The organism is Clostridium sp. Cult1, assembly GCF_021655095.1.
In the GTDB taxonomy this organism is placed as follows: domain Bacteria; phylum Bacillota; class Clostridia; order Tissierellales; family Tepidimicrobiaceae; genus Schnuerera.
The window spans coordinates 2,260,761-2,376,103 of the sequence record NZ_PPXW01000001.1 but is presented as its reverse complement, the minus strand read 5'-3'; the positions used below and the strand labels follow the sequence as shown (position 1 = coordinate 2,376,103).

119 protein-coding genes, 1 tRNA gene and 1 riboswitch (1 of these 121 only partly in view) are annotated in these 115,343 nt (G+C 32.3%); of the genes, 18 read left to right on the top strand and 102 right to left on the bottom strand.

The window, feature by feature from the left end; translation table 11 throughout:
* The 3 genes in view from C3E89_RS11855 to C3E89_RS11845 are tightly spaced (each overlapping or abutting the next) and all read left to right on the top strand, a layout consistent with a single transcriptional unit that may run on beyond the window.
* Positions 1-1,287, top strand: partial view of a sugar ABC transporter ATP-binding protein gene (locus tag C3E89_RS11855; RefSeq protein WP_236913150.1) — the 3' portion only. Its footprint begins 297 nt before the window's first position; 1,287 of the gene's 1,584 nt are visible here — the last part of the coding sequence; its start codon lies off the left edge, out of view; it ends in the stop codon at positions 1,285-1,287.
* Positions 1,288-2,319 carry an ABC transporter permease subunit gene (locus C3E89_RS11850; RefSeq protein ID WP_236913149.1) on the top strand — a complete coding sequence of 344 codons (1,032 nt, stop codon included), beginning with the start codon at positions 1,288-1,290 and terminating at the stop codon, positions 2,317-2,319.
* Positions 2,316-3,371: an ABC transporter permease subunit gene (locus C3E89_RS11845; protein WP_236913148.1), complete on the top strand. Its 1,056-nt coding sequence runs from the start codon at positions 2,316-2,318 to the stop codon at positions 3,369-3,371. The genes C3E89_RS11850 and C3E89_RS11845 overlap by 4 nt, the downstream gene beginning before the upstream one ends.
* 95 nt (positions 3,372-3,466) lie before the next feature.
* Here the strand turns inward: C3E89_RS11845 and C3E89_RS11840 are convergent, their stop codons facing one another.
* The gene (locus C3E89_RS11840; RefSeq protein ID WP_236913147.1) at positions 3,467-4,087 is read right to left on the bottom strand and encodes a copper homeostasis protein CutC; all 621 of its coding nucleotides are present in this window, start codon (positions 4,085-4,087) and stop codon (positions 3,467-3,469) included.
* A gap of 145 nt (positions 4,088-4,232) precedes the next feature.
* On the opposite strand from C3E89_RS11840, the gene C3E89_RS11835 reads away from it, so the two are divergent.
* The 5 genes from C3E89_RS11835 to C3E89_RS11815 all read left to right on the top strand — a co-directional run bounded on the left by C3E89_RS11835 (position 4,233) and on the right by C3E89_RS11815 (position 8,437).
* Positions 4,233-5,924 (top strand): hypothetical protein, encoded by a 1,692-nt coding sequence (locus tag C3E89_RS11835; RefSeq protein WP_236913146.1) that lies wholly within the window; start codon positions 4,233-4,235, stop codon positions 5,922-5,924.
* Positions 5,925-6,046: 122 nt separating this feature from the next.
* The gene (locus C3E89_RS11830; RefSeq protein WP_236913145.1) at positions 6,047-6,223 is read left to right on the top strand and encodes an HTH domain-containing protein; all 177 of its coding nucleotides are present in this window, start codon (positions 6,047-6,049) and stop codon (positions 6,221-6,223) included.
* A gap of 27 nt (positions 6,224-6,250) precedes the next feature.
* Positions 6,251-6,679, top strand: a complete 429-nt coding sequence (locus C3E89_RS11825) for a Fur family transcriptional regulator (protein ID WP_236913144.1) — start codon at positions 6,251-6,253, stop codon at positions 6,677-6,679.
* A 37-nt stretch (positions 6,680-6,716) separates the two neighbouring features.
* Positions 6,717-7,430 carry a thioredoxin-dependent peroxiredoxin gene (prxU, locus tag C3E89_RS11820; protein ID WP_336512946.1) on the top strand — a complete coding sequence of 238 codons (714 nt, stop codon included), beginning with the start codon at positions 6,717-6,719 and terminating at the stop codon, positions 7,428-7,430.
* 155 nt (positions 7,431-7,585) lie between these two features.
* Positions 7,586-8,437: an HDOD domain-containing protein gene (locus tag C3E89_RS11815; protein ID WP_236913143.1), complete on the top strand. Its 852-nt coding sequence runs from the start codon at positions 7,586-7,588 to the stop codon at positions 8,435-8,437.
* Positions 8,438-8,483: 46 nt separating this feature from the next.
* Here C3E89_RS11815 and C3E89_RS11810 read toward each other — a convergent pair whose 3' ends face one another.
* The 3 genes from C3E89_RS11810 to C3E89_RS11800 all read right to left on the bottom strand — a co-directional run bounded on the left by C3E89_RS11810 (position 8,484) and on the right by C3E89_RS11800 (position 12,791).
* A complete protein-coding gene (locus C3E89_RS11810) occupies positions 8,484-9,932 on the bottom strand; it encodes an aminoacyl-histidine dipeptidase (protein WP_236913142.1) in 1,449 nt (482 codons plus the stop codon).
* An 80-nt stretch (positions 9,933-10,012) separates the two neighbouring features.
* Positions 10,013-11,224, bottom strand: a complete 1,212-nt coding sequence (gene pepT, locus C3E89_RS11805; RefSeq protein WP_236913141.1) for a peptidase T — start codon at positions 11,222-11,224, stop codon at positions 10,013-10,015.
* A gap of 43 nt (positions 11,225-11,267) precedes the next feature.
* Positions 11,268-12,791, bottom strand: a complete 1,524-nt coding sequence (locus C3E89_RS11800; protein ID WP_236913140.1) for a YfcC family protein — start codon at positions 12,789-12,791, stop codon at positions 11,268-11,270.
* Between the two features lie 409 nt (positions 12,792-13,200).
* On the opposite strand from C3E89_RS11800, the gene C3E89_RS11795 reads away from it, so the two are divergent.
* On the top strand, positions 13,201-15,177 hold the full coding sequence (locus tag C3E89_RS11795) for a S9 family peptidase (RefSeq protein ID WP_236913139.1): 1,977 nt from the start codon (positions 13,201-13,203) through the stop codon (positions 15,175-15,177).
* Between the two features lie 29 nt (positions 15,178-15,206).
* Here the strand turns inward: C3E89_RS11795 and C3E89_RS11790 are convergent, their stop codons facing one another.
* Positions 15,207-16,304, bottom strand: a complete 1,098-nt coding sequence (locus tag C3E89_RS11790) for a hypothetical protein (protein ID WP_236913138.1) — start codon at positions 16,302-16,304, stop codon at positions 15,207-15,209.
* A 142-nt stretch (positions 16,305-16,446) separates the two neighbouring features.
* Between C3E89_RS11790 and C3E89_RS11785 the strand changes: the two genes are divergently transcribed.
* Both C3E89_RS11785 and C3E89_RS11780 read left to right on the top strand, forming a co-directional pair.
* On the top strand, positions 16,447-17,346 hold the full coding sequence (locus C3E89_RS11785; RefSeq protein WP_236913137.1) for a YihY/virulence factor BrkB family protein: 900 nt from the start codon (positions 16,447-16,449) through the stop codon (positions 17,344-17,346).
* A gap of 82 nt (positions 17,347-17,428) precedes the next feature.
* Complete coding sequence (locus C3E89_RS11780; protein ID WP_236913136.1) at positions 17,429-18,547, top strand: glycosyltransferase; 1,119 nt, start codon at positions 17,429-17,431, stop codon at positions 18,545-18,547.
* Between the two features lie 150 nt (positions 18,548-18,697).
* On the opposite strand, the gene C3E89_RS11775 is transcribed toward C3E89_RS11780, so the two are convergent.
* The 5 genes from C3E89_RS11775 to C3E89_RS11755 form a co-directional block, all read right to left on the bottom strand.
* Positions 18,698-19,009: a YbjQ family protein gene (locus C3E89_RS11775; RefSeq protein WP_236913135.1), complete on the bottom strand. Its 312-nt coding sequence runs from the start codon at positions 19,007-19,009 to the stop codon at positions 18,698-18,700.
* On the bottom strand, positions 18,990-19,211 hold the full coding sequence (locus tag C3E89_RS11770) for a hypothetical protein (protein WP_236913134.1): 222 nt from the start codon (positions 19,209-19,211) through the stop codon (positions 18,990-18,992). Before C3E89_RS11770 ends, C3E89_RS11775 begins: the two co-directional genes overlap by 20 nt.
* A 116-nt stretch (positions 19,212-19,327) precedes the next feature.
* Complete coding sequence (gene msrB, locus C3E89_RS11765) at positions 19,328-19,765, bottom strand: peptide-methionine (R)-S-oxide reductase MsrB (protein WP_236913133.1); 438 nt, start codon at positions 19,763-19,765, stop codon at positions 19,328-19,330.
* Positions 19,766-19,805: 40 nt separating this feature from the next.
* Positions 19,806-21,977, bottom strand: coding sequence for a tetratricopeptide repeat protein (locus C3E89_RS11760; protein WP_236913132.1), 2,172 nt, complete (start codon positions 21,975-21,977; stop codon positions 19,806-19,808).
* A 141-nt stretch (positions 21,978-22,118) separates the two neighbouring features.
* Positions 22,119-22,859 (bottom strand): nitroreductase family protein, encoded by a 741-nt coding sequence (locus tag C3E89_RS11755; RefSeq protein WP_236913131.1) that lies wholly within the window; start codon positions 22,857-22,859, stop codon positions 22,119-22,121.
* A 177-nt stretch (positions 22,860-23,036) separates the two neighbouring features.
* Between C3E89_RS11755 and C3E89_RS11750 the strand changes: the two genes are divergently transcribed.
* Positions 23,037-23,264 (top strand): hypothetical protein, encoded by a 228-nt coding sequence (locus tag C3E89_RS11750; protein WP_236913130.1) that lies wholly within the window; start codon positions 23,037-23,039, stop codon positions 23,262-23,264.
* Positions 23,265-23,296: 32 nt separating this feature from the next.
* Here the strand turns inward: C3E89_RS11750 and C3E89_RS11745 are convergent, their stop codons facing one another.
* The 42 genes from C3E89_RS11745 to C3E89_RS11540 all read right to left on the bottom strand — a co-directional run bounded on the left by C3E89_RS11745 (position 23,297) and on the right by C3E89_RS11540 (position 62,435).
* The gene (locus C3E89_RS11745; RefSeq protein ID WP_236913129.1) at positions 23,297-23,494 is read right to left on the bottom strand and encodes a YjfB family protein; all 198 of its coding nucleotides are present in this window, start codon (positions 23,492-23,494) and stop codon (positions 23,297-23,299) included.
* A gap of 271 nt (positions 23,495-23,765) precedes the next feature.
* Positions 23,766-26,534: a DEAD/DEAH box helicase gene (locus tag C3E89_RS11740; RefSeq protein WP_236913128.1), complete on the bottom strand. Its 2,769-nt coding sequence runs from the start codon at positions 26,532-26,534 to the stop codon at positions 23,766-23,768.
* Entirely contained in the window at positions 26,524-27,693 is a 1,170-nt protein-coding gene (locus C3E89_RS11735) for a hypothetical protein (RefSeq protein ID WP_236913127.1), read from the bottom strand. Before C3E89_RS11735 ends, C3E89_RS11740 begins: the two co-directional genes overlap by 11 nt.
* The gene (locus C3E89_RS11730; RefSeq protein WP_236913126.1) at positions 27,686-28,399 is read right to left on the bottom strand and encodes an OmpA family protein; all 714 of its coding nucleotides are present in this window, start codon (positions 28,397-28,399) and stop codon (positions 27,686-27,688) included. The genes C3E89_RS11735 and C3E89_RS11730 overlap by 8 nt, the downstream gene beginning before the upstream one ends.
* A complete protein-coding gene (locus C3E89_RS11725; protein WP_236913125.1) occupies positions 28,396-30,015 on the bottom strand; it encodes a hypothetical protein in 1,620 nt (539 codons plus the stop codon). The genes C3E89_RS11730 and C3E89_RS11725 overlap by 4 nt, the downstream gene beginning before the upstream one ends.
* A gap of 302 nt (positions 30,016-30,317) precedes the next feature.
* The gene (locus tag C3E89_RS13560; RefSeq protein WP_442870620.1) at positions 30,318-30,533 is read right to left on the bottom strand and encodes a nucleotidyltransferase substrate binding protein; all 216 of its coding nucleotides are present in this window, start codon (positions 30,531-30,533) and stop codon (positions 30,318-30,320) included.
* A 902-nt stretch (positions 30,534-31,435) separates the two neighbouring features.
* The gene (locus C3E89_RS11715) at positions 31,436-32,542 is read right to left on the bottom strand and encodes a DUF2920 family protein (RefSeq protein ID WP_236913124.1); all 1,107 of its coding nucleotides are present in this window, start codon (positions 32,540-32,542) and stop codon (positions 31,436-31,438) included.
* Positions 32,543-32,752: 210 nt separating this feature from the next.
* The gene (locus C3E89_RS11710) at positions 32,753-32,956 is read right to left on the bottom strand and encodes a hypothetical protein (RefSeq protein WP_025640818.1); all 204 of its coding nucleotides are present in this window, start codon (positions 32,954-32,956) and stop codon (positions 32,753-32,755) included.
* A 216-nt stretch (positions 32,957-33,172) separates the two neighbouring features.
* Positions 33,173-34,276: a LegC family aminotransferase gene (locus C3E89_RS11705; protein WP_236913123.1), complete on the bottom strand. Its 1,104-nt coding sequence runs from the start codon at positions 34,274-34,276 to the stop codon at positions 33,173-33,175.
* Positions 34,277-34,293: 17 nt separating this feature from the next.
* Positions 34,294-35,286 (bottom strand): NAD-dependent 4,6-dehydratase LegB, encoded by a 993-nt coding sequence (locus C3E89_RS11700; protein WP_236913122.1) that lies wholly within the window; start codon positions 35,284-35,286, stop codon positions 34,294-34,296.
* A gap of 6 nt (positions 35,287-35,292) precedes the next feature.
* Positions 35,293-35,934 carry an acetyltransferase gene (locus C3E89_RS11695; protein ID WP_236913121.1) on the bottom strand — a complete coding sequence of 214 codons (642 nt, stop codon included), beginning with the start codon at positions 35,932-35,934 and terminating at the stop codon, positions 35,293-35,295.
* A 10-nt stretch (positions 35,935-35,944) separates the two neighbouring features.
* Positions 35,945-36,613, bottom strand: coding sequence for a PIG-L deacetylase family protein (locus tag C3E89_RS11690; RefSeq protein ID WP_236913120.1), 669 nt, complete (start codon positions 36,611-36,613; stop codon positions 35,945-35,947).
* 10 nt (positions 36,614-36,623) lie between these two features.
* Positions 36,624-37,547 carry a methionyl-tRNA formyltransferase gene (locus C3E89_RS11685; protein WP_236913119.1) on the bottom strand — a complete coding sequence of 308 codons (924 nt, stop codon included), beginning with the start codon at positions 37,545-37,547 and terminating at the stop codon, positions 36,624-36,626.
* 17 nt (positions 37,548-37,564) lie between these two features.
* The gene (gene neuC, locus C3E89_RS11680; RefSeq protein ID WP_236913118.1) at positions 37,565-38,719 is read right to left on the bottom strand and encodes a UDP-N-acetylglucosamine 2-epimerase; all 1,155 of its coding nucleotides are present in this window, start codon (positions 38,717-38,719) and stop codon (positions 37,565-37,567) included.
* A 7-nt stretch (positions 38,720-38,726) separates the two neighbouring features.
* Positions 38,727-39,758, bottom strand: a complete 1,032-nt coding sequence (gene neuB / locus C3E89_RS11675) for an N-acetylneuraminate synthase (protein WP_236913117.1) — start codon at positions 39,756-39,758, stop codon at positions 38,727-38,729.
* Positions 39,751-40,461, bottom strand: a complete 711-nt coding sequence (locus tag C3E89_RS11670) for an acylneuraminate cytidylyltransferase family protein (protein WP_236913116.1) — start codon at positions 40,459-40,461, stop codon at positions 39,751-39,753. The genes neuB and C3E89_RS11670 overlap by 8 nt, the downstream gene beginning before the upstream one ends.
* Complete coding sequence (locus C3E89_RS11665; RefSeq protein ID WP_005584539.1) at positions 40,454-41,533, bottom strand: nucleotidyltransferase family protein; 1,080 nt, start codon at positions 41,531-41,533, stop codon at positions 40,454-40,456. The genes C3E89_RS11670 and C3E89_RS11665 overlap by 8 nt, the downstream gene beginning before the upstream one ends.
* A gap of 11 nt (positions 41,534-41,544) precedes the next feature.
* Positions 41,545-43,395, bottom strand: coding sequence for a motility associated factor glycosyltransferase family protein (locus C3E89_RS11660; protein WP_236913115.1), 1,851 nt, complete (start codon positions 43,393-43,395; stop codon positions 41,545-41,547).
* Positions 43,382-44,008, bottom strand: coding sequence for a hypothetical protein (locus C3E89_RS11655; protein WP_236913114.1), 627 nt, complete (start codon positions 44,006-44,008; stop codon positions 43,382-43,384). The genes C3E89_RS11660 and C3E89_RS11655 overlap by 14 nt, the downstream gene beginning before the upstream one ends.
* 133 nt (positions 44,009-44,141) lie before the next feature.
* Complete coding sequence (gene mntA / locus C3E89_RS11650; RefSeq protein WP_236913113.1) at positions 44,142-44,585, bottom strand: type VII toxin-antitoxin system MntA family adenylyltransferase antitoxin; 444 nt, start codon at positions 44,583-44,585, stop codon at positions 44,142-44,144.
* A 10-nt stretch (positions 44,586-44,595) separates the two neighbouring features.
* Complete coding sequence (hepT, locus tag C3E89_RS11645) at positions 44,596-45,033, bottom strand: type VII toxin-antitoxin system HepT family RNase toxin (protein WP_236913112.1); 438 nt, start codon at positions 45,031-45,033, stop codon at positions 44,596-44,598.
* Between the two features lie 133 nt (positions 45,034-45,166).
* Positions 45,167-46,021 (bottom strand): flagellin N-terminal helical domain-containing protein, encoded by an 855-nt coding sequence (locus C3E89_RS11640; protein WP_236913111.1) that lies wholly within the window; start codon positions 46,019-46,021, stop codon positions 45,167-45,169.
* A gap of 198 nt (positions 46,022-46,219) precedes the next feature.
* Positions 46,220-46,393: a carbon storage regulator gene (locus tag C3E89_RS11635; RefSeq protein WP_236913110.1), complete on the bottom strand. Its 174-nt coding sequence runs from the start codon at positions 46,391-46,393 to the stop codon at positions 46,220-46,222.
* Between the two features lie 373 nt (positions 46,394-46,766).
* Positions 46,767-47,702, bottom strand: a complete 936-nt coding sequence (gene hag / locus C3E89_RS11630) for a flagellin Hag (RefSeq protein WP_236913109.1) — start codon at positions 47,700-47,702, stop codon at positions 46,767-46,769.
* A 117-nt stretch (positions 47,703-47,819) separates the two neighbouring features.
* Positions 47,820-49,397, bottom strand: a complete 1,578-nt coding sequence (locus C3E89_RS11625) for a response regulator (protein ID WP_236913108.1) — start codon at positions 49,395-49,397, stop codon at positions 47,820-47,822.
* Positions 49,398-49,413: 16 nt separating this feature from the next.
* Complete coding sequence (gene csrA / locus C3E89_RS11620; protein WP_025640804.1) at positions 49,414-49,644, bottom strand: carbon storage regulator CsrA; 231 nt, start codon at positions 49,642-49,644, stop codon at positions 49,414-49,416.
* A 2-nt stretch (positions 49,645-49,646) separates the two neighbouring features.
* A complete protein-coding gene (gene fliW / locus C3E89_RS11615; RefSeq protein WP_236913107.1) occupies positions 49,647-50,096 on the bottom strand; it encodes a flagellar assembly protein FliW in 450 nt (149 codons plus the stop codon).
* Positions 50,097-50,186: 90 nt separating this feature from the next.
* Entirely contained in the window at positions 50,187-51,122 is a 936-nt protein-coding gene (gene flgL, locus C3E89_RS11610) for a flagellar hook-associated protein FlgL (RefSeq protein ID WP_236913106.1), read from the bottom strand.
* Between the two features lie 51 nt (positions 51,123-51,173).
* Entirely contained in the window at positions 51,174-52,619 is a 1,446-nt protein-coding gene (gene flgK / locus C3E89_RS11605) for a flagellar hook-associated protein FlgK (RefSeq protein WP_236913105.1), read from the bottom strand.
* 26 nt (positions 52,620-52,645) lie between these two features.
* On the bottom strand, positions 52,646-54,160 hold the full coding sequence (flgK, locus tag C3E89_RS11600) for a flagellar hook-associated protein FlgK (RefSeq protein ID WP_236913104.1): 1,515 nt from the start codon (positions 54,158-54,160) through the stop codon (positions 52,646-52,648).
* A 2-nt stretch (positions 54,161-54,162) separates the two neighbouring features.
* The gene (locus C3E89_RS11595; protein WP_236913103.1) at positions 54,163-54,633 is read right to left on the bottom strand and encodes a flagellar protein FlgN; all 471 of its coding nucleotides are present in this window, start codon (positions 54,631-54,633) and stop codon (positions 54,163-54,165) included.
* A 12-nt stretch (positions 54,634-54,645) separates the two neighbouring features.
* On the bottom strand, positions 54,646-54,927 hold the full coding sequence (gene flgM, locus C3E89_RS11590; protein WP_236913102.1) for a flagellar biosynthesis anti-sigma factor FlgM: 282 nt from the start codon (positions 54,925-54,927) through the stop codon (positions 54,646-54,648).
* 78 nt (positions 54,928-55,005) lie between these two features.
* Positions 55,006-55,419: a TIGR03826 family flagellar region protein gene (locus C3E89_RS11585; RefSeq protein WP_236913101.1), complete on the bottom strand. Its 414-nt coding sequence runs from the start codon at positions 55,417-55,419 to the stop codon at positions 55,006-55,008.
* Between the two features lie 9 nt (positions 55,420-55,428).
* Positions 55,429-56,094: a ComF family protein gene (locus C3E89_RS11580; protein ID WP_236913100.1), complete on the bottom strand. Its 666-nt coding sequence runs from the start codon at positions 56,092-56,094 to the stop codon at positions 55,429-55,431.
* A 10-nt stretch (positions 56,095-56,104) separates the two neighbouring features.
* A complete protein-coding gene (gene recD2 / locus C3E89_RS11575; RefSeq protein ID WP_236913099.1) occupies positions 56,105-58,324 on the bottom strand; it encodes an SF1B family DNA helicase RecD2 in 2,220 nt (739 codons plus the stop codon).
* Positions 58,325-58,385: 61 nt separating this feature from the next.
* Positions 58,386-58,970 (bottom strand): hypothetical protein, encoded by a 585-nt coding sequence (locus tag C3E89_RS11570; protein WP_236913098.1) that lies wholly within the window; start codon positions 58,968-58,970, stop codon positions 58,386-58,388.
* A gap of 62 nt (positions 58,971-59,032) precedes the next feature.
* Positions 59,033-59,176, bottom strand: a complete 144-nt coding sequence (locus C3E89_RS11565) for a YvrJ family protein (protein ID WP_236913097.1) — start codon at positions 59,174-59,176, stop codon at positions 59,033-59,035.
* A gap of 72 nt (positions 59,177-59,248) precedes the next feature.
* Positions 59,249-59,467 carry a DUF2922 domain-containing protein gene (locus C3E89_RS11560; RefSeq protein ID WP_236913096.1) on the bottom strand — a complete coding sequence of 73 codons (219 nt, stop codon included), beginning with the start codon at positions 59,465-59,467 and terminating at the stop codon, positions 59,249-59,251.
* Positions 59,468-59,501: 34 nt separating this feature from the next.
* Positions 59,502-59,723 (bottom strand): DUF1659 domain-containing protein, encoded by a 222-nt coding sequence (locus C3E89_RS11555; protein ID WP_236913095.1) that lies wholly within the window; start codon positions 59,721-59,723, stop codon positions 59,502-59,504.
* A 40-nt stretch (positions 59,724-59,763) separates the two neighbouring features.
* Positions 59,764-60,318, bottom strand: a complete 555-nt coding sequence (locus C3E89_RS11550; protein ID WP_236913094.1) for a sigma-70 family RNA polymerase sigma factor — start codon at positions 60,316-60,318, stop codon at positions 59,764-59,766.
* 201 nt (positions 60,319-60,519) lie between these two features.
* Positions 60,520-61,704, bottom strand: a complete 1,185-nt coding sequence (gene metK / locus C3E89_RS11545; protein ID WP_236913093.1) for a methionine adenosyltransferase — start codon at positions 61,702-61,704, stop codon at positions 60,520-60,522.
* Between the two features lie 88 nt (positions 61,705-61,792).
* Positions 61,793-61,897, bottom strand: a riboswitch (SAM riboswitch).
* Positions 61,898-61,967: 70 nt separating this feature from the next.
* Positions 61,968-62,435 (bottom strand): COG2426 family protein, encoded by a 468-nt coding sequence (locus C3E89_RS11540; protein WP_236913092.1) that lies wholly within the window; start codon positions 62,433-62,435, stop codon positions 61,968-61,970.
* Between the two features lie 472 nt (positions 62,436-62,907).
* Here C3E89_RS11540 and C3E89_RS11535 point away from each other — a divergent pair, with 472 nt between their 5' ends.
* From C3E89_RS11535 to C3E89_RS11525, 3 genes are all read left to right on the top strand, one after another.
* A complete protein-coding gene (locus C3E89_RS11535) occupies positions 62,908-64,383 on the top strand; it encodes a methyl-accepting chemotaxis protein (RefSeq protein WP_236913091.1) in 1,476 nt (491 codons plus the stop codon).
* A 173-nt stretch (positions 64,384-64,556) separates the two neighbouring features.
* Positions 64,557-64,633 (top strand) — tRNA-Pro (locus tag C3E89_RS11530).
* Positions 64,634-64,875: 242 nt separating this feature from the next.
* Positions 64,876-67,785 carry a phosphodiester glycosidase family protein gene (locus C3E89_RS11525; RefSeq protein WP_236913090.1) on the top strand — a complete coding sequence of 970 codons (2,910 nt, stop codon included), beginning with the start codon at positions 64,876-64,878 and terminating at the stop codon, positions 67,783-67,785.
* Positions 67,786-68,032: 247 nt separating this feature from the next.
* On the opposite strand, the gene C3E89_RS11520 is transcribed toward C3E89_RS11525, so the two are convergent.
* The 30 genes from C3E89_RS11520 to C3E89_RS11375 form a co-directional block, all read right to left on the bottom strand.
* A complete protein-coding gene (locus tag C3E89_RS11520; protein ID WP_236913089.1) occupies positions 68,033-68,902 on the bottom strand; it encodes a transglycosylase SLT domain-containing protein in 870 nt (289 codons plus the stop codon).
* A 12-nt stretch (positions 68,903-68,914) separates the two neighbouring features.
* A complete protein-coding gene (locus tag C3E89_RS11515) occupies positions 68,915-69,226 on the bottom strand; it encodes a rod-binding protein (RefSeq protein ID WP_236913088.1) in 312 nt (103 codons plus the stop codon).
* 13 nt (positions 69,227-69,239) lie between these two features.
* Entirely contained in the window at positions 69,240-70,034 is a 795-nt protein-coding gene (gene flgG / locus C3E89_RS11510; RefSeq protein WP_236913087.1) for a flagellar basal-body rod protein FlgG, read from the bottom strand.
* 11 nt (positions 70,035-70,045) lie between these two features.
* Positions 70,046-71,092, bottom strand: coding sequence for a flagellar hook-basal body protein (locus C3E89_RS11505; RefSeq protein WP_236913086.1), 1,047 nt, complete (start codon positions 71,090-71,092; stop codon positions 70,046-70,048).
* A gap of 68 nt (positions 71,093-71,160) precedes the next feature.
* Positions 71,161-72,189: a rod shape-determining protein gene (locus C3E89_RS11500; RefSeq protein ID WP_236913085.1), complete on the bottom strand. Its 1,029-nt coding sequence runs from the start codon at positions 72,187-72,189 to the stop codon at positions 71,161-71,163.
* A 151-nt stretch (positions 72,190-72,340) separates the two neighbouring features.
* The gene (gene spoIIID, locus C3E89_RS11495; RefSeq protein ID WP_005584568.1) at positions 72,341-72,595 is read right to left on the bottom strand and encodes a sporulation transcriptional regulator SpoIIID; all 255 of its coding nucleotides are present in this window, start codon (positions 72,593-72,595) and stop codon (positions 72,341-72,343) included.
* Between the two features lie 88 nt (positions 72,596-72,683).
* Entirely contained in the window at positions 72,684-73,502 is an 819-nt protein-coding gene (locus tag C3E89_RS11490; protein WP_236913084.1) for a M23 family metallopeptidase, read from the bottom strand.
* Positions 73,503-73,625: 123 nt separating this feature from the next.
* Complete coding sequence (gene spoIID, locus C3E89_RS11485; RefSeq protein WP_236913083.1) at positions 73,626-74,654, bottom strand: stage II sporulation protein D; 1,029 nt, start codon at positions 74,652-74,654, stop codon at positions 73,626-73,628.
* A 178-nt stretch (positions 74,655-74,832) separates the two neighbouring features.
* Complete coding sequence (murA, locus tag C3E89_RS11480) at positions 74,833-76,083, bottom strand: UDP-N-acetylglucosamine 1-carboxyvinyltransferase (RefSeq protein WP_236913082.1); 1,251 nt, start codon at positions 76,081-76,083, stop codon at positions 74,833-74,835.
* A 17-nt stretch (positions 76,084-76,100) separates the two neighbouring features.
* Positions 76,101-76,898, bottom strand: a complete 798-nt coding sequence (locus C3E89_RS11475; protein WP_236913081.1) for a YwmB family TATA-box binding protein — start codon at positions 76,896-76,898, stop codon at positions 76,101-76,103.
* Positions 76,899-77,031: 133 nt separating this feature from the next.
* The gene (locus C3E89_RS11470) at positions 77,032-77,457 is read right to left on the bottom strand and encodes a F0F1 ATP synthase subunit epsilon (RefSeq protein WP_236913080.1); all 426 of its coding nucleotides are present in this window, start codon (positions 77,455-77,457) and stop codon (positions 77,032-77,034) included.
* A 2-nt stretch (positions 77,458-77,459) separates the two neighbouring features.
* On the bottom strand, positions 77,460-78,857 hold the full coding sequence (gene atpD, locus C3E89_RS11465; protein ID WP_236913079.1) for a F0F1 ATP synthase subunit beta: 1,398 nt from the start codon (positions 78,855-78,857) through the stop codon (positions 77,460-77,462).
* Positions 78,858-78,876: 19 nt separating this feature from the next.
* On the bottom strand, positions 78,877-79,734 hold the full coding sequence (gene atpG / locus C3E89_RS11460) for an ATP synthase F1 subunit gamma (RefSeq protein WP_236913078.1): 858 nt from the start codon (positions 79,732-79,734) through the stop codon (positions 78,877-78,879).
* Positions 79,735-79,763: 29 nt separating this feature from the next.
* On the bottom strand, positions 79,764-81,266 hold the full coding sequence (gene atpA / locus C3E89_RS11455; protein ID WP_236913077.1) for a F0F1 ATP synthase subunit alpha: 1,503 nt from the start codon (positions 81,264-81,266) through the stop codon (positions 79,764-79,766).
* A gap of 18 nt (positions 81,267-81,284) precedes the next feature.
* Positions 81,285-81,827, bottom strand: coding sequence for a F0F1 ATP synthase subunit delta (locus C3E89_RS11450; RefSeq protein ID WP_236913076.1), 543 nt, complete (start codon positions 81,825-81,827; stop codon positions 81,285-81,287).
* The gene (atpF, locus tag C3E89_RS11445) at positions 81,815-82,324 is read right to left on the bottom strand and encodes a F0F1 ATP synthase subunit B (protein WP_236913075.1); all 510 of its coding nucleotides are present in this window, start codon (positions 82,322-82,324) and stop codon (positions 81,815-81,817) included. The genes C3E89_RS11450 and atpF overlap by 13 nt, the downstream gene beginning before the upstream one ends.
* Positions 82,325-82,390: 66 nt before the next feature.
* Entirely contained in the window at positions 82,391-82,675 is a 285-nt protein-coding gene (gene atpE / locus C3E89_RS11440) for an ATP synthase F0 subunit C (RefSeq protein ID WP_005584581.1), read from the bottom strand.
* Between the two features lie 33 nt (positions 82,676-82,708).
* A complete protein-coding gene (gene atpB / locus C3E89_RS11435; protein ID WP_236913074.1) occupies positions 82,709-83,380 on the bottom strand; it encodes a F0F1 ATP synthase subunit A in 672 nt (223 codons plus the stop codon).
* A 61-nt stretch (positions 83,381-83,441) separates the two neighbouring features.
* The gene (locus C3E89_RS11430; RefSeq protein WP_236913073.1) at positions 83,442-83,828 is read right to left on the bottom strand and encodes an ATP synthase subunit I; all 387 of its coding nucleotides are present in this window, start codon (positions 83,826-83,828) and stop codon (positions 83,442-83,444) included.
* A gap of 4 nt (positions 83,829-83,832) precedes the next feature.
* Positions 83,833-84,060 (bottom strand): AtpZ/AtpI family protein, encoded by a 228-nt coding sequence (locus C3E89_RS11425; protein WP_236913072.1) that lies wholly within the window; start codon positions 84,058-84,060, stop codon positions 83,833-83,835.
* Positions 84,061-84,277: 217 nt separating this feature from the next.
* Positions 84,278-84,937, bottom strand: coding sequence for a 3-oxoacid CoA-transferase subunit B (locus C3E89_RS11420; RefSeq protein ID WP_236913071.1), 660 nt, complete (start codon positions 84,935-84,937; stop codon positions 84,278-84,280).
* On the bottom strand, positions 84,937-85,593 hold the full coding sequence (gene atoD / locus C3E89_RS11415) for an acetate CoA-transferase subunit alpha (RefSeq protein WP_236913070.1): 657 nt from the start codon (positions 85,591-85,593) through the stop codon (positions 84,937-84,939). The genes C3E89_RS11420 and atoD overlap by 1 nt, the downstream gene beginning before the upstream one ends.
* Positions 85,594-85,781: 188 nt before the next feature.
* Entirely contained in the window at positions 85,782-86,960 is a 1,179-nt protein-coding gene (locus C3E89_RS11410) for an acetyl-CoA C-acetyltransferase (RefSeq protein WP_236913069.1), read from the bottom strand.
* Between the two features lie 341 nt (positions 86,961-87,301).
* Entirely contained in the window at positions 87,302-89,020 is a 1,719-nt protein-coding gene (locus tag C3E89_RS11405; RefSeq protein WP_236913068.1) for a sigma 54-interacting transcriptional regulator, read from the bottom strand.
* 10 nt (positions 89,021-89,030) lie between these two features.
* Entirely contained in the window at positions 89,031-90,158 is a 1,128-nt protein-coding gene (gene wecB / locus C3E89_RS11400; RefSeq protein WP_236913067.1) for a non-hydrolyzing UDP-N-acetylglucosamine 2-epimerase, read from the bottom strand.
* A complete protein-coding gene (locus C3E89_RS11395) occupies positions 90,145-91,191 on the bottom strand; it encodes a glycosyltransferase family 4 protein (RefSeq protein WP_236913066.1) in 1,047 nt (348 codons plus the stop codon). The genes wecB and C3E89_RS11395 overlap by 14 nt, the downstream gene beginning before the upstream one ends.
* 149 nt (positions 91,192-91,340) lie before the next feature.
* Positions 91,341-91,970 carry a uracil phosphoribosyltransferase gene (gene upp, locus C3E89_RS11390; protein WP_236913065.1) on the bottom strand — a complete coding sequence of 210 codons (630 nt, stop codon included), beginning with the start codon at positions 91,968-91,970 and terminating at the stop codon, positions 91,341-91,343.
* 46 nt (positions 91,971-92,016) lie between these two features.
* Positions 92,017-92,460: a ribose 5-phosphate isomerase B gene (gene rpiB, locus C3E89_RS11385; RefSeq protein ID WP_236913064.1), complete on the bottom strand. Its 444-nt coding sequence runs from the start codon at positions 92,458-92,460 to the stop codon at positions 92,017-92,019.
* Positions 92,461-92,515: 55 nt separating this feature from the next.
* Positions 92,516-92,968 carry a low molecular weight protein arginine phosphatase gene (locus tag C3E89_RS11380; RefSeq protein WP_236913063.1) on the bottom strand — a complete coding sequence of 151 codons (453 nt, stop codon included), beginning with the start codon at positions 92,966-92,968 and terminating at the stop codon, positions 92,516-92,518.
* Between the two features lie 12 nt (positions 92,969-92,980).
* A complete protein-coding gene (locus C3E89_RS11375; protein WP_236913479.1) occupies positions 92,981-94,030 on the bottom strand; it encodes an L-threonylcarbamoyladenylate synthase in 1,050 nt (349 codons plus the stop codon).
* A 215-nt stretch (positions 94,031-94,245) separates the two neighbouring features.
* Between C3E89_RS11375 and C3E89_RS11370 the strand changes: the two genes are divergently transcribed.
* Together C3E89_RS11370 and C3E89_RS11365 are read left to right on the top strand one after the other, a co-directional pair.
* Entirely contained in the window at positions 94,246-95,406 is a 1,161-nt protein-coding gene (locus C3E89_RS11370; protein ID WP_236913062.1) for a double-cubane-cluster-containing anaerobic reductase, read from the top strand.
* A 17-nt stretch (positions 95,407-95,423) separates the two neighbouring features.
* The gene (locus C3E89_RS11365; protein ID WP_336512945.1) at positions 95,424-96,191 is read left to right on the top strand and encodes an acyl-CoA dehydratase activase; all 768 of its coding nucleotides are present in this window, start codon (positions 95,424-95,426) and stop codon (positions 96,189-96,191) included.
* A gap of 72 nt (positions 96,192-96,263) precedes the next feature.
* Here the strand turns inward: C3E89_RS11365 and C3E89_RS11360 are convergent, their stop codons facing one another.
* The 8 genes from C3E89_RS11360 to C3E89_RS11325 form a co-directional block, all read right to left on the bottom strand.
* Positions 96,264-97,307, bottom strand: a complete 1,044-nt coding sequence (locus C3E89_RS11360) for an ADP-ribosylglycohydrolase family protein (RefSeq protein ID WP_236913060.1) — start codon at positions 97,305-97,307, stop codon at positions 96,264-96,266.
* Between the two features lie 24 nt (positions 97,308-97,331).
* Positions 97,332-98,345, bottom strand: a complete 1,014-nt coding sequence (locus tag C3E89_RS11355; protein WP_236913059.1) for an ADP-ribosylglycohydrolase family protein — start codon at positions 98,343-98,345, stop codon at positions 97,332-97,334.
* Between the two features lie 89 nt (positions 98,346-98,434).
* The gene (locus C3E89_RS11350) at positions 98,435-99,544 is read right to left on the bottom strand and encodes a sugar ABC transporter substrate-binding protein (RefSeq protein WP_236913058.1); all 1,110 of its coding nucleotides are present in this window, start codon (positions 99,542-99,544) and stop codon (positions 98,435-98,437) included.
* A gap of 46 nt (positions 99,545-99,590) precedes the next feature.
* Positions 99,591-100,568: a carbohydrate kinase family protein gene (locus C3E89_RS11345; RefSeq protein ID WP_236913057.1), complete on the bottom strand. Its 978-nt coding sequence runs from the start codon at positions 100,566-100,568 to the stop codon at positions 99,591-99,593.
* Positions 100,561-101,520 (bottom strand): ABC transporter permease, encoded by a 960-nt coding sequence (locus C3E89_RS11340; protein ID WP_236913056.1) that lies wholly within the window; start codon positions 101,518-101,520, stop codon positions 100,561-100,563. Before C3E89_RS11340 ends, C3E89_RS11345 begins: the two co-directional genes overlap by 8 nt.
* 14 nt (positions 101,521-101,534) lie before the next feature.
* A complete protein-coding gene (locus C3E89_RS11335) occupies positions 101,535-102,287 on the bottom strand; it encodes an ATP-binding cassette domain-containing protein (RefSeq protein ID WP_236913055.1) in 753 nt (250 codons plus the stop codon).
* Positions 102,288-102,482: 195 nt separating this feature from the next.
* Positions 102,483-102,887 carry a hypothetical protein gene (locus C3E89_RS11330; protein ID WP_236913054.1) on the bottom strand — a complete coding sequence of 135 codons (405 nt, stop codon included), beginning with the start codon at positions 102,885-102,887 and terminating at the stop codon, positions 102,483-102,485.
* A gap of 144 nt (positions 102,888-103,031) precedes the next feature.
* Positions 103,032-103,259, bottom strand: a complete 228-nt coding sequence (locus C3E89_RS11325) for a stalk domain-containing protein (RefSeq protein WP_236913053.1) — start codon at positions 103,257-103,259, stop codon at positions 103,032-103,034.
* 216 nt (positions 103,260-103,475) lie between these two features.
* Between C3E89_RS11325 and C3E89_RS11320 the strand changes: the two genes are divergently transcribed.
* The gene (locus tag C3E89_RS11320; RefSeq protein ID WP_236913052.1) at positions 103,476-104,186 is read left to right on the top strand and encodes a ZIP family metal transporter; all 711 of its coding nucleotides are present in this window, start codon (positions 103,476-103,478) and stop codon (positions 104,184-104,186) included.
* A 1-nt stretch (position 104,187) separates the two neighbouring features.
* On the opposite strand, the gene C3E89_RS11315 is transcribed toward C3E89_RS11320, so the two are convergent.
* The 12 genes from C3E89_RS11315 to C3E89_RS11260 all read right to left on the bottom strand — a co-directional run.
* Complete coding sequence (locus C3E89_RS11315) at positions 104,188-105,807, bottom strand: gamma-glutamyltransferase family protein (protein WP_236913051.1); 1,620 nt, start codon at positions 105,805-105,807, stop codon at positions 104,188-104,190.
* 85 nt (positions 105,808-105,892) lie between these two features.
* On the bottom strand, positions 105,893-106,960 hold the full coding sequence (prfA, locus tag C3E89_RS11310) for a peptide chain release factor 1 (RefSeq protein WP_236913050.1): 1,068 nt from the start codon (positions 106,958-106,960) through the stop codon (positions 105,893-105,895).
* Positions 106,961-107,102: 142 nt separating this feature from the next.
* Complete coding sequence (locus C3E89_RS11305) at positions 107,103-107,642, bottom strand: chromate transporter (protein WP_236913049.1); 540 nt, start codon at positions 107,640-107,642, stop codon at positions 107,103-107,105.
* A gap of 14 nt (positions 107,643-107,656) precedes the next feature.
* Positions 107,657-108,178, bottom strand: coding sequence for a chromate transporter (locus C3E89_RS11300; protein WP_236913048.1), 522 nt, complete (start codon positions 108,176-108,178; stop codon positions 107,657-107,659).
* Positions 108,179-109,051 (bottom strand): peptide chain release factor N(5)-glutamine methyltransferase, encoded by an 873-nt coding sequence (prmC, locus tag C3E89_RS11295; protein WP_236913047.1) that lies wholly within the window; start codon positions 109,049-109,051, stop codon positions 108,179-108,181.
* Positions 109,042-109,998, bottom strand: a complete 957-nt coding sequence (locus tag C3E89_RS11290) for a DUF1385 domain-containing protein (RefSeq protein WP_236913046.1) — start codon at positions 109,996-109,998, stop codon at positions 109,042-109,044. Before C3E89_RS11290 ends, prmC begins: the two co-directional genes overlap by 10 nt.
* A gap of 229 nt (positions 109,999-110,227) precedes the next feature.
* On the bottom strand, positions 110,228-110,428 hold the full coding sequence (gene rpmE / locus C3E89_RS11285) for a 50S ribosomal protein L31 (RefSeq protein ID WP_005583126.1): 201 nt from the start codon (positions 110,426-110,428) through the stop codon (positions 110,228-110,230).
* A gap of 92 nt (positions 110,429-110,520) precedes the next feature.
* Entirely contained in the window at positions 110,521-111,876 is a 1,356-nt protein-coding gene (rho, locus tag C3E89_RS11280) for a transcription termination factor Rho (protein ID WP_236913045.1), read from the bottom strand.
* A 189-nt stretch (positions 111,877-112,065) separates the two neighbouring features.
* Positions 112,066-113,037: a class II fructose-bisphosphatase gene (gene glpX / locus C3E89_RS11275; RefSeq protein ID WP_236913044.1), complete on the bottom strand. Its 972-nt coding sequence runs from the start codon at positions 113,035-113,037 to the stop codon at positions 112,066-112,068.
* A gap of 83 nt (positions 113,038-113,120) precedes the next feature.
* Positions 113,121-114,113 carry a class II fructose-bisphosphatase gene (gene glpX / locus C3E89_RS11270; RefSeq protein WP_336512973.1) on the bottom strand — a complete coding sequence of 331 codons (993 nt, stop codon included), beginning with the start codon at positions 114,111-114,113 and terminating at the stop codon, positions 113,121-113,123.
* A gap of 112 nt (positions 114,114-114,225) precedes the next feature.
* On the bottom strand, positions 114,226-114,870 hold the full coding sequence (fsa, locus tag C3E89_RS11265; RefSeq protein ID WP_236913042.1) for a fructose-6-phosphate aldolase: 645 nt from the start codon (positions 114,868-114,870) through the stop codon (positions 114,226-114,228).
* 75 nt (positions 114,871-114,945) lie between these two features.
* Positions 114,946-115,343, bottom strand: a 398-nt coding sequence (locus C3E89_RS11260; RefSeq protein WP_236913041.1) for a class II fructose-bisphosphate aldolase, incomplete at its 5' end; no start/stop codon positions are given.

The following is a 115,343-nucleotide window of genomic DNA, read 5'->3' as shown; positions in this document are numbered from 1 at the left end:
GTTACAGAAAATATTAAACTCAATAGAGAAAGAACTAACTCTACCTTATTGAGTAAAATATTTGGAAAAAGATTAGAAAAGTTAGACCTAAACACCATGGCTAAAGATTCAAGACAAGTTTTAGATAAGCTGAATATGAGTATAGATGAGTATTTGCCTATAGCTGGTCTTCCAGTTGGCTATATGCAATTTGTTGAAATCGCCAGGGAAATCGATAAGGAAAACCTAAAACTATTGATATTAGATGAGCCTACAGCAGTTCTTGCAGAGTCAGAAGCATCTCAATTCTTAGATGTGGTTAAAAAGCTTTCTGACATGGGTATATCCGTATTATTTATATCCCATAGGTTAGATGAAATAAAAAAGGTAACCGATTCTATCACCATATTAAGAGATGGGGAGATGGTTAAAACCATAGAGACCGATAATATTAGTATAGTTGATATAGCTAGATTGATGGTAGGCCGTAATATAGAAATGATTAGGAGGAAAGATGAAGAAAAAAAGATTAAAGATGAATATATATTGGAGTTAAAGGATTTAGAAGTCAATATGCCTGGAGAAAAAGTTAAAGGATTAGATTTACAGATTAGAAAAGGAGAAATTTTAGGAATTGGCGGTTTAGCAGGACAAGGAAAAATTGGTATAGCTAATGGAATTATGGGATTATTCCATACTTCTGGTACCATAATTAAAGATGGAAAAGAACTACCTTTAAACGATCCAAGGGCTAGCTTAAACTCTTCCATAGCTTTTTTATCAGAAGATAGACGGGGAGTTGGCCTTTTATTAGACGATCCTATAGATTTTAATATAGTTTATTCTAGCTTGGAGATTCAAGACAGATTCTTAAAAGAATTAGGTCCTTTCAATTTAATCGATAATAAATCTGTAAGGGAACATACATTAAAAATGATTAAAGAATTGGATATTAGATGCACAGGTCCTAAACAACATACTAGATATTTAAGTGGAGGAAATCAGCAAAAAGTCTGCATTGCTAGAGCCTTAACCTTAGAACCTGATTTACTATTGGTATCCGAACCTACTCGTGGTATAGATATTGGTGCTAAAAAGCTGGTATTGGATATATTAGTAAAATTAAATCAAGAATTAAATATGACCGTTATCATTACCTCTAGTGAACTAGGTGAACTTCGTCAAATATCCCATAGAATTGCAATTATATACGATGGAAAGGTGAAAGGTATACTGCCTCCTGATGCCTCTGATGAACAATTTGGACTCCTAATGGCTGGAGAGACCTTAGACAAGGTGGTGAGCTAGATGAAAAATTTAATAGATAAAGTAGGTGTTCCTCGACTCATAATAGCCCTATTTTTGCTTGGGTTAATTTTAGTAGCTATATATCTTAAAATTCCTCTATCCAGTTTAATTACAGATATATTAGTTCGTTTTGGGATGAATGCTATTTTAGTACTGGCTATGATACCAGCAGTCCAATCTGGAATTGGCCTTAATTTCAATATACCTTTAGGTATAGTTTTTGGCTTAATTGGAGCCTTAATCAGTATTGAATTTAAACTATCAGGGTTTTTAGGGTTCTTTATAGCCATAATAATAGCTATTCCCCTAGCAACTATTGCTGGTTATTTCTATGGGAAAATGCTTAATAGAATCAAAGGACAGGAAATGACCGTTGGAACCTACATAGGTTTTTCTATAGTATCTTTAATGTGTATATTTTGGTTAATAGCTCCTTTTAAAAGTCCTGAATTAATCTGGGCTTACGGCGGAAACGGCCTTCGTGTTACAGTATCTTTAGAATCATCTATAGCCCATGTATTGAACGACTTTTGGTCCTTTAATATTGGTAATATCAGGATTCCTACTGGATTGTTGTTATTTTTTGGCCTTTGCGCCTTTATAGTGTGGATATTTAGTAAAAGCAAAAAAGGTTTAACTATGAAGGTAGCCGGTAGCAACGCTAATTTCGCTTTATCTAACGGTATTGATGTAGATAAAGAAAGAATAAGAGGAACTATAATCTCCACAATATTAGCCGCTATAGGAATAATAGTATATAGTCAAGCCTTCGGATTTTTACAGCTATATAATGCTCCTTTATATGCTGCCATGCCAGCAGTTGCTGCCATATTAATAGGTGGAGCCACCCTTCATAAAGCAAGAATAATCCATGTAATAATTGGAACTCTATTATTCCAATCTCTATTAGTTGTTGCTTTACCTGTTATAAATATATTATCTGAAGGTAGCATGTCTGAGGTCATAAGAACCATTGTTTCCAATGGAATAATCCTCTATGCCTTGACAAGACCAGGAGGTGATGCAGCATGATGGTACCCATTATTTTCTTAATATTATGTATTGCAGGGTTCTTCTTTACTGGACTTCCTGCTAGCTTCTTAATGAATGAGATGGTTGTCCGTCTTGCTAGAAACTTAATCCTTGTTCTATCTTTAATAATTCCCGTTATCACTGGAATGGGATTAAATTTTGGGATTGTATTAGGAGCTATGGCAGGACAAATTGGTTTGATAATCATCACAAATTATCATATTGGAGGAGGCTTAGGATTTTTACTAAGCATTATAATATCCACACCAATCGCTATATTTTTTGGATTTTTAGTAGGTAAGGTATTAAATAAAGCTAAAGGGAAAGAAATGATTACTAGTATGATATTGGGTTTTTTTGCCAATGGAGTATACCAACTAGTATTCCTAGTCTTAGCAGGTACATTAATCCCCTTTAGAAATAAAAATTTACTCTTATCATCAGGTGTCGGCCTTAAAAACACTGTTGATTTGGCAGGGGTGAGATATTCTTTAGATAAATTAATCCCCTTCCATAAAATAGATTTAGGCTTTTTTCAATGGTTATCTAAATATCCTGTAGCTACATTAATATTAACATTATTGCTATATTTATTGGTAAATTATTTTTTAAAAACCAAATTAGGTCAAGACATGAGGGCAGTGGGGCAGAATATGCATATAGCTCAGGTTTCTGGTATTAATGTAGACAAAACAAGAATTACTGCTATAATTATATCCACAATTTTAGCAGCTTGGGGACAAATTATATTCCTACAAAATATAGGAACCTTAAATACCTATGGCAGCCATGAACAAGTAGGATTATTTGCTGTAGCTTCCCTTCTAGTAGGTGGTGCCACAGTAGATAAAGCATCATGGAAGGAAGCTTTGATTGGTACATTCCTGTTCCATCTATTATTCATCATATCTCCACTAGCGGGACAAAACCTAATGAATAATGCCCAAATAGGTGAATACTTCAGAGTATTCGTCGCCTACGGGGTCATTGGAGTTGCATTATTGCTACACGCTTGGGAAAAAGAAAAAGCCAAACTATCCATTGACAATTAAAAATCGGCAATAACCAATTATAGAAGGGCCGGTGTAAAAAGCTATAGCTTTTTACACCGGCCCTGGTTTTTATAATCATCAATTATAAGAGGTTGTCAATTGTCCACTATTTTCCTCCCATGGACTTCCTTGACTCCTGTATTTCTTACCAATTCTTTATAATTACATTGGGTAACCCCTCCACCAGCTAATATTATAATCCTATCCCCTGCATAGTCTACTAATTCTTTTAATTGGCTCTGGTTGTCTATCGCCTTACCTTGTCCACCTTTTGTAAGAACTCTATCTATTCCCAGTTCAATCAATCTATCCAATCCAGTCTTTTTATCTTCTATTTCATCAAAAGCCATATGGAAAGTAATACTCAAATCTTCAGCTTTCTTCAAAAGCCTTTTAATGGTTTTGATATCAATATTATTATCCTTGGTTAATGCTCCTATGACTATTCCATCTACCTTTAATTCTTTACATATTTCTATATCCTGTTCCATTATACTTATTTCGTCTTCTGTATATACAAAATCCCCTCCTCTAGGTCGTATTATTACATTTATTGGTATATCCAAGGTTTCTTTGCATAATTTTACAGTGCCATAACTGGGGGTTGTACCTCCTTCCTCAAGATTATCACATAACTCTATCCTATGGGCACCTAATTCATAAGCCCTTTTAGCTTCCACAAAATTTCCTACACAAGCTTCTCTTAAAATATCCATACAATTCCCTCCTATAAACTTATTATACAACTTTATAAATATTTTTCATCATTATCAATGCAGTATTATTAATATTAGTATATAATATATATTACCTAGGAATTAGGTATGAATAATAATTATATATTTTCATTTGGAGGGCATTATGAATAAATTAGATTACAAGCAGATACAAACTATTCAAGAAAATACAACGAGAAAACTTATTAAATATATAAACGAATTTGTAAAAAGAGACAAAATTTTAGATTCTATAGAGTTCTATTATCCTGATTTCGATGAGCAAAAAGCTAAAATTGCTTTTAATGTATGGATTAGTATTGATTACAGAACTGATTATGGTAAATCCTTTATAGAACATATGTTGGAAGAAAAATCTTCTTATCTTACCAATTTAGAAAAAGAAATATTAATAGAAAGAAATAAATCCTTTATATCCCTGTTTGAAATAGAAAAGATTGAAGGTTCCAATATATATATTCTAGACCTATTGACTAGAAAACACCATATAATTTGGGAACCAAATATGTCTAGTATCCTAAAACCATCAGACCTAATCTTTGGTAGAATAGGTAGAATCATCGATTATGAAGGTTTTATTGGCAATATAAGTTTCTTACCCCCTGCTGTAAAGGATACCTTCATCGAAGAAATATTTATAGATTATAATAGAATGAGATTTAAATTTCCTGAACTCTCTATGGATAAGTATCTAAAATTATATAGTATACATGTTTATAGAATATATACCGAATGTATATATGAGGTAATGGAAATGGACGATGATAATACTACTATCCTATACGATGAATTAGATGAATTTGAAAACTATTTACAAAACTATATGTCTCGGCTAGAAATAAAAAAATATATTACCAATTTGATAAACCTATTCGAGTACTATTTAATGGAAGAAGGATTATCTCTTTATGATTTAGATGAGTTAGATATGGAAAATCTTCTAAAAAAAGCTATAAAAGATGGATTCATATCAGGCCAAAGGGAGTTAAGCTCCTATATATCTACATTAAAAAAATATATAGGATTTCTAAAAAATAAGAACCCTAATTATAGGAAAACCTATGAAGATATATTGAAAATAAGTAGGAATAGATTTTTATACATCGATCATTTGAAACAAATTAAATCCCCTTTCCATATCAATAGAAATATTGTAAACGGGATAAATCATAGGTTAAATGAAGATGCTTTTGATTTTATCATGGATTATGAGAAATTTTTATTATATATAATGAGTAATCCATTAGAAATAACGGCAAAAAGGAAACATATTAAAAGGAAACATTTGCTTGATCTTAACGATATAATGGAATACAGAGAAAATATTACTAAAACAAGGCCAAATCAAGAAGATTTTCCAATACTTCATTTATTCTATATGTTTTCTCTTAACAATAAATTAATAAGCCTTAGAAGAAATCATCTATCGGTATCAAAACTAAGCTCTAGTTTTCTAAGACTTAATGATGAAGAAAAATATAGTCTATTTCTCCAATACATTTGGAGCCAAGAGTTTTGGTCCTATGATGATGCTAATATGTTAAAGATGATGAGCAAAAATGTTTTAGAAATTCTAAGCAATTTAGAAGAAGATAAATGGTATAAGTTTACTAGCCTACCCTGGAATAATAGTCAATCTTCTAAGTTTCTTATAAAAATCTATAAATATTTAACTTTGATGGGAATATTAGAATACAGCCATCAACCAAGTTTCCAAATCAATATTAACCCTTTCGGGAAATTGGCTCTGAATGTTTTAGCCAAAAAAGATAGCTACCATCAAGACAATGGAAAAATCATTTTTTTAAGCAGATAGTTTTTAACTATCTGTTTTTATTTTTAAAGTTTCCTTGACAAGTATAAAATTTAGTATTATAATAAATTTGTAATGATTACAATTTTGTATCGCTTTCATTTTATGCGTAAGGAGGGATAATTGTGGATAATAAAGAATTAGTACTAAAAACATTGAAAGAATCTCAAGAGCCTTTAAAAGCAGGAGAAATTGCAGAAAAAGCTAATATAGATAAAAAGGAAGTAGATAAAGCAATAAAGGCACTAAAAAAAGAAGAATTAATCGAATCACCTAAAAGATGTTTTTACATAGCAAGATAGACTATATCTCCAGAGGGAGGAATAAAGATGGATTATACAAATGAAATGATTATTGATTACTTGAAAAAATATGATATCAGACCATCTACCATTAGGATCAAAGTGTTAAATTATCTGTTAAATAATAGAATCCATCCTACAGTAGATGATATTTATAAAAATTTAATAGAAGATATTCCTACCCTTTCAAAAACCAGCATATATAATACGCTGGACCTATTCTTAGAAAAAGGAGTTGTAAAGGTGTTGGCTCTTTGGGAGAAGGAACTAAGATATGATATAGACACCAATTTACACGGTCATTTTAAATGTGAAAAATGTAGAAAAGTTTATGACTTCCCTATTTCTGCTAATATCCTTAGCAGGGACAAGCTAGAAGGGTTCAAAATCAACGATAAGAATATCCATCTATATGGAATTTGTAAAAAATGTAATAATGCAAATTATGACTCTTAATTTTTTAGAGTTTAATTACTATAAAGGAGGTGTTTTTGTGCCCGAGGAATTTAAAATGGGATGTCAAAGACCAGAAATAAAAAAGGATTTAGTGGAAGAGAGTAAAGTAGAAGAAAAATCAATTATTAAGGAGGAAGATAATATGATTAAGGTTGGAAAACCAGCACCAGATTTTACTATCCCAGCATATCATAATGGAAGTTTTGTTGAATTAAATCTTTCAGATTTTAAAGGAAAATGGGTATTATTATGTTTCTATCCAGGAGACTTCACCTTTGTCTGAGCTACTGAAGTATCGGCAGTTGCTGACAAGTATAGGGAATTACAAGAATTAGGAGTAGAGGTCATCTCCATTAGTGTAGATAGCGTATTCGTCCACAAAATGTGGAATGACCATGAATTATCCAAGATGATAAATGGAAATATTCCATTCCCAATGGGTTCAGATCAAGATGGATCAGTAGGGAAAAAATATGGAATCTATGACGAAGACAGTGGAGTAGAAACAAGAGGCAGATTCATAATCGACCCAGATGGAATAGTTCAAGGTTTTGAAGTACTTACTCCTCCAGTAGGAAGAAATGTAAATGAGACTATAAGACAGATTAAAGCATTCCAATTTGTAAGAAATTCTGGAGAAACAGAAGTAACCCCAGCAGGATGGCAACCAGGTAAGAAGACGCTAAAGCCACGTCCAGGCCTAGTTGGTAAAGTATGGGAAGAATGGACTGTAGACCAAGTAGATAAATAACCCATAAAAACGAGTCAAGATTAGAGCTTGACTCGTTTTTTATATTTGTCCATCACCTATTTTGACAAGATTCTAAATAATACCTTGTATCTATATATATATCTTCATCTTTCTAGTATAATAGTATATATACCATTATAAGGTGGGATAAAATCATGGATAATAAAAAATTAAAGCATATTATAAATAAAGTTGATGATATGCCTGTACTACCTAGTAGGATTAACAAAATTATAGAAATTACAGAAGATCCAGATTCTACAATTGATGATTTAGAAAAGGAAATCTTGAAAGATCAAAGTTTAACTTCAAAGATATTAAAACTTGCCAATTCTGCTTATTATGGCTATCCCCGAAAAATAAATACGGTTTCTGAAGCAACTATATTATTGGGATTCCAAACTGTAAAGAGTATGACTCTGGCTTCTACCGTTAGCAAGATGATGACAGGTGAATTTAAAGGCTATGCATTAGAAAAGAATGATTTATGGACCCAATCTCAAACCTGTGCAATTATCTCAAGATATATAGCTAAGAAAATTAAAATAACCAATCCTGAAACTGCATATATTGGCGGCCTACTTAGAGATATTGGTAAAACCATATTAAATTATTATGTAGAAAAAGAATATACTGCAATAATTAATAAAGTTGAGTCCGATAAAGTTTCCTTTTTAGAGGCGGAAGAAGCAGTCCTTGGATTTAACCATGCTCAAATAGGAGAAAAGATTGCAGAAAAATGGAACTTTCCAAAAGATTTAGTTGAAACCATAGGCCTACACCATATACCAGAAAAATCTACCATAGACCCAGAATTAGTATCCATCGTTCATATATCCGATGCTATTACTATGATGATGGGCATAGGTATTGGAGCCGATGGGTTGAAGTATAATTTTTCTTCTTTTGCCTTAGAAAGATTAAATTTTAACCCTATTGACATAGAAAATCTTATATCCTATTCTCACGATCTTATTTTAGATAAGGATAGTTTCGATTTAGTCTAGAATAAAAAGAACTCTCTGGATTTCTAACCCAAGAGAGCTCTTTTTATTATTTTAGTTCCTTTAATAATTCTACTAAATAATCATAAACCCTTTTTATAGAAGATATACTGACCTTTTCCTGAGGTGTATGAACATCTTCCATATCTGGTCCTACAGATATAATATCTAAATTAGGATATTTTTCTGCAAGTACTCCACATTCTAGCCCTGCATGAATAACCGTTGTTTCCATATCTTTATTAAACATTTTTTTATAGACCTTTAAGGCCACATCCCTTAGTTCTGATTTAGGGTTGTATTCCCAATGAGGATAAGAGTTACCAACAGTATATTTCCCATTGGTTTTTTTGACTTGGGCTATTATTTTTTCTCTTAACTCTAATAATGTCTTTTCTGATGAGCTTCTAGTAGATATTTGGATTGTAATTTTATCTTTTTCCGTATTAACTATAGCTAAATTACTGGAACTCTCAACTATATCCTCATCTCCAGGTATCATTGTAAATACACCTGTAGGTAAACTTTCAATAAGTAGGATTAAAGAATTTAATGCATCAGAAGAAATACAATTAGATACCTCTTCAGTTTTTTCAATTATAATATCTATATTAGGTTCTTTTTCCTTTTTTCGTTGTATTATATTATCTTTTACTTTATCAAATTCATCCATAAACAAGGATAATTCTGAGGACTTAATACCAATATGGACTGTACTAGATCTAGGTATAGCATTATCCTTCGTTCCACCTTCTATTGATATAAGCTTCAAATCCACTATTTCCCTAATACTTTTCAATACTTCATTTATTATTTTATTTGAATTTCCCCTGGCCTTATGGATTTCCATTCCAGAATGGCCGCCTTTTAACCCTTTTACTTCTATAGTAAATCCAATTAAATCCTTAACTTCTTCATATTCTACGGGAATTTCAACCTCTACTAACTCTCCTCCAGCAGAACCAGTTACAAGAACTCCTTCTTCCTCTGTATCTACATTGATTAACCTTGTTCCTTTTAAAACATCTTTCGATAATCCAAAGGCTCCATCCATTTCAACTTCCTCTGATGAGGTTACTAATAATTCTATACTAGGGTGTTCTAGTGTATTGTCTTCTAATAGGGCTAAGCCCATAGCTACTGCTATTCCATTATCGGCACCTAATGTAGTTTTGTCAGCCTTTATATAGTCTCCATCTACAATTAGTTTAATAGGATCCTTTTTAAAATCATGATCGCTATCACTTTCCTTTTCACAAACCATATCCATATGCCCCTGAATAATAACTCCTGGTGAATTTTCGTATCCTGGAGTAGCTGGCTTTCGTATTATTACATTTAGAGCATCATCTTGAATAGTTTCAAGCCCTAATCTTTCCCCTACACTCTTAATATAGTTGCTAATATTTTCTTCATCATAAGTACACCTTGGAATTTTTGAAATCTCTTGGAAATAGTGAAATACCCTTTTTGGTTCTAATTTTTTTGATATACTCATAAATTCCCTCCATCTTTATAGTCAATATCTAATTTGAAATAATAACCTTAATCCTTTCTTGGACTAAGGTTATTATTTTTTTACTTACTATTATTTTCAATGATCTTCACAATCAATTTAGAGGCTAATTTCATAGATTCAATTGGAATTAATTCAAATCTTCCATGAAAATTATACCCACCAGTAAATATATTAGGACATGGAAGTCCCATATAGGATAATCTGGCTCCATCTGTTCCCCCTCTAATAGGTTTAATATTAGGCTCAATTCCAAGTTCTAACATGGATTTTTTAGCAAGCTCTATTATTTCCATATGGGGTTCTATTTTTTCTCTCATATTATAATAACTATCCTTTATTTCTATAGTTATAATATTGCCATATTTCTTGTTTAGAAAATCTATAATTTCCTTAAATAAAGTTTTCTTTTCTTCAAACTTTTCCATGGAATGATCTCTAATAATATAATTAACAACTGTATAGTCTACATTCCCTGTAATATCGTCTAATAGATAAAATCCTTCATATCCTTCTGTATATTCGGGTTTTTGTTCTACCGGTAACATACTTTCAATTTCCATAGCTATTCTAAGAGAATTTATCATCACATTTTTAGCTGATCCTGGATGGACATTTTTACCTTGAATTTCTATTTTAACGCTAGCTGCATTAAAGTTTTCATATTCCAATTCGCCTAAAGGTCCTCCATCTACAGTATAGGCAAAATCTGCATTAAATCCTTTTACATCAAACAAATCTGCCCCTCTGCCAATTTCTTCATCTGGTGTAAATCCAATTTTAATATCCCCATGTTTTATTTCTGGATTTGCGATTAAATATTCCATTGCATCAATAATAGCAGCTATACCTGCTTTATCATCTGCTCCTAATAAAGTAGTTCCATCTGTAGTTATAATCTCTTTTCCTACAAGTTCTTTTAAAAAAGGAAATTCCTTTTGACTCATAGAGTATTTGTCATTTAATTTAATGTCCCCACCTTCATAAGTAAAAATTTGGGGATTTGTACATTTCCCATCTAAGTCAGGACTAGTGTCTAAATGTGCTATAAATCCTATTGTAGGTACCTCTTTATCAATATTAGATTTTAATGTAGCATATACATAGCCGTTTTCATCTTGTTTTACATCATCAAGGCCTAATTCCTTTAATTCTTCTACTAATATAGCTCCCAATTCTAATTGTCCCTTTGTACTAGGACATGTTTCCGAATTTTCATCAGATTTTGTGTCTATGGAAATATACCTTTTAAACCTTTCTACGATTTTTTCCATATAATCTCTCCTCTCTTAATGAAGTTTTAAACTTTTGAGGATTTTATATTATAGTCTGCAATACTAACATTAAAATGGAGAACCCTCCAACTATACCCATTAAAGGCAGTATGAACTTTAACCATTTATCATAAGTTACATCTACCATCTCTAGAGTTGCTAAAATCAATCCTGTTGGTGTTATAAAGGCCATCCATCCTTGACCCCAGTTATAAGCTGTAACTACTATGTCTCTAGATAATCCTACTGTATCAGCTAAAGGCGCCATTATAGGCATTGATAATGTAGCTAAGCCTGATGAAGATGGTATAAAGAATCCTAATATACTAAATAACACCATTTGAACTGCTGCAAAGAACCCTGAATTCATATTCTCTATTATTGATGATGTATAATAAAGTAATGTATCAGAAATCATTCCATTATCCATTACTATATTTATGGCCCTAGCAACACCTATTATTAGAACCACACCTATTAAATCTGCTGCTCCTTCTAAAAATGTATTAACCGCTTCTTTTTCAGAAAGTCCAGATAAGAATATTATTATTAAAGCAACTGCAAAGAATAATGCAGACATTTCTGCAAACCACCATCCGCCAACGGATACTCCCCAAATCATCAATGGAAATGCTCCTAAGAATACTAATAGTATTAATATTCTTCTCCAATTGAAGGGTACCACATCGTCAGGATTGTAGTCTTTTAAAAACCTCTCTTCTATTCTACCCATATCGTCATGAATTAAAGAATTTTTTGAATCCATTTTTACTTTTTTAGCATACCGATATATATATACTAATGTTATAATTGAAGCTAAAATCAAAGCTACGATACGAATTACTAGTCCTTCATTAAAGGAAATTCCAGCTGCATTTGAAGCTATAACAACTGAAAAAGGATTTACAGTTGAAAACATTGTTCCAATGGAAGATCCCATATATATTGCAGCAATACAGATTATTGCATCATATCCACTAGCAATAAATATAGGCATTAATATAGGATATAAAGCTATAGTTTCTTCCGCTAATCCAAAAGTAGTTCCTCCTAAAGCTATTAGTGCATAAACTACTACTACCAATAAAAATTCTTTTCCTTTAGTCCTCTTTGACAGTGCAGCAATACCTGCATCAAAGGTTCCAGTTTTATTAATTAATCCAATTATACCTCCAAGAATTAGAACGAATACCATGATATCCACCGTATCCATTACTCCCTCTACTGGAGACATTATAGTTGGTAAAAGTCCTTGTGGTGATTGCTCTATATTCCTATAAGTATCTGGAATTGCTATAGGCTTTCTAATTCCACCTTCTGTAAACTTTTCTAAATCCATATTTATATTTAAACTATCCAAGGTTTCTTGAGTAGCAGGTAAAGTTTCGGTACTGCCTTCTTGGTCTGTCTTTATAAAAACATTTTCCTCTGCATCGTATTCTAATTTTTCATATAATCCTGCCGGAACTATATAAGTTAGTATAGATGCTAATATCAAAACTATGAATAATACTGTAAAAGCTGTAGGAAATTGGCGTTTTTTCTTGTTTTTCTTTTTGTTTGTCATTAGTTCATCTCCTTTTTTTAAATATTTGGTTTTATTTGTAATAAATTCTAAGAATCTGCAGATTCAATTTTATCTCGTATAAGTATAACATAATAAAATATTGTTTTAAATCTAAAGTAAAAAAATAGTACTATTAAAATTCTTACCAATTTTGTGAACTTTCTATTAAAAAATATTTTATGAAAATTCCATATATTATCTTTTCTCTTTTTATTATTTCCAAAAATATAGAGAAATACCCTAAATCCAGTTTTGCTATTAAATCTACAATAAATAAGATATAAACTTTCATCTAATTTTACGACCTTAGACAAAAAAATGTAATATTTTCATTTACGACAACTTATATCCTTTTTTTCATGTATAATAGATATATATATCTATACATAAAATTTAAGGAGGGATTCTAATGGAAAATTTACGTTTAGATGATTTTACAAAGTATAAGTTTTTATCTGGAATTCAATATTCTCCTAATGGGAAAAACTTAGCTTTTCTCCTCCATCAAATGGATGTAGAGAAAAATAAATATTTATCCAATATATACATCTATAATATGGAAAAAGGCCAACCTTTTAAATTAACTGCTGGAAATGAAGAAAATAGTTTCCTATTCAAAGATGAAGATACCATACTCTTCCCTGCCCTAAGAGATGAAAAAGATAAATCCCGTAAAGAAAACGGAGAAGATTTAACCTGTTATTATGAAATATCCCTACTAGGTGGAGAAGCCAACAAAGTCTTGGAAATTCCCTTAAATGTAAATAAAATAGAAATATTAGACGAAAATAGCTTCATCCTTACAGCATTATATGACCATAACAAATTAAAACTAGAAGGATTATCTAAAGAAGAAAAGGAAGATGAAAAAGATTATCAGGTCATTGATGAGATCCCTTTTTGGTCCAATGGACAAGGATTTACTAATAAAAAAAGGAATCGATTATATATTTATAATTTAGAAGAAAATGAAATCACTCCAATTACTGATGAATTCACTGATGTTGAAAGTTTTAAATTAAATCAAGATAAGTCTAGAGCGATTATCATTGCCAATTCCTTTATAGATAAAATGCATATTAGATCAGATTTATATATTTACCATATAAAAGAAAATACTTTAGAAAAAATAACTCATGATGATCCTTTCTCCTATTCCTATGCAGATTTTCTAGAAGATAAAATCATATTTACAGGATCCCATATGACCAACTATGGCGTAAATGAAAATAATCATATTTACATTATGGATGACAAAGGAAATGCAAAGGTTATCTCTCCTAAAGGTTTTGATTATAGCCTATGGAACTCAGTAGGTGCAGATATTAGATATGGAAGTAGTACTACAATGAAAGTAGATGGAGAATACCTTTATTTTATTACTACTGAATACAATAGTTCCTACATAAATAGGATTGACCAAAAAGGAAATATTGAGAAATTGACAATAGAAAAAGGTTCTGTTGATGGATTTGATGTATTAAATGGAAAGATCATTTTTATAGGATTAAGAGAGCTTAAACTCCAAGAACTATATGAGGTAGACAGCTACAAAGAAATACAGTTAACCAACTATAATCAGTGGGTAATAGATGAAAAAAAATTATCTATTCCTGAAAGGTTAACCTTTGAAACAGAAGAAGGGGTCACTATTGAAGGTTGGGTATTAAAGCCTGTGGATTTTGATGAAAATAAAAAGTATCCAGGGATTTTGGATATTCATGGAGGTCCTAAAACTGTCTATGGTGAAGTATTCTTCCATGAAATGCAATATTGGGCTAATGAAGGCTATGTAGTATTTTTCTGTAATCCAAGAGGTAGCGATGGTAGAGGAGATGAGTTTGCTGATATAAGGGATAAGTACGGTACTATAGACTATAAAGATATAATGAAATTTACTGATATAGTATTGGAAAACTATCCTTTCATAGATGAAGATAGATTAGGGGTTACTGGAGGTTCCTATGGAGGATTTATGACTAATTGGATAATAGGTCATACCAACAGATTTAAAGCAGCTGCCTCCCAAAGAAGTATATCTAACTGGGTTTCAAAATTTGGTACCACAGATATTGGATACTTTTTTGTCGATGACCAACAAGGAGCCACTCCTTGGGAAGATGTGGACAAATTATGGTTCCATTCCCCATTAAAATATGCTCATAAAGTAATGACTCCTACCCTATTCATCCATTCAGAAGAAGATTATCGCTGTTGGATGGCTGAAGCAATACAGATGTTCACCGCATTAAAATACCATGGTGTAGAATCAAGGCTTTGCCTATTTAAAGGAGAAAATCATGAATTAAGCAGATCTGGTAAACCAAAACATAGGCTTAGAAGACTGAAAGAAATTACAGGCTGGTTTGATAGGTATTTAAAATAATAGAGGGGCCCCACCCCTCTATTTTACCTTCACGTATCACAGGCAGTATAGAAATTAATTAAATCTATACCAACCTTTTTCTCCTCCTCAGACAATTCTTCAGAGTTTATTATCATATCTAAATCTACAAATATATTTTCACCATCTCTATCATAAACCCTCATATCGTGTAAACCTACAGCAATTTCTTCAGTTTTTTCTGGAACCTGTGCCAAAGCTTTTATAAATTTTATTTTATCCCTTAAATAGTTATTTGCAATACTCTCCACGAATTTATAGTACTCTTCTCCTAGAAATTCATCTATTAAATTAATTAAAATAATTAAATCTTCTTCATCTTCAAATTGTTGAAATGATAACCACTCTAATATTTCTAATACACTACCTTCTCCATAAAAATACTCTAATCTATTTAAATCTAACTGAGATAATAGTTTTAAGAACTCTTCTCCATTATTCAGATCTTTATTATTATAGATTATATCCATTACCTGCTCTTCCTTAGTAGGTTCATATTTTATAGATAATTTTTCTTCTCCTGCTTCATTAATCTTCTTATATCCAATATTGTTATCCTCATCCCAATATTCAGGCCAATAGTCTACATATTCATCTGCCTCTAATAAAGGCTCTACAGTTCCACTGTTTATATAGTAAATGGCTAAATCTATAGTTCCCTTTAATTCCCCTTTTATAGCTCTCTTTTTATTATTCTCTACTCCAAGTAATAATTTAGTTGAATCAGGAGACCAAACTATATTCCCTATAGTGGGAATGCTTATTATATCTTCAAGGTCTTTCAAAGATATTAAATAGGTAATTTTTATAATTCCAGTACCTTCATTTACTATAAAGTATCTGCCATCCTTAGACCAATCTATGCCATAAAACTCTCCAATGATTCCTTCTATATTCTTCACTTTTCCATCTTTAGAATTAGCAACTTTTAATCTATTTTCTCCCTCTTTTGGTTTCTCAATATAAACAGTGTAGTCTCCAAATTCTTTATGCTCTATTATATTATCTCTTCCCTCTATATCAGCATCCATTGAATTATTTGGATATATTGAAAATACCAAAGCACCTAGCAATAGTCCTACCACCAATAATCCTATCCAACCCCTCATAGAATTTCCTCCCAATCTCTCTATTATCATAATTAAATTGATTAAGAATAATAATATTTGTAGATGTATTTATTATATATTATAATATTGTATTATACCAATAGATACTAAAATAATTAATTTTAATAGGGCGGGATTAATATTGAATATTAAGGATAAATTAAAGAAATATGAGAATAAGAAATGGTACCATTTCTTAGATGAACTGATTTGTGGAATTAGAGAGGATGAGGTAACTGCCGTAGGAGCACAGCTTACCTATTATTTAATATTATCCATTTTCCCTTTTTTGATCTTTTTTCTAAATATACTTAGATATACTTCTATTACTCAGGAAAATGTATTGGATAATCTATTGATTATGTTACCTTTAGAAACTCAAACTTTTCTTAAAAATATAGTAAAAGAAATAGTTATCTCTAGCTCCGATACCCTTTTATCACTGGGAATTATATTGACTCTTTGGTCTGGTTCCTTAGGGATTACCGCCATAATTAGAGCCATTAACAAGGCCTACAATGTAAAGAAAAAAAGGCCTTATTGGAGATTAAAAGGTCTAGCAATTATTTTTACCATAGCTTTAGCTCTTTTAGTAATAATAGTATTGGCTATGTTGGTCTTTGGTGAGATTATAGGGAATAACCTTTTTGCCTTAATAGGTGCTGCTAATTTGTTTTTCCACTTATGGGAGCTGCTAAGGATTATAATTCCCTTTGTATCTATGATAATCATATTTGCCCTACTATATAAACTAAGTCCTACTCCAGAAGAAGGCCTTAAGTTAAAGCTTAGTCATACCCTACCAGGAGCAGTCTTTACTACTACCGGATGGATAATAGCCTCTATGGTCTTCTCCTATTATGTAAATAATTTTGGAAAATATTCCAGAACCTATGGCAGCCTTGGAGGAATAATAGTACTGTTAATCTGGCTTTATATAACCAGTATAATGATAGTATTAGGAGGCGAAATCAATGGAGCCTATGCTGCTATTATGAAAAATACAGGAGTAGAAGATTGTAATGATGAAAATAAAAAGTAAATCCATACATAAATAGTTTGTAATCAACTAAAGATAAGATAGGTATAATATAAATACGAAAGTTAATAAGGTGATAATGGAAATGAACTATGAATCTAATAATAATATTGTCTATTTTTTATCTAATAGATGTTCTCAAACAATAGGCGGAGTACAAACTATAATTCGATTAATAGAAGAAGCTATGCCTAAACAAAAATTTGTAGAAATCCCCTTAGTCCATAATAAAAAGGATATAAAATTAGATAAATTATCTAATGTAGAAACCTATAGTATAGCTTCAAGTAAGAGCGAAAAATTAAAACGATATATAAATATATTTGATCCAAATAATAAACAGATTCAGGAGGAAATTATAGAACCAAATTCAAAAATAGTAGTCTTTGGTGTACAGAAACTGATATTTCTATCTAAAACGGATTTACAAAAAAATGAAATAATAATATTCCAATCTAATAGGCCAGATATTACATTTGGTACTATAGATAGTAATAAGATTCCTTTTATCCTAGAAGATAGAATAAAATATATTGATAAATTCTTATTTTACACAGAAGAAGATAGAAAAGAAATAATAAAGATACTAGAAAACTCAAAAGTTGAATATAATTTCAAATCATATATAGTCCCTAATCCATCCAAAACATCTAGGATCCAAATATGTAAATATACTAATAATTTAATGTACATGGGTAGATTTGATATAATACAAAAAAATATTAAGGAATATGTAAAACTGGCAGATAGAATATATCCCAAATATCAGATAAATGCCTATGGAGATGGAATTAGCAAAGTTTTGTTAGAGCTTTCAAAAGTAAATGTAAAAGGAGTTATTAAAGATATAAGTGAAGTAGCATACGATAACAGCATATTATTATTGTTATCAAATTATGAAGGTTTTGGAAATGTCATAGTAGAAGCCTATTCCGTGGGTATGCCTGTCATCGTTTATGATTCCTATCCAGCAGCCAAGTCTATCGTAGTCCCTGGTGCTGGGAAGTTGATTCCATATGGAGATATAGAAGGAGTAGAAAGGGCTATTGAGGAAATATTAAAAGATGAAGATACTTTCAAATCTTATTCCGATAAAGCCTTCCAAGAATCGAAAAAGTATGTTAAGGAAGACATAGTAAAAAAATATATTGAGGTTATATGGGATGATTTATATAATCATTATAATAAAGGCTATCCATTATAATTTCAGCAAAAACAATGGTTTCTATTACATCTCCCTTGTTAATCCTTAATTTCTCATTTATTAGGTATTAATTTTTAGAATTACTAAAAAATAAGGTTATAGCAAATCCCTTAGTATTTGCTATAACCTTAAATTAGTAATCTTAGCTTGCTACTTAAACTTAACCGCTGTTCCATAAGCAATAACTTCAGCAGCCCCTTGCATAATTGCAGCTGAAGAATAACGAATATTTACTACTGCATCTGCTCCTAAACTTTCAGCTTCCTCTACCATTCTTTTAGTAGCCAATGCTCTGGCATCATTCATCATTTCATTATATGCCTTTAATTCTCCTCCAACAATAGTCTTAAATCCTTGGGTTATGTCTCTTCCTATATTTTTACTCTGAATGGTACTTCCTTTAACTAACCCAAGCATTTCAAGGTCCTTGCCAGATATATAATCAGTATTTACTAAGATCATCCTCTTCCCCACTCCTTATCTCCTTTATTCTTTCAATTAATACAAACATACTAACGCCTATTAGGAATAATGGAATTAATAGTCCAATTAACTTCACCCCAAAAGGTGCATTAATACAAGACCAACCCCATATGAAAAATGATAGATATATTATTAATAGAATTGTAATTATTATAGGTGCTATCATCTTTTTAGCTTTCAAATAATCTATCTCCCTACCAATATAATAGTAAAACCCTTTAATTATATTATATCATTATTAGTATATGATTTGGTAGTGAATATATATTATAAAAATAACTTAATTATCCCCTAGAATCACCATAGATAATCTCCATACCCTTCCTTTTCCATATCCTCTTTTTTAATAAACCTTAATGCAGCACTGTTAATACAATATCTCAATCCACCTTTATCCTTTGGTCCATCGGGAAAAACATGACCTAGATGAGAGTCCCCATATTTACTTCTAACTTCTGTCCTTATCATACCATGGCTAGTGTCTAGTTTTTCCTTTACATTTTCTTCATCTATAGGTTTAGTAAAACTAGGCCATCCACAACCTGCATCATATTTATCCTTTGAGCTGAATAGTGGTTCTCCAGTAACTATATCCACATAGATTCCTTCCTCTTCATGATCCCAATAATCATTTTGAAAAGGCCTTTCCGTTCCATTTTCTTGAGTTACCTTATATTGAATTGGGTTTAATTTTTGTTTTAATTCTTCTTTATTAGGTTTTTTATATTTTGACATAGAATCACCTCGTAAGTTTTGTATATATAGTATACCCAAATTACCTTATTATCCAATGATTTTCCATGCCTATTTCTTTTAAAATTAATTTGATAGCTGGCTCTTCTGTAGCTTTATATATACTGGTAAAATCTGAATCGGAAGCTTCTACTTTTATTACTTTGGATAGGAATGCCTTAAAATCCATCCATTCTCTGGAATTCTCATCTATTTCTTTCAAACCCTCTATGCTCTGAAATAAATTCCTTTTGCTCATATAGTAAAATCTCATATTTTCATCTTCCACCCTATTTAAGGCCTTATCGAATTCCCTATTATAGATATCAACAAATATTATATCTGGATTTACATAGCCTTCTCCTATAAATTCATAATATTCTCTTCCCTTATTGAAATCTCCTTTTAACATATGATATCGACCTTTTGCCCAAATTAACCCTTCATTTAAATCTTCATCTGGTATTAAATCGAATACCTTATCCCCTATTTCTATAAATTTTTCTTTATCTTCCACGGCTATAGATTTACATAAGCTTTCCAGTATGTTCTTATCCTTGGTTAAATCATATAGTCTAAAAGAATACTTTGCAGCTTTATCAGGGTCTATTGTATTCTTTTTCCACCCTTTAGTGTAAAGTTTTGAAAGATAGGTTAAGGCTTCTAGATTATTTTCATCATTATCTATTTGTGCTTCATAATAATCTACAGCTTCTTCATACTTTTTTTGGAGAATTAAGTTTTCACCTTCTGTTAACTCCCTATTTCTAACCTTTATAATAGTTACATCATCATAAAAGGAAATTAAAGGCAAAGAGCTACTAATTAAAGTACTATTTTTATCATAGGCATTAATTGTAACCGGTACATTACTACCAGGATAGAAGGCTCCTAAAATTCCTTGAGGATTTATTATCATATCCTCTCCATCATAGAATACTGTACCAGGTACTGAGTTTAATATGTCTAGGTTTAGAGTAGCATTGTCTTCTTTAATATTGTATTCTCCATCTTTGTCAGGAATTGAAAAAACTACATTACTTCCTTCCATCTTAAGGGGATCTTCAAAACTTGTGGCTTTAATTGTATAGTACTCTGCTCCTTCTACCTTTTCCCAAGTAAGAGTAAATTCCTTATTTTTTAGTATATATTCTCCTTTTGGATTTACCATTTCCATTGGTGATGCAAATTGAAAATCATATACTATATCCCCATGCAGTTCAAAGCTCCTCCTAATATCATCCATATATACCATACTATAGGCTAAAGGCTTACTAATTCCTATACCTATTTCATAAGTACCTTCTTTAAAACCTACAGTTTCAAACTCTCCATTAAAATCAGTTATTGCTACAAAATTCATCCAATTGCTAGAGTAAGTGCCTGATTCCAATATATCCCTTAAATAAATTTGAGCGAAGGGTATTGGTTTCCCATTATAAGTAGCCTTTCCCTTTATTTTATAATCTCCTTTATACTTTATAATATCCTTCATCCACAAACTCCGATCGTTTATCTTCAAATTTCCAAATAAATTGTCCTTTTCCCTATCTAGACGAGATCTTTCATCTGCTAATTCATATAATTCATTAGCCTTCTCATAGTCCTCTAAAGCAAAATATATATGACCTTTAAGGTAATAGAGTTCTATATCCCCACTGCCTTTATTCAAATAATTATTTACAATATCCAGCCCCTTATCATATTCTCCATCTGCAAAATAATAGAAAGCTCTATATAGATCACTAATATATACTAACTCTTTATTAGAGGATGTCTTCCCCATATCCAGCAATTCATAAGCCTTATCTAATTCCCCTAATCCAGTATAGATATCCAACAACTTTTTATATACTTGATTATAATATTGGCTATTTTTATATTTATTCAATATCTTCTCATAATATCCAATAACCCTATCAACATCTTTCATAGTTGATGGTGAATAGCCACCACCCCTACTACCCATTAGTATATCGTAGGTATCTATAGAGGGTAATATTAAATTGGCTAAGTTATATAAGGCTTCATCCTTTTTTAAAAATGAAAAAGTGTTCAAGTATATATGGTAAAGTTTTATTGCCTTTTCCCTATCCTTATAACTTATGTTTTCTGCTAATATCAACATGGCTGAAGGCAAAATATATCCAAAAATAATAATAAAAGATATTATTATTATAATAACAGTCTTAACTTTAACTCTAATCTTTCTCATGAAAATTCACATCCTTTATATACCCCACAATAACCTTAGAAGAGCCTATATTGATAATTTTGCTTTCTTCAATTTGTAAGTCCATATTTTTAATTGGCATTATATTTAAAATAATTATTATAACTAGAGTTCTTTTTCTCCTTATCTAAATTTTTTCAGATATTCAGCTACAGACCTATTCATATCCAAAGCAAATTTAGACATGTATTTCCGATTGGAAAATTTATTAATATAATCATTGATATCTTTATCTTCTAAATTGGATTTCTTATTTCTTGTATAATGCATTTTCCTATGCTCTTCTTTACTTAATCTATGATATTTGTTTTCTGAAACAATATACTCTCTTTCAAAACGAATAGGTTTTTTCCTTTTCTTTTGGGAATCTGTAGGATAGCCATATACTACCATGGCTATAGGTAGAACATAATCTGGTAATTCTAATAATTCCCTTACAGTCTCACAATTTTCAAGAATATCACCAATATAGCAGGAACCTACACCTAAAGACTTTGCTGCTACTACGGTGTTTTGGGCAGCTACTACTGCATCTACACAAGCTAGAAGGATATCCCCTTCCCCAGGTTTTCTTGGATTACAGTTTTCATAAGAGAAAGAATCATACCATCTTTGATAGTCTGCAAGAAATACAAATACCATAGGTGCCTTTGCAATAAAGGGTTGGTTATCGCAAGTCACAGATAATTTTTCTTTTAATTCCTCGTCAGTAATATCTATGATGCTATATAGCATCATGCAACCAGCAGAAGGAGCTTCAAAAGCTGCGTTTAATATTTCTTGTTTTACTTCATCTGGAATTTTTCTATCTTCATAAACCCTTACTGATTTCCTGTCTTTAATCTGTCTTAATACTTGATTCATATTGTTACCTCCCGTTTCGTGTTATTGCAATACATAGTATATTGTATATTTCTACACCTAGGCAAAAAAAACCTTTAAAATTTATAATTATTATAAATAATGTGGGTTTATATTTAATTTGGGTATATTTTCGTATATAGGATTGTTCTTAATTTATATCCTGGGGAGGGTTGTCTTATGTTTAAGAACGATTTAATTGATAAGAAAATACAAGCTTTATTCGAAGCACATAATGATTCTATAGATGAGACAAAAGATGAAGACATACTTCTTTATTCAGAACTAAGACATTTTGCCGAAGAACATGGAGGGCTTCTATACTTCTTCAATGATAAAACTTATTTAATTATTAATTTTATTGGTGAAGAAGAACTTTTAGTCATACCTGTAGGATATAGCTTGTAGTGTAAATAAAGGGCTGAGGATAATTCCTCAGCTTATATTAATATATCTATATTTCCTCCAACATTAGGATTTACTGATTGTTCCATGCTTTTAGTAGTTGTTTCTAGCATTTTTGATAAATCTTCACCTTGAATTCTCATAGAGTCCATAGCCATTTTCATGACAGATACTCCAACCTGTTGATGGAGTTTGGATTGATGCATAGCTATTGATAAGGAAGGTATGTCCATTTGTATCAGCTCCTTTGGTAAATTGTAATTTCTACTCTGCTGATATGGTTAATTAAATCTTCATATTTATACCCTTTGTCCCTGACTTTGTGTCTTTTCTATTTAACTAAGGTTTCATTTTACTCTATTTTCATATTATTCAATGAGTATTTGATAAAAATTCTACTGATATATCAGAGTACATATTTGTTTTAAAGCCATCTCTACAAATACCATTTCCATAGCTATTAGATGTATTCCATGCAGTTGTCTAGTATTACCCACCTATCCTTTATAAATACTTCATCCCAACTATTTCACCTAACAACTCTCTTTCATTGATTTTCAATTTTTCCATAGGTATTATAATTTCTTTAGCTAATATTTTCTTTTTGTTTAGCAATTCATTTAATTTTACTTCCACAGTAATACCGTGTTCACTAATACATATTGGATAGTATACTTTTACATCCTTCTTTTGTCCTACTCTATGAACTCTATCAGTAGCTTGGCTTTCTACTGCTGGGTTCCATTCTCTAGTGTAGTGGATTACATGATTGGCCCCTACTATATTTAGTCCCACCCCTGCAGCTCTCGGTGAAAGAATCATAGTATTAAAGCCAGGTTTTTTTTCAAAATCTTCAATTATATCTAGCCTATTTTTAGTTACTTCTCCATTAATAATTGGACTCCAAATCCCTAACTTATCGTATATAGTCTGCACTAGAATTTCTTGCATATCTTTGTATTTAGTAAATATTACAGCCTTTTCTCCCTTTTCTTTTATCCTTTCCAATATCCTTAAAGTTTCTGCTAACTTATTGCACTCTTCAATTAATGTATTCGAATCTATATTTATATTCCCTATAACTAATCTGGGATGGCTACATATTTGTATAAGTTCTTGGAGATAAGCAAGGGCCATCCCTCCTACACTTTCACTTTTTATTTTGTTTATTGTATCCATATACATATTTTCCTGAATACTACTAAATCTACAGGTTATAACTTTTTCAGCTTTCTTCGGAAGATTTTCTAGCTTTTCCTCTTTAGTTCTCCTCAACAATATAGGCTCTATTCGGGAAATAAGTTGCTGTTTTTTTAAGCTAATAATATTTGGATTATCGATGTTTTTTTCTATGGGAATTTGAAACTCTTCTCTAAAATTACTATAACTACCTAATAAACCAGGTTGAACAAAATCTACAATAGACCACAGTTCACTAAGATTATTTTCTACAGGCGTTCCTGTAATTGCTATTACATGATTGGATTTCATAGCTTTTACAGCAGAAGAGGATAAAGTTGTAGCGTTTTTTATCTTCTGTGCTTCATCTACAGCTAATACTTTCCAGTGGATTTTCCCTAATATTATTTGATCCCTTATTAGAGTTTCATAGGAAGTTATAACTATATCGTATTGACTAATAAAATCACTATTTTTAACCCTATCTGATCCTTTATGAATATAAATGGAATCCATATTATAAGTAAATTTATTAATTTCCCTGCACCAATTATCTGTTAATGCAGCTGGTACTACGATTAAAGAGGGCCTTAACTCATCTATTTCCTTTAAATATGCCATGTAAGCAATTAATTGTAAGGTTTTACCTAGTCCCATATCATCAGCTAGTAATCCCCCTAGTTTTTCTTCCTTTAAAAGCCTTAGCCATTTATAACCTTCCTGCTGATATACAAACAAGCTAGCATTTAAATATTTAGGTTTTTCATATGTTAATAAATCTTTATCCCCATACCTTTCTTTTAAATTTATATAACCTCTATTGTATTCTAAAGTTATAATATTATCGAAAATATCCAATATATAATTAACACTTTTAATATCTATCTTTTTCCCTCTATCTTTTAATTTTTCATCTGCTTTCAAAAATTTAAATCCTGATTTATAATCTATCCTTATCCATTTATTGTTGTAGTAAATATAGTTTTCATCCTTTTCAGAAGCTTCTTCTACTAATCGTTGAAATTCATCTATGCTTATACTACCCTCATCATTTTCCATTTGTTCATCTATTGTACTAGACCTAATATTTACTCCCGTATCAAAATCAAACCAACCAGTACTTTCTCCCTCTTTACAATAGATAAAAGGAATAGCCCTATAGGTTCTTATTTTCAATCCTTTTACCCTATCACTAAATTCTTCTAAATCTATAGAATCAGGTAGAAATTCATAAGGATTATCTATAAGTTTAGGTACATTGCTTCCAACAATATTTTTTTGCATTTTTATTTTATTATAATCTGTAAAGATGGTTTCATCAAAAAACAACCTTTTCCTTTTAATCCCTTGAGATATAGAAGTTATAGGATTTAAATCCTTACCTTCTACTAATTTTTTATTTAGTTCTTCATTTAAATCTTTAAAATAAGGGATTAGTTCAATATATTCTTCACTATGCTTTTTTAAATCTACATTTAATTCCTCTGGAAAATAACATTCCTCGTTTAAAATATAATCATCCATTTCAGCTTTAGCTTTTATTGCTTTCTTCTTAACTTTAGCCAAGAATAAACCTTGCTCTTCTACATTCCCTGTTGCACAATTATCTATTTCATCTAATAGTTCCAATTGTTCCTTAGATAATAGAAATTTTCTGTCCTCGAAAAATATTATATTTTCTATTCTCTCATAAAACCCATCTAATATTCCGTGTTCTAAATTACTAATAATATAATCTATCTTAAAGTTTTCATTACCTAAAAAACTTCTAGCCCTAAGTGAGATCTTTATATTTTTTTCATAAGGAAGGTCTAATTCTTTTAGAATTTCTTTTTCTATATTATATAAATTTATATATTTTAAAATATAGCTAAAGCCTTCTTTATACAATAGTTCCTCTAACCATAGTTCTTCTAATAATAGAACTTTTTCTCTATCTTTAGAGGTTAAAAAAAGGTTCAACATTTCCTTGTTTTTGTATATAGGTAGTACCAAAGAATCTTCCTTTTTCCCCTTTTTGTATATTATGTCATATACTATGCCTTTTGTAGAAAACCTAGATTCTAACTTTATTTTTTCCCTTCTAAAGAGCATGATTTTTCAACTCCCAAATCAGTTTAGTAGTCCTATATTGCCAATTCTCTCTGTGTATAATCCTAGATAATGCAGAGCCTTGATTCTTATAATAGCCATCGTCTTCCATTCTATTATTTGAAACCTTACCATCATAATTAATTAGATAATAAGGTTTAGAATAAATATATGCAGCATTTCCAATATATCTAAATTCGATGACTACAAATTTATCAAAATCTAAAAACAACTGTCTATCATTTACTCCTAATAGTTTGGCATCTAAATCTTTAATATATCTAAACCAAAACTCGTATCTTTCATCTCCTTGGAAAAACTCGATAAGTTTCTTATTAGCATACCAGATATTATATCTATCCTTAGCATCTTCTGAAACCTTGTCCCATAGATATTTATGAGAATTATTTAATGGAGTATCATAGGTTAAATATATATAATTCAATATTTCATCTTGGAATTCTTCTATCTCTAATTTCAATAGATAATTGTCTAAAAATTTTGCTAATAAATCTAATTCATAAACTTTAATAATATCCAATATTTTATCTACTTCATTATTTAAATAGTCCTTTCCTCGACAAACGGTCAAAAAGTATCTCCAACAATCCTTATATAATCCCCTGTTAGATTTAAATCCACAAAACCCTAAATAGGAATCCAGTTTTCTATTGAGTTTGAAATAATCTTCAATAATAATTTCTAAAATATAATCTTCTTCTAACCATTTCAGTAGAATTGGAACTGCATTGGCGCTTATTCCTAAAAGTTCATGAGAATTCTCGACTTTATTGATGTATTGGATAAAGTATTGGTTAAACTCTTTATTACTATAATGATTTTGAAAAGCATTGAAAAATAAAATTAAATTATTTTTCTTGAATCTTGTATTAATTATTTCATTGATTTTCCAAAGCTCTATATTATAACGATTTTCTGGCATATATAGGATTAAACTTTGTAATTCTTTTGGTTTTAATTTATACGAATAGATTTTTAATTGGTTTTTATCTAACTGCCTAATTTCTTCGATCAATTTTTCTAAATCCCTAATGTTAAAATCCCTATTAGTAAACCCTTCTAAAAGCTCTAGATGTTTGCTTTTAATCTCCTCTCTTATTTCAATTATCTTTTTAGGTATATATTTATAATTTTTAAGCATCTCCATCTTCCAACATTTCCTTCATTTTATAAATCATTTCCTCATCTTTTAACCTGAATTTAAACTCTACTCTTCTAGAGCTTTCATCTATTATATTCCCTTCAGAATCTCTAATAGGATTACTAAAGGAACGGCCATTGGCAGTTAATATAGACTGTAAATCCTCTTTATTTCCTAATCCTTGAAATTCTTCACTTAATATGAATTTTGCCACTTCAAAAGCCCTCTTTTGAGATAATTCCAAATTATACATATATGATCCTTGATCATCTGTATGCCCTTCAATTATAATTTCCGATATATATTCTTTATTTTTCGGATTTAATAACACCTTTATATATTGAGGAATAAATTCCATTAAATAATCCTTCCCAGTATCTTTAATGATATAAGCGTTATAATCAAAGAGTACTCCTTCACTAAAGGTTATAGAGCCTGTTTCAGGGTCGATATCTATTTCTAATTGAGAATCTCTAAATTCTTCTCTTAGTTCAGCTACTATCATTTGTCTTATACCTATTATTTTATCCACCTCATCTTCTTTTTCTATTAATAATTCTTTCTGACGGCTTAATTGTAAGATGGATAAAATTAAAAGCAAAATAAATATCATAAGTAAGCTGGACATCATATCGGAAAAGGACATCCAATATTCTAGTGGACTTTCATCTATATAGTTTTCCTTAGATTTATTTTTAAGTATCATGAGACAACCTCTTTTCTTTCAGCTACTATTGATTTATGAATTGAATTATATAGATTATTTACCTCCTCTAGAGCTTCGGATAACTGCAATGTATGACTTTGAAGTTCATTGTACATTATAGTCATAACGGAAGGTAATTCTTCCACTGTATCTTGGATTTCCAAGATAGTGCTACTTAATCGACTTGAAATCTCGGATAAATTATCATCAAAAATATTAAATGTAGTTTCTAAACCATCTTTAAGATTATTTGAAAAATTTGAAGTAGACTCATTCAATGCTATAGTAATTGATTCTAGATTATGCCAAGTTCTCTCTAAATCTTCTTTTAATAATTGTACACTGTTTCCTACTTTAGCATAGGATTTTATAGATTTTTTCTGAATTCGATTGACTTCTGCTGTAGTTTTAGCATTTGAGGTAGATATTTCTTGTAAAGCAATGGTAGTATCCTTTATTGTATCCATTTTACTTCCTAGTTCTTGATTAATTTTAGAGATTTGATCGAATAATTGATTAAATTTAAGTATAATAGCTTCTGAATTGGAATTTAATTCTGAATAATTTAGACTGCTTTCTTTTATTTTTTCTATCAAAGATTCTAAACTAACTTTAGTTTCTTTATGCCATTCTGTAAATTCCTTAATGGTATTTTCCAATTCATTAAAGGAAATACTTACAGTTTCATTTAATTGCTTGTTGAAATTGTTTATCATTGTATTTAAGGTAGCTATTTGATTATCTGTACTGCTATTGGCAAAGTTTTCAAAAGCATGGTTTATATGATTAATATTTGGAACTATACTTTCATTGATAACCTGAGTCATGGAACTTTCGATACCTGGAATAAGACTGCTATCTACCAACTCTATCAAATTTAAAGATATATCTGTAGCCAGATGTTTTATTGCCTCTGTAGATTCTCTTTGCAGCTCAAATATTTCATTTAAATAATATTCACTAGTAAATACCCTAAATTTTTCATTAAAAGCTAGATAGAATTTATCTAAATATTGAACATAGGTTTTATATTTACTTCTATCTAGATATGACCATATCATAGACATTACTATCCCAACTATAGAAGATATAAAAGCTAAAGACATACCATCTGTTAAATTTTTTATACTTTCCTCAATTAATTCTGGATTGTCCAATGTTAATTTACTAATACCGCCTTGGAGACCTATAAAGGTTCCTAATATTCCTAAGGCAGTTAAGATACCTGGTACAATTTGGGCTATTTGTCTTCTTCCAGGCTCATCTATTACATTATATCTATTAAAAAAAGAAGATATGTCAGGTACCATACTTTGAACCGTATTATTCCTTGCATAGTTAATATATCTACTCCAGATATTTTCTATATAACTATTACCGTTAAACAGGTTCTTTTCCTTTACTTGCTTTAAATTAGTAAGGTCTCTTCCAGATACTTCGTCCCTGTGTATAATGAAATATCTCAAGGATTTTATATTTTTTGAAACTTTATTATGACATATGTAAAAAGAAACTGCAGCAAGAATTACTATAATAACAGAAAAGAAATCAGTAAAATTGATTATATTCTCAATAATTTTTACTATGAAATTTATTATATTCCCCGTTAAACTCAATCCCATCTCTCCCTTATTTTTATACCTATTTATATAGAATTCGACATGAATTTATGAAATCCTCTTTTTTATAAAGCTTATTAAATTTTTTTACTTTTCACTTTGAAAAGTTTGAAAAATACAATTTTGTAATGTTAATAAGAGCTAAGGAATTATCCTCAGCTCTATTTAAAATAAATATATTTATTCTCTAAACTTCTCCATACATGCTTTCGTAATATTTAGTATAATTGCCACAAACAATATTTTCAATCCAATCCGTATTATTTAAATACCACCCTATAGTTTATTTTGTTCCTTCATCAAAAGTATATGAAGGCTTCCATCCAAGCTCTGTTGTAATTTTGGTGAAAATATGAATCTTTTATAAGATCAATAATCTCATCTGCTGTCCTTTCATCATATGTATAGCTTGTTAGATTACGACTTTTTATCATTTCCATCCATATTTCTACATCCTCTATAAGCCCTAATGCAAAGGCTTTTTTTGTAGCATCTCTTGAACCATATATGCCTATACTACCCCTATGCTCAAGAAAATCTTTTAAAGTCTTCCATGCTAATTCATAAGTATATTAAAAGGTTTGTATAACTCCTTGTTTCTTAAGTATGGATAATTCCCTTTTTCCCATCAATTCCACTGCATTATTAAGTTGCCATAATGCCTTTTTATAATTATCGAACCTTTGAATCTAACGGATATTCTCCCCCACAGAAATACCCCTCCTTTTCCTTTGGGAATTTCATTATCTGTTTATATTTATTATATCTTATTATTTCATGTTTTAGAGTAAAATCATAAGGAAATGTTTTTTGCATTTTTGCTCACCTATAAAACTTGTTTTATAAAAATTAAATTCCTCTCCATTTCTCTTAACTTTTCATTGATTAGACTAATTATATCCTTAGTCATGGAATTGACCTTCTAAATTGTTATCTTTTAATACAAGTTATCATATATGGAATGATTTTAGAATTAGCTTTGTTATCAAAAATAAACTAGGGTTTGCTTTGCTTCGCCCTAGTTTCTAAAAATATTACTAATCAGGACTAGAAATAGGATTAAAATACCCACAAAGAGATAGAAATAAGGGGTAAAACATCTGATTCTTTATATATTATTCTAAAATTTTAGCAAACTAAAAATATATTTATACCAATTAGAATTCAACCTCTAATTAATATTTCTTGCCATATTAGAGTGATTATAAATTACTTATAGCCAAAATATATTACAGTCTATAGTAATGATTATTCTAGGCATCTTCTTCTTTAGTTAATATTGTGGTCATAAAATATTACTTTTCTAACTCCATGGATTTTCTTCTAAATAGACATTAATATCGTTCACTATCACTGAACTTTATTGCTTGTTTTTATTAATATAATTTCTTTCAGCCACAAACTTCTCCATTGTTAGCTATACACTGATATTTGCAATCTTTAACCTAGGAACTTTATTGATATAATCGATGCAATATCTCCTAATATTTGTATTATATTCTACAGTATCTAATTCTAAAGTTTTTCCATTGTCAAAATTGAATTTATATTTTTCCATAGTGTAATCAAATAATTTCAGATGGTCTGAACCTAAGCCATGGTTAGTATTTTTGAAAATTTCACCATCAACCTTATCAAAAGATACTTCTCTGTAAATAAAGCAGTTAATATTTTTGCCAAATTTCTCTTTATCTATATTTGAAATTAAATTATCATCTGTTCCATGGTAACAAACAATAGTACATCTATTTTCAAAATTCTGATATAGAAACTCTAGATTTAATATTTCTTCATCATAATCAATGTCCTTAGCCAAATAACTGTATTTTGTGGTTATTAGAACATTATTATAATATGTATTCACATACCTATCACTTTTTAAATACGCTGGAAAAAGCCAAGCAGAGTTGTCTATGATAAGTGTAAATAAATCCTTAGTAAATGCATTGCACAAATAGGCCAAATATGCTCCATGAGAATGGCCATATGCTATTATTTTACCTTCATCAAACTTGTAATTATTATCTTTTATAATTTCTATAACTGTAATTACAGCAGTGACATTATCGATCGCTTGCATAAGTCCCATATCGTTAAAATTTGATAAATCTTCATTTAACTTTTCATCACAAGTAATCGAAAAACCATACTTCCCGCATATCTCAATTAATCTTTCAAAATAATTATTGTCCTTGAAGATATAATTTACTTCTTTAGCTGTGAAAATTTGTAATAAACTATCTTTTGAGATATTTAGTGTAATATTATTAGGCTTTTGCATAAACTCCCATCCAAAATAATCACATTGCACAACAACTAGATTATGCTTGTCTGCAAAAACGTTTCTCATCTTTTTGTATACGTTTGATTGAGAATTACCGCCAAATCCAGGTATTAATAAAAGGATTCCAGTATTTTCATTGATTCCTCGCTCTGGTTCAGTAAAATAAACATGTAATTTTCTTTCCATGTTTTTATATATGCTTGGATACCCATACATAGAAAAATCATATTCTTTTGCCATAATACTATCCTCCGATAAACTTTCTAGGTCTATAATTAAAGATTAGATAAATGACTTTAATAATTATGGTCCACCAATGGTATAATACTATATTTTTATAAGGCATTATTCATCTCTAAACGAGTTAATTACGAATCAAGTTGCCGTATCAAATTTAACAAAATACAACAAAAATATCAAGTATAACATAAAATTTAGCAACTCTTAATCTTATTTTGATATTATACTCTCTAAAAAAGATATAAATTCATCCTTTAAATCCTCTCTTTTCAATGCAAACTCCACTGTTGCTTCTAAAAAACCTAATTTATTGCCTATATCATACCTTCTACCTTCAAAAATATAGGCATAAATATTCTGCTTAGTAGATAATTCTTGCTCTTTCCTTTCTTCTAATGCTAATTCTAATTCCATTGATCGGTTTGACCCTCTATTTTGGACAAAAGCTTACTATTACTTTCAATATCATAGTATTTCATTTTGCCCTAAGTTTATTATACATTTTGTGTAGAAATGACCCCAAGCTAAATAGTAAAGGAGTTATTTCATATTAAATATCACTTTTTCATTATATGCCTTTTTCAATCCATTAGCTTGATTCTCACTATATATATAATTAACAGTAATATTTCAAACACCTTTACCACTAATTATCTCACAAACCTTCTCAATTTCAACTTTCTTTAGCCCTACTGAGCTAGGTAAATTTAGTCCTTTTTTTGCTAATTCCTCTGTTATTGATAAATCTCCATGTCGACAATTTTTATACGGTGGCATTTTATGAATTGGTGTAAAGAAAGGTCTAGATTCTATTTTGTTTTTGGCTAGTATTTTTATTAAATCATCTCTGCTTATACCATATTCATCTTCTACTATTATGGAATAAAGCCAGTGAACATTTTTAGCCCATTCTTTTTCTATAGGCATAGTTATTCCTCTTACGTTTTTAAGTAATTTGTTATAATATGAAGCGTTCTCTCTTTTTATCCTAATATATTCATCGATGTCTTCCAATTGTGCACAACCCATGGCAGCTAAAATATTTGGCATTCTGAAATTGTATCCTATTTCAGGATGGTAGAAAGATTTGTTTTCATTGGTTATTTTCGCTTGAGTGGATAAAAATTTTCCCTTATCACCTAATTCTTCATTGTTCGTTACAAGCATCCCTCCAGCACCGGTGGTAATAAGTTTATTACCATTAAAACTAAAACAACCTATATCACCTATAGTTCCAACATGTTTATCCTTATAAAGTGCACCTAAACTTTCCGTAGCATCTTCTATTATATAAAGATTGTATTTTTTAGCTATCTCCAGTAGTTTGCCCATATCCACTGGGTGCCCATATAGGTGAACTGGAAGAATTGCCTTAGTTTTATCAGTAATTAATTCTACTACTTTTTCAACATTCATTACATATGTATCTCTAGTTACATCTACAAATACTGGTTCTGCCCCAACATATTTTATTGTATTAACTGGAGAAATAAAAGTAAGAGAAGGTACTATTACCTCATCACCTTCCCTAATTCCTAATATTTTTAACGCCAAAAAAAGTGCAGTAGTTCCATTCGATGTAGTCACTGATTTTTTTACATTTAAATATTCACTAAAATGCCTTTCAAATCTATCTACATAGGAGCCAGCAGATGAAACCCAGTTTGTATCTATACATTCTTTAATATATTTCCATTCGTTACCTTTTATTTTTGGCACACATAATGGTATCATATAATCAACCTCAATTCTTACACATTATATATATCTGGCTTATAATATTTCATATTATTTTCTATCCATTGAATAGTTTCTTTTAACCCCTCTTCAAGGGAATATTTAGGTTGCCATCCTGTTAATTCCTTTATTTTTGAATTGTCTGCCCATAATCTATTTACCTCAGATTTATCGGGTCTGAATCTCTGTTCATCACATATTATTTCCACTTCTTTATCCATTATTTTTATAATGGTTTTTGCTAAATTACCAATGCTTATTTCAAAATTAGACCCTGCATTTAATACTTGTCCTATGGCTTTGTCGCTTTCTACAATTTTAATAAATGCTTCAACAATATCTTTTACATAGTTAAAATCTCTTGTAGGAGTTAAACTTCCCAGTTTAATTTCTTTAGCTCCTGTTGCTATTTGAGTTATAATAGTAGGTATTACTGCTCTAGCTGACTGCCTTGGCCCATATGTATTAAAAGGTCTAATAATTGCTACAGGTAAATTAAAGCTTCTATAAAAACTTTCTGCCATTTTATCTGCCGCAATTTTCGAAGCTGAATAAGGGGATTGCCCCTGCATTGGATGTTTTTCGTCAATAGGTACATATAGAGCGGTACCATAGGTTTCGGATGTAGAAGTATGTACTATTTTTTCAATGTCATAATCTCTACAAGCTTCTAAAATATTTGTAGTTCCTTCAACATTTGTTCTTACATAAGCCATTGGTGATAAATAAGAATAGGGAATTGCTATTAATGCAGCCAAATGAAATACAATATCCTTACCTTTTACTACCCTTTTTACATTATCGTATTCTCTAATATCCCCTGTAACTATTTCTATATTATTTTTAATTTCACCATCAAAAGTGTCTATCCATCCCCAATTATTAAATGAATTATATTGTACTAGGGTTGTTACATTAGCTCCCAACTCAACAAGTCTTTCTGTTAAATGACTTCCAATAAATCCTTCTGAACCAGTAACTAACACTTTTTTGCCTTTTAGATTCATTTGCTTCTACTCCTTCTTTTTAATTACTTTTGCTGGAACACCCACAGCAGTACAACTGGCCGGTATATCATCTATAACTACTGCTCCAGCACCAACAATTACATTATTTCCTATAATTTTGCCTTCGATTATCTTACTACCCATACCAATAAAAGAATTCTTCTTAATGATTACATTTCCTCCCAAGATAGCTCCTGGAGATATAAAAGTATTATCCCCAATAATACAGTCGTGTTCAATTATTGCCCCGGTATTTATCACAGAGTTTTCTCCTATTTGAGCATAAGAGTTTATAATAGCTCCTGCCATAACACAAGTTCCTTGCCCTATTTTAGCATAAGGTGAAACTATAGCTTGTCTATGTATAAGTGTAGGAATTTTAAATCCTATATTTTTAATTTTCTCATATAACTTATTTCTTAAATCAAAATTTTTACTGATTCCTATACAAATAAAAGCATACTCAACGCCTTTATCAAAAAGCTCTTCTAGTATACTGTCATCCCCTAATACAGGAATGTTACAAACTTCCTTCACTTGAGAATTTTCATCCGTTATCCCAACTATTTCAAATTCATAGCTGCTTTTTATAATATCCATTACAACCTTTGAATGGCCTCCACCACCAATAAGGACGATTCTTTTCATGGTATCACCATCAAAACCTTTCTCTTACTAACATAAAAGCTTCTGCATAGTCAACTCCACAACTAGCGCCTCTATACCTTGCCAAAGCTCTAATATTTTCTAAACTTCTTGGCATTGGTGGATTTTGAACTTCTGATTTATAAATCTTCATTATATCCACTTTCTTTTCAATATAATTAGATATGTCAGAGTATACATTAGGAATAAACATATTTTCTGGAAATGGTGCTGACATTTCCGTTTCTGATATACACTCATACATAAGGATTCTTTCTATAAAGGGATACCTAAAGCTCTTTGTACAACTTAATATAGCTTTAGCTGCTATTTGATGATCTGTATGTATGTCAGATCTATTATTCATATAGACAATTTGAGGTTTTATATGATTTATAACTTTTGAAATAGCAGTAATCATAACATTAAAATCAACTAAGTGTAGTTTAGTTGTCATGAAATCTAGTTTTATAGTTTCCTTAAACCCATATAAGTCTGAAACTGTTTTAATTTCCCTTTCCCTTTTCAATAAAAAATCATCTGTAAAACCTACTGACTTATCTGCCTTCGTCAGTATTAACCAAAAAATCTCATCGCCATTATCTCTATGCTTTAAAGTTGTACCACCGCATCCTAGTGTTTCGTCATCTGGATGGACTGAAATAATAAGTGTTCGTTTCAATTTAACACCCCTACTCAAATTTATCTCCTATTTTAAAAAAGTGTATTAGTTTTTCTCCTTCTAAATATGTGCCATCAATTTTTGCTTTTTTAACTAGTATACTATTATCTTTACATTTCACAATTATCCCCTTATATGGCATATACCCTATAATAGTACCTGTCTTAATATAATCAAAGCCATTAAATGTATATATAATTTCTTCTGCTGCCAAAACTAAAACTTCTACGCCATTATATATTGCAAATGCTCCTGGATAAGGTTCTGTTATCGCCCTAATTAAATTATAAATACTTCTAGAATCTTCTGACCAGTCTATTTTCCCATCATATTTATTTCTTTTTCTTCTATAAGTTGATATAGATTCATCTTGTTTGATACTTGTAACTTTTTTGTTTTTTATTAATGGGTAATATTTTTTTAATAAATCTAAACATGTATAATAAACTTTCTCAAGTACTTCTTTTATTGTATCTGAATAATTTATAATATATTCTTCTTGACCGATTATATTTCCAGAATCTACACCTTCATTTATCCAAAACATTGAAACGCAACCTTTTTCATAACCTTCAGCAATCTGCCAAGCTAAAACACTTCTACCTCTATCTTTAGGTAGTTTGCTGGGATGAAAACCAATGACACCAATCTTAGCACTATTAATTATTCTTCTAGAAATTAATTGTGACCATCCTACAACAAAAATTATATCAGGCTTTAAATTTGATATTTCTTCTTCATAATCATTTATATTATCAACTTTACATAACAAATTTTCATCAACTACATCATCAAACTTAACAAAATCTGAAACTTTCGTCTCATATTCATCTTTTAATACATATACTTTCAAAACATCAGTTTCTACATCCTCAAATAGATATTTTGTAATTAACTTTCCATTTTTTAAACCAGCAATAATAACAGCCCTCAATCTTACTTCACTCCTAATTAATAGGTTAACTTTTTAAATAACAATTTTCGGTTACTTACGATAATACTTTTCAATATATCTACTATAATTTTGCTTGTCCTACCGTCTCCATATAAATTTATCATACTATTTAAACCTTGTTTGAATTCATCATCATATAACGCTATATTAATTCCGCTAATAATTTCTCTTGCACTATAACCAACATCAATAATATTGTTATTTCTAAGCCTACCTTTCTGTCTATCACCAATATTTACTACTGGCAATCTAAAGGAAGGAGACTCTATAATACCACTTGAAGAGTTGCCAATCATAACATCTACATATTTCAATAAACTCAGATATTTAATCTGTCCAAGACTATGAAATACATAAACATCTTTATACTTTCCCTTAAATTCATTTATTTTATCTATTATAAGTTTATTACCATAATCAGCATTAGGATATGTAAATATATATTTAGCATCGAACTTTGTAATTGCCTCTAAAAGATTTTCAATCTGTTCTTTGGTACTAATACTTTCTAATGTAACTGGATGATATGTAATCAAGAATGTTTTTTTATCTAATTTTAAATCAAGTTCATTTTCTAATTCTTCTTTTTCTAATAGCTTTAATCTTTTTATATTTTCTATACCAGCCTGACCTACATTGTAAACTCTCCACGGCTCCTCTCCCATCTTTAATAGTCTCTCTTTATAATACTCTGCACCAGTAAAATGTATATGTGCCATCTTAGTTATTGCATGTCTTATTTGTTCATCAATAAGTCCTTCTGTAGATTCTCCACCATTCATGTGTGCTATAGGTATATTCATCATCATAGCACATGTTGCTGCAACAAATATTTCATACCTATCACCAAGAATAAGCAATATATCAGGTTTTAATCTATCAAATGCTTGTGCCATTTGAATCATTTCTAAACCCATAGATTTTACAATAGCACTCTTATTTTTTGAATCGATAATCATATCGATTTCTTCATCAATATGAAAACCATCTTTCTTTATCTGCGCAACTGTGTAGCCATATTCTTCTGATAAATGATTACCTGTAACCATTAGTTGCAACTGTAAGTCCTTGTCATTTTGTATTTCTTTCATTGTCCAATATAGCAGTCCATATTCTGCTCTTGTTCCTGTAACAACTAGAACACTTTTCATAATATATCTACTCCAAATCATCAAATAAAATAAATTCATTTTCTTTTATATTTCTTCTAGCCTGTTTACCAATTATTAATTTTACATACTTAGGCTTTAATCCAAATTCAGGCCTTTTGAAATTAATATCATTTAATTTTATTGTTTCACCTTTCATGATATCTTTGCTTGCTACTATGCTTTTTCTAGCAACTCTTTTTGTATTCTTCTCATTTTCAGTACACCTTTTAACCCCATCTCCCATAGCCCTTTCAATATTTCTTATACTATTTACCATAATCTTTAACTCATCTGGTTCTAATGAAGCTTTGTGATCTGGACCTTCCATGGTTTTGTCTAATGTAAAATGCTTTTCTATAACTTTTGCACCTAACGCTACTGCAGCTATTGGCACTTCTATACCAATTGTATGATCAGAATATCCTACTGGAAGTTTAAAGGCTTCTTTCATAGTAAGCATAGCTCGTAAATTCACATCCTCATAAACTGTAGGATAATTAGATGTACAATGTAATAAAACAAGATTTTTATTCCCCGTTTCAAATATAGTTTCAACTGCTTCTTCTACTTCCCCTAAGTTAGCCATGCCAGTTGATAGTATTATTGGTTTGTTCTTACTGGCTATATAACTTAGTAAAGGTAAATTAGTTAGGTCCCCAGAACTTACTTTATATAAAGGTACACCTATTTTTTCTAATAGATCCACACTTTCAAAATCAAAAGGTGTTGATATGAAAGTAATACTTTTTTCAATACAGTACTCTTTGAGTATAATATGCTCTTCAAAAGAAAGTTCTAGTTTCTTTAACATTTGAAATTGATTTCCATCACCTGTAGTTTCTTTTTGATATTCTGCTTTTGGTGCTTCTCTAGTTACTAGGTTTTCTGCTTTAAAGGTTTGAAACTTTATAGCATCAGCTCCTGCTTCAAAAGCTTTATCTATTAATTTTTTTGCAATACTAATATCCCCATTATGGTTAACCCCAGCTTCTGCTATTACAAAGCATTTTTTTTTAACTAAATTTAATATATCAGTCATTCCTAAGTTTCTCCTTCATCATTAATTCTGCAAGTCTAAAATCATAAATTGTGTCAATGTCAATTGAATCCTCTTGTCTCATTATATAAGGCAATGTATTATTTGTATACCAATTCCTATTTTTTAATAAAAGGTCAGTTTTACCAATATATACAGCCCCATTCAGCCTATATACAGCAGGTAAATCTTGTCTTCTAGTATATTTGGCAGAACCCTCCATAAAATCTATTAACTTTCCATTTACTACACTTTTCATCCAATAAGGGCTAACTTCAGATTTGCAAATTCCAATAATTGAATCTCCTTTTTCTTTTATTAACAACTCTAAAGCTTCATCAATATGTTTAGAATTTCTAAAAGGTGATGTACATTGTAATGTGCATAGGTAATCTGGATAATAATTTTCATTATTCTTTAACCAATAAATGCAGTGTAATAATGGTTCTATTCCTGGAGTATCGTCTTTAGCCAATTCAATTGGTCTTAAAAAAGGAATTTCTGCACCATGTTTTCTACTGATTTCTGCTATTTCCTCGTCTTCGGTAGATACAACTAACCTATCAATATATTTACTTTTTAAAGCTTCTTCAATTGTCCAGGTAATTAGAGGTTTTCCACATAAATTTTTAATATTTTTTCTTGGAACTCCTTTAGAACCACCCCTTGCAGGGATAATTGCCAAAACCGTTTTTCCATCAATCAATTCTATCACCTTCATTAATTGTACTTGCAATTTCTTCTATATCATCATTCACTTTATAGTAATCTTCTATTCTACCAATATCCATCCAATATTCTCTAATCTCATAATACCCTACTTTTAATCCTCTTTGTATACAAGAATTTATTAAATCTGTAATTTCATAGTATTTATCCTTTGGTATCAATTTTACTATATTTGGATTCAAACAATAAATTCCTCCATTAATTAAATACTCTGTCTCGGGTTTTTCATTTATTTTTTTAACCATATTATCTTTAGTTTCAATAACTCCATAGGGGATTTTTTGAGTATATTTCCTAACAGATATAGTCATATCGAATTTATTATCTATATGATATTTCATCATATTATCCACATTTAAATTAGTAAAAATATCTCCATTTGTTACGAAGAAGGGCTTGTCTAAATGTTCTTCAGCTAGTTTTATTCCGCCGGCAGTCCCCAACCTTTCTTTTTCTCTAATATAAGATATTTTAACACCATAGGCATAACCATCCTGAAAGTAATTTTCTATTATTTTAGCTTTATAGTTTACTGTAACTAAAATTTTATTATATCCATATTGTTTAAAATTGTTTATTATATGATAAAGAATTGGATCTTGTCCCACTTTTAACATTGGCTTTGGAATTTCCTTAGTTAAATCTTTAAGTCTTGTCCCAAGGCCGCCAGCCATTATTATTACAGGATTTTCTTTTCCTTCTGGAATTAAAATGTCGTTAATTCCTATTAAATCCACTACAATTCCGTCTTTATCTATAACAGGTATTTGTTTTACTGCCCTTCTAATAAATATATCCTTTATTCTTTCTCTATCTATTCCTTCTTGAACATAAATTGGATTTCTATGTACAATTCCATTTATTTCGTCATCTATTGAAACACCTTTTAATATAGCTCTTCTAACATCCCCATCAGTAACAGTGCCTACTAATCGTTTATTATTATCTATTACTAAAACTATCCCCTTTGCCCCAACATTAAGTTTTTCTAAAACCTCTCTTATAGTGCAATTAGCGTAGATTAATATATTTTCTAAATTAGTTTTCATTTATATCATCCTCAATTACTTAAGATCGTATCTTTCATCTCATTATAAACTTCCTCTATCCCTTCCATATCCCACTTGCACAAATCCATAAATTTCCTAAAACTCTCCACTATCCTTCTTCCCTTTTCCATTGGGTTTTTTTCTTCATTTAAACTATCTATACTATCTGCCAATAGTTTATAGTGGACTCTATTCATGGGTAGGATGAAGGTCTGGAAATAATCGTTCCTTTCAATTTTTCTCAAAGCTTTATCTAATTTTACATAAGTCTTTTCTGCTTGATTAAAGTTTTGATTTTTAATCAACTTTTCTATGGTATTTATTATGTCATAGTATTCATCTATTAGTTTAAAAGCTTTTTCATAAGCTCTATCCATCTTCTCTGACCGGGTCTTCAAATATTCTTTATCGTATTGGGTTTTATTGCCTTCAAGCCAACTATCCTCTACAACCTTTTCTTTTAAGTATTTGTCCATTACTGATGTCAATTCTCTAAAACTTGTTCCTTCTATATGGGCACCACCTTTTGTTGTGTTGATTACTTCTATATTTGGTAATGCTTTGATATAGTATTCCATCTGTTGTCTCATTCTATTAAACCCTTCATTCGTTAGCACTTCGTTACCATATACACCCTTAACCCATATGCCCTTTTCTATTTCTTCGTCTGTAACGTCTTTACTGTAATGTACACCTTCAGAATGGCGTTTTTTATCCTTATAGGCTAGATTTTGTCCTACCAATATTATAGGATTAAAACCTAGTTCGTACAATAGTTGTACCGTTACTACTGCAATAGATGGAGCATCCTGCATTATACTTATTGGCTTCCCATCTTGGTTTTTTAAATAATAATTAGAAATCGTATCTTGGCTAGTTATCATATGATATTTTTCACCTGGATAATCTATTAATGTTTCATAACCTACACTAGAACCGAATATCATAGGTATATCCACTATTCTATTTTCTTTTACTTTTTCAAATACAATTTGATTACGTATCGTTGGATCATAAGTAGTGGCTGCATCTGGATATATATTGTTATGGATCAATGTATTAATAGCTGAACCAACACTAAATATATAGGCTAGGCCCTTCTCTTTTATCTGTTTTAAGTTCTCTATCTCTTCATTTAACGAAGGCCCTGCTGCTACCAGTATGGCAGGTTTGCTTTTAAATGCGCCTTTCTTTTCTAATAGGATATTGGGAGTATTTAATACTTCTTTAAAGTTTTTCATACTGTTTAATATCCATCTTTCCTGGAAGGCTAGATTGGTACCGATACTTGTTTTTTTATCCTTTATGGTTTCTTTGAATAATTCTAAGAACTCATTGTATTCTTTAGTAAATATATTTCTATGGCTATTTAAAACAATATGTATAAATTTGTCATTTGTTTTGTCAACTAATTGATTAAAAAATTTTTTAATATCTAACTCATTATCAGCTAAAATTATATCTTTCAATTTTAATGAAGGTAATCTCCTTAAAGAATTATTGGATAAATAAATATATAATAGTTCTGGTATTGGTTCATATATATAGTAGTTTACATCTGGATGTTTTTGTAAAAACAGATCTATATGGTATCCTAATCCTGTGCCATAGAAGATTACCGTTGCACCTGGTTCTATTCCCTCATATTCTTCTATAATAGCTTCTGCTTCTCTAATAGGATTATATTTACTATGAAGATAAAGTTTTTTATCACCTTTTTCTATAGATATAGTTTTATCCCCTCTTCTTGTTTCTTCTATTTGAAAGAGGGAATTATCCATTGTATCTTCTAAAGGTTTTAGCCTATTCCATATACTAGGATAGGCGGATTTTAAGATGTTTATATTATCAATCAATATCATTTATTTCCACCTCTTCTGAAATTAGCTTTAATAATTTCTCCTTCATATTATTAAATAAAGGAATTATTTCATAGGATAGTATATCTGCAGTGGAAACAAAGTCACTGTTTTCTAGAATTTCTTCAAATTCTATTATTAGTTCATTAAGTTCATATATATCTTTTGCATAGATATTCCATTCTTCATAGCTATTGACGATATTTTTCAATTGCTCATTGGAATCAATGGCTGCAAAAGTATCCATTATCCATTTGATGCCTTCTATTAAATCCATCAATTTCTTCCAAGATTCTCTTGATGGAGTTTTATAGAATTCATTTGACAGTATTTCAATTTCTGGAATTGCTCTTTCTAAATAGTCAACGGTGGATAATAATATTTCTTCTGACATTCTTTTTATGGTTTTAGTCACTACTATTACTTTTTCTATATTTCTAATATTGTCTAGGAAATAATCATAGAAATCATCATATATTTCTAATCCATCAATTATTAGGTGACTAAATATAAGATTTGTATCTCTTACAGTATCATTAATTTCATTAAACATAGTATCAAGTATATTTTTATTATTTTCATATTCTAAAATTTTGTCAAGTATATGTATTTTCATCAAATTCCCTCCAAAAAATGGTCTGTATATATTATCGACAGAATTTGATAAATATTTATTGGTTTTTGATAAAACTCATATAAAACTAGCCTTTAATCTACCTTATATATGTAAAATAGCAGGGTGACCCCTGCTATTCAGTAATATTATCACTCTTAATGAATTCTAAAAATTTCTCATGCTTAATTGTATTTCTAACATTTCTAAAATATTCCATGTCCATATAGAAATTCATGGTTCTGGATTCGTATAATACTTTGGTTATTAAATCTTTCATGTATACTACTTCACCATATTTAATTACCTGAAATTGCAACACTATATTTACTTTATTTAAAATGACTAAATCTATGTCTTCTCTCCGAAAAATTCCTACTAGTTCATCTAATATTTCTAATCTTATAAAAGCGTCTGGTTTCCCTCCTAGATATACTGCAATATCTAAATCGCTGTTTTCATTGTTTTTGTTTGTTGCATAGGAGCCAAATATATAAATTAATTCGATATTATATTTATTTACCAGTCTATCTTTATGATTGTTTAAAATTTTTTTAACTTCTTCAATATTTTTTTGCATATTTATTCACCTATGAATAATTTTCTTTTAACCATTTATTAATATAATTTATATATTCTATAAAATCATCTAACTTTTTATCTAAGACTTCTAAGATTATTCCCTCATCTACTTCAGCATAATCATGTACTAATATATTTCTAAAACCAGCCATTTTTGATAATTCTTCAGCAAATACTTTTGGAACTATTCCAATTCTAGACATTTCCAGTATTGTCTCTCTATAAGTAAGTGGCTTTTCTATATCATTTGATGATATTATAATATTTGCAATGTCGATTACAGATTCAATTAAAATTTGTAATCCTCGCTCTATTCCCCAATAACGAATAATATCGTCTTTTATATTGTCTTTTGAAACTTTATAAGAAGCTTGTTTCAGAAAAACCAAATTCTTTTCCATTTCTCTTAACTTTTCATTAATTAGACTAATTATATCCTTGGTCATAGGAATTGACCTCCTAAATGATTGTCTTTATTATATATGTTATCATATATGAAATGTTTTTGGAATTGGTTTTTCTTATTAAGATAAAATTTAAACCGAGGAAAATCCTCGGTTTAAATAATTTTTAACCAAACTATCTTAACAGTTGTAGTACTGTCTGCGGAACGCTATTTGATTGAGCCAACATTGCAGTAGCTGCTTGTTGTAGTATTGTTTGTTTTGTGAATTCCATCATTTCTTTTGCCATGTCTACATCTCTAATTCTTGATTCTGATGCTTGTAGGTTTTCTGCAGCATTGTCTAGGTTTTTGATGGTATGTTCTAATCTGTTTTGAGCAGCACCTAATTTTGATCTTCCCGCTGATACTAGTTTTACTTGAGCGTCAATCTTAGTAATTGCATCTTGGAACTCTGTAGAAGATGATCCACTAGTTGCTAATGCTCCACTAAGTGATGAAACTACATCTGTTAATGATTCATGTATTCCACTTAAATTTATGCCTTCTTGGTTAAAGTCAACTTTCATCACTTCACCAGAATTAGCCCCAACCTGTAATGTAACTTCTCCAGTACTTCCATCTAAAACTTTCATATTGTTAAACTGTATTGTGTCTTTTATCCTTCCTATTTCATCAGTTAATTCTTTCATTTCATCTAATATAGCATTTTTGTCAACATTTTCATAAGTATCGTTAGCACCTTGTACAGATAATTCTCTCATTCTTTGAAGTATTGCTTGTGCTTCTTGTAATCCACCTTCTGTTGTCTGGATCATTGAAATACCATCTTGTGCATTTTTTGAAGCCATGTTTAATCCTCTAATTTGAGCTCTCATTTTCTCCGAGATGGATAATCCTGCTGCATCGTCGCCTGCTCTGTTGATTCTAAATCCTGATGATAATTTTTCTAAAGATTTTGCTACTCCATTATTATTGATTCCTAATTGTCTATGAGTATTCATAGCCATAATATTGTTGTTAATTCTCATTATAGTTCCCTCCTTGAATTTTGTGAGCTTCCTTTCTCACCATTGTTTTATATATAATAGACCACACCTGCCTAGGATTGGTGTTGTCTATAATATCGAAATAAAAATGAGTTAATATATTAGTCCATTTTCAGCATCCTGCTGAATTTACTAATAAATTAACTCATCCCTGAAATTAATTATTATATTTTACAATTATTATAATGCCTTTTTAAGCTTCTCTTCTTCGTATAATTCACCACGAACTATCTTTATATTTCTTGGTGCATCAATTGCTAGTCTAATATCTCCTTCATCACTTTTTACCACTTTTACTATGATATTATCATCTATAACTATATATTCTCCTGGCCTCCTGCCTATTACCAACATAGTCACCCTCCTCATATATTGTATGTTGTCTAACCTTGTCTAATGTTGTCTAATTCTCCTTGTTTAAATAATATCATATATACAATACTATATCCATTGTTTTACATAATTTCTATTTTTTAGTTCTATAGTGCTATATATATGACATTATTAATAGGTCCTGAAGATATATCTATCTGTGACTATTTTCCTTTATTAATGTTAAAATAATAATTCCCAAACGAAAAAGGACGAATCAATACATCCTATTTGCATCCTGCAAATATAGATTGTACTAACTCGTCCCTGAGTCGAATGATATTAAATTTTCATCTACAATTCATCCATGAATTGTTTTATATCGTCCCTGATAAATTTATATTTTAAATATAAATTACCTTAATAATTGTAATACTGTCTGAGGAGTCTGATTAGCTTGAGCCAACATAGCAGTTGATGCTTGTTGTAATATTGTTTGTTTTGTAAACTCCATCATTTCTTTTGCCATGTCTACGTCTCTAATTCTGGATTCTGCAGCTTGTAGGTTTTCAGCAGCATTGTCTAGGTTCTTGATTGTGTGTTCTAGACGGTTTTGAGTAGCCCCTAGTTCTGATCTTTGTTTAGATACTTGTTTAATAGCATCATCTATTGCTCCCAATTGATTATCAAAATGCATAGCTTTAAGTGCTTCCCCACTAGTTGCGCGGAAATCTTCACTAGTTACATCAATGCTACTAATTGCCAGCTTAAGACCACTTCCACTTAGTGTACCTAATGTTTTAGCACTCATATTACCAATATTTAACTCTAATTTTTGATCTTTATTTGCACCAATTTGTAGATAAATAGATTCAACATTGTCACTGTCTGTAATCATTTTTCCACTACTATTAAATCCACTAAGCGCAGAATAATTGCCATCTAGCAATGTTTTCCCATTAAACTGTGTACGATCTGAAATTCCATTAATTTCTTCAATTAATGCTTTTATTTCATCTTGAATTGCACTAAGGTCTTCATCTTCATTTGTGCCATTACCAGCCTGTACAACAAGTTCTCTCATTCTTTGAAGGATTGCATGAGTTTCATCTAATGCTCCTTCTGCAGTTTGAATTAATGAGATACCATCTTGTGAGTTTTTAGAAGCCATATTAAGTCCCCTAATCTGCCCTCTCATCTTTTCTGAAATGGATAGTCCTGCTGCGTCGTCTCCTGCTCTGTTGATTCTAAATCCTGATGATAATTTTTCTAAGGATTTAGCAGTTCCTGAGTTATTGATTCCTAATTGTCTGTTGGCGTTCATAGCCATAATGTTGTTGTTGATTCTCATTATAAATTCCTCCTTGAATTTTTTGTATTTGGCATCCATGCCAGCTGTCAACTTTGTTGACGGAATTGTGAATTAATACCACGTGGTTTTATTTTTAATTCACAAATTTGAGAAGTTTTACTTCTCAATATTATTATCGGATGTTTGTCCAATAACTTTAGCATTTTTATCAGAAAATTTTTCTTTTATTTGAATAAATTCGTCTAAATTGTCGAATAGAATATCTACCAAGTCTGGATCAAAGTGTTTACCTTTTTCTTCTTTAAAATATTTTAGGATATCGTTCATTACCCAAGCTTTTTTGTATACTCTTGGGGAACCTAGGGCGTCGAACACGTCGGCTACTCCTACTATGCGGCCAAATATATGGATTTCATCTTCTTTAAGACCTCTTGGATAGCCTTTACCGTCGTATCGTTCATGGTGTTCGTGGGCTATGATGGCTGCAGATTTTAGTACTTCCCTATTGGAACTTTTGAGTAGATTGTAGCCTATGGTAGTATGGGTTTTAACTATTTCAAATTCTTCAGGGGTTAATTTTCCCGGTTTCAGTAATATGCTATCAGGGATACCCACCTTTCCTACATCATGGATAGGAGCTGCCATGGTTATAAGCATGATTTCCCTTTTGGATAGGCCATATTTTTCTGCTAGTATTCGGCTATATTTGGAGACTCTTTTTACATGATTGCCTGTTTCTTCTGAACGGGCTTCTGTTAACTCTCCTAGGATATATAATATTTCTCTTTGGGTTTCTTCTATTTCCTTATTTACGCATAGACTTTCAAAGGCAGCAACTATATTTTTATGAAATATATCTAGGACTTCTAAATCTATATAGGCCATATTCCCTTTTGTCTCCATAAATATTATTCCTTCTATGCCATTAGAGCTATCATAATATGAAATATAACTATCCTTAGTTATTAAATGTTCTTTCATACTATAGGTTTTTTTAATCATAGTATAATCTTTTTTAGGCAGGGTTTCCCATAAAGTTCTTCCTATATAGTTCTGGTATTTACCAAAGCCTGATATTATTGTAAATTCTTTTACACCAAAAGATCTGATAGCTGCCACGCCGTCTACTAGACATTCTCCATCTTCTATACAAGAATTAACTATGGTACTTAAATAGCAAAAAGTTGAGGTTATGAAATTATTTATAGAATCCTTTTCAAATAGTTTGCTAGAAGAAGCAGCTATTTGCTCCATGGCTTTTTTATTATTATTGATATGGATTATGTCCCTATAGGATCGAAGGGAAGAAATTACTATGGTGTACAACTTTTTGGATAATAGGTCGGTTTTTTCTTCATAACCATTGATATCGTAATTTAATACAGCATCTTTTTGCAATCTATTATTTTCTGAGCTAGTCATAAGTACTATTCTTACTGCTGAATTTTCGATTGCTTCTCTTATGTATTTTGTTAGTTTAAGGCCTATAGTCTTTTCTCCAATATATACATCTAGTATTACTAATGCAATATCTTTATTATTCGAAAGAATCTTTAATGCTTCTGAGCTAGAATAGGCATTTAATATAGTTAAAGATTTATTCTCAAATTTAAAATCTTTTAAAATCTCTTTTACCATTACATGAACAAAATTATCATCATCAACTATAAGTATTTTCCAACAATCTTTTCCTTGTCCTTTATATTCTGAGTTGCTGCATCCGTCTCCTGCCAAATCTATTCCTCCTATCCTACTTTTTCTTCTTTAAAAACTGATTTATTTTATTTATATCTAATTTCACATTTGCCGCCTCAATATTCTCTTCTTGTATACATTTATACAATTCTTTCCGAAAAATGTCAATGTTTTTAGGGGCATCGATACCTATTTGCACTTTCCCATCTTCAATGGCTAGAATTTTTACTTCAATATTTCCATCTATAATTATGGATTCATCTTTTTTTCTTGAAAGTATTAGCATAGTTATACACCCCTATCTTCTAAACTTTGCTTGAATATATAATGTCTTGTAGTATATCTATCATCATCAAGGATTACCTGTTTCCCTATTTTTTTATTTGCATTAATTATTATTGGTCCTAAAAGGTTAGCTGTCATTTTTTCCATATCCTCCGGAACCACTACGATGGAATATACTATCACATCTTTCTCATCTTCAATTTTTAATTTTTCCTGAGCTGTTTCAGGGATTATTATATCGTAGTTAGGGTATGCAAAGAAAGGATTTATTATTACAAAGGCCAGATCAGGATTAGATATAGATTGAAGCCAGTGAAATGGATTTTCTTCGTCTTCATTATTTATGATTATAAATTGTTTCTCTTCTTCAAATCCCAGTATTCCTTCTGGGAAATGGATTATCTTATCTTCATCTATTTCTATTTCTCCAAAGTTCTTGGTATCTAGTATCATTCAATCTTCCCCTCTTTCTATAAATAAGTTTTGGGCGACCAAAGATCGCCCTAAAGTTTACTTTACCCATTATCAATTGCTCATTATAAATTATCTAAGAAATTCTACTAAAGTGGGTTGTATTATTTTTGCTCCAGTCATTAGGCTAGATACATATACATTCTGGGCAGTATTTATATGCATGAATACTTCTGCCATGTCCACATCTTCGTTATAGGATAGGAGTTCCTTTACACTGTCAACTTGGACTGCCAGTTTCTTTTCAGTTAATTCAAGTCTATTCATCTTAGCCCCTACTTCTGCTCGGACTGCTAGGACTTGTTCATGGCTTTTTTCTATATTACCTATGGCTTCTTGGATGGCATCAGGATCATTGTTTTCTAATGCTTCGGATAAATCTTCGAATACTTTGATTAAATAGGGTTTATCACCTTGGTTAACTTCTCCAGTGTAATCTTCACTTGGATTACCAAATACCTTACCTCCAAGAGTATTTACCTTTACTGTTTCTGAAACCCCCACATTATATTCAAAAACTTCGGTTGATTCAAGATCAATATTATATTGAATATCACCATCATCAGTTACCTTCAACAATGGCATATCCGTCTTGTATCCACTAAATATATGTCTTCCTGCATAGGTAGTATTGGCGATTTGGACTAAATGTTCTTTTAGTTGGTCTATTTCTTCTTTTATTTTCTTTAAATCTTCTCCTTCTTTGGTACCATTAGCAGCATCTATTGTTAATTCACTGGCTCTTTTTAGTACTTCTCCTATTTCTCCTAAAGCCGCTTCTGTATCCGTCATCCAGGACATAGCATCCTTGGCATTTCTCTTATATTGTTCTAGTTTAGATATATCCGTATTAAATTTTAAGGATTTACTTGCTCCTATTGGATCGTCTGAGGGAACTCTAAATTTCTTACCTGTTGATTGTTGATATTGAAGTTTTTCTAAAGTCCTTAGGTTTTGATTTAAATTGTACACCATATTATTTACTAGCATGTTGTTTGTAACTCGCATTTTATCACCATCCTAATTAATACTGGTAAAAGTCCTTTAATAGTTGAAATGCTAACGTCCAACTAATCCTAATCTATTTATAGTCACATCCATAATAGTATCCATGGTGGTTATCATTCTGGCTGAAGCTACATATGTATGTTGGAATTTTACCATATCTGCCATTTCTTCGTCATAGGATACCCCTGATATGGAATCTCTCTTTGATTCTATATTTTTAAGGATTAAATTCTGGGTATCATACATTCTTTGACCTTGCATACTGTCTACTGCTAAATTGGAAATTATAGATTTTAGAAAATCGTCTGGAGTTCCTTTGGGTAAAGGGTTGCCATCTGTACCTATAATTCCATCAAAGAATTCTCCATTATCCCTTAGAGCTATTAATTCCAACAGATTTCTATTATCCTCTGCATTACCAGGAGAAGCACCTGCTGCTGCAATATTTTCCAAATTATCTAATATAGCGTCAGACAAAGTTATAGTCGCAGCTGGATTATCTGGATCGGATATATGGAAAAATTCCCCACCATTTTCTGTAGAATTTAATTTATAGCCTTTCTCGTGCTGCTCATTAAAAGCCTCTGCAAAACCTTTTGCAAAATCATCTAATTTCCTCTGATAATAGGGTATTCCCCTATAGCTATTATTTTTCCCATCTCCATTATATAATTCTAATAATCCTTTTAGCTCTCCTGCTCTTAGGTTTACAGTACCGCCATTGCTCCATTTTATTACTATATTATCCTTATCATCTGTATCTGTTTTTACAAAATTCGCATCTGTATGATCTACTAAGGACACACCGCTTATATTTACTCTAAATTTACCATCCTTGGATTCGTCTACTTTTACATTTACTATTTGGGATAGCTCGTCTACTAGTAAATCTCTTCTATCCCTCAGATCATTGGCTTTTCTACCATCTAATTCGTTAGAGTAGATTTGTCTATTTAAAGATGCAATTTGGGTTGCTATACTATTTATCTTTCTTACTTTAGTATCTATGGAAACTTCCGTTTCTTTCTTTAATTCTGCTAATCTTGCTGCTGATTCATTTATATGTTTAGTAAAAGCTAGAGCATTTTCCCTTACAGGTTCCCTATAGGAAAAATCTGAAGGGTTTTTACTCATATTATCTAATGCAGTATAAAAATCATCTAAATATTGTCTAAAACTGCTTTTAGAAGGCTCTCCAAATAGCTTTTCTATTTCAGATAGAGTATCCCTCTTAATTAACCATTCCCCTTTTGGGGCGTTTTCGTTCCAATATTTAAAATCCACATAGGAGTCCCTTACTCTAGCTATATCGTATATTTCAGTTCCTGTACCTAAATAGCCTATCCCTGGTAAGTTATAAGGGCTAGTAGCTCTTTGAGCTCCTTGTTGTCTTGAATAGCCTTCTGTGTTCATATTACTTATATTATGATTGGTTATATATAAAGATCTTTGACTAGCTAATAGGGCTTGTACAGCAGTATTAAAGCCAAAATGCATATTTACTCAGTCCCTTCGTAATAATTTTATCGTCCAACTATTCCTAGTCTATTCACAATTGTTTCTATCATCTCATCGATAGCATTAATCACCCTAGAGTTAGCTATATAAGAATGTTGATATTTTAGCATATTTGCCATTTCTTCATCTAGGGATACGGAGGATATTTCTTGTCTTCTTTCGTCTATTTGATTTATTAGCATAACTTGGTTTAGCACCATGTCCCTAGCTTGTTCCCTTTCAAGACTTAAACTTAAGATTAGGTCTCGGTAGAAGCCATCTGTATTGGTAGTTCCACCTTTGCCTTTTATTTCATTAATAATATCTTCTATATTAGTAAAATCATTGCCGTTCTCATCCTTTAATTCTTCATATATATATTTATCATCATTAGAAATATAATCCTCATAATTCCTAAATAAATTCATTCCCCTTAAATCTAAAATAGCCTTGGCTATATCTCCATCTCCCTTTGCAGCTGATCCTCCTACTGCAATTTTATTAAAATCTTCTAGGGCTGGATTTACCTTTATTGTTGCTGCTGGATCTTTAGGATCGCCTATTATGAAGAAATTCTCTCCATTTAGTTCTCCCTCTAAATCTACTCCTATTTTATGCAGAGCATTTATACTAGAAGCCAGTTCTCCCACCAAAACATTCAGTCTTTCCTTATATTCTACTACTACCTTATCCCTGGCATCTATATAGCCTCCTAGTTCGCCTAGTCCCCTTAGATCTATAGGCTCTCCTGTATCAGACCAGTGTATTTCACCATGGCCTTTTGGATTTAATTTAACATCTATAGGATTAAAATAGTGCCCATTGATTAAATCCCTTCCATTTAAAGTTACTGTAACTTCACCATATTTATTTTCATAATAATTTATGGGAATTAATTCTGAAAGTCTATCTAAGGCTGCATTACGCTGGTCCCTATAATCATTGGCAGAGATATTTGGCCCATAGCCTTCTGCTAGTTTAATCTTGTTGTTTAATCCAGCTATTTCCTTAAGTAAGGTATTTACTTCCTCCGTTTTATTTAACATTTCCTTATTTAAATTGAATTGTAAACTATCCAATTGGACTGATATATGGTTTACTGTAGTGGTAAAAGCTACTGCCTTTTCATGAAGAAGTCCTCTTATGGTTAAACTATCTGGTTCCTTATATAGTTCTGACCAACCATCCCAAAAATCATCCATTACCTCCTGTAGGCCACTGCTGGTTATCTCATTAAATATTACTTCAATTTCATTGAGTATTTCAGATTTAGTATTATAATATCCAAAGGTAGCCATTTCCCTTCGTAGCTTAGCATCTAAAAATTCATCTCTTATCTGTCTAATCTGCTGTACATCTACCCCTGATCCCATTTGATATCTTGTAATGGTATTAGTAGAATAAGAGCTTTCTGCATGGATTACTCCTTGTCGTACATAGTTTCGATTGTTAACATTGGCTATATTATGGGATACTGTGTCTAAAGCCTTTTTATTTGCATTTATTCCCGATATTGAAATATACAATCCTCCAAAACTCATATCTACACCTTCCTATCGAATAAGCTGTTTTTAGCTTCTGTTCCTTTTTTCTCCTTACCATAGGTTGTAGGAGTATAAGTATTGGTAAGGAGGTTCATATTGAAATCAAGCCATTGTAAATTTTCATTAATAAGTTGACTGTTAATATTATTTCTACTTTGAATTTCTTCCAAGGATTTGGATAACTCTTCACCTATACGATTTAATTCTTCCTTTCCTTCTGGAATCCTTTGGATTACTTCCGATAATGGAGTATTTATATCCACTCCCCAATTATTCATTAGATTAACTCTTTCTTCTTCCGTATTTGCCATTGTATTTATAAGTTCTTCTTCCTTTTTAATTATTTCTTCCAACTCTTCCACTTGATTGTTTATGATTATATCGGTTTTATCAAAGGTGAGTTCTTTTAATCTAAAAAGGATATCCAACTCCCTTTTCAATACATCCATTAGTTCTTCTGAAAAACTCATCTTCCCACCTCATTATATTTTCTTATCGAAATTTGCACTCTCGTATATCTTTTCTGCTATTTTTTTACCTTCCACATTATAATTTCCTGAATTTATATCCTTTTTAATTCTATCTACCTTATCCTTTCTTATATCTGGCACTTCTTTTAATTTATTGATGGCAAATTGGTAGTCCTTAGCCTTTTCTGAAACTTCTAATTCATCTTTCCCTAAAGTATTTTTATTGGATTTTATTTTATTGTCTCTCATATCATTATAGATTTGTAATATCTTTTCAGTTTTATTGATTTTCATAAAAATACACCCCATTTTCCCTTATTCAATATTATTATCGGTTAAATGGGGTGATACTTTAACTATATTTTTATTTAATTATCTCTCCCTGCGTCTATCTGTAATTCTAATCTTTTCTCTTGCTCTACCATTTTTGACATCTCTAGGATCCCTACCTCCGCCTAGGGTTTGTTTGAATTCTCTTTGCATCTCTGCAGTACATTTCTCACAGAAACGTCCTGTCTTTATTGAGGTCCCACACCTTTCACAGCTTAGGAGTACATTGTGTTCATCTTTAATCTCTAGCCTTCCTTCTCTTAAAAACTCAATTATCTTCTTGGTGTCTATTCCTGTTTCTTCTGAAACCTCTGATATATTTGCTCCTGGATTTTCATCTATATATTCTTTTATAATTTTGAAATCCTTTTCATCTTCTCTTCTACAATGTAAGCATATTTTGAATCCATCATAAGCATATATTTTACCGCAACGACTGCAGTTTCTAACATCCATATTTTCACCTCACAGTTTCATACTAGAAGTAAGAGCTAATCCGTATATTTTTTTGGCTCCACTTTCCATAAGGGATTTGCTACATTCCTCTAATGTAGCCCCTGTAGTAATAATATCGTCAATTAAAAGAATTTCTTTACCTTTAAAATCTTCAATATTATTGGTTTTAAAAGAATTCTGTAGGTTATTTTGTCTTTCAATTTTACCTAGTCTATTTTGATCTTTAGTCCATTTCACCTTTAATAAATGATTTCTTAAGATAGGAATATTCAATTTCTTTGATACATAATCTCCCAATAACTGAGATTGATTATAGCCTCTAAATGCCTCTTTTCTCCTATGAATAGGTACATATATAATGGCATCTACCCTTTTATCTATTCCTTTATCCTTTATAGTAGAGAGGAGGATTTCTCCAAAAGGCTTATATAAATAGCTTTTACCTTGAAATTTAAAGGAATGGATTTTTTCCCTTATGAATCTATTGTACAAAACTGAGTAATATATCTTCTCAAGGCTAGGTAGATTTAAATCAATTTCTCTATTAACAAATTCAATTAAACCCTTGCAACTTGTACAAATACAGTCTTTAGAAGATGTTATATTACTTTTACAAAATAAACAGATATGCTCTTGAGGAAATAAGAATTCCTTTATGCTCTTCATAAGTTCCATAGTTTCCTCCTTAAAAACTAGTTAATATATTTCTAATTTTATAATCAAGGCTAGAATATCTTTTGGCAATTCTATTATTAGATATCATAGTTCTTAGATATCTTTCTTCTCCAACTAGTACTACTAAGTTCTTAGCTCTAGTTATTGCTGTGTATAATAAGTTTCTCGTAAGTAACATTGGTGGTCCCCAATATATAGGCATTACCACTACTGGAAATTCACTTCCTTGGCTTTTATGAACTGTAGTAGCATAGGACAATTTTAGTTCATCTAACTGGTTGAAATTATACTCCACTTCCTTTTCATCATCGAATAATACTTTTATGATCCTATCTTCATCATCAATATCCACTATTATTCCAAAATCTCCGTTAAAGACTCCTTCTCCCTTTTCTACAACCACTTCATCTTTTATTAACTCCCATTCTGTAGTATAATTATTCTTAATTTGCATTACCTTATCTCCAACCCGAAATAGTTGGTCTCCTATTAATTTTTCCTTCTTTCCATAAGCTTTGGGATTCAATACCTTTTGCAAATATTTATTTAATGCATTGATGCCTACATCCCCTTTCTTCATAGGGGTTAATACCTGAATATCCTTAAGAGGATCTACTCCATAGTAGTTAGGCAGTCTTTCTTTACAAAGGGATAATATGATATTCACTATATTATTAGGATCCCTTTCTTTTATAAAATAAAAATCCTTATCTTTTTCATTTAATATAGGCATTTCACCTTTGTTAATTCTATGGGCATTAACAACTATTAAACTCTCTTCCGCTTGGCGAAATATTTCATCTAGTTTAACTACCTTTACTACTCCACTGCCCATTATATCCTTTAGCACATTTCCTGGACCTACTGAAGGCAGCTGGTCCACATCTCCTACCAAAATAAGTCTAGTCCCTGGAACTATAGCCTTTAATAAGCTATTCATCAATAAAATATCTACCATAGATGCTTCATCAATAATGAGCAAATCCGTATCCAAAGGACTGTCTTCATTAAGACCAAAAGCCATCTCTTCTTCCATATAGGAGTATTCCAATAATCTATGGATGGTTTTTGCTTCTATACCCGTAGTTTCCGTCATCCTTTTAGCTGCTCTTCCTGTAGGAGCAGCCAGGTTTACAGTTAAACTTTGGTCTTCAAATATCTTTATTATGGCATTGATTATGGTAGTCTTCCCCGTGCCAGGACCTCCTGTGATTACGACAATTCCATTCTTTATAGATTCCTTAATTGCTTCTATCTGTTTGTCTGCAAAATCTATCCCTTCTTCTCCTTCTATTTCTTTAATTATTTTATCTATATCCACATTAAAATCCTCTAACTCTACTCGAGATAGTTCCACTATTTTTCTACTTACGTTGTTTTCAGCTATATGGAATGGTGTATAGTAGACTTTCATTTCATCCTCTATATTTAATATATGTACTATACCTTTTATAGCCAAATCTCTTAAGGATTCTTCAACTAAATTACTATCTACCCCCAATAATTCAGATGTAGAAGGTAGTAATTCATCTTTAGGTACATAAGTGTGGCCACTTCCAGCATATCTATTTATGACATACCTAATACCTCCTTCTATTCTATAAGGAGATTCAAGGCTAATGCCCATATTTTGCGCAATTTTATCTGCAGTTTTAAATCCTATTCCAAATATATCCTCTGAGAGTTTGTAGGGATTTTCAGAAATTATATTGACGGTATCCTTTCCATACTTTTTATATATTCTAATTCCATAATTAGCTGTAATCCCATATTGTTGGAGAAAGACCATAATCTCCCTTAATTCCCCTTGTTCTTCAAAAGCTTCTACTATACGTTTCAGTTTTTTTTCCCCAATTCCTTCTATTTCCTTCAATCTTTCAGGATTGTATTGAATAATATCTAAAGCATCCTTTCCAAATCTTTCAACTATTTTTTTAGCAGTTTTTGGCCCTATATGTGGAATCATACCAGAGGATAAGTATTTTTCAATACCATTTATAGTAGAAGGAACTACTATGGAAACATTGGATATTTCTAACTGTTCGCCATAGGTTGGATGATAAATCCATTCCCCTTCTACTTTTATGGTTTCTCCTATATTGATATAAGGTATATAGCCTACAATAGTAGCATTACCATCTGAAGTACTAAGACTTGCCACTGTATAAGCATTTACTTCATTTCTAAATATTATATCCTCTACCGTACCTTCTAATGTTAACAAAACCATTCTCCTCTATCCATATTATTAGATAATATTATATCATATTGATATAATAATTGATTTTTTACTAAAGCAAAAAATTATTCTTCATTTTCAATATTTCATTTATCAATAAAGCTATATCCTTTTTAGTGGCAGGTTTATCATAGTCTTGATATAAATCCCTTTCATTAATGGTAATTGTGTTTTGTTTTTCTTTACATAGTTTTTTAACTATATATCCATTTTTAATATGCTTATTTACAGTATCTATAGAAGATAGCGACTCTATGGTATTGCCCTGGGTTAATTGGACTATAGTTTTATCTTCTCTTTTATAGGCTTTTTTAATATATTTTAGATTTACATAGCCAAAAGACCCATCATTTTTATATAAGGGTTTTCTTACCTTTATAGGTATGAAAACATTCTCCCTATTAAATGGAATTGGGGTCAAATTTCTAATATTTAATATATCTCCATAATATTTTTTTGTGGCTTTTAAATCCATTAAGTAAAATTTACTTATTTGATTTAATACAGTTCTAACGGTTTTTTCAACTTCATATTCCCCTCCACAACCAGTTAATAATAATGTGCAATTCCCCTTCATAGCCAAATAAACTGGGAGGAAGGCTACTAGTTCTTCAGAAATAATTTTCTCTATATCCATAAAAATCCCCTCCTTGAATTATTTTATCAGAACACATGTTCCGTGTCAAGAAGGGGATTTTATTATTTAATTCCAGCTATAGCTTTGGAAAGTTCATTTATACTTTCTGTAAGCATATTTAGTTTTGCCTCTATTCGAACCAGTAAATAGATAGAAATTACTATAGGGAATCCTAAATTTGCAATATGGGTATAAATTTCTTCCATATTAGCCTCTCCTTTCTATTTTGAATTTATAAGGGTAGAAGGGCAGACCCTTAGGTCTGCCCTTACATTTTGTTAAATTGCTAATTCTTCTACTGTTGTGGTTATAAATCTAGCACCTTCTGTGGCTACTATATCTCCAGCTGCAGTAAAAAATATATTTCTATTGACTATTTCATCCATTGCAGCCCTTACTTCCATTTCCGTAAGATCTTCTCTAGGGTCATCTATAGATATGGTGAATTTCTTCCCCATTTCATCTTTAAACTCCATTTCTAATTTAGATTTCTCCATCTAATCACCTCCTCATGAATTATTTCCTTTTAGACTATTCGTTCTTCAGTTCTATTTCCTCTAACCTTTTGACTTTGAACAAAGGCAAAGTTTGAAGGCCTGCTAGGAATTGAGCTACTGAATATAGATCTTCGTTTTCTACTGTTGGTTTCACTTTAGACAGGATTTTAGACTTTATTATTTGTCTATTTCCGTCCATACCTCCGTCTAATTCCAGTTTTAGTCTTACACTTTCTTTAATATCAACTACTGCCATCTCCTCACCTCCTTCTAATCCTTATATAGAAGAAGGTGTACTATTTTACCATTCTATTTTTTAATTTTTTTATTCCTTGGGTTTTGGTATTAACTACAGTCCTATAAGATATTCCTAGTTTATTCGCTATTTCATCTATAGATAACCTATTTATATAATAATCTACTACCACTTGTTTTTGCCTTTCAGTAAGGCAGTTTAAGCTTTCTAGTAATAAATATTTTTCTTCCTTTTTTATAACAGCATCTACTGGGTCTTCTTCACTCCCTTCTAATAAGTCTATAAATTCTCCTTCTTCTAAAGGTTCATTTAAAGAAAGGATTTGCTTCTCCCTATGTTTTTCAAGGTATCCATACCTTAACATGGCTTTAACATATCCTAAAAACTTAACTCCTCTATTGGGATTATAATTTTCAATGGCTTTTAGTATTATTTCATAACCTTCCTGGATTAAATCATCATACTGATCTATTTTATTGTAGTATCTTCTAATAGAGCTAATTATTAAAGGGTTAAGTTTTAATAATAAAGTTTCTTTAGCCTTTTTATCTCCTTTTTTGCTTAATAATAGTAGCTTTTCTATCTCCTTATACATATTTTTTCCTCCATAGAGGAAGGCGCCTTCCATATTTCCTAGGTAAGTTTATATTAGCTTGAAAATGGAGAATTGGAAATTTCAGATTTTGAACAATTCACAATAAGAAATAAATAAAGAGCCAAGGAAACAATCCCTTGACTCTCTTAATTTTTGAAGAATTTTCTAAAGTCTTCTTTAGAAAAATATAAATTCATTGTTTTATTTAAAAGCTTCTTTTCTTAATATCTCAGCTTTATCCGTTTTTTCCCATGGTAGGTCTAAATCCTTCCTGCCAAAATGACCATAGGCTGCTATTTGCCTATATATAGGCCTTTTTAAGTCTAAATCCCTTATAATGGCTGCTGGTCTCAGATCGAAATGTTTTTCTACTAATTTTTCTATTTCTCCATCAGAAATTTTTCCAGTGCCAAAGGTTTCTACATATATGGATAGAGGTCTAGCTACTCCTATGGCATAGGCTAGGCCTATTTCACATCTATCTGCCAATCCTGCAGCTACAATATTTTTAGCTACATATCTGGCTGCATAGCTAGCTGAACGATCTACTTTTGTAGGGTCTTTTCCTGAAAAAGCTCCTCCTCCATGTCTTCCGTATCCGCCGTAGGTATCAACTATTATTTTTCTACCTGTAAGGCCTGCATCTCCCATAGGGCCACCAACAACGAATCTTCCCGTTGGATTTACATAGTATTTAGTATCATCATCCAACATATTATGAGGAACTATTTTCATGATTACATGTTCCATAATATCTTTTTTTATAGTGTCTAAATCCACATCAGGACTATGCTGAGTTGATACAACAATGCTCTCTAATCTAACTGGTTTACCATCATGGTATTCTACAGTTACTTGAGTTTTTCCATCAGGTCTTAAATACTCTAATGTCCCGTTTTTTCTCACATTTGCTAATCGCCTTGCTAATTCATGGGCTAAAGAAATTGGTAAAGGCATCAATTCTTCAGTTTCATTACAAGCATAGCCAAACATCATCCCCTGGTCTCCTGCTCCTATCTGGTCTAGTTCATCTTCTCCATTAGACCTATGTTCCAAGGCTTTGTTGACCCCAAGGGCTATATCTGGAGATTGTTCATTTATTGATGTAAGAACAGCACAGGTATCTGCATCGAAACCATATTTAGCCCTAGTATATCCTATTTCCTCTACAGTATGTCTCACAACTTTAGGGATATCTACGTAACATTTGGTTGTAATTTCTCCCGTTACAAGTACTAACCCTGTTGTCACCGTAGTTTCACAAGCCACTCTAGCTTCCGGATCCTCAGTTAATATCTCATCTAATATAGCATCGGAAATGGCATCACATACCTTATCTGGATGACCTTCGGTTACGGATTCAGAAGTAAACAACCATTTTTTCATAAAAAAGACCTCCTTAAGTTTGTATAAAAATTTTCTTTAGTTACAAACTAAAAAACCTCTTCCAAAAGGAAAAGGTAGTATAATAGTAACCTCATCTTTCAGAATTCTAATTCTGTGGGATTTAGCACCTTTGTATTAGCAACAGGTTGCCGGGTTTCTTCGGGCCCATTCCCTCCACCACTCTTGATAAGGCATCAAGATTTCTATTAATTTAATATACATATTTTAACATAACTATAGGGGTAAGTCAAACTTTAATCTAGTTACCCAAAAACTTGATAGCTTATAGTGGATACTATTATTCCAGCAGTAAATACTCCAGAAAGAATTGCCAATAATGCATTTTTATAATCTACTTTAAGTAAAGTTGCAGCTATACACCCAGTCCAAGCCCCTGTAGTTGGTATGGGAATGGCTACTAAAATAAATAGACCTAATAAACTATACTTTTTAATTGTATCCCTAGTCCTTTTCAAAGTTCTCCTTTTAACCCAACCAATAAATTTAGAGAATAGGAAGGTTTTTTCTAAATAATTCATTACTGGATTCAATATTTTTAATAAAATAGGAACTATAGCCATATTGCCTATAATGCTTATAATAGTGCTATGAATTGGACTTAAACCTAAAGATATGCCTAAAGGTATAGCGCCCCTTAGTTCGGATATAGGCATAGCGGCCATTAGTATAACTAGTATTTCTCTTTTTAATTCTTCTAATAGTTCAAACATAAGCAAGACTCCTTTTTTATTATTAATAAGTTCCATTGTAAACCCTTATAATATATTCTACAAACGAGAGTAAAATCCTTTATTAATTTTTATTTTAATAAATATTTATCTGGATAAATAGTCCTATTTCTCTATTCCTTTAATTATATGATTGATAACCCATTGTATTTTACAATACTTCATAGACCCCCTTTTCCAATAATAGGGTTCGTTGCAATAATTGCATTTTTTTGCCAAAAACTAATTTTTTATGTGGTATAATGTATATTAATTGAGATAATTTTAACAACTTATGTTGAAATAATATTATGGAAGGAGGATAATAAGGAAATTAAACAAGAGTTGAAATATAGCCATAGTAGGAGCAGGTCCTAGTGGTTGTAAAACAACGAAGATCTTGGGGAGCTATAACTTCTGGTAACGAAATAGGAAGTTTTGTATAACAATATACTAATTAAACAGGGGGATTATTATGACTCAAAAGGATTTTATATTTGAAAAGAATAAAATTGTAACTAAATTAATGTTATTTTCTTTGGTACTAGGACTAATTGTGGACTTTGTTAATAAAGTTCCAATGTCAACTATATTAACTTTAGCCATTGTTGGTGCAATAGCCCTTATTCCTTCTTGGTTATTGACTTATAAACGAATATTTGAAAAAGCTGTTAGGTATATAGTTGTAATAGGCATGGCTTCCTTAAGCTTTCTATTAATCAAATCTCATCCACATACAGCTAATTATATCCTATTGTATTATGGTATTGCTGTTGTATCAATATTTCAAGATTTCAAACCTATAATTCTTATTGGGATTATCAATTTTATATTAACCAATTATTTCTACTACCAATATAAAGATATTATGTTTCCAGGGTTAGATGGTCAAAAACTTATTTCCTTAAACCTTTATCTGGTATTAATAACCTCGGTATTAGCATTCCAAAGTAAAATCGGCGAAAAAATGACTAACCAATTAGAAAATAAGAATATGGAATTAGTAGAAGATAAAGCACAAATTGACATTTTAATGTCTCAATTAAGTGATACTCTAACAACTATTAGCACTTTCAGTCTGAACCTAATGGAGAATTTAGAAATTATCAAGAAAATTTCCGAAGAAGTTGCTAATACCTCCCATGAAATAGCTAATAGTATAGAATCCCAATCTCATAGCATTACAGATATAAATCAATCTATAATAAAAAGTAATGACGAAATACAACTAGTAACTAAGGCAGCAGAAAAGATGGCTCAATTATCTCAGAATACTTTCAATATTGCTGAAAATGGAAGTAAAAAGGTAGTCTCACTAACAAATGAAATCGAAGAAGTAAATACAAGTATGGATACAACAACAGCTATTTTAGAAGAACTAAACCAACAGTCAGGACAGATTAGTATAATACTTAAATCCATAAATGAAATTGCAGAACAAACCAATTTATTAGCTTTAAATGCAGCAATAGAAGCAGCAAGAGCAGGCGACCATGGCAAGGGCTTTGCTGTGGTAGCTGAAGAAATTAGAAATCTAGCTGAAAACTCAAGTAAATTCACCGAAGAAATATCATCTATATTAGGAGAAGTTCAACTGAAAACAAAAGAAGTAACCAATAAGGTTCATAAAGACCAGGAACTATTTAACTCCAGTAAAATTGCCACTAATGATGTTTACGATTTATTCAAAGAAATAAATGAAAATACAAATAATGTATTAGTTCAAGCTGATGATGTGAAACAAAAAATATCTAAAGTACATAAAAACTCTGAATCAATTCTAAATGAGATCATGGCCATAACCGGTGTAACAGAAGAAAATTCTGCAGCAGTAGAGGAAGTGGCAGCTAATATAACGGAAGAGGATAGTAGGGTAGAAGAAATTATCAATAGTTTTAAGGAATTGGAAGTTTTAATGACTAAATTAAGGGAACTATTGGAAAACAATTAAGGTTTATTCTATGAGTTGGCATTTGCCAACTCATAAACAAAATACTTAAATATGATGAGATTTACTTAGTATTTATTAAATATATCAATCTAATTACCTATAATAGTCGTTTTTGCTTCATTTATATATCTTGCATTTTATACACTTATCCCTTATACTATAATAGTGGTCAGCGGGGTGTAGCGCAGTTTGGTAGCGCACGTGGTTTGGGACCATGGGGCCGGGGGTTCGAATCCTCTCACCCCGACCATTATTTAAAAGAAGGATTGAAATTTCAATCCTTCTTTTTTTATGTCTAAAATCTACTTGTTAGATGTTTGTAATACAATTGTAACCATATTGATATATTTCCATTATATAATGATATTATGAATGTCTAAAGATAAGGTTACTCATGTGGAAAGGGGGTTGGAAGGGGCAATAGATAATTTCATCAATTAAAAAATGGAAAAGGTGTTTACTTATTTGTTTAATCAAGGAGAGGTGATATTTTTGAAGAAATGGATTAAAAATATATTTTTGTTATTAATTATTGCAGTCGGTTTAATTACTTCAACAGCCCCATCCTTAACTGCCAATGCAGTTAATATGCCTTATAGAATCTATGAAACTAAAAGTTCAGAATATCTTGGATCCGGTATTCTATATGAGAACATAAAGAAGTTTACTTCTGATGGTTGGTGGCATATAAATGTGGTGCGAGTAGACTTAACAGATGAATACGCTGAAATAGGTGGATTATTTAGCAATAAGGGGTTATCTAATAGGGATAGCGTTAGTAATATGGTAAAAGAAAAAAATGCCGTTGCAGGAGTTAATGGAGATTTTTTTGAATACAGCCCTCTCTCTTACTCTATGGGAACCTTTATTGATAAAGGAGAAGTATTATCATCTCCAATTGAAAGAGCTTACGCTCTGCCTACTTTTTATTTAGATATAGAAAACAATCCAGATATAACCTTTTTCGATAGAAGTATGAACCTGACCTCATTAAATTCAGGTGAATCTATACGAATAAGTTTAATCAACAAAGCAGCGGATATGAATATGGTAACTTTATTAAATAAACATTGGGGCTCAAAATCCTTTGGCAATAAATATAATGGTAAACCTAATGATAAAGCCAATGGAGAGACAAAGGAAAATACAAATAGCCAAATAAATGAAAAACCAAATTTTACTTATAATAATGAAATGGTTGAAATGGTAGTAGTTGATAATATAGTTCAGGAAATTAGAATTGGTAAAGAAGCAGTGTCCATCCCAGAAAACGGATATATTATAGCTGTAAGAGGGAATAGAGCAGAACCTTTGTTAACTAATTTCAATGTAGGAGATGAGGTAAAACTATCCGTAGGTACAACTCCTAATCTAGAGAGTATTAAATTTGCTATTGGTGGAGGCAGTATTATTCTTAAAGATGGAAAGATAATTAATTCTAATATAAATATTAAAGGAAAGCACCCAAGGACAGGAATAGGAATTTCGGAAGATAGAAAGGAATTAATAATTGCTACCATTGATGGTAGAGATGTTTCCTATACAGGTGTTAGTCAAGAGATATTTGCAACTATTCTTAAAGATTTAGGGGCTTATAATGCTATAAATCTAGATGGAGGCGGCTCTACTACCATGGCTATTAAACCTGTGGATGAGCAAGTAACAAAGGTTGTAAACAAGCCTTCTGAAGGTGGAGAACGAAGGGTTGTAAACGGTGTTGGAGTTTTTTCTAATGCACCTAAAGGTGAACTTTCCTATATAAAGATAAATACAGATGAAGCTAAAATGTTGCCTAATACTTCTAGAAGATTTACAGTTAAAGGCTATGACCAATATCATAATCCAGTAGAAGTAGATCAAAATCAAGTAAAATATACTTTCGAAGGGGCTGAAGGAGAAATAGAAGGAAATACTTTTAAAGCTAAATCTTCTGGTAATGTAACCATAAAAGCCAATTATCAAGGTATAACTTCTACTTTAGATATTAAGGTATTAGATGAAGTTAAGAGCATTGTTTTCTCAGCAGATAAATTCAGTCTACATCCTAATAGTCAGAAAAACATTGGAACAATCTATGGAAAAGACAAAAACGGGTTCAAAGCCATAATTTATTTTGAAGACATAGAGTGGACAGTTAGTGGAGATATAGGCTATGTTGAAAATGGAGTATTCTACAGTGGAGACAAAGCAGTTGCCGGTGCTATTACTGGCCGAGTAGGAGAAACCATAAATAATATTCTAGTATCCATTGGTTCTGGTAACAGCTCATTAATAGAAGGATTTGAAAATATCAATAAATTTAGCATAACTACTTATCCTGAATATGTAAAAGGTGAAATTTCCCAGAGTACTATCGCTAAGGAAGGTCAAAATAGTATAGGCCTTAAATATGACTTTACTCAAGGTGAAGACACTAGAGCTTCATATATACTATTTAAACCAGAAGGAAAAAATGGACTTGCCTTAAAAGGAATGCCAAATAAATTATCTCTTTGGATAAAAGGAGATAATAATGGAGCTTGGTTAAGGGGTACTGTTAAAGATAAAAATGGAAACAGCCATACTTTAGATTTTACAAAATCTTTGAACTCCACAGAATGGCAATACGTAGAAGCCAATATTCCTTCTAATGTAGTTTACCCCATTGTTTTAGAAAGACTTTATGTAGTAGAAACTGATACTACTAAAAAATATTCTGGAGAAATTTTATTGGATAATTTAATGGCCCACTATCCACCATCCTACGATAATGTTGAAGTGCCAACTCCAACTAGCTTTAAGGATGGAAAAAATACTAAATCTGAAAAAACTGAAGGTGGGTATTCCTTTATAGTTACTAGATTACCTAATAATCTTCAGGAAATTGGTGGACAAGCTCAAATAGATAAAATCAAAAATAAGGTTAATTCACATAATTTAGGTCTATTTATAGGAAAAACAAGTGATGGATTTAACAAAACCATTAGCTCAAATAAAATAAATATGGGCAATCCATACAAAACCCATAGGTATAAAAATCTAATGGCCATGGACATAAGTAGTATAAAAGGTGGAATTAGGCCTACTAATCCACAACAATGGTTATGGTTGAAAAATGGATTAGCTAATGCAGAAGAAGATCATATAATTCTATTCTTAAATACTCCAATATTCGGATCTGGGGGATTTAAGGATAAATTAGAAGCTGATCTACTCCATGACACTTTAGTGGAAACCTTTGAAAAAGGTAAAAGTGTTTGGGTAATTTATAATGGAAATACCACTAGAACTGAATTAAAAGATGGCATTCGATATATAGAATTTAACAATAAAAAGATTGAAACCTTAGAAGATATTAAAAATATTAACTCCATAGAATTTGTCGTAAATGGCAAGGATATAACTTATCAGATTACCAATTGATTATAGACCTCAAAAGGAAAAACTGGACTCAAGATAGTCCAGTTTTTTTATATATAAAATATCAATTGTACAAAATAATTCCTACTGTAAATATTGTAAGTATAATAGCAAAAAAAGTATAAAAAATTCTTTTCCTCATATAACCCCTCCTTTAACCAATATTATTACCAGCTAAAGGAGAGATTAATCCAAATTGATAAATAAAAGTTAGACTCCAATAATTGTTCATCGTGTATTGTCAAAATTATCAACTACCCATTGATAAAACTATCCAGTTTCCATAAACCCAACCTTCTCTTAAATCTTCATTGACCCTTACCTTATAAAAATAAAACCCTCTTCTCAACACCGGCCCTTCCAATATGGTCATAGTCTGCTCTTCCTTTACAGTTCCTATTGCATTGCCTCTAGGTTTATCATGAAGAACTAATTGGTCCTTTCCCTTTGCTTTCTCCAGGATATCCGATTTTACTATATCACCAACTGAATATTTGATTATATCCCCTTCATGATATACTTCTGGGGTTACAATCCTCCTATCACTCCTAGGATATCCACCTCTACTAGGTACAGATCTTTTATTAATAGGATTTATTTTTTGATTATAATCCTTCAATGCTATTTCATAAATCCTATCCTGATAGGTTTTATCGCTTTTATTTGGATCATTTCTATCTAATAAACCATTATATCCCCATAGAGCAAAATACCAATGTTCTAATATGTTTGGGTCCATATTGCCTATTTGAGTCATTTTATCGTTAGCAGTCTTCCACTTACCTAACAAGTGGTCTGCCCCTGCCTCTATATTATATACAGGATCCTTTATAAGTCTTTCAACATTATAAATATTTCCTTCTTTATCAATCTGCATTATGCCAACATATCTATTAGATCCCATTAAGGGCTTTCCATTTGAATCAAATTGTTTAAAACCGCTTTCTATTTTTGCAATACATTTTAAAATAACACTAGGTATACCCCTCTTAGTAGCAACTTCCTCAATAATCTTCTCAACTTCTTGTCTAGAAGGATTTCTACTTTGAGAAAAACCAATATTAACTATCCCAAATAATATAGCGAAGACCATTAGCAAGGCTATTATTTTCTTCCCCATTATATTAACCTCCTACCAACTTATATGGCCATTTTTAAATTGTTGGTATAACATTTCTGCTATACCAAATCCATCTTCATTTGCTATCTCTTTGGATAATTCTTCAATATGCATATCTTCAAATATCTTCCTGCCTGTACTCTTTTCAATTAATCCACTGTCGGGTATTGTTTTTTTCATTTCTTTAAACATCATGGATAGAAATATGGACTCAAATTCCTTACAAGCCTTTTTTAACCTTTCATCTTCCTTATGGGAGTTTAGTGCTTCCATTCTCTTTTGTAATATTGTAGGGTCAGTATTTAGATCCACATTTATTTCCATCTAATCCACCTCATTATCTTTTCAAATTATTAGTTAATTGAAGCATTTCATCTGCTGTTTGTATAGTCTTGGAGTTAATTTCATAAGCCCTTTGAGCTGTAATCATCTTAACCATTTCATCTACTACCTGTACATTAGAGGCTTCTAAATAACCTTGAACCATCCTGCCACTCATTTCTTCAGCTTCAACTAGCAGTGGTTCTCCTGAAGCTACTGTTTCACTATATAGATTTTGGCCTTCCGACACTAGTCCTTCTGGATTAGTAAAATGGAATAGACCAATTCTACCTAAATCTACTATATCCCCTTCCTCATCTAACCCTGTAATATATCCTAAATCATCTATAGTAATATCACTTAGACCAGATTCAATGAATATTTCATCCTCATCTTCACTTAGTACAATATAGCCTTCGGAAGTAACTAACATAGCCTCATCAAAATCCACACTCAATTTAAAACTACCATCTCTAGTATATCTAACCTCATCATTAGGCAATAATACTGCAAAAAAGCCTTCGCCATCAATGGCTAAATCAAAGGTTCCATTAGTTTCAATAAAACTTCCTGGCTTAAAATCTTTTTTTGTAGCGGTAGGCATAACTCCATGACCTACTTCTAAGTTTACAGGTCTTCCTTCTTCATCTACCATATTTGTTCTCTTCAAAGTAGTATAGAATAAATCTTTAAATTCTGCTCTCTGTGTCTTATAGGATGTAGTATTTACATTGGATAAATTGTTTGCTATAGTATCTATATTAAACTGTTGTGACTTCATTCCTGTTGCTGCAGTCCATAATGCTCTCATTTTCTAACCTCCTAAACTCTTCCTATTTCATTTGAAGACTTTTCTAAGATCTCATCTTGTACTCTAATTGCCTTTTGCCCTGCTTCGAATTCCCTAAGTAAAGTAATCATCTCTACCATCTCTTGAATGGCATTTACATTAGATCCTTCCAGATACCCTTGTAATACCTCTCCTTCATAAGGGATTTCTTCCGCTTCTACTCCTTCTGCCATCTGGTATAAATTATCTCCAATTTTCCTTAGAAACTCCCTATTATCTAAGTCTACTATATCTAAAGTTCCTACTATATTATCATCAACCATTACTGATCCATTAGTCCCTATAGTAACTTTATTCCCTTCTATATGTATATCTCCATTTATACCTTGAACTATTTCCCCTCTTAATGTAGAAAGAAATCCATCTTGATTTACAACGAAAGACCCATCACGTGTATAGTAGGTATTTCCTTCTTGATCTACTATCTTGAAGAACCCAAAACCATTTAAAGCTAAATCATAAGTACCTCCTGTTTCATTCATATTCCCTTGAGTAAAATCCGTGACAATCTTTTGAAACTTTAATCCTGCATTCATAGTTCCTACTACACGAGAAGGGGGGTTATAAACAATTCCTTCTAAAAGCCCTCCTATATCTTCCCCTGCCCCTTGCAATCGATTCCCTTGTCCATCGGTTATGAAGTTTTCATAATCCGTATTATAGTCTTCTCTACCATCCTGATAAAAAGTTCTAAAATATCCATCATCATCTATGATGAAGCGGATATCCTTTACATAACTATTTCCCATAGGGGTTTCAACTACAAAATATCCATTGTTTGTACTAGCCCTATGAATCTGTCCATCAGTTTCATAGTCTATTTGGTTTTCTCCCCTTAACCTAGGTCTAGGCCTTTGACCATTTATTTTCGATAATAATTTTTCGGGAAACGTTTCAGTTAAGGTCATATCCTTTTTAAAACCTGCAGTATTTACATTAGCTAAATTATTAGCTAAAACTTCAAGTTTTTTCTGATTTGTTGCTAAAGAAGTAGCATTAATATATAGTCCTCGGTTCACTAGAATTCCCCTTCCTATAATCCAAATATAAATCTCAATAATTATTATCGGCATGTTCAAAAAATACTTTAATTATTTATCCTTATAGAATCTGAATCTATTAAATCCGATTCCAATAGATTAACCCATTCTAAAGCCCTTCCAGTGCCTATTGCTACAGCGCCAATAGGATTGTCTACTACATTGGCCTTTATTCCTGTTTTCTCCATAATAAGTTTATCCAGTCCATATAATAGACCTCCGCCACCTGTCATTACAATACCCTTATCTCCTATGTCAGCTGCTAATTCTGGAGGGGTTTTCTCCAAAACAGAATGAACGGTTTCAATTATCTGGGAAACTGGTTCTTCTAAAGCCTCTAACATTTCACTTGAGGATATTTTTACAGTCCTTGGTAAGCCTGTTAGTAAATTTCTACCCCTTACTTCCATTAGAACTTCCTTTTCTCTAGGATATGCAGTTCCTATTTGGATTTTTAAATCTTCTGCACTTCTTTCTCCTATCATCATATTATGTTTTTTCCTTATATATCTAGATATAGCTTCATTACATTCATCCCCTGCAATCTTCATAGACTTACTTAAAACTATACCCCCTAAGGAAATAACAGCCACATCTGTCGTTCCACCGCCTATATCTACTATCATATTTCCATCGGGCTCTGTTATGTCTATTCCTGCTCCTATTGCTGCAGCAATTGGTTCTTCTATGAGGAAAGTCCTTCTAGCACCAGCATGGTTACTAGCTTCAAGTACTGCCCTTTTTTCTACTTCCGTTATTCCACTAGGTACACATATTATTACTCTCGGTTTAAAAATTGTTTTTCCTATTGTCTTACTAAAAAAGTATTTTAACATCCTTTCAGTAATTTGATAATTAGAAATTACTCCATCTCTCATAGGGCGTAAAGCTATTATATTTCCTGGAGTTCTTCCCAGCATTTTTTTTGCTTCTTCTCCTACTGCTAAAAATCTGTTAGTGTTCTGATCTATCGCTACTACTGAAGGTTCGTTTAGTACAATGCCTTTTCCTTTGACATATACCAAAATACTTGCTGTTCCCAAGTCGATACCTAGATCCGTTCTAAAAGCAGCCATATATTTGCCCCCTTTTTATCTACTCTTTACATCTACACATTATACCATATATATTCTCTATAATTCCAAAAATTCCTTTTTTATTTGCAATATTATCCAAAAAAACCAAAAGGCCATAAGGATAGACTTTTGTCTTTCCTTATGGACCTATTTAATCGTTAATCGCTTTGTACTTTAATTTAGTTGCTTTCCCCCCTCTAATATGTCTTTCAGCTTTGTTCTGCTCCAGAACTTGTTTTACCATAGTTGCAATAAGAGGGTTTATCTTGGGAAGACGTTCTGTCACATCCTTGTGGACTGTACTTTTACTTACTCCAAAAACACCTGCTGCTTGCCTTACAGTAGCTTTTTCACTTATTATGTATTTTGCAATCTCCAATGCCCTTTCTTCTATATAATCTTTCAAATAGGTCTACCCCCTTTGAACTTTGTTTTGGGTTTTTAATCTTTGTAAATACATATGCATTTTAAATTCCTATTAGAACAAATATATACTAGTTTGAATAGATAAAGGCTGGTACATACTCTTTTGGATCTACGCTTATCCCATCTTTAATGACTTCAAAATGGACATGAGGTTTCATCATCATTTCAATTGAAGCCGTTTTACCTACCTTACCTATTACTTCCCCCTTACCAATCTGAGAACCTTCCTGCACCATATCTCCTGTAGATAGATTAGCATATTTTGTCATAAGTCCATTACCATGATCTAGTATAATTACTATTCCCCATAACTGATCATTATATACTTCTTGTACCTTTCCTGATAGAGCAGCTACTACCTGGCTTCCTTCCTCTGCCAATATATCGATCCCTTTATGAGCTGTCCACTCTTCTAAAGTTTCTGAATAAATTAAATTATCTTCTGTAAAATCAGTGCCCATTACCCCTTCTACCGGTGCCATCATAGCTTCTGTTGATGTTGGAGGAATTTCTTTATCTATAAATTCTAAATCTTCTTCAATTCCTTCCTCATCATCTCCTTCTGCCATTGTTTCCTCAGCTTCTTCATCTCCATATGTTTCTTCCCTAATCTCTTCTTCTGTTTCTTCTTCCATTTCTGGAATATCCTTAATAGATTCTTCTTCTATTTTATCTTCCATTGCCTCGGATATATCCAAAGAAGACTCTAAATCTAATTCATCATTGACAATAACAAAATCCTCCTTTTGAGACAGATTGTCTTTATTCTTCTCAGTCAGATTTCTTTTTGAAACCAATACTGTGGTAACTGCCACTACACATACACAGATAAATAAGATAATATAAAATCCATCTTTTTCAATTAGCTTTCCCAGTCTGTTTTTCATTCCCCCACCTCCAATAGGTATTATTTCCACTTTTATCTATTTAATACATAGATTAATAAAAATTTCCGTAAAAATATGTAAGGGCAGACCTAAGGGTCTGCCCTTACAATAAATTCATAATTGTCAATTCTCAATTAACAATTGTTCTAACTCTACTCCTGTATAATAATGCTTCAAAATCTCCTCGTAGCCTTTGTTGTTTTTAGCCATACCATTAGCACCCCATTGACTCATACCTACTCCATGGCCATAACCTATAGTTTCAATATCTACTATATTGGTCTTTGGGTTATAGGTTATTGTAAAATTGGTAGAATTCAATTCAAATAATTCTCTTATCTCTCTACCATTTATAACAGAACCATCTATGGCTATTTTTTTTATCCTACCGCTTTGAGTTTTTTCCACTAACTTAATCTTTTCTCCTAGATTATCCTTAGTAATATTGGAGCCAGGATATTTTTTAAGAAGTTTGTTGATAAATTCATCTCCAGTCATCGTGACCAAGCTTTTAAACTTTGGAGCTTCTTCTTCATAGGGACTTTCTACTGATTTCAAATATGGTAAATCTACTGCAAAAACATCTAGAGCATCTTCCGTCATTCCCCCACTTGTAGAATGATATAATGGCTCTATTATTTCCCCTTCGTAATATAATACTTGCCCTTTAGTCGAATCCACAGCTTTCTCAATCTTAGACCAGTATTTTTCTTCCCAATCCTTAGCATGGATATTGTTTAATTCCTCTAATGTAAGATAGGCTTGACAATGGATGCCTGTACAAAGAGGAGCCTCTATATGATCAGGATGGCCTTCTTTATAATTCAAAGTTCTACTTATGGCATAGGTTCTACTGGCTACAGCTTGAGCCTTCAAGGCTTCCATATGAAACTCGGCAGGCATTTCTGCAGCCACTACTCCTTTCACATATTCTTCTAAAGCCATCTCAATTACTTGCTGATTCCTAGTATCGTATACTTTTATGTATCCATTATATTCTTCATCATAAGGAGCTTCCTCCTGCTGAGACCTAACATTTCTCTTCCCCAAACTGTTTTCTTTAGGAACAAAATTAAAAGTTTTAACTATTATGGAAGGAATAAAAATGGTTAGTATTAGAACCACAATAGTATATATTCCAATTTTTTTCATCGCTTCCCCCTCTTACCTTTAGTATACAATATCATATGCTAGTGAAGATAAAAATATAACAAGAAAGGCATCTTCCATACTAACTGTGAATTGAGAATATTGGGGAGACCTTTGATCTTTTGAGAAATAAAAAAAGGACGAAAAATTCGTCCTATGTGAATCCCATATTGTCAATTGATTAAACTCTATATATTTTAGCTCCTAATTTTGTCAGCTTTTCTTCTATATTGTCATATCCTCTATCTATATGATAAATATCTCCTATTTCTGTAACTCCATCAGAAACTAAGCCTGCTAATACTAAGGCAGCCCCTGCTCTTAGATCTGTGGCTTTTACTGGAGCTGACATTAAATTATCTACTCCTTGAATTATTGCAGACCTACCGTCAATTTTTATATCTGCTCCCATCCTCTTCAATTCATCTACATGCATAAACCTATTTTCAAAAACTGTTTCAATAATTACACTTGTCCCCTTAGAAATGCTCATGAGAGACATGAATTGTGCCTGCATATCTGTTGGAAAACCTGGATAAGGTAATGTTTTAATATCTACTGATTTTATTTCATCAGCCCCTATTACCCTTACCTTATCTCCATTTTCATACACTTGACAGCCTGCCTCCCTAAGTTTTGCAATAACAGGCTTAATATGACTAGTTATTACATTTTCTACTAAAATATCTCCTTTAGTAATAGCTGCTGCTACCATAAAGGTTCCTGCCTCAATCCTATCTGGAATAACAGAATGGGTAGCCCCACCTAATTCTTTTACCCCTTTTATCCTGATACTACTGGTTCCAGCTCCTTTAATATCTGCTCCTAATTTATTAAGAAAATTAGCTAAATCAACGATTTCTGGTTCCATAGCAGCGTTATCTATTATAGTTTCTCCTTCTGCCATTACGGCTGCCATCATAATGTTTTCAGTAGCTCCAACACTTGGAAAATCCAAATAAATCCTATCTCCAACTAGTTTATCTGCATAAGCCCCAATATTACCATGATCTACATCTATTTCTGCTCCTAAAGCCCTAAATCCTTTTAAATGTAAATCTATAGGTCTAGTTCCTATAGCACATCCTCCCGGTAAAGATGTTTTAGTTTTCCCAAGCCTGGTCAATAAAGGTCCCATCACAAGAAAGGAAGCCCTCATCTTACTCATCAACTCATAGGGTGTCTCATAATTGTTTATATCCTTAGAATTAATCTTTATAATTCCTTTATCTAAAAATTCTACTTTTGCCCCTAAAGATGATAATACCTCAGATATAACTTCTACATCCTTAAGTTTTGGTACATCTTCAAGAATGATATCTTCTGTTCCTAACAAAGAAGCAGCCAAAATGGGTAATGCAGAATTCTTTGCTCCACTTATCCTTACGTTTCCCCTTAATGGAGGACTTTTTTCCACCATTATTTTATTCAAACAAATCCCTCCTAATTCTAGTAGCCAATAGTTATTATAGGTGTTCCTATCCATATATAGGTTTTCCCCTCATATTCATTAAACCTAATAGCAATATTCAAATTCATCTTATTATTCCCTGTAAATACATGTTCCTCAATATAAGGAGTGAAGAGTGAAAAACTTAGAACACCATCTTCTTTGTATTCTTCTACAACAGATCCTTTTATAGTCTTGATCACTCCTAGTATTTTCTTTTCATTTTCCTTTAGGTCTATTTGACCATCATAGGTGCCCATTACACAAGTAGTAATATTCACAGGTTTTTCATATTCGTCAAAAATCTTTTCCACCTTTACTATTATATCATTTATTTCAACAAATTGCTTCCTATTTATTAAATTTATAAAAAGATATGTTTCACTTGGCCCTTGATCTATATCTTTATAGGAGGATAATGTAATTGTTACTAAATTATTATATCTGTCTAATCCTTGCATTGTAAGTTGAATGAAACCCTCTTCTTCTACGATTTCTTCCCAATAATAATCATCTTCCATTTCTGTATTTAAATTATCATTTTCTAATTCAGTATATTGTATATCCAACTCATCCCTAATAGTATAACCAATATCTACAATTTCCTCATAGCCAATAAATCTATCAAGAATTGTTCCACCTAAGCTTATGTCTCCTTCCGAAAAAGTAGCTCCAGTTTCCTCTAAAACTCCCATTAACAAATCTCTTTCCTCATATTTGTTTTCACTAAATCCAAATATAGGTATTAGTAAAAAAAGAATTATTCCCATAATTAAAAATTTATTAATTTTTTTCATACCCTTACCTCCAATTATTTTTAAGGAAAAGGGTATTTAAATAAAAATGTAAAGGGGGACAAAACATTTTTATCATTAAAAAATACCCTTTCCTTATGATAAAAGTATTACCAAGAAAGGGTACTTTTTATACCTATTGTCTAAAATTTTCATCATTAATTTTTTTAATATTTGCTACTTCTAACCTATTTAATGCTCTCTTTAGAGCATTTTCAGCTCTAAGTATATCTAAACCTTCTGGGTTTTCCTTTAGACGTTTCTCTGCTCTTTCCTTTGCCTCTTTAGCCCTGTCTACATCTATTTCCTCAGGCCATTCAGCAGAGTCTGTAATTATTGTAGTTTTATCTTTTTGAACGGAGATATAGCCATCCACTATTGCGGCTACTCTTTGTTTTCCATCTTTACTTATCCTTACTTTCCCTATGGCAAGAGGTGTTAATAGGGGTGCTCGGTTTTCCAAGACAGCTAAATCCCCTTCTATTCCTCTCACGATGACCATATCCACTTCATCGGAGAAAAAAGCCCTATCAGGGGTGACTATTTCAAGCATAAAACCCATTACTATCCCTCCATACTTTTTGCTTTTTCTAAAGCTTCATCGATGGTTCCTACCATAAAGAAAGCCTGTTCAGGAATATCATCATGTTTCCCTTCTAATATCTCCTTAAATCCTCTTACTGTTTCCTTTATAGGAACATAAGTTCCCTTCATTCCTGTAAATTGCTCAGCAACTGTAAAAGGTTGTGATAGGAATCGTTGAATCTTTCTCGCTCGTGCAACAGTTAATTTGTCATCATCAGAAAGCTCATCAATTCCAAGGATAGCAATTATATCCTGTAAATCTTTATATCTTTGCAACACTTCTTGAACTCCCCTTGCCACTTCATAATGTTCTTGCCCTACTACTTCAGGGTCTAGAATCCTAGATGTGGAATCCAATGGATCCACTGCCGGATAGATACCCAGTTCGGCAATTTGACGTGACAATACAGTTGTTGCGTCTAAGTGGGCAAAGGTAGTCGCTGGTGCTGGGTCAGTCAAGTCATCAGCAGGTACATATACAGCTTGCACCGATGTAATAGAACCTTTCTTTGTAGAAGTAATTCTTTCTTGAAGTTGACCCATTTCTGTTGCTAAAGTAGGTTGATAACCTACTGCTGAAGGCATCCTTCCAAGTAAAGCAGATACTTCTGAACCTGCTTGAGTAAATCGGAAGATATTATCGATAAACAATAATACGTCCTGACCTTCTTCATCTCTAAAGTATTCAGCCATAGTTAATCCGGATAGAGCAACTCTCATCCTTGCTCCTGGCGGCTCATTCATCTGACCAAATACTAAAGCAGTTTTGTCTATAACACCAGATTCGATCATTTCATAATAAAGGTCATTTCCCTCTCTAGTACGCTCTCCAACACCAGCAAATACAGAAAGCCCACCGTGTTGAGTAGCAATATTATTGATTAATTCTTGGATTAAAACCGTCTTCCCTACTCCTGCTCCACCAAATAGCCCTATCTTTCCACCCTTGGAATAAGGAGCAATAAGGTCAACAACCTTAATCCCAGTTTCAAATATCTCTCTAGCAGTTCCTTGTTCTTCGAAGGAAGGAGCTGGTCTGTGTATGGGTGCCATCTTCGCTCCATTTACTTGCTCCTTGCCATCTATTGCTTTACCTAATACATTAAATAATCTTCCTAAAGTTTCTCTACCTACTGGAACAGCTATTGGTTCTCCAGTATTTACTGCTTCCATGCCTCTTACAAGGCCATCAGTTGTACTCATAGCTACACATCTAACCGTATCATCTCCAATATGCTGAGCTACTTCTACAACCAATTTTTCTTCACCTGTATCTATTTCAATGGCATTTAATAATTCAGGTAGGTTTTCTTCACTAAATCGGATATCAACTACGGGGCCTATTACCTGAACAATTTTACCTATGTTCTTTTCCATATCCCCACTCCTTTCTCTATTACTTAAGAGCTTCAGCACCTGAAACAATTTCTGAAATTTCTGCGGTAATGGCTGCTTGACGTGCTCTATTGTAGCTTAATTCCAGTTCGTCTATTATTTCTTCTGCATTATCTGTAGCAGACTCCATGGCAGTTCGCCTTGCTCCCTGTTGACTACAAGATGATTCTATTAAAGCTCCATATATTACAGATTGTATATACTTAGGTATCAAATAATCCAATACCTCGTCTGGGGAAGGCTCAAATTCCATAATAGCACCTTTTTCACTTTGGCCTTCCTTTAGTTCATTATTGGGAAGTAACTTAACCAATTTTGCTTGTTGAGAAATAGTAGTAATAAATTGAGTATAAGCTATATATACTTCATCTACTTCCCCTTTCTCGTAAACTTCCATAATCAGGTTTCCAATAGCCTTAGCATGAGAAAAAGAAGGTTCTTCTGTAATATGAAGAAATTCTTCTATTACATTGTATCCTCTTCTCTTAAAATAATCTCTTGCCTTTAACCCAACTGTTATTAAAGAAACCTTATCCTTTTTATCTCCTATTTCATGTTCAACTAACCTATTTATATTGGAATTAAATCCTCCAGCTAAACCTCTATCGGCAGATACCACTATATATAATGCTCTGTCTCCTTCCCTAACCTTTAAATAGGGATGGTTTAAGTTCTTTGTATCTTTAAGTACTTGCTGTATATTTTCATAAACCTTATTATAATAGGGTCTTGATTTTTCAAGCCTTTCCCTAGCTTTCCTAAGTTTTGCAGAGGATACCAATTCCATTGCTTTAGTAATCTGTCTAGTATTACTTATCCCTCTTATTCTTCTTTTTATATCCCGTGTTGATTCAGCCAATTATTCCACCCCCAATTATTAAGGGAATATTAAAAGCTCTTCTTAAACTCTTCAATAGCTTCATTAATCTTTGTTTCTGCATCTTCAGTTAAATCCTTAGTTTCTCTTATGGACTCAATAATTTGTGGATAATTATTATTTACATAATTTAAAAAATCCTTTTCAAATTGAGCTATTCTATCTATAGGAATATCTGCTAAATGTCCATTGACTACTGCATAAAGGATTATAACCTGATCTTCTACTTTCATTGGGCTATATTGAGGCTGTTTTAATATCTCCATCATTCGTTCCCCTTGATCTAGCCTACGTTGAGTATCCTTATCAAGTTCAGAACCAAATTGAGCAAAAGCAGCTAAATCCCTATATTGAGCTAACTCAAGTTTTAAACTTCCTGCTACCTTTTTCATAGCCTTTATTTGAGCAGCTCCTCCAACCCTTGATACGGATAAACCAGTATTTATAGCAGGTCTTTGTCCTGCAAAGAATAAATCTGTTTCAAGGAATATCTGACCATCGGTTATAGATATAACATTGGTTGGAATATATGCAGAAATATCTCCTGCTAAAGTTTCTATAATAGGTAAAGCAGTTATAGAACCTCCACCATATTTATCATCTAGTTTTGCCGCCCTCTCTAAAAGCCTTGAATGAAGATAAAATACATCTCCAGGGAAAGCCTCTCTTCCTGGCGGACGCCTTAATAGTAAGGACATAGCCCTATAGGCAATGGCATGTTTAGATAAATCGTCATATACAATAAGTACATCCTTACCATTATCCATAAACTCTTCTCCCATACTTACTCCTGCATAGGGAGCAATATATTGTAATGGTGCTAATTCACTAGCTGTAGCTGATACTACGATAGTATAATCCATAGCACCTTTTTTCTCAAATACATCCACTATTTGAGCTACAGTGGACCTTTTCTGTCCAATGGCTACATAGATACAAATAACATCTTGGCCTCTTTGGTTAATAATAGTATCTACAGCTAAAGCCGTCTTACCTGTCTGTCTATCTCCAATTATAAGCTCCCTTTGTCCCCTACCTATGGGAAACATAGAGTCGATAGATTTAATTCCCGTTTGTAATGGTTGATTTACAGATTTTCTCGTTATAACTCCAGGTGCAATCCTTTCAATAGGCCTAAATTTAGTTGCATTTATTGGTCCTTTTCCATCGATAGGCTGACCTAAGGCATTAACAACTCTTCCTATCATTACATCTCCAACAGGAACCTCTACTATCCTTCCTGTTTTCTTTACTGTATCTCCTTCTTTAATATTCTTATCGGAGCCCAAAAGCACACAACCAACGTTATCTTCTTCCAAGTTAAGAGCCATTCCATAGACTTCTCCTGGAAATTCAATTAATTCTCCAGCCATACAAGCTTCAAGTCCATGAACCCTTGCAATGCCGTCTCCTACTTGAATAACTGTTCCTACATCAACCATATCAAGTCTTTTTTCATAATTTTTTATCTGTTCTTTTATTACAGAACTAATTTCTTCTGGTCTTAACTCCATTTTTTCACCCCAGCTTTCCTATAATGTTGCGCCTTTTATAGTTTTTTCTATACTTTGTAACTGTCCTTTTATGGTTCCGTCTATAACTTTATTTTCAACCCTTAAAAGAACTCCTCCTATTATATCCCTATCTACAATATTATTTAATTTTATAGTCTTGTTGGTTTTATTGCTAAGTACCTGTACTAGTTTGTTTTTTACTTTATTGTCCATATCGATTGCTGTTATAGCAGTTACCTTTAAAATATTATTGTGTTCATTAAAGAGTTCTTCAAATTCCTTAGATATTTCAATTAAAGATCCTTCTCTTCTTTTATCTACAATAACAAATAGGAAATTAAGTATCTCTTCCGATACCTTCCCCTTAAATATAGAAGTTAATAGATCTTTCTTTTCATCCTTTGAAATCTTAGGATGATTAAGTACCTTCTGAAGATCCGTTTCCGCCTCCAAAACTTTTGAAATATTTTCAATATCTTCTTTAAACTTTTCCAATTTATCCAATTCTAAACCAGCTTCAAAGAGAGCTTCAGCATATCTTTTACCTACTAATTTTGCCATTCTCTCGTACCTACCTCATCCACAAATTTTTCTATTAAATCTTGTTGAGAAGTTGCATCTACATTCTTTTCAATTATCTTAGAAGCAATTAAAACTGCCATCTCTCCAGCTTGCATCTTCACATCCAAAAGAGCCTTTTCTCTTTCAGCTTGTATCTCTCTTTTTGCTTTCTCAACAATATTTTCTGCTTCCTTCTTTGCTTCGGCTATTATATCTTCTTTTATTTCTTCTCCTCGTTTTCTTCCACTTTCTATTATTTCCTGTGTTTCCTTTCTGGCATCTAGAAGCTTGGATTCATATTCAGTTTTTAATGCCATAGCCTCTTCTTTTACTGTTTTAGCTCCATCTATATCATTTTGAATTTTTTCTTTTCTTTCATTAAGAATTTTAGAAACTGGTTTATATAATAATTTTGAAAGACCCCAAAATAATATTAAAACTGCTATTAAGGTTAAAATCATAGATGAGAGTTCTGGTATTACCCTTACATCAAACATAACTAAGCCTCCTTTTTATAAGGGGTATTAGAGATTGGGCTCCTATATACTAGGGAACCCTTCTCCTTATAATCCTAGATTTAAATATGCTGTCAATAGTGGTCTAACGAATAATAGAATTATGGCTATAACTAATCCATAAATACCAGTCGTCTCTGCTACCGCTTGACCTAAAAGCATGGTTCTAGTAATATCTGCTTGAGCCTCAGGTTGTCTTCCTACTGCCTCTGCAGCCCTTGCTGCCGCATTACCTTGACCAATACCAGGTCCTATACCTGCTATCATAGCTAAACCTGCACCTATTGCTGAACATCCTAATATAAAAGCTTCACTTGTTATTCCTTGTAACATATTAATTTCCTCCTTCCAAATTTTAAAAAAATATTAATCTAAATTGCCACCTATAAATATCATGGTTAGCATAGAAAAGATAAATGTTTGTAAAACACCTGAAAACAGGTCAAAATAAGCATGTAATGGTGGAGTTATTATTGGTGCTATTAAACCTAAAGCCTGGTACAATAGTCCCATTATAATTACTCCGCTTAGAATGTTTCCAAATAAACGGAAAGATAAAGATATAGGATTAGCTAACTCTCCTATTATATTTAGAGGAGTTAAAAAAGCCATTGGCTCAGTAAACCCCTTTAAGTAACCAAGAAAACCATTAGTTTTAAGCCCATAGAATTGGGTTAATGTAAAAGTTATTAACGCTAAGGTCAAGGTTACGCTATAATCAGATGTAGGTGGTGTAAATCCTATCAATCCAAATAGATTAGCAAACAATAAAAATGCCATAAGAGTAAATATATAAGGTGCAAACCTTAAGTGTTTAGCTCCCATAGTTTGTTTGACTAAATTTTGGACTGCTTCAACAGCTAGTTCAATCACATTAAGGAAATTTGAAGGCTTCTCATCTGCACTTGCTTCTTTGACCTTTTTATTTACTATTGCTGCAAAAATAAGTAATAAAATTACTACCAAATACACATTAACAATAGTATCTGGAATCAAGATGGATCTGCCAAATACATTTAATGTAAATTCTATTTTCAAATATCTTCAACCTCCTTTCTTTATTTCCTATATTATAGTATAACAAATTTCTTCAATGTGATTAATCTTTATCTTTTTTATGATTTTTATTAATAAATGCAGAAGTAACAATTACTATCTTTATCATAAATAATCCAAGTACAGTTGTGAAAAAGTTTAAATAATCAGCTATAGCTGCTATAATAAGTACCATTGCATAAATAGAATATCTTATGAAATAATGAAGTATAGAATAATTATAAGCCTTTGATGGTTTCATGGTCACTGCCCTTTTAGCAGTCTTTTCAATTAGTTTAAATCCTAATATTCCTATGATTGTTCCAAAGATAAATCCTAAAACATAAGGATTTGCATCCCTTATCCCTATAAACATTATTCCAATAATAATCAACCCATATACAACAGTTTTTCTAATTATATCAGATACTAAATTTTTGTCATTAAACATGATTTCACTTCCTATTGTTTTTGTTTTTATCTGCTAGTTTGAACAAATTTAAAAAACCAGCTCCCGCTCCTAGTATGATAAATATTAATGTAAATATCATATCGGTACCAACTTTTTTATCAATGAACCCACCTAAATACACTCCTATAATAATAGGAGTTACAATAGATAGGCCCACCTGTGTTATTAAACTTAAGTTTTGAAGCATATTTTTATTATTTTTTCCGTTCAAACTAAACACTCCAAACAATAGTTTATTAAATATGTAACCAAGTTTTTACCTAAAATCATATAATATAAATATACTTTAAATTCAATAAAATTGCAAATATATATTTACAAAAAATTAGAAGATTAAAGGAGTATTTGTCATGGTTTGTTTGCTTTTTCACATATATGTCTAATTATATTATGGTAATTAATATCAAAAGAACCCCTAAGGGGTTCTTTTACACTTCCATGTCAACTAAATTATCTGATATTATCAACTTAGCTTCAGTAGCTTCTTGAACTTGTTCTACTGTAAACTCTGGGTTGATTTCTGTCAACACTATTCCTTTATTTGTAATTTCCATTACTCCCATTTCTGTAACTATCATATCCACTTCTTTTGCTGCTGTTAAAGGTAAGTTACATTTCTTCAATATTTTATGATTTCCCTTTACCGTATGTTCCATAGCAATAATTACCTTTTTTGCTCCCACTACTAAATCCATGGCACCGCCCATTCCAGGTACCATTTTTCCTGGTATCATCCAATTAGCTAAATTCCCTTCTTCATCTACCTGTAAAGCTCCTAAAACTGTCACGTCCACATGCCCACCACGGATGATTCCAAAAGATATGGAAGAATCAAAGAATGCTCCACCAGGCAATATGGTCACACATTGACCTCCTGCATTGACAATATATTGATCCTCTTCTTCCTGTAATGGAGCAGGTCCTAATCCAACGAAACCGTTTTCCGACTGAAATAAAACATTCATATCCTCAGGAACATAATTGGCTACCATTGTAGGCAATCCTATACCTAAGTTAACTATATCTCCATCTTTTAGTTCTTTAGCTACTCTTTTAGCTATTATTTCTTTTATTTTGGCCCTATCCATTATTTGTCACCTCCAACAGCAATATAATCTATAAATAATCCAGGAGTAACAACATGGTTTGGATCTATTTCCCCTACTTCAACTAAGTTTTCAGCTTCAACTATTACGGTGTCTGCTGCTGTTGCCATGAGGGTATTAAAATTCCTAGTAGCTCCATAATAAACTATATTACCAGCTTTGTCCACAGTATGACCAAGTAATAAAGCTACATCTGCTTTTAATGGTAGCTCTAATAAGTATTCTTTTCCGTCTATTTCCATCTTCTGTTTTCCCTCTTCTACAACTGTACCTACACCTGTAGGAGTTAAAAACCCTCCAAGGCCAGCACCAGCAGCTCTTATCTGTTCAGCTAAGGTTCCTTGAGGCACTAATACAACTTCCATTTCACCTGAATTCATCTGATTTCCCGTTTCCTTGTTGGTTCCCACATGGGAAGCTATTAATTTCTTAATCTGCTTATTTACTACTAACTTGCCAACACCTGAATCTACAAAGCCTGAATCATTACAAATCAGTGTTAAATCTTTAACACCTTTTTCTACTAATGCATCTACAAGCTTATGAGGAGTACCACAGCTTAAGAATCCACCAACCATAATGGTCATACCATCTTTAATATGGCTAATGGCTTCTTCAATAGTTATTACCTTCTCCATAAAAACACCTCCGTATTAATTCAATTGAAGATTGACAATTGATAATTATTTAGGATCTAGTTTTTGAGTCTTTGTTATAATGTTATCAAAGTTTTTATGGTTTATCAATAACTGATTTTAAATTATCTTTTTTGGTTACCACAGGTCTCCCTAAAATTATCAATTGTCCTCTGTTAATTATCCGTTTATTATCGTCTTACTATTAATGCTATTCCTTGTCCGCCGCCTATACATAAGGTCGCCAGCCCGTTTTTAGCTTCTCTTTTTTCCATTTCATGTAATAGAGTCACCAAAATTCTAGCTCCTGAAGCACCAATTGGATGGCCCAGGGCTATAGCTCCTCCATTTACATTTGTCTTTTTCGAATCCAATCCTAAATCTTTAACCACTGCTAAAGATTGTGCTGCAAAGGCTTCATTTGCCTCCACTAAATCCAAATCTTCTACATCTATTTTAGCCTTCTCTAATGCCTTTTTTGTTGCTGGTATAGGACCCGTTCCCATTATCTTAGGGTCTACACCTGCTGAAGCATAGGATAGGATAGTAGCTAAAGGTTTAATTCCCAATTCCTCTGCTTTTTCCTTAGACATAATAACTAAAGCTGCTGCTCCGTCATTAATTCCCGATGCATTTCCTGCTGTTACTGTACCATCTTTTTTGAAAGCTGGTCTTAATTTTGCCATTCCTTCTATTGTTGAACCAAATCTTGGATGTTCATCCTTATCTACAACTATTGGTTCTCCTTTTCTTTGAGGAACTTCTACCGGAACTATTTCATCTTTAAACCTTCCTTCTTTAATAGCTTTTTCTGCCCTCAGCTGGCTATTAAGAGCGAATTCATCCTGTTCTTCTCTAGATAAATTCCATTGTTCTGCTATGTTTTCAGCAGTAATTCCCATATGATAATCGTTGAATATATCCCAAAGTCCGTCTTTAACCATATAATCTTCTATAACCCCATCTCCCATTCTTTGTCCCCATCTAGCCTCTTTCAAAAGATATGGAGCTTGGGACATGTTTTCTGTACCACCTGCTAGGACTATGTCTGCTTCTCCCGCCATTATAGCTTGAGCTGCTAATGCTACAGTCTTTAAACCAGAACCACAGACCTTATTTACTGTAAAAGAAGGTACTTCTACCGGTATTCCCGAATGAACAGAAACTTGTCTAGCTACGTTTTGACCTAATCCCGCTTGCAAAACGTTTCCAAATATAACCTCATCAACCATATCTGGTGTAATATTAGCTCTATTCATAGCTTCTTTAGCTGCAGCGGCACCTAATGTCACTGCTGAAACATCTTTAAAACTACCGCCAAAAGTTCCTATAGCCGTCCTAACTCCAGACACAATAACAACTTCTCTCATATATCTTACCTCCTAAATATATTTTTATATTAATTTGTTTCCTTATCTAATCCTAATGATATTGCAAATATCATGCCAATAAATTAGGAAGTAAAAATATTTTATCAACGGCCCTAAACTTGTATTTTCTAGGGTTTACAACATAGTAAACCAATAATAGCAAATTCTTAAATAGTTTGAAAGTAAAAAAAGTGTAGCTAATATGATACACTTTTTTCATAAGCATTTTTACCCTATAGCTGTTCTTCAACCTCTATAATCTATCATGAGTGGTAAAATCCATTATAAAACTGTAGCCAATTATCTACAGTTCATTTTTTTTTGTAGATAATTGGCTACAGTTAAAGGCTTAACCCATATTTTTCGATTTTTTTATATAAGGCAGTTCTATGAATTCCTAAATATTCTGCAGCTAAAGTTTTATTACCTTTTGTATTGGTTATTGCATTTACTATAGCTTCCTTTTCCGCTTCAGCCACAACATCCTTTAATGGAAATATTTTTTCTTTGCCTTCAATATATATTTTATTCTTTACTAATCTCTCTGGCAAATGTTGAGGTAGTATAATCTGTTGAGTAGATAAATTTATGGCCCTTTCCAATACATTTCTTAATTCCCTCACATTTCCAGGCCAATGGTACTTCATCAATATATCCATAGTCTCATTGTCTATTATCTTTATTTCCGTATTCAGTTCTTCTACTAGATACTCTAATAGATGCTCCGCTATTAGGGGGATATCTTCTTCTCTTTCCCTAAGGGGAGGAATATCTATGCTTATTACATTTAATCTGTAATATAGATCTTCCCTAAATCTTCCTTTTTCTACTGCCTCTTCTATTTTTTCATTTGTAGCTGCAATGATCCTAGCATCTAAAATTATTTTTTGATTTCCACCTACTCGTTCAAATTCTTTTTCTTCTAATACTCTTAAAAGTTTCACCTGCATTTCAAGAGGCATATCTCCAATTTCATCTAAAAATATTGTGCCTCCATTTGCCAATTCAAACTTTCCTGTTTTACCTCCTCGTCTTGCTCCAGTGAAGGCTCCTGATTCATAGCCGAATAATTCTGATTCTAATAATTCTCTAGGTATGGCAGCACAATTAATAGGGATAAAAGGACCAAATTTTCTATAACTGGCTTTGTGAATAGCTTGAGCAAATAGTTCCTTCCCCGTACCAGACTCCCCTAAAATCAATACTGTAGAATTAGATTGAGCCGCAGTTCTACCTAATTTTTTCAAATATTCCATTTTGGGATTTCTAGTAATAATACTATCAAAGGTATATCTACTATCCTGCAGCCTTTCAATTTCACCCTTATATTCATTAATTTTATTTTCCAATTCAATTAATTCTTTAGCCATTTCCCTTATATCACTGGCATCTCTAAATAATACAGCTCCTACTGCTCCTATTATTTTCCCTCCTCGGATAATAGGTACCCTATTAGCTACCATATCATGGCCTTGTATCCTCTGAATATGCCTAATCTCTTTTTTCCCAGTTTTCACAACTACATCAAGTCGAGTATTTTCTATAACCTGGCTTACTGGTTTGCCTATAGCATCCTCTTCTTTTATTCCTAATAACTCTTCATAATTCCATTTTACAATTTTACCCTCGCTGTCAACTAAAGCAAAACCTTCGTATGCATATTCTAGGAGATCTTCTATCATATCCAAACTCATCTTCTCTTCCAATAACTGGCTTTGAGAATCTTTAATAGCTGTTATATCTTGAATTATAAATATATGACTTAACAAATCTCCATCTACTTCATAAGGAGTATATTTTAGCAATAGATGACTACCATTAGAATTATATTCCTTTTCTCTTTTTTCTCCATCTAATAAGAAAAACTCCTTTAGCTTTTTATCTTTAATAAAGCTTGGAAAAGGATAAGATTCAAGTTCTTTCTTGTCTATATCTAGCATCCTTAAAACAGTCCCATTTCCATAGCATACCTTACCATCTCCGCCAACTATTAGTATGCCATCTAAAAGAGATTCCAATAAAAAGCTTAAAAAGTCTGGATTATAGATTGGTAGATTCATAAAATCACTCCTATTTTGTATAGAACCCATGTTTAAGAATAATATCTACAATCCTTTCAGAAGCTTTTCCATCCCCATAAGGATTTACTGCATTGGCCATTTTATTATATTCTTTTTTATCTGTTATTAAAGTATCTATTTCATTTAATATATTATTATAATCTGTACCTACTAATTTAGCAGTACCTGCTTCGATTCCTTCTGGTCTCTCTGTTTCTTCCCTTACTACCAATACTGGTTTCCCAAGACTTGGAGCTTCTTCTTGTAGCCCTCCTGAATCGGTAACTACTAGATAGGATTTAGCCATTAAATTAGTAAAAGGCTCATAGTCCAACGGTTCTATCAAATGAACTCGCCTATTTTCTTTAAATATCCTATTAGCTATTTCTCTAACTTTTGGATTCAAATGGATTGGGAATACAACTTCTACATCTTCATATTCTAAAGCTATTTGATTCATGGCAGAAAATATATTCTCCATAGGCTTGCCTATGTTCTCCCTTCTATGGGAAGTTAATAGTATTATTCTTTTGTTTTTATAATCAATATTGTCCAACAAAGGCATATTAAAAATATAATCTTCTTTAACAGCAAATTTTAGAGCATCTATTACCGTATTTCCTGTAATGAATATTTTTTCCTCAGGATAACCTTCTCTTAGAAGATTGTCCCTATTGGTTTCAGTTGGCGCAAAATGAAAGTCTGTAAGTATTCCAGTCAACTTTCTATTTGCCTCCTCTGGATAAGGGGAATATAAATTCCCTGACCTTAAGCCTGCTTCTACATGACCTATTTTTATCTTTTGATAAAAAGCAGCTAGAGCTCCTGCAAATACGGTACTAGTATCTCCTTGAACCAGTAATACATCTGGTTTTACTTCCATTATTACCTTTTCCAAACCTTCTAAAGCCCTCATAGTAATTTCCGTAAGGCTTTGACCTGGTTTAAAAATATTCAAATCATAGTCCGGTTCTATTTGAAAAAGGTTAAGTACTTGATCTAACATTTCCCTATGCTGGGCTGTTATACATATAGTATTATCTATTTCAGAAATATTTTCCATAACCTTTATAATAGGGGCCATTTTAATCCCCTCAGGTCTCGTACCAAACACTGTCATAACTTTAATCTTCTTCATTTTCATCCCTCTTCTTCCCGCTAATTAATCCCATCTTACTAGCCAATAATATGGTAAGTACAAAGACTATTACGGCAACAAAAACTGCTCTTTTACTATTGGTTTTTGCTATAAAAATAGCACATAGTCCAAAAATAGCAGAGATGGAATATAGTATTAATACAGTTTTTTTCTGAGAATATCCCATATTTAATAATCTATGATGAAGGTGTCCCTTATCTGCTTCTGCAATAGATTTACCATTTAATAATCTTCTAAATATGGCAAAGGTTGTATCAAAGATAGGAACTCCAAGAATTATTATTGGAACCACAACTGCAATTGTTGCAACAGATTTCATGACTCCCTCTATAGATAGAGCAGCTAGCATGAACCCCAATAATAAAGCTCCTGTATCCCCCATAAATATCTTGGCTGGGTTAAAATTATAAGGTAGAAATCCAATACAGGATCCTGCAACTATAGCAGACATAATCATAATAGGAATATAACTAAATTTATTGGCAACAAATAAAAAGGATAGGCTGGCAATCATAGCAACGCCTGCAGCCAAACCATCTAATCCATCAATTAAATTTAATGTGTTGGTAATACCTACTACCCAAAATATGGTTAACGGAATAGAAAATCCATTTAATAATAATAGAGTACCTGGTTTACCGAAAGGATTAGTTATAGCATCTATTTTTACATCTCCTAAGATTAACACAATAGAAGCTATTATTTGAAATGTTAATTTCGCCTTTGGGCTTAACCCTCTTATATCATCTATTATACCAGATATACATATTATGCTTCCTCCAATTATAATAGAAATTAAGGTTCTATCTTTTGGTAGAAATATTAAGGAAGATATAATAATTGCAATATAAATTGCTAACCCTCCCATTAAAGGCATAGGTTTATTATGTACTCTTCTTTCATCTTTAGGAACATCTACTGCTCCATATTTTATCGCTAATTTTTTAGCAATTGGAGTCATGAATAGTGATATAGCTGCTGATATTATAAATGGTAATATTATGTTTTCCATATATTTTCGCTCCTTATTATAAGTTCTCTTAAAATTTTATATTATTATGATGAATAAGTCAATTAAAAGAAATGAGTCAAACTATATCCTTAATATAACAAAAGCGAGCTGTAGAATATTCTATAGCTCGCTTTACCGTAAGTATATTATTATTTTGTACCAAACAATCTATCCCCTGCATCTCCTAGACCTGGAACTATATAAGCATCTTCGTTTAATTTCTCATCTATATTTGCCACATAGATATCCACATCAGGATGAATCTTTTGAACTGCCTCTATTCCTTCTGGTGCTGCAATTAAACAAACTAGTTTAATGGAATTAGAGCCTTTATTCTTTAAAAACTCTATAGCTGCTATTGCTGAACCACCAGTAGCCAACATTGGATCCAGTACTATTAGCTCCCTCTCTTCAATATCATATGGCAGCTTACAATAGTATTCCACCGGTCTTAAAGTTTCAGGGTCCCTATATAATCCTACATGACCAACTTTTGCAGCAGGTAGTAAGTTTAACATCCCATCTACCATACCCAAACCAGCTCTTAATATTGGAACTAATCCTAGTTTTTTACCGGATATCACCTGTGTCTTGGTAGTGGTTATGGGGGTTTCCACTTCTATTTCCTCTAAAGGCAAATCTCTAGTTACCTCATAAGCCATAAGCATGGATACTTCTTTTACCAATTCTCTAAACTCCTTAGAGCCTGTATTCTTGTCTCTAATAAATGTAAGTTTGTGCTTGATTAGTGGATGATCTAAAACTATAACTTTTCCCATGAAAAAACTCCTTTCATTTAGTTTAAAAAACTTCTAAATAATTATATCATAAATTAGCTTCTATATCAGAAATTTTATTAACCCTTCTTTCATGCCTTCCACCTAAAAATTGAGACTTAAGCCAAGTAGATACTATTTCTATAGCTAAATCTTTTCCTATTACCCTTCCACCTAACGCAATTATATTAGCATTATTATGTTCTACACTCATTCTAGCAGAATAGGTGTCGCTGCAAAGAGCACATCTAATACCCTTTACTTTATTACAAGCAATAGATATGCCTATACCAGTACCACATATGGCAATACCCCTATCAACTTCCCCAGCTATAACTGCTTCTGAAAGCTTTCGCCCATAATCAGGATAATCTACCGACTCTGGAGAATGGGTACCATAATCCATACACTCAATACCCTCTTTTTCAAGAAATTCCTTAATATATTCCTTTAATTCAAAACCACCATGGTCACTACCTATACCGATTTTCAAAAATATCTCCTCCCTTGTTTCAATTGACAATTCATGATTATTGAGGTCTCGCTTTTCAATTGCCGACTGTCAACCGCTTAATCATTTCTTTTAGCGCTTCTTTTATTTCCTCTTTTGCTTTATTATAAACCTGTAGATCTCCGCCAAAGGGATCATCTATGTCCTCTTCTTCTCCATAGGCGTATTCCTTAAGAGTATAAATCTTTTCTTTGACAAAATCAAATTTAGACAGCAATGCTCTCTTATGAGATATGCCCATAGTTAGAATTAAATCTGCTTCTTCTAATAAATCCCTATAGATAATATTTGCTCTATGATTACTTAAATCTATTCCCTCGGATTTTAAAACTTCAATGGCATTTTTAGAAGCCTCCTGACCATCAAAAGCAAATATCCCTGCTGACTTTACTTTTATATCTAGACCCTTTTCTTTAACCATTTCCTCCAAAAGGGCTTGGGCCATAGGGCTTCTGCAAGTATTGCCAGTACAAACAAAAAGTATGTTCACATTTCTCTCTCCTTATACCTTTATTATATTTCCTCCTGATGCCTTTTTTAATCTATTCATAATAGCTGTGCCAATATAAGATAATCCTACTCCTTCTGCTAGAATTACATCTACTTCTTTCTGGTCAAATAATCTAATAGTATTAAACAAATTATGTCCGATGGTTTCCATGTTTTCCCTACTTCCTACAGATATTACAACTCCCCTTTCATATCTATCCTTAGTCTCCTCTGTTGCCATTATGCCAACGATTTTTCCCTTAGATATAAGTTCCTCTGTTTGTGATTTTATTTTCATCACTATATTCTCTAATTCTCCAGTAAAAACCAACATATCTGCTTTAGGTGCATAATGTCTGTATTTTTGGCCTGGAGATTTGGGAACTATATCCTTATTATCCTTTATAATACTAAGATCTTCTTCTACCTGAGGAATTATTTTTTGTAAATCTTCCAATGTTATTCCACCAGGTCTTAATATCATTGGTATTTTCTCCGTTAAATCCAATACAGTAGACTCTAAACCTACCCCAGTATTTCCTCCATCTATTATCATATGAACTTTCCCATATAAATCCTCAATAACATGGTCTGCTGATGTAGGGCTAGGTTTGCCAGAGGTATTAGCAGAGGGTGCAGCAATAGGTACACCACTGTTTTTAATGAGCTCTATAGCAATAGGATGGTTAGGCATTCTAATAGCTACAGTATCAAGGCCAGCAGTTATTATATTTGGAACCTTATTACTTTTTCTAAATAATATGGTTAGAGGTCCTGGCCAAAATCTTTTCATCAAAATCTCCGCTTCTTTAGATATGGACTTTACTAAAGGTTTTACATCTTCTATGGAAGATACATGGAGTATTAAAGGATTGTCCTGAGGCCTACCCTTTGCAATAAATATTTTCTTCACCGCTTCTTCGTCAAGGCCATTTGCGCCTAGACCATAAACTGTTTCAGTAGGAAAAGCCACCAGTTTCCCTTCCTTAATGAACTTAGCTCCTTCTAGTATCAATTTTTCTTCTAGATTTATTTTATTTAGTTTAATTATTTTAGTTTCTATTTTCTCCATAATGTCCCTTCTTTTCTCCTCTTTCTTCATTTTATATTATACATCATTACACGAATAATTAAATAAATTTTTCATTTAAATATTTTCCTTTATAAATCTTCTTTATATAATTCTTTTATCTATTAATATATCCAATTGGTAGTCATTAATATTAAATGTTACACTATTATAGATATTCTATAATTATGATAAAAGGAGAGATGGAAATGAGACCTAAGGTTATGGAAGAAGTGGAGGCCCTAAGAGGCGTTAACTCCGTTAAGATCAAAGAAGCTCATGAAGCTGGAAAGAAAGTAGTGGGAATGTATTGCGTGTTCTCACCACAGGAAATAGCTTTAGCTGCCGATGCAATTTCAGTTACACTTTGTGGAACTACCCAGGAACCAATTGAAGAGGCAGAAAAAAAGTTACCACGAAATCTATGTCCCCTTATCAAATCTAGTTATGGATTTGCCATAACTGACAAATGTCCCTATTTTTACTTTTCCGATGTATTGTTAGCAGAGACTACTTGTGATGGTAAAAAGAAAATGTATGAACTAATGGCTGAACTAAAACCTATGCATGTAATGAATCTACCTCAAACAGCAGAAGGAGAACTAGCCTTAACCATGTGGAAAAATGAAATGGTTCGATTCAAAAACTTTTTAGAAAAACAACTAGATGTGGAAATTACTGAGGAAAAGCTTAGAAACGCTATTAAACTGATGAATAGAGAAAGGGATGCTATGAAAAGGCTTCACAAATTAAATGCCCACAAACCAGCTCCATTGACAGGAATAGATATGATGTTAGCTCAATGGCTGAAGGGATTCAATGTGGACAAAGAAGCTGGCATAGACTTGATTGAAAGACTAATAGAAGAAGTGGAAGAACGGATAAAAGAAGGAATATTCGCCTTCGATGAAAAAGCTCCGAGAATTTTACTAACCGGATGTCCTGTAGGAAGTGGTTCAGAAAAAGTAATAAGGATTTTAGAAGAATCAGGGGCTTCTGTAGTTGCTTTAGAAAATTGTACCGGTTATAAAGGTTTGGATATAATGGTGGATGAAGAAAAAGATCCTATTACAGCCTTAGCCGAAAAATATCTTAAAACCCCTTGTTCCTGTATGACTCCTAATAATAGTAGAATGGACTTAATTAAAAGATTAGCTGAAGAATATGAAGTAGATGGAGTAGTTGATTTAACATGGCAAGCCTGCCATACATATAATATAGAATCCTACTTTGTTAGAAATTTTGTTAAGGATGAATTAAATCTACCTTTCTTACAAGTTGAAACGGATTATTCCGATTCAGATTTAGGTCAAATTAAAGTTAGAGTAGAAGCTTTCTTAGAGACTATAAATACTAGGGTTACAGCATAGATGTAATTTACAAGGAAGTGATATTTTTGATTAGTATTGGTATAGATGTAGGATCTATAGCAGCAAAAATTGCAGCCTATGATGGAGAAAAGATAATTGGCACTGCCCTTTTGCCTACAGGATGGAGTCCGAAAAGTGTAGGAGAACAGTTGTTGAAAGAAATTTTAGAGCAAACCAAAACTTCTAGGGATAATATTAAATCCATTGTAGGAACCGGTTATGGTAGGGTATCCTTGCCCTTTGTAGATAAAAAAGTAACTGAAATAACCTGCCATGGAAAAGGTGCCTACTATATCGACCCTAAGATTAGGACTGTAATAGATATAGGTGGACAGGATAGTAAGGTGATAAAATTAAATGAAAAAGGTATGGTTGTAGACTTCTTAATGAACGATAAATGCGCTGCTGGAACGGGACGATTTCTTCAAGTAATGGCAAACGCCTTAGAGGTAGATATTGACGACCTTTCCCGATTAGCTACAGGAGCAGAACCTGCTAATATCAGCTCTATGTGTACTGTATTCGCCGAATCAGAAGTTGTTAGCTTAGTGGCAGAAGGTACTCCAAAGGAAAAAATCGCAGCAGGCTTACTCCAATCCGTGTGCAATAAAACCTATTCTTTAGTAAGTAAGGTAGGTGTTGAGGATAAAGTATTTTTTTCCGGTGGGGTTTCAAGGAATGAAAAATTAGGAGAATTGCTTGAAGAAAAACTAGGGGTAAAGATTGTTTCCACTAAGGAATCACAATTTCTAGGTGCCATCGGAGCCGCTATAATTGGATATTAAGATAATGTTCAGTTCACAATTAAGACAGGAGAACACTTCTCCTGTCTTTTTTAAATCCTTTGAATTAGATACTTATTTACAAATATATGTGCAAATTTCCTCTGCCATGGCAGACAAATCTATTTCATTTTGTTTCTCTATAATCTCCTGATATCCAGGGATAATGGAGTCCACTCCGTTATAAGTTCCTCCAAGTGCACCAGTAATGCTTGCAATAGCACTTGTTTCATCTCCAATATTAACTCCACCATAAATAGATTCCATGGTTTCACCATTATTGGCTATAAACAAACCAAAGGCAGCAGGAACTGTTTCAGAAATTGCTGGTCCACTACCAATAATGTCAGCAAGCTTTTCCATTATTATATCTGGACTCCCTTCTTTAATCGCTAAATTCACAGCCATATCCATTCGCTTTTGTACAGAAGGTCCTGGATAATGTAGTCCAATTTTTTCTCCTTTACTTTCTCCAATTTTCGCACCATAAAACCCAGCTTGAACTATATCATAAACATTTACTTTTTCCTCCATAGCTCGGCTTACTGCTGCAGCTACTGCACAAGCACCTGAAATACTATATTTATCATCATGGGAAGACATAGTTATAGCTATAGTGCAATCAATAGCTTTATCTAGATTCCCTGGATTAAATAGGCCCATCGGGAAAGCTTTAGTTGCTGCACCATTGCTTGACAATGCATAATAATGCCCTTTAAAGAGCTTATTACCTAAATGGCCTGCATATGCCCAATCGCTGACTTCACCTTGGTCCTCCTTCAATCTATTGATTACTTTCCTAGTGGTCATACCCGCAAAAGGCTGGAACCACTCTTTATAGGATGCCCATTCCAACAATGCCTGTTGTGCCAGTTCAGTTGAAAAACTTCCATTGGTTTTTAGTACATTTTTAATCAGTATATAAGGAATACTAAATGCATCTGTAATCATACCCGCTTTACGTCCCTTTGCTATTGTATCGTCAGGTGGCGTATTAAAATCCGTCACTTTTCCACCAAAAGTGTCTCGAATCTGACGAATGGACCTAAGTTCTGTGGCTGCACCCATAGCATCCCCTACAGCTGCTCCTAATAATGCACCTAAAATTTTTTTATACATTTCTATTTCCTCCTAACGTATTGACTATTTCCCAAGACAAATGTTTTCTATATCTTTAGCCAATCCTTTAATATCAAATCCGTTAACCTTTTCCAATGTGGGAAGAAAATGATCAGGAAAGGATTTAGAGCCATATAATGTTCCTGCAATTGCACCTGCTGTGGTGGCAAGAGTATCCGTATCATATCCTGCATTGACACAACTAATAATTGTACCCATGGCATCACCATCATTTGCAGCAAATATTCCAAATGCTGATGGTACTGTTTCTGAAACATGAAGACCAGTACCAATTTTTTCAGCTATGTCTATGGATTTTTCCTTAGGAGTCCCCTTTCCAAAACCTATTTCGAGTGCTACTTCCATTCGCTTTACCACACTTGGCCCTGCTGCATCTCGTGATATCTTTCTTCCAATTTTTTCTCCTTCTACAGCACCATATAATCCTGCTCGAACTATATTATATATATCTGCATCCTCCATCATAGCTCTACTCACAGCTGCAGCTACTGCACAAGCACCTGATATAGCAAGATAATTATCATGAGTCAACATGGTTACCTTAGCTGCATTAGAAATGGCTTCATCTAAATTTCCTGGATTCATCAATCCTATTGGGGAAATACGCATAGCTGATCCGTTAGTAGCCTGTCGAGTTGCCAATTTTCTTTTCCTAGATTCATCTACTTCTTTACCTTCAAACTCATAGATTGCTAAACGAGTAGTAGGACCAGCAAATCGATCAAAAAATACAGAATGCTTAGACCATTCTATCAAAGCCTCTTTAACCACCTGTTCCGTTATAATGCCTCTTGCGTCAACTATATGTCTAGCAATAAAATATGCGGAACTAAAATCATCTGTTACTTGTCCAGCCTTGCTTCCAGCAGCAAAGGTATCCATAGGTGGAACCTCAAAATCCGTTACCTCATGGCCAAAATATTCTATAATTTGCTCCCTAGTTCGTGCTTCTGTAGGAGCCCCCATAGCATCCCCTGCTGCTGCACCAATAAGCCCTCCTAAAATTTTATCATACATATGTATACCTCCCAAAAATTTCTCATAGTGAAAGGGCAGATTTTAGATTAAACCCTAACATTTATATAAAATCTGCCCCTGCCTTTCTTTTATTTCCAGCCTTCCATAGAAGCTACATTGTCTTTATTTACTAACTGGATTGGTGTCCAAACTACAGATTCTTTAAACTCATGTCCTTGAATTGCCTTAAGAGCTGTAATAGTACCAGCCTTTCCAAATAAATAAGGTGACATTGCTACAGTAGCATCCAATTCCCCATTCTCAATAGATGCTTTTGCCTCTTCTATAAAGTCAACTCCTACAACAACTACCTGATCTTTCATATCCTTCGCTTTTAATGCTTCCACTGCCCCTAAGGCCATAACATCATTTCCACATGAAATACCTACTATATCGGGATTTGCTTCAATTAGCGCAGCTGTTAAATCATATGCTTGTTGACGATCAAAATTAGCCGTTTGTACTGGTAATACTTCCATTCCAGCGGCCTCAAAAGCTTCTATAGCTCCATTTTTTCTTGCCTCACTTTGGGTAGCACCTGGAATACCCTCAATAACAGCTACTTTCCCTTTACCACCTGTTTTATCAATTATATATTCAGCTCCAATTGTTCCTTGTTGCTTAAAATCTGATGTAATATAAGCTTCAATTCTTCCTTCCGCTTCCTTTAGTGCTTCTTCACTTATCGCATTTCCTACTACCACAACTTTAACACCTTCATTGTTTGCTTCCACAACTCCTGGAATTAAATTATGTTCTGTCAACGGAGACACAGCAATTCCATCATAGTCTTTAGATATAAGTATTTTCATAATATCTAACTGTCCATCTATATCTGTTTCTGTTTCTGTTGCCATTACATCTATGGATACACCATATTCCTTAGCAGCATCTTCATAGCCCTCCTGCATTGTAATCCAGAAGGAATTTGCAAGAGTACTTTCTATTGCTGCCAATTTAACTCCTGTATCTTTTTCTGGTAACGGTTCCAAAGCTTCAAATAATTTTTGTTCAGCTTCTTCCATTGCAGTGTTTGTTATCTCTTCAGTTTGCACTTCTGTTTCATTTTCTTCAGACATTTCTTCTACGTCATCTGGTTGCGTCTCAGTATTGGAACATCCCACTATTCCTATGGATAAAAGTACCACTAACGCAAGCATTAATAAAATTGTTTTTGTAAATCTGTTTTTTCTTAACATGATCAATTCCTCCTAATACTTTTAATATTTATATCAATTCTACAAATTATTTTGCAGAATAAATAAACTGTTCTATTTCTTGAACCGTTGCTTTTGACCTAGGACCCTTTTTCATACATTTTATGGCAGCTGATCCAGAAGCGAATTTAAGAGCCTTTTGCCTATCCATTCCTTTAAAGAAATATGCATAAATTAAACCTGCTAAAAAACAATCTCCAGCACCTGTTGTATCCACTGCATCTACAGAATAGGCACCTACATGAATTGAATCTTCACCATCTATCCATAAGGAACCTTCATCTCCAGCAGTACATATAACCCCTTGTGGAACAGAATATGTTTCGCAAAACTTTTGTACCCCTTTTTTATATTCCTCTTCGCCTGTCATTTCAAAGTAACCCTCTCGGCCACTTGCGAAAATAGTAGAAAGTTCAATCATTTCCTCTATATCTTTAATGTCTACCCCACATTTTTCCATAAAGCTAGGAGGACATTGCATATTATATAAAACAGGTATGCCCTTCTTTTTTGCCAATTTCCCCAAATGAATCGATGCACGAGCTGAAAACATATCCGTATAGAAAAAATCAATTCCTTCCAGTATGTTTTCTGGAAGTTCCTCTGGTTCTAAACTTGCCACCGAATCTCCTAAATTGGCTAAAATGCAATGTTTTCCTCCTGGAATAGTTATGATATATGTATGTAGAGTAGAGCCACCTGGTTTAGTAACTAAAAATCTATCATCTACACCATCTTCCACTAATGTCCTACGGAATTCATTTCCATATTTGTCATCGCCAATCTTACCTGTCTGATATACTTCTATTCCAAGATGGGCCAAGGCTACAGAAAGATTTGCAGCACTTCCTCCAGGTATAAGCCTTTCAGACTCAATAAATCCAAATCCATCTTCCCTTGGCAATTGTTCTGTTTCTATTACCACATCCATAGCCACTGTTCCAAGCGAAAGCACCCTTTTCCTTCCTTCCATATCAATTTCTCCTCTCTTTGCTCTATCATGCATTAATCCTTTTCCTCTGTTTATAATCTGACAATGCTACTGTTACTAAAATGATAATTCCTGTTAGTAATTGTTGATAATTTGAGGAAATAGACAAAATTCTTAAACCATTATTTATTACTCCTAAAATAAGACAGGCAATAAAAGTGTCGCTTACACTACCTCGACCACCTCGCATATCAGTTCCACCAAGTACCACAGCAGCAATAGCATCCATTTCATAGCCTGTCCCTGCTAAGGGTTCTGCTGTATTCAATCGAGCACTAATAATAAGTCCAGCTATTCCTGCACATAATCCACATAATATATATATCCATATTTTATATTTATTTGTATTGACTCCACTTCTTCTCAAGGCTTCTTCATTACAACCCATAGCAATTGAATAGTTTCCAAATCGTGTTTTCCCTAAAAGAATCACTCCTATAAAAGTAACAAAAAAAGCTATAAGAATAGGATAATTAAGAAAACCAATAGTTCCACTACCCAAATATGTAAATGCTTTAGGAAAACCATATATAGGTCTACCTTTTGTAATCAGCACCGTAGCTCCTCTAATAATAGACATAGTACTCAATGTAACAATAAAAGGATTTATTTTTAAATAGGAAATCATATACCCATTAAAAAGTCCTACACCCATAGCAACAACTAGTCCTATAAAAACAGAAATTCCAACATTGAGACCAGCTTTCATGGCAAAAGCTGATACAATTGAACTTAAAGCAATTACGGAACCAATTGACAAATCAATTCCTCCAGAGCAAATTACAAAAGTCATACCTACGGACAAAATAATATATAAAGATGCCTGATCTAATATATTTTTTATATTACCTAATGTTAAAAAATAAGAAGATGCGAAACTAAGAACAATTATCATAACTATAAGAATAAAAATTAACAAAATCCTATATACATATGGTTGTAGTCCCATTTTAAAATCCTTATACATAATCTCTCTCCTCATCAAATATCTGTTGCACCAGTAATCATTGAAACAATATCATTCATATTTATTTCATCAGTTTTAACCATATCCACTATTTTACCTTGACGCATTACACATATTTTATCTGCAATTTGAAATACTTGCTGTAAATTATGGCTGATAATAATCACACCGTAACCGTCTTTCGCAAGTCTTTTAATCAACTTCAATACCCTTGTAGACTCTACTAATCCCATGGCAGCTGTTGGCTCATCAAAAATCAACAATTTTCCTCCTTGATGAATAGCCCTAGCAACAGCTACACCCTGTCTCTGACCACCACTTAAATTTGCTACAGGTACTTTTATATTAGGTACTTGGACTTCTAAATTTTGAATTAGCTGTTTAGATTCCTTATACATTTTCTTCCTATCAATAAATAAACCTTTCATTGGTTCCCTACCAAGAAAGATATTATATGCTACATCACGGGTATCAACCAATGACAGGTCCTGATAAACTGTTGAAATTCCCTTATTTAAGGAAATTCTAGGATTTAATTGTTGCTGTTTTTCTCCATTTATCCATATTTCACCAGAATCCTGTGTAAGTACTCCAGAAATGATCTTAATAAGTGTAGACTTCCCAGCACCGTTATCCCCTACAATGGCTAAAATTTCGCCTAAATAACTTTCCAAACTAACTCCTTTAAGAGCTTCTATGTTTCCAAAATTTTTTGTTATATTATTAACCTTTAAAAATAGACTAGATTGGTTAACTGTATCACTCATGATTTCACATCCCTTGTTGCATTCTATACATATATAGCTTAAATGGCAGCAGAACAATTATAACAGAATCATTTCTAAAAGTTAAATTTATATTTTCTATAACCTATCTACTTACCATTAATTTTCTTTATATCCTGACTTCATATTATAAAAAAACCAACTATACAGCTTAAAAGCTGTGTAGTTGGTTTTTTACTAGTTTAATTTAAACCAAACTCCACCAATCCCATCGCCTCGTGATCCATAGACAAGTTTTGGATTAGCGTCTGATTTTTTTACTTTCAGTAGCAAATATCCTTCATGTTCTGCACCTTGATAAAGGCTAGTCTCTCCGAATTCCTGTTCAGAAACTAAATGAGCAATTCTATGAATATTAATATACTCTACATTACCTTCACTAAACATCTTAAAATAACTTCTGTTGACGGCTACTTTTTTATCATCCTTCGAGTCAACTACTTTAACATGTCCTTTAACTAATAATGCCTCTTCATCATCTTCAAAGTAATATTCATAGACGCCTTCTATCCCCAATTTTTTAACTGCTTCTTCTCCTCTTATAACTTCTTTAATGGTCACATCTACTGAATAATTGGACATATATGTATCTACTTCTAACCTTTGTGTAACTCCGATGGGGGCTGGATTGTTTCTACCATATTCTTCACTTGGTTTAGTATCACCAATACTAGATTCTTCACCTGGTTTAATGTCATCAATACTAGCTGTATTAGTCCTCTGATCTCATCCTACTTTTTTACCTAACATTTCAGCAACATCCCTTATAGGTACATAGGTTGTCCCTTTATAGAGAATATTATCTGCATTAACAGGCTTTCCGTTTACAGCTATATTTACTGAATTAAGCATTACCTCAATCTTTTGTTTCATTCCTCCAGCAAATACAACAGTACTCATTAGTATGACCGTTACTACTACTCCAACTACAAAACCTTTTAACTCCTTTTTCATATTAATTACCTCCATTATTTTTTGATATATTACCTAATAATTTTATAATAACATATAATTTCACTTTTTAATAATTGTTTTTAATTATATTAATCCTTTATATAATGTATAAATCGCCATACTCTATATGATATACCAATACATATGTTCCTTTAATAAATTTCTGTTCTTATTATCTCTCCCTTAGAATATTAATTATATAGAAAGGGTGAGAGTATGAAAGAATTGTGGATAATAACAATCTATGGTTTTGTAGTGGGTGTGGTAGGCACAGGCATTGGTGGGTTGGCTTCTTTATTCATTAGAAATACGGATAGAACTTTATCTTTCCTATTAGGGTTAACTGGTGGATTTATGTTATTTATTGTCACCTTCCACCTTTTACCTGAGTCCTTTATTCTAGGGGGCTTATATATTTCTATTATAGGCATTATATTAGGAATATTATTAGTTGTATTTGTTGAAAACCACATAGAAGATATAGTAAAAAACCCTCTTATGAAGAGTAGTTTACTTTTAGGTATTAGCATAGCAGTACATAATTTCCCCGAAGGTTTGGCTTTAGGTTCTAGTTTTCTAACTATGTCCAATTTAGGGCCAGTACTATCTTTAGCTATGTTGCTACATAATATACCTGAAGGGTTATCTATGGCCATACCTTTAAAGGTCAACAAAAAATCCCCTTTAAAAATTATATTCTACACTATATTAACGGGAATTCCTACGGGAATAGGTGCATTTATTGGTGCCTATATGGGAATGGTTTCAAACATATTTATCTCTCTATGTCTATCTTTTGCTGGAGGCACTATGTTATATATTATTAGTGATGAAATCATTCCTAGTGCTAAAACCCTCCACAAAGGGAGGGCTTCATCTATAGGTATCATAATTGGATTTGTAATTGGAATTGTACTATATTTCTAACCTACCAAACAGCTACATATCCATCTGTTCTAGGTTCGCAGGCTCCGCATAGAATTCCATTATCATCTCTCCAGATTATTTCACCCCTGCCAAAATCCGTACTATCAGCTTTCACTACTATATCGTGGCCTGCCCTTGCCAATTGTAAAGCTAAATTATTGTCAAAGGATTGTTCAATCTCTATGGTTTTATCTCCAATCCACTGCCATCTAGGCCTATCTAATGCATCCTGTGGATTCAATTTATAGTCTATAGTGTTGATTAAAACCTGTAAATGCCCTTGAGGTTGCATAAATCCTCCCATTACTCCAAAGGGACCTACCGGCTTTCCATCCTTCATTAAAAATCCTGGTATTATTGTATGATAGGATTTTTTTCCTCCTGCTAAACAATTCCCTGAACCTGGATCTAAATTAAAATTACAACCTCTGTTATACATTGCTATCCCTGTATTTGGAATAACTATTCCAGAACCAAATCCCATATAATTACTTTGTATATAAGAGACCATGTTTCCATATTGATCTGCAGTTGCTAAATATACAGTCCCGCTTTGTGTCGGCTTTCCAGCTTTAGGCATTATGGCTTTATCCTTAATCAAACTAGCTCTATTCTTTGCATAATCCATAGAGAGTAACTCATCTATGGAAACCTCCATATACTTTGGATCTGCTACATATTTTTGCACATCTGTAAAAGCCAATTTAAGAGCTTCCATTTGATAATGGGTACTATTAAAAGAGTTCATATCTTCAAGTTCTAATTGTGTCAAAATATTTAATACCATTAAAACAGTAATTCCATGTCCATTAGGAGGAATTTCACAAACTTCAAATCCTTTGTAATTTGTAGAAATTGGCTCTACCCACTCTGGATAATATTCTTCTAAATCGGATAACTCTAAAAATCCATCATTTTCTTTAAAAAATTTAGCAATTTTTTCTGCCAGTTCTCCTCTGTATATGCTCTCAGAAACTGTATATCCTATTTCTTCTAATGTATTTCCGTGATTCTCTAAACGTAGCAGATCTCCAGCTTTCATCGATTTGCCTTCTGGTGCAAAAGTATCAAACCATCCTAGAATAGACTTATCTTCTCTTAATGCTTTTGAATATTTATGGAAGGATTTTTCCCATACACTACCTACACCAGGTTGAATAATATAACCTTCCTTTGCATAAGAAATAGCAGGTCTCAATAATTCCTCAAACTCCAGCTCTGACCCAAATTTCTTCCATAACTCAGCCCAAGCTGCAGGGGCTCCTGGTACATTCACTGGTACTACTCCTGTTGTGGGAATTTTGTCTAGTCCCCTCCCTTTTAAAGCATCTACACTTATCTTTTTAGGAGAAGGCCCACTAGCATTAAGACCATGAAGTTTTCCCTTTGACCAAACTAATGCAAAGGCATCCCCACCTATTCCATTAGCAGTAGGCTCTACTACCGTTAAAGCTGCTGCAGTGGCTATAGCTGCATCAACTGCATTTCCACCTTTTTTTAATATTTCTAACCCAGCATTTGCAGCCAATGGGTTGCCAGTAACAACCATACCCTTCCTACCATAGACCACATTCCTTCTAGATGGATAATGGTAAACTAACGGGTCGAATTCAAATTTCATATATTCATTCCCCTTTTTGCCATATTCATTCTCCATATATTATAGCATAGAAAACTCGGATAGAATTTTCTATCCGAGTTTTCTCTTAGCCTACTTGTTTTAATTTTTCTGCTTGATCTGAGGTTATTAGACCATCTATCATTTCATCAATATCTCCATCCAAGAAGTTTTCCAATTTATATAGAGTCATATTGATTCTATGATCTGTAATCCTTCCTTGAGGGAAATTGTAAGTTCTTATTCTTTCAGATCTATCTCCTGTACCTACCTGTGAACGTCTTTCTTCAGCTATTTCATTATGTTGCTCTCTCATCATCTGATCGTATAATCTGGTTTTTAGTATCTTCATTGCTTTTTCCTTATTTTTCAGCTGAGATTTTTCATCTTGACATGCTACTACCATTCCTGTTGGAATATGGGTAATTCTTACAGCAGAGTCGGTAGTGTTAACGCTTTGACCACCATTTCCAGAGGAACGATATACATCCACTCTTATATCATTTTGGTTTATTTCAATGTCAATATCCTCTGCTTCTGGTAATACGGCAACAGTAGCTGTAGAAGTATGGATTCTACCACTAGATTCAGTTGTAGGTACTCTCTGAACTCTATGAACTCCTGATTCGTATTTTAATCTACTATAAGCGCCTTTACCTTTTATCATAAATATAACTTCCTTAAATCCTCCAACTCCTTGTTCATTAGAACTCATTAACTCTGTCTTCCAACCCTGTCTTTCTGCATACATACTATACATTCTAAATAAATCTCCTGCAAATAATCCTGCTTCGTCTCCTCCAGCTCCTGCTCTTATTTCAACAATTACATTTTTGTGGTCATTAGGATCCTTTGGAATAAGGAGTATCCTCAATTCTTCTTCCAGTTTTTCAATAGTTTCTTCATATTCTGCTATTTCTTCTTTTAATAAGTCTTTCATTTCATCATCTAATTTTTCCTTGAGCATTTCCTTATCTTCTTCTAAAGTCTTCTGAGCCTTAGTATACTCCTTGTATTTATTTACAATAGGTTCTATATCTGCATGCTCTTTAACTAGTCTTTGCCATTCTTCAATATTATTTATGATTTCAGGATCTATTATCTTCATACTTAACTCTTTATATTTATTTTCTATAAAGGATAACTTTTCTAACATATTATACCTCCTTTCCAATGTCATCAAATATAGATAAAATTTTTATAATCCAATTAATAGTTCATATATATTATACCATGATAGATATTAAAAAATCCAATCCATTAGATAGAATAGCATATATATGGCAAACAATAAAGTATTATTTTTCTCTAGTCTGTTTATTTTTATAAAATAATATGGAACCCATCCCGCCTGCTAATATTAAATATATAGGGCTAATACTTAAAACGATTATAATCAAAGCAGTTATTACCGAAATAGATATTTTTTTATAGCCAAATTTGGATTGTTTAGCCAATCGGTATACAGCAGATACTATTAATGCCACTACTGCTGGCCTTATCCCTAAAAATACCTTTTCAATAATAGGGTTATTTCTATATTGGAAAAACACAGTAGCAATTAAAAGAATAATTAAAAAAGATGGCAATATAGTTCCTAAAGCGCAAGCTAAGGCTCCTTTAAATCCTTTTAACTTATATCCAACAAATATACTTACATTAACTGCAATAGGTCCAGGTGAACCCTGGGATATAGCAATTGTATCTAAAAACTCATCTTCTTCTACCCATCTTTTATTATCCACTATTTCTTTTTGGATTATAGGTATCATTGCATAGCCTCCGCCAATAGTAAAGGCACCTACTTTAAAAAATGTTTTAAACATATCAAAAAGCATATATTCCACCTACCTTAATATAGTATTGCCCCAGTTATTCCTGCCAATATAATAGCATATATTGGATTAAGTTTTTTAAAGGAAACCATATAAAATACCCCTATACTTATGAGCACAGATTTAATATCAATAAAAGCATCCATAGCTACTGAAATAGATGCAGAAGCAATTAACCCTAGGACTATTGGTCTAATACCTACAAAAAACCAATCCGTATAGGGTGAATCTTTAAATTTGTTTACAAAATGGAATATAATACTCATAATTATGAAAGAAGGTAATACTACTGCTATGGTAGCTACAATAGAACCTAATATACCACATACTCTATATCCTAGAAAAGTAGCAGTATTTATAGCAATAGGTCCAGGAGTCATTTCAGACACTGCTAAAATATCTATAAACTCTGCATTAGTTAGCCAATTATGGACTTCAATTACTTCTTCCTTTATTAGAGGAAGCATAGCATATCCTCCTCCAAAACTGAAAGCACCTATTTTAAAGAATGAGAAAAATAATTTTATTAAGAGATTCATCTATTCTAACCCCTCTTTATCCAGTATTCCTAATACTACTCTATCTAATCCTTGTAAATCTTTAAGCACTTTTATATTTGTAAATCCTTCATCTATCATCATATTCATAACCAATTTACTTTGGTCATAACCAATTTCAAAAATCAACAATCCCTTTTCCGTTAAGTATTCTTTGCTTTTAGGGATTATCTTCCTATAAAATTTTAGGCCATCCTCTCCTCCATCTAATGCTTCCCTTGGTTCATAATCCTTAACCTCTTCTTGAAGGGTATCTATATCTTCCTTAGGTATATAAGGAGGATTGGAAGCTATTATATGAAACTTTAGATTTAGGCCTTCTAAAGCTTGAAACAAATCTCCTTTATATAAGTTTACATTTTCAAGTTTGAATCTTTCCATATTTATTTTAGCTACCTTTAATGGAATATCCTGAAAATCTACTCCATATATATTGGCATTTCTTCTGTGATAAGCAATGCTCAAAGCTATAGCACCACTGCCTATGCCTAAATCCAAAATATTTATAGATTCATCCCTATATTTATTATCTATATATTCTAAGACATATTCTACAAGGATTTCTGTATCCGGTCGAGGAATTAAAACCCCTTCCTCTATATAAAAATCCAAACCCATAAATTCCTTCTTATTAAGAATATATTGGATAGGATAGCCTTGAGCCCTTTTTCCCATCAATTCTAAGAATTTGTCTACAATAGGCTCTGATACTTTATCTCTCCCATGGGTATAAATGTAGATTTTATCCACATTTAATAATTCACTTAATAAAAGAGTAGATTCTAATATGGGATTTGTATAGGGCCTATCCTTTATCAGATCTACTCCTCTTTGTAATAATTGATTTATTTCCATAGGTCTTCTTCCTTTTTATCTGTAAGGACTGCCTTTAATGCCTCTATAGCCACTTCTATTTGAGCTTCATCTGGCTCCTTAACTGTAGCCATTCTCTGTATTAACAGTCCTGGATAGGATAGATAATAGGCAATAGCTGAATTACTCTTACCAATAACCCGATTTATTTCATAAGAAATTCCTGCTATTATGGGAAGCATCAATAACCTTATTAAAACTCTTTGTAACGGATTAGGCCAACCGAAGAAAGATAAAACCAAAATACTTACAATCATAACCATGAATAAAAAACTCGTTCCACATCTTGGATGTAGTATAGGATATTTCTTTACATTTTCCACAGTTAATGGATCTCCATTTTCATAACAATGGATAGTCTTATGCTCTGCACCGTGATATTCAAATACCCTACCTATATCTTCCATTTTAGAGACTACTGTTACATATGTGAGAAATAGCATAATACGAACCAAACCTTCTATTAAGTTTAATAGGATAGGATTTTCTATCCCTTTTTTGAAAAAGTTAGTTATAAGACTAGGTAATAATATGAAAAGTAAAATGGTAAATACTAGAGATATCATTAGAGTAAATACTATTTCAGCTTCTTCACTTTTTTCCTTAAAAATCCTATCTAAAAAGGTTTCTTTATTTCCATCTTTCTCTATACCATCTTCATAAAAATCAGCTGAATACATTAAAGCCCTAATTCCAAAGGCCATAGATTCTACTAATCCTACCAGGCCTCTTATCAAAGGAAGTCTGAAAAATTTATATCTCATACCTAGAGTATTTAATTTCTCTTTCTTCAATATTATTTCATTATTTGGCTTTCTTACCGCAATCGCCAAATCCTTTGGCCCCCGCATTAATATGCCTTCAATCAAAGCTTGGCCGCCTATACTGGTCATATGCTTTGGAACTCTATTAACATCTTTTATCTTCATTTTCTCAACACCCTTTTTCTTCAATTCACAGCCCACAATTCACAACTATTTAGGGTCTAGCTTCTGAGTCTAAAATTCTTTGGCTTCCCTAGCTTAGTTCAATAAGTGTGCCTATGCCTTCGCCTCAGAATGACAACTCTAATTAATTGTCAATTGCCTAAATTCTTTTAAATAAAAATAAAGGTTAGATGCTGTATAGGCAACTAACCTATTTGGTTTTAAATAGAGATTAATCCATACCATATTTTTTCTTGAATTTTTCTACACGGCCACCACGTTCTGTGAACTTTTGACGTCCTGTAAAGAATGGATGACATTCTGAACAAATTTCTACCCTTAAGTCTTCTTTTGTTGAACCGGTTTTGAATGTATTTCCACATGCACATTTTACTGTAGCTTCATAATATTCTGGATGTATTCCTTTTTTCATTACTTTCACCTCTCTTTATTGCCAGTATATAAAATACATTAATTCACATAATTTGACCTATTAATTATAGCATAATCCTAAAAATATTTCAACTAAAACCAGATTTTATTTCTCATCTCTTCTATAAATTCCTCATTAGACTTAGTATTCATTAAATTTTCTATTAATGTCTCTGTTACATCTTGGGTAGGTGCATTGCCTAAGGCCTTTCTAATACTCCAAATAGTTTCTAATTCTCTTTGGCTTAATAATAAATCCTCTCTTCTAGTCCCAGATTTATTAATATCTAAGGCTGGAAATATTCTCTTTTCAGAAAGCTTTCTATCTAAATGTATCTCCATATTACCTGTACCCTTAAATTCTTCGAATATAACATCATCCATCCTACTACCTGTTTCAACTAATGCAGTAGCTAATATGGTTAAGCTGCCTCCTTCTTCTAAATTCCTAGCTGCTCCAAAAAATCTCTTAGGTTTATGTAATGCTCCAGGATCTAACCCACCAGACAAGGTCCTTCCTGTTGCTGGAATAGTAAGGTTATAAGCCCTTGCAAGCCTAGTTATGCTATCTAATAGGATTACAACATCCTTTCCATGTTCTACTAGCCTTTTGGCTCTTTCAAGAACTATTTCCGCCACCTTAGTATGGTGATTGGGTAGCTCATCAAAAGTTGAATAAACAACATCTCCATCTACAGATCTTCTCATATCTGTAACTTCCTCAGGCCTTTCATCTATTAAAAGTACAATAATCTCTATTTCAGGGTGATTCTTAGAAATGGCATTGGCAACGGATTTAAGAAGAGTTGTTTTACCAGCCTTTGGTGGCGAGACGATCATCCCTCTCTGTCCTTTCCCAATGGGAGCTATTAAATCGATAATCCTAGTCGAAAGATTGTTTGGAGTTGTTTCCATTTCAATTCTCTTTCTTGGGTATATTGGGGTTAAACTATCAAAATCTGGTCTAGTTAGACAGGTTTCCGGGTCTAAACCATTTACACTTTTTACATAGAGAAGAGCTTTATACTTTTCTCCCGATTTCGCAGGTCTCGTAATACCAAATACTTTGTCTCCTGTTCTAAGCCTAAACCTTCTAATCTGGGAAGGGGATACATATATATCATTATCGCCGGATAAGTAATTGTCTGATCTTAAAAATCCATATCCATCTTGATGGATTTCCAATATTCCCTCAGCACCATCAATATTATCCATCTGTTCTAATTCTTCAGTTACCTTCTCAGGTAATTCTTCCATATCTATGTCTTTAATATCTATTTCTTCAACTGCCTTTTTTTCAGGTATGTCCTTTTCTTCCTTTCCTGTGTTATCCAAAATAATGTCTATTAATTCATTCTTCCTATATTTAGTAACACTTTTAATCCCTAGGGTTTTTGCTATAACCCGGAGATCCTCCAACTTTTTCTCATGTAATATACTAGAATCCAAAAATTACACCTCCATAAAATTTAAGAAAAGCTACCGCTGGGAGTCCGAACTTATGATTCCTAGAGCGGCTTTATATTGTTCAAAAACTAATTTCTATTAATCAAATTATGGAATGACCTCAAGAAATGTCAGACAGATAAGTATTTCTAGGATTATAATATCATTATAGTTTTTATAAGTCAAATCAAATTATTTTGCATATTCAGGCTTTTTATCCAACCTATGTATAGCTTCAATAAACCTAACAGTACCAGTCTCTCCTCTCATTACTACTGAATAGGTTTTAGCAGTATTGTTTTCGTAGTAAACAACACCTTTTAGTAGTTCACCATTAGAAATACCTGTAGCTGAAAATATTATTTCATTTCCCTTTACAAGATGATCCATAGTAAGAATAGTATCCATATTATGTAGACCCATCTCTCTACATCTTTCTACTTCTTCATCCTTCATAGGATGAAGCCGTCCTTGAATTTCCCCACCTAAGCATTTTAATGCTGCAGCTGCAAGGACCCCTTCAGGAGCCCCTCCAATGCCCATTAAAATATCTACCCCTGAATCTTCAAAACAAGTGGCTATAGCAGCAGCTACATCTCCATCTTGGAAAAGCTTAATTCTTGCTCCCGCTTCTCTAACTCTTTGGATTAATTCTTTATGCCTTGGTCTATCTAACATAGTTACAGTTATATCGGAAATATCCTTATTCAACGCTTTAGAAAGGTTTCTCAAATTTGTTTCTACAGTTTCATCTAAATTGATCTTTCCAGCCCCTTTTGGTCCTACTGCTATCTTATTCATATACATATCTGGTGCATGTAGTAAACATCCTCTAGGAGCTACTGCTACTACTGATATAGCATTAGATAACCCTTTAGCAACAGCAGTAGTTCCATCTAATGGATCTACTGCTATATCTACTTTAATTGAATTCTTAGTTGCCTTACCTATCTGTTCCCCTATATATAGCATAGGAGCTTCGTCCATTTCACCTTCGCCAATAACTACTACTCCATCAATAGCTAAGGTATCGAACATCCTCCTCATACCATTGACAGCTGCCTCATCTGCCTTGTTTTTATCACCTCTACCTAGATAACTAGCAGATTGTAATGCAGCAGCTTCTGTTACTCTTACTAAATTCAAAGTTAAATTTCTATCCATAGCAAAATCCCCCTATGATTTTTTAGCCTCTATATAGTATATTCTACTAATATTTTTTATGTCAAATAGTATGTGCTATTTATTTAACTGTGTTTTTTCAACAGTTCCTTTAATATATCATTCTTGTCTAATCTATGTCGAGCTTCTACAAACCTAATGGTTCCCGTCTTAGATCTCATGACAACAGAATGGGTTTTAGCCAAATTATCTCCATAATAGACTACCCCTTTTAGAAGATCCCCATCAGAAATGCCGGTAGCTGCAAAGAAGATATCATTACCTTTAGCTAAATCATCTATCGTAAGAACCTTTCCCAAATTCTCTTCAGTAAAACCAAATTTCTTACATCTTTCCATCTCTTTATCGCTCATTGGATAAAGCCTTCCTTGAAAATCCCCTCCCATACATTTCAATGCAGATGCAGCAATAACCCCTTCTGGTGCACCTCCAATACTTATCATTATATCTACACCTGTATCTTCAAAAGCAGTAGCTATGGCTGCAGCCACATCTCCTTCTCCAAACAATTTTATTCTAGCACCTATTTTACGAACCTCATCTATAATATTCTTATGCCTTTCCCTATCTTGAATTATTACAGTTAGATCAGAAATATCCTTATTTAAAGCCTCAGCTACTGCATATACATTTTCTTCAATAGAAGAATCTATATGGATTTTACCTGCTGCTCTAGGTCCTACTGCTATCTTCTTCATATAAGTATCTGGTGCGTTTAACAAACAACCTTTAGGAGCCATAGCTATTACAGAAATAGCATTAGGTAAACCCTTGGCTACAAGAGTAGTCCCATCTAATGGGTCTACTGCTATATCTGCCTTTACATCCATACCTGCTCCTATTACTTCTCCAATATATAACATAGGGGCTTCGTCTAATTCTCCTTCTCCTATTACAACTTGTCCTTTAGTATTTACAAGGTTAAAAGCTGCCCTCATTCCATCTACTGCAGCCTGATCTGCTCCTATTTTGTCACCTCTACCCATATATCTACCTGAAGCTAATGCAGCAATTTCTGTTACCCTTACTAAGGACAAAGCTAAATCCCTATCCATTATCATCTCTCCTTTAAAGTTAATTGTGCTATACTATATTATAAACTAAAATGATGAATAATAAAACAAAAAAAGCAGGCCAAAGCCTGCCTTAACAATTCTAAATTGTCAAATGTTAATTACTTATACCTTCCCAATCCTTCAAAAACCTTTCAATTCCAATATTCGTTAGAGGATGGTTCAACATCTGCAAAAATACTTTATAAGGTACAGTTGCTATATGGGCTCCTGCTTTTGCAGCTTCCGTTACATGAATTGGATGCCTAATACTTGCAGCTATTATTTCCGTATCTATATCATGAATATCAAATATTTGAACTATATCATATATAATATTCATGCCTTCATTACCAATATCATCTAATCTACCTATAAAAGGGCTAACATAAGTTGCCCCTGCCTTTGCTGCTAACAAGGCTTGATTAGGAGAGAATACTAAGGTTACATTGGTCTTTATTCCTTCCTTAGATAAAATCTTTACAGCCTTCAATCCCTCTTTGGTCATAGGTATTTTAATAACAATATTAGGATGTATTTTAGCTAAATCTCTAGCTTCTTTCACCATTCCTTCTTTTTCTAAGGAAATAACTTCTGCACTAATAGGCCCATCTACTATATTAGTAATTTCTTTTATTACTTCTTTAAAATCTCTACCTTCTTTTGCTATTAAAGATGGATTAGTAGTAACACCACAAATTACTCCCCATTCATTAACTTCTTTTATTTCATCTATATTAGCCGTATCGATGAATAGTTTCAAAGCATTTCACCCCTTCATATTTCAGGCCACTACAGGTGACCTTTACAATTGTACATAGTTTATTGTGTCCATTGATTAAGCTCTACCAACAGAACCAAATAGCTCCATTTTCTCTTTAATAACTTCTTTCATAGCTTCTTTAGCTGGCCCTAATATTTTTCTTGGATCTATATTGTCTGGATTTTCTTTTAAGAAATCTTTGATTGCACTAGAGAATGCTACTCTTAAATCCGTATCTATGTTGATCTTATTTATTCCAAGGGATACTGCTTTTTCAATTGCTTCCTTTGGAACACCACTAGATCCATGTAATACTAAAGGAATATTCAATATATCTTTTATAGTTTTTATTCTATCAAAATCTAATCTTGGTTCTCCCTTATATACACCGTGGGCAGTTCCTACTGCTATTGCTAAATAATCTACCCCAGTTTCATCAACAAATTTTTTAGCTTCATTAGGATCAGTGAAAG

Bases quoted from the DNA above. Each gene is read 5' to 3' on its own strand.
- C3E89_RS11755 (WP_236913131.1), bottom strand. From the start codon at position 22,859: ATGAATCAAGTATTAAGACAGATTAAAGACAGGAAATCAGTAAGGGTT.
- neuB (WP_236913117.1), bottom strand. From the start codon at position 39,758: ATGACTGATATATTAAATTTAGTTAAAAAAAAATGCTTTGTAATAGCA.
- C3E89_RS11850 (WP_236913149.1), top strand. From the start codon at position 1,288: ATGAAAAATTTAATAGATAAAGTAGGTGTTCCTCGACTCATAATAGCC.
- C3E89_RS11735 (WP_236913127.1), bottom strand. From the start codon at position 27,693: ATGCTTAAAAATTATAAATATATACCTAAAAAGATAATTGAAATAAGA.
- C3E89_RS11745 (WP_236913129.1), bottom strand. From the start codon at position 23,494: ATGGACATACCTTCCTTATCAATAGCTATGCATCAATCCAAACTCCAT.
- wecB (WP_236913067.1), bottom strand. From the start codon at position 90,158: ATGAAGAAGATTAAAGTTATGACAGTGTTTGGTACGAGACCTGAGGGG.
- pepT (WP_236913141.1), bottom strand. From the start codon at position 11,224: ATGGAAAAAATCGTAGAAAGGTTTAAAAGGTATATTTCCATAGACACA.
- C3E89_RS11795 (WP_236913139.1), top strand. From the start codon at position 13,201: ATGGAAAATTTACGTTTAGATGATTTTACAAAGTATAAGTTTTTATCT.
- C3E89_RS11715 (WP_236913124.1), bottom strand. From the start codon at position 32,542: ATGGCAAAAGAATATGATTTTTCTATGTATGGGTATCCAAGCATATAT.
- C3E89_RS11515 (WP_236913088.1), bottom strand. From the start codon at position 69,226: ATGGAAATAAATGTGGATCTAAATACTGACCCTACAATATTACAAAAG.
- C3E89_RS11710 (WP_025640818.1), bottom strand. From the start codon at position 32,956: ATGGAATTAGAATTAGCATTAGAAGAAAGGAAAGAGCAAGAATTATCT.
- C3E89_RS11490 (WP_236913084.1), bottom strand. From the start codon at position 73,502: ATGAAAAACAGACTGGGAAAGCTAATTGAAAAAGATGGATTTTATATT.
- C3E89_RS11565 (WP_236913097.1), bottom strand. From the start codon at position 59,176: ATGGAAGAAATTTATACCCATATTGCAAATTTAGGATTCCCTATAGTA.
- C3E89_RS11290 (WP_236913046.1), bottom strand. From the start codon at position 109,998: ATGAAGATAAAAGATGTTAATAGAGTTCCAAAGCATATGACCAGTATA.
- C3E89_RS11780 (WP_236913136.1), top strand. From the start codon at position 17,429: ATGAACTATGAATCTAATAATAATATTGTCTATTTTTTATCTAATAGA.
- prmC (WP_236913047.1), bottom strand. From the start codon at position 109,051: ATGGAAATAAATCAATTATTACAAAGAGGAGTAGATCTGATAAAGGAT.
- C3E89_RS11700 (WP_236913122.1), bottom strand. From the start codon at position 35,286: ATGAATCTAAAAGGCAAAAAAGTGTTAGTTACTGGTTCAGAAGGATTT.
- flgK (WP_236913104.1), bottom strand. From the start codon at position 54,160: ATGAGTTTTGGAGGATTGTATATTTCAATATCGGGAATAAATGCAAAT.
- flgK (WP_236913105.1), bottom strand. From the start codon at position 52,619: ATGCATTTTGGCTTTAATACTGCTGTACAAGCCCTATTAGCTAGTCAA.
- C3E89_RS11330 (WP_236913054.1), bottom strand. From the start codon at position 102,887: ATGTCCAATTATTCAGTAGATGTGACCATTAAAGAAGTTATAAGAGGA.
- spoIID (WP_236913083.1), bottom strand. From the start codon at position 74,654: ATGAAAAAAATTGGAATATATACTATTGTGGTTCTAATACTAACCATT.
- atpF (WP_236913075.1), bottom strand. From the start codon at position 82,324: ATGTTTGATGTAAGGGTAATACCAGAACTCTCATCTATGATTTTAACC.
- C3E89_RS11535 (WP_236913091.1), top strand. From the start codon at position 62,908: ATGACTCAAAAGGATTTTATATTTGAAAAGAATAAAATTGTAACTAAA.
- C3E89_RS11580 (WP_236913100.1), bottom strand. From the start codon at position 56,094: ATGGAACTTATGAAGAGCATAAAGGAATTCTTATTTCCTCAAGAGCAT.
- recD2 (WP_236913099.1), bottom strand. From the start codon at position 58,324: ATGGTTTTGTTAACATTAGAAGGTACGGTAGAGGATATAATATTTAGA.
- C3E89_RS11655 (WP_236913114.1), bottom strand. From the start codon at position 44,008: ATGAAAATACATATACTTGACAAAATTTTAGAATATGAAAATAATAAA.
- mntA (WP_236913113.1), bottom strand. From the start codon at position 44,585: ATGCAAAAAAATATTGAAGAAGTTAAAAAAATTTTAAACAATCATAAA.
- atoD (WP_236913070.1), bottom strand. From the start codon at position 85,593: ATGGAGAAGGTAATAACTATTGAAGAAGCCATTAGCCATATTAAAGAT.
- metK (WP_236913093.1), bottom strand. From the start codon at position 61,704: ATGAAAAAATGGTTGTTTACTTCTGAATCCGTAACCGAAGGTCATCCA.
- C3E89_RS11395 (WP_236913066.1), bottom strand. From the start codon at position 91,191: ATGGAAAACATAATATTACCATTTATAATATCAGCAGCTATATCACTA.
- C3E89_RS11595 (WP_236913103.1), bottom strand. From the start codon at position 54,633: ATGAGTTTTTCAGAAGAACTAATGGATGTATTGAAAAGGGAGTTGGAT.
- rpmE (WP_005583126.1), bottom strand. From the start codon at position 110,428: ATGAAAAAAGGAATACATCCAGAATATTATGAAGCTACAGTAAAATGT.
- hepT (WP_236913112.1), bottom strand. From the start codon at position 45,033: ATGACCAAGGATATAATTAGTCTAATTAATGAAAAGTTAAGAGAAATG.
- C3E89_RS11300 (WP_236913048.1), bottom strand. From the start codon at position 108,178: ATGAATCTCTTAATAAAATTATTTTTCTCATTCTTTAAAATAGGTGCT.
- C3E89_RS11360 (WP_236913060.1), bottom strand. From the start codon at position 97,307: ATGTATAAAAAAATTTTAGGTGCATTATTAGGAGCAGCTGTAGGGGAT.
- C3E89_RS11840 (WP_236913147.1), bottom strand. From the start codon at position 4,087: ATGGATATTTTAAGAGAAGCTTGTGTAGGAAATTTTGTGGAAGCTAAA.
- flgG (WP_236913087.1), bottom strand. From the start codon at position 70,034: ATGAGAGCATTATGGACTGCAGCAACAGGAATGAAGTCACAACAGTTT.
- C3E89_RS11570 (WP_236913098.1), bottom strand. From the start codon at position 58,970: ATGGATATAGAGAAAATTATTTCTGAAGAACTAGTAGCCTTCCTCCCA.
- C3E89_RS11815 (WP_236913143.1), top strand. From the start codon at position 7,586: ATGGATAATAAAAAATTAAAGCATATTATAAATAAAGTTGATGATATG.
- C3E89_RS11635 (WP_236913110.1), bottom strand. From the start codon at position 46,393: ATGTTGGTAATAGGCAGGAGGCCAGGAGAATATATAGTTATAGATGAT.
- msrB (WP_236913133.1), bottom strand. From the start codon at position 19,765: ATGTCAAAATATAAAAAACCTAATAAAGAAGAATTAAAACAAAAATTA.
- C3E89_RS11430 (WP_236913073.1), bottom strand. From the start codon at position 83,828: ATGTTTAATGACAAAAATTTAGTATCTGATATAATTAGAAAAACTGTT.
- C3E89_RS11775 (WP_236913135.1), bottom strand. From the start codon at position 19,009: ATGATCTTAGTAAATACTGATTATATATCTGGCAAGGACCTTGAAATG.
- flgL (WP_236913106.1), bottom strand. From the start codon at position 51,122: ATGCGAGTTACAAACAACATGCTAGTAAATAATATGGTGTACAATTTA.
- C3E89_RS11845 (WP_236913148.1), top strand. From the start codon at position 2,316: ATGATGGTACCCATTATTTTCTTAATATTATGTATTGCAGGGTTCTTC.
- C3E89_RS11475 (WP_236913081.1), bottom strand. From the start codon at position 76,898: ATGAAAAAAATTAATAAATTTTTAATTATGGGAATAATTCTTTTTTTA.
- hag (WP_236913109.1), bottom strand. From the start codon at position 47,702: ATGAGAATCAACAACAACATTATGGCTATGAACGCCAACAGACAATTA.
- C3E89_RS11315 (WP_236913051.1), bottom strand. From the start codon at position 105,807: ATGAAATTTGAATTCGACCCGTTAGTTTACCATTATCCATCTAGAAGG.
- C3E89_RS11500 (WP_236913085.1), bottom strand. From the start codon at position 72,189: ATGGCTGCTTTTAGAACGGATCTAGGTATCGACTTGGGAACAGCAAGT.
- C3E89_RS11345 (WP_236913057.1), bottom strand. From the start codon at position 100,568: ATGCATGATAGAGCAAAGAGAGGAGAAATTGATATGGAAGGAAGGAAA.
- C3E89_RS11660 (WP_236913115.1), bottom strand. From the start codon at position 43,395: ATGATATTGATTGATAATATAAACATCTTAAAATCCGCCTATCCTAGT.
- C3E89_RS11450 (WP_236913076.1), bottom strand. From the start codon at position 81,827: ATGGCAAAATTAGTAGGTAAAAGATATGCTGAAGCTCTCTTTGAAGCT.
- C3E89_RS11320 (WP_236913052.1), top strand. From the start codon at position 103,476: ATGAAAGAATTGTGGATAATAACAATCTATGGTTTTGTAGTGGGTGTG.
- C3E89_RS11810 (WP_236913142.1), bottom strand. From the start codon at position 9,932: ATGAGTATATCAAAAAAATTAGAACCAAAAAGGGTATTTCACTATTTC.
- C3E89_RS11305 (WP_236913049.1), bottom strand. From the start codon at position 107,642: ATGCTTTTTGATATGTTTAAAACATTTTTTAAAGTAGGTGCCTTTACT.
- C3E89_RS11420 (WP_236913071.1), bottom strand. From the start codon at position 84,937: ATGGATAGGGCCAAAATAAAAGAAATAATAGCTAAAAGAGTAGCTAAA.
- C3E89_RS11750 (WP_236913130.1), top strand. From the start codon at position 23,037: ATGTTTAAGAACGATTTAATTGATAAGAAAATACAAGCTTTATTCGAA.
- C3E89_RS11640 (WP_236913111.1), bottom strand. From the start codon at position 46,021: ATGAGAATTAACAACAATATTATGGCTATGAATACTCATAGACAATTA.
- C3E89_RS11550 (WP_236913094.1), bottom strand. From the start codon at position 60,318: ATGTATAAGGAGATAGAAAAGCTACTATTATTAAGCAAAAAAGGAGAT.
- C3E89_RS11325 (WP_236913053.1), bottom strand. From the start codon at position 103,259: ATGAAAAAGGAGTTAAAAGGTTTTGTAGTTGGAGTAGTAGTAACGGTC.
- C3E89_RS11740 (WP_236913128.1), bottom strand. From the start codon at position 26,534: ATGCTCTTTAGAAGGGAAAAAATAAAGTTAGAATCTAGGTTTTCTACA.
- C3E89_RS11555 (WP_236913095.1), bottom strand. From the start codon at position 59,723: ATGGCAGTAGTTGATATTAAAGAAAGTGTAAGACTAAAACTGGAATTA.
- upp (WP_236913065.1), bottom strand. From the start codon at position 91,970: ATGGGAAAAGTTATAGTTTTAGATCATCCACTAATCAAGCACAAACTT.
- csrA (WP_025640804.1), bottom strand. From the start codon at position 49,644: ATGCTAATACTTTCAAGAAAAAAAGATGAATCCATAATTATAGATGGA.
- glpX (WP_236913044.1), bottom strand. From the start codon at position 113,037: ATGGATAGAAATTTAACTTTGAATTTAGTAAGAGTAACAGAAGCTGCT.
- atpA (WP_236913077.1), bottom strand. From the start codon at position 81,266: ATGGAGTTAAGACCAGAAGAAATTAGTTCTGTAATAAAAGAACAGATA.
- C3E89_RS11370 (WP_236913062.1), top strand. From the start codon at position 94,246: ATGAGACCTAAGGTTATGGAAGAAGTGGAGGCCCTAAGAGGCGTTAAC.
- prfA (WP_236913050.1), bottom strand. From the start codon at position 106,960: ATGTTAGAAAAGTTATCCTTTATAGAAAATAAATATAAAGAGTTAAGT.
- C3E89_RS11340 (WP_236913056.1), bottom strand. From the start codon at position 101,520: ATGTATAAGGATTTTAAAATGGGACTACAACCATATGTATATAGGATT.
- C3E89_RS11470 (WP_236913080.1), bottom strand. From the start codon at position 77,457: ATGGGTTTTATGCTTGAAATAGTCACCCCTGATAGGGCTTTTTTCTCC.
- C3E89_RS11355 (WP_236913059.1), bottom strand. From the start codon at position 98,345: ATGTATGATAAAATTTTAGGAGGGCTTATTGGTGCAGCAGCAGGGGAT.
- C3E89_RS11695 (WP_236913121.1), bottom strand. From the start codon at position 35,934: ATGAAAAGAATCGTCCTTATTGGTGGTGGAGGCCATTCAAAGGTTGTA.
- C3E89_RS11760 (WP_236913132.1), bottom strand. From the start codon at position 21,977: ATGAGAAAGATTAGAGTTAAAGTTAAGACTGTTATTATAATAATAATA.
- fliW (WP_236913107.1), bottom strand. From the start codon at position 50,096: ATGATACTAGATACCAAGAACTTTGGAGAAATAGAAATAGATGAAGAT.
- C3E89_RS11540 (WP_236913092.1), bottom strand. From the start codon at position 62,435: ATGTTTGAACTATTAGAAGAATTAAAAAGAGAAATACTAGTTATACTA.
- C3E89_RS11560 (WP_236913096.1), bottom strand. From the start codon at position 59,467: ATGGAGAAATCTAAATTAGAAATGGAGTTTAAAGATGAAATGGGGAAG.
- C3E89_RS11705 (WP_236913123.1), bottom strand. From the start codon at position 34,276: ATGATACCATTATGTGTGCCAAAAATAAAAGGTAACGAATGGAAATAT.
- C3E89_RS11790 (WP_236913138.1), bottom strand. From the start codon at position 16,304: ATGAGGGGTTGGATAGGATTATTGGTGGTAGGACTATTGCTAGGTGCT.
- C3E89_RS11665 (WP_005584539.1), bottom strand. From the start codon at position 41,533: ATGAAAACTAATTTAGAAAATATATTAATCTACGCTAATTGCACTATA.
- C3E89_RS11730 (WP_236913126.1), bottom strand. From the start codon at position 28,399: ATGATACTTAAAAATAAATCTAAGGAAAACTATATAGATGAAAGTCCA.
- C3E89_RS11405 (WP_236913068.1), bottom strand. From the start codon at position 89,020: ATGAATCTACCAATCTATAATCCAGACTTTTTAAGCTTTTTATTGGAA.
- atpE (WP_005584581.1), bottom strand. From the start codon at position 82,675: ATGTTACAAGGAATAACAAGTGAAGCTTTTATATTAGGATGTTCAGCA.
- C3E89_RS11825 (WP_236913144.1), top strand. From the start codon at position 6,251: ATGGATTATACAAATGAAATGATTATTGATTACTTGAAAAAATATGAT.
- C3E89_RS11835 (WP_236913146.1), top strand. From the start codon at position 4,233: ATGAATAAATTAGATTACAAGCAGATACAAACTATTCAAGAAAATACA.
- C3E89_RS11350 (WP_236913058.1), bottom strand. From the start codon at position 99,544: ATGTTAAGAAAAAACAGATTTACAAAAACAATTTTATTAATGCTTGCG.
- atpD (WP_236913079.1), bottom strand. From the start codon at position 78,857: ATGGAAAAGAACATAGGTAAAATTGTTCAGGTAATAGGCCCCGTAGTT.
- C3E89_RS11410 (WP_236913069.1), bottom strand. From the start codon at position 86,960: ATGAGAGAAGTTGTTATTGTGTCTGGAGTTAGGACGGCTATAGGAACT.
- flgM (WP_236913102.1), bottom strand. From the start codon at position 54,927: ATGAAAATCAATAAAACTGAAAAGATATTACAAATCTATAATGATATG.
- C3E89_RS11800 (WP_236913140.1), bottom strand. From the start codon at position 12,791: ATGACAAACAAAAAGAAAAACAAGAAAAAACGCCAATTTCCTACAGCT.
- C3E89_RS11335 (WP_236913055.1), bottom strand. From the start codon at position 102,287: ATGAGTGATACAGTTAACCAATCTAGTCTATTTTTAAAGGTTAATAAT.
- neuC (WP_236913118.1), bottom strand. From the start codon at position 38,719: ATGAAAAGTGTTCTAGTTGTTACAGGAACAAGAGCAGAATATGGACTG.
- C3E89_RS11585 (WP_236913101.1), bottom strand. From the start codon at position 55,419: ATGGATGTTAGAAACTGCAGTCGTTGCGGTAAAATATATGCTTATGAT.
- C3E89_RS11520 (WP_236913089.1), bottom strand. From the start codon at position 68,902: ATGGGGAAGAAAATAATAGCCTTGCTAATGGTCTTCGCTATATTATTT.